Annotated in this window: 106 protein-coding genes, 1 tRNA gene and 2 pseudogenes (1 of these 109 only partly in view); 49 read left to right on the forward strand and 60 right to left on the reverse strand. The window is 58.7% G+C overall.

Annotated features, from left to right (window positions below):
* Positions 1-31 precede the first annotated feature (31 nt).
* Both BTE54_RS19835 and BTE54_RS19840 read left to right on the forward strand, forming a co-directional pair.
* Positions 32-469, forward strand: coding sequence for an Lrp/AsnC family transcriptional regulator (locus BTE54_RS19835; RefSeq protein ID WP_078053828.1), 438 nt, complete (start codon positions 32-34; stop codon positions 467-469).
* Between the two features lie 123 nt (positions 470-592).
* Positions 593-666 (forward strand) — tRNA-Gln (locus tag BTE54_RS19840).
* Positions 667-741: 75 nt separating this feature from the next.
* On the opposite strand, the gene BTE54_RS19845 is transcribed toward BTE54_RS19840, so the two are convergent.
* The 5 genes from BTE54_RS19845 to bioB are packed head-to-tail and all read right to left on the reverse strand — an operon-like array spanning position 742 to position 5,888.
* Complete coding sequence (locus BTE54_RS19845) at positions 742-1,728, reverse strand: beta-ketoacyl-ACP synthase III (protein ID WP_078053690.1); 987 nt, start codon at positions 1,726-1,728, stop codon at positions 742-744.
* A 56-nt stretch (positions 1,729-1,784) separates the two neighbouring features.
* Positions 1,785-3,080: an adenosylmethionine--8-amino-7-oxononanoate transaminase gene (locus tag BTE54_RS19850; protein ID WP_078053691.1), complete on the reverse strand. Its 1,296-nt coding sequence runs from the start codon at positions 3,078-3,080 to the stop codon at positions 1,785-1,787.
* On the reverse strand, positions 3,077-3,715 hold the full coding sequence (gene bioD, locus BTE54_RS19855) for a dethiobiotin synthase (RefSeq protein ID WP_078053692.1): 639 nt from the start codon (positions 3,713-3,715) through the stop codon (positions 3,077-3,079). The genes BTE54_RS19850 and bioD overlap by 4 nt, the downstream gene beginning before the upstream one ends.
* The gene (locus BTE54_RS19860) at positions 3,712-4,857 is read right to left on the reverse strand and encodes an 8-amino-7-oxononanoate synthase (protein WP_078053829.1); all 1,146 of its coding nucleotides are present in this window, start codon (positions 4,855-4,857) and stop codon (positions 3,712-3,714) included. Before BTE54_RS19860 ends, bioD begins: the two co-directional genes overlap by 4 nt.
* Positions 4,854-5,888 (reverse strand): biotin synthase BioB, encoded by a 1,035-nt coding sequence (gene bioB, locus BTE54_RS19865; RefSeq protein ID WP_078053693.1) that lies wholly within the window; start codon positions 5,886-5,888, stop codon positions 4,854-4,856. The genes BTE54_RS19860 and bioB overlap by 4 nt, the downstream gene beginning before the upstream one ends.
* Before the next feature lie 234 nt (positions 5,889-6,122).
* Between bioB and BTE54_RS19870 the strand changes: the two genes are divergently transcribed.
* The 9 genes from BTE54_RS19870 to BTE54_RS19910 all read left to right on the forward strand — a co-directional run bounded on the left by BTE54_RS19870 (position 6,123) and on the right by BTE54_RS19910 (position 13,126).
* A complete protein-coding gene (locus BTE54_RS19870) occupies positions 6,123-6,569 on the forward strand; it encodes an acetyltransferase (protein ID WP_078053694.1) in 447 nt (148 codons plus the stop codon).
* Between the two features lie 99 nt (positions 6,570-6,668).
* Entirely contained in the window at positions 6,669-7,568 is a 900-nt protein-coding gene (locus tag BTE54_RS19875) for an AraC family transcriptional regulator (protein WP_198939198.1), read from the forward strand.
* An 85-nt stretch (positions 7,569-7,653) separates the two neighbouring features.
* Positions 7,654-8,586 (forward strand): hypothetical protein, encoded by a 933-nt coding sequence (locus BTE54_RS19880; protein WP_078053695.1) that lies wholly within the window; start codon positions 7,654-7,656, stop codon positions 8,584-8,586.
* A 134-nt stretch (positions 8,587-8,720) separates the two neighbouring features.
* Positions 8,721-9,131 (forward strand): hypothetical protein, encoded by a 411-nt coding sequence (locus tag BTE54_RS19885; RefSeq protein ID WP_078053696.1) that lies wholly within the window; start codon positions 8,721-8,723, stop codon positions 9,129-9,131.
* A gap of 87 nt (positions 9,132-9,218) precedes the next feature.
* On the forward strand, positions 9,219-9,449 hold the full coding sequence (locus BTE54_RS19890) for a hypothetical protein (RefSeq protein WP_003522077.1): 231 nt from the start codon (positions 9,219-9,221) through the stop codon (positions 9,447-9,449).
* Positions 9,446-10,924: a TolC family protein gene (locus tag BTE54_RS19895; protein WP_078053697.1), complete on the forward strand. Its 1,479-nt coding sequence runs from the start codon at positions 9,446-9,448 to the stop codon at positions 10,922-10,924. The genes BTE54_RS19890 and BTE54_RS19895 overlap by 4 nt, the downstream gene beginning before the upstream one ends.
* A gap of 14 nt (positions 10,925-10,938) precedes the next feature.
* On the forward strand, positions 10,939-12,288 hold the full coding sequence (locus BTE54_RS19900; protein WP_078053698.1) for a copper oxidase: 1,350 nt from the start codon (positions 10,939-10,941) through the stop codon (positions 12,286-12,288).
* A gap of 53 nt (positions 12,289-12,341) precedes the next feature.
* On the forward strand, positions 12,342-12,818 hold the full coding sequence (locus BTE54_RS19905; RefSeq protein WP_078053699.1) for a plastocyanin/azurin family copper-binding protein: 477 nt from the start codon (positions 12,342-12,344) through the stop codon (positions 12,816-12,818).
* Between the two features lie 23 nt (positions 12,819-12,841).
* On the forward strand, positions 12,842-13,126 hold the full coding sequence (locus BTE54_RS19910) for a copper-binding protein (protein WP_003522073.1): 285 nt from the start codon (positions 12,842-12,844) through the stop codon (positions 13,124-13,126).
* Between the two features lie 87 nt (positions 13,127-13,213).
* Here BTE54_RS19910 and BTE54_RS19915 read toward each other — a convergent pair whose 3' ends face one another.
* Entirely contained in the window at positions 13,214-14,050 is an 837-nt protein-coding gene (locus tag BTE54_RS19915; protein ID WP_078053700.1) for a phosphatase PAP2 family protein, read from the reverse strand.
* Between the two features lie 172 nt (positions 14,051-14,222).
* On the opposite strand from BTE54_RS19915, the gene BTE54_RS19920 reads away from it, so the two are divergent.
* The 3 genes from BTE54_RS19920 to BTE54_RS19930 all read left to right on the forward strand — a co-directional run bounded on the left by BTE54_RS19920 (position 14,223) and on the right by BTE54_RS19930 (position 17,179).
* The gene (locus BTE54_RS19920) at positions 14,223-14,921 is read left to right on the forward strand and encodes a response regulator (RefSeq protein WP_078053701.1); all 699 of its coding nucleotides are present in this window, start codon (positions 14,223-14,225) and stop codon (positions 14,919-14,921) included.
* Positions 14,918-16,075 (forward strand): ATP-binding protein, encoded by a 1,158-nt coding sequence (locus tag BTE54_RS19925; protein WP_078053702.1) that lies wholly within the window; start codon positions 14,918-14,920, stop codon positions 16,073-16,075. The genes BTE54_RS19920 and BTE54_RS19925 overlap by 4 nt, the downstream gene beginning before the upstream one ends.
* A gap of 150 nt (positions 16,076-16,225) precedes the next feature.
* A complete protein-coding gene (locus BTE54_RS19930) occupies positions 16,226-17,179 on the forward strand; it encodes a DUF535 family protein (protein WP_078053703.1) in 954 nt (317 codons plus the stop codon).
* Between the two features lie 29 nt (positions 17,180-17,208).
* Here BTE54_RS19930 and BTE54_RS19935 read toward each other — a convergent pair whose 3' ends face one another.
* Complete coding sequence (locus BTE54_RS19935; RefSeq protein ID WP_078053704.1) at positions 17,209-18,729, reverse strand: MFS transporter; 1,521 nt, start codon at positions 18,727-18,729, stop codon at positions 17,209-17,211.
* A gap of 130 nt (positions 18,730-18,859) precedes the next feature.
* Here BTE54_RS19935 and BTE54_RS19940 point away from each other — a divergent pair, with 130 nt between their 5' ends.
* Positions 18,860-19,714: a LysR substrate-binding domain-containing protein gene (locus BTE54_RS19940; protein ID WP_003522061.1), complete on the forward strand. Its 855-nt coding sequence runs from the start codon at positions 18,860-18,862 to the stop codon at positions 19,712-19,714.
* Positions 19,715-19,734: 20 nt separating this feature from the next.
* Here BTE54_RS19940 and BTE54_RS19945 read toward each other — a convergent pair whose 3' ends face one another.
* The gene (locus BTE54_RS19945; RefSeq protein ID WP_078053705.1) at positions 19,735-20,346 is read right to left on the reverse strand and encodes a 3'-5' exonuclease; all 612 of its coding nucleotides are present in this window, start codon (positions 20,344-20,346) and stop codon (positions 19,735-19,737) included.
* Positions 20,347-20,428: 82 nt separating this feature from the next.
* Here BTE54_RS19945 and BTE54_RS19950 point away from each other — a divergent pair, with 82 nt between their 5' ends.
* The 3 genes from BTE54_RS19950 to BTE54_RS19960 are packed head-to-tail and all read left to right on the forward strand — an operon-like array spanning position 20,429 to position 23,880.
* Positions 20,429-21,523, forward strand: coding sequence for a PspA/IM30 family protein (locus BTE54_RS19950; protein WP_143240751.1), 1,095 nt, complete (start codon positions 20,429-20,431; stop codon positions 21,521-21,523).
* Entirely contained in the window at positions 21,523-22,182 is a 660-nt protein-coding gene (locus tag BTE54_RS19955; protein ID WP_078053707.1) for an OB-fold-containig protein, read from the forward strand. The genes BTE54_RS19950 and BTE54_RS19955 overlap by 1 nt, the downstream gene beginning before the upstream one ends.
* Positions 22,183-22,188: 6 nt before the next feature.
* On the forward strand, positions 22,189-23,880 hold the full coding sequence (locus BTE54_RS19960; RefSeq protein ID WP_078053708.1) for a flotillin domain-containing protein: 1,692 nt from the start codon (positions 22,189-22,191) through the stop codon (positions 23,878-23,880).
* 145 nt (positions 23,881-24,025) lie between these two features.
* Here BTE54_RS19960 and BTE54_RS19965 read toward each other — a convergent pair whose 3' ends face one another.
* The gene (locus BTE54_RS19965) at positions 24,026-24,559 is read right to left on the reverse strand and encodes a TetR/AcrR family transcriptional regulator (RefSeq protein WP_078053709.1); all 534 of its coding nucleotides are present in this window, start codon (positions 24,557-24,559) and stop codon (positions 24,026-24,028) included.
* Positions 24,560-24,677: 118 nt separating this feature from the next.
* Here BTE54_RS19965 and BTE54_RS19970 point away from each other — a divergent pair, with 118 nt between their 5' ends.
* Positions 24,678-25,460 (forward strand): pyrroline-5-carboxylate reductase, encoded by a 783-nt coding sequence (locus BTE54_RS19970; RefSeq protein WP_078053710.1) that lies wholly within the window; start codon positions 24,678-24,680, stop codon positions 25,458-25,460.
* Between the two features lie 32 nt (positions 25,461-25,492).
* Here the strand turns inward: BTE54_RS19970 and BTE54_RS19975 are convergent, their stop codons facing one another.
* The 6 genes from BTE54_RS19975 to BTE54_RS20000 all read right to left on the reverse strand — a co-directional run bounded on the left by BTE54_RS19975 (position 25,493) and on the right by BTE54_RS20000 (position 31,832).
* Complete coding sequence (locus BTE54_RS19975; protein WP_078053711.1) at positions 25,493-27,091, reverse strand: MFS transporter; 1,599 nt, start codon at positions 27,089-27,091, stop codon at positions 25,493-25,495.
* Complete coding sequence (locus BTE54_RS19980) at positions 27,088-27,528, reverse strand: DoxX family protein (RefSeq protein ID WP_078053712.1); 441 nt, start codon at positions 27,526-27,528, stop codon at positions 27,088-27,090. The genes BTE54_RS19975 and BTE54_RS19980 overlap by 4 nt, the downstream gene beginning before the upstream one ends.
* 193 nt (positions 27,529-27,721) lie before the next feature.
* Entirely contained in the window at positions 27,722-29,704 is a 1,983-nt protein-coding gene (locus BTE54_RS19985; protein ID WP_078053713.1) for an amidohydrolase, read from the reverse strand.
* The gene (locus tag BTE54_RS19990) at positions 29,704-29,994 is read right to left on the reverse strand and encodes a XapX domain-containing protein (protein WP_065657451.1); all 291 of its coding nucleotides are present in this window, start codon (positions 29,992-29,994) and stop codon (positions 29,704-29,706) included. The genes BTE54_RS19985 and BTE54_RS19990 overlap by 1 nt, the downstream gene beginning before the upstream one ends.
* 71 nt (positions 29,995-30,065) lie before the next feature.
* Complete coding sequence (locus BTE54_RS19995) at positions 30,066-30,758, reverse strand: hydrolase (protein ID WP_078053714.1); 693 nt, start codon at positions 30,756-30,758, stop codon at positions 30,066-30,068.
* A gap of 141 nt (positions 30,759-30,899) precedes the next feature.
* A complete protein-coding gene (locus BTE54_RS20000) occupies positions 30,900-31,832 on the reverse strand; it encodes a VOC family protein (protein WP_078053715.1) in 933 nt (310 codons plus the stop codon).
* A gap of 119 nt (positions 31,833-31,951) precedes the next feature.
* Here BTE54_RS20000 and BTE54_RS20005 point away from each other — a divergent pair, with 119 nt between their 5' ends.
* Positions 31,952-32,851, forward strand: coding sequence for a LysR family transcriptional regulator (locus tag BTE54_RS20005; RefSeq protein ID WP_078053716.1), 900 nt, complete (start codon positions 31,952-31,954; stop codon positions 32,849-32,851).
* Between the two features lie 103 nt (positions 32,852-32,954).
* Here BTE54_RS20005 and BTE54_RS20010 read toward each other — a convergent pair whose 3' ends face one another.
* From BTE54_RS20010 to BTE54_RS20020, 3 genes are read right to left on the reverse strand one after another with little or no spacing between them, the layout of a single operon-like run.
* Positions 32,955-34,034 (reverse strand): alpha/beta hydrolase, encoded by a 1,080-nt coding sequence (locus BTE54_RS20010; RefSeq protein ID WP_078053717.1) that lies wholly within the window; start codon positions 34,032-34,034, stop codon positions 32,955-32,957.
* Positions 34,035-34,057: 23 nt separating this feature from the next.
* On the reverse strand, positions 34,058-34,522 hold the full coding sequence (locus tag BTE54_RS20015; protein WP_078053718.1) for a cyclophilin-like fold protein: 465 nt from the start codon (positions 34,520-34,522) through the stop codon (positions 34,058-34,060).
* Complete coding sequence (locus tag BTE54_RS20020) at positions 34,519-35,706, reverse strand: MFS transporter (protein WP_078053719.1); 1,188 nt, start codon at positions 35,704-35,706, stop codon at positions 34,519-34,521. Before BTE54_RS20020 ends, BTE54_RS20015 begins: the two co-directional genes overlap by 4 nt.
* Positions 35,707-35,832: 126 nt before the next feature.
* On the opposite strand from BTE54_RS20020, the gene BTE54_RS20025 reads away from it, so the two are divergent.
* The 5 genes from BTE54_RS20025 to BTE54_RS20045 all read left to right on the forward strand — a co-directional run bounded on the left by BTE54_RS20025 (position 35,833) and on the right by BTE54_RS20045 (position 49,484).
* Positions 35,833-36,726: a LysR family transcriptional regulator gene (locus BTE54_RS20025; protein ID WP_143240758.1), complete on the forward strand. Its 894-nt coding sequence runs from the start codon at positions 35,833-35,835 to the stop codon at positions 36,724-36,726.
* A 758-nt stretch (positions 36,727-37,484) separates the two neighbouring features.
* A complete protein-coding gene (locus BTE54_RS20030; RefSeq protein WP_078053831.1) occupies positions 37,485-40,454 on the forward strand; it encodes an ice nucleation-like protein in 2,970 nt (989 codons plus the stop codon).
* A gap of 384 nt (positions 40,455-40,838) precedes the next feature.
* On the forward strand, positions 40,839-42,884 hold the full coding sequence (locus BTE54_RS20035) for a hypothetical protein (protein WP_078053721.1): 2,046 nt from the start codon (positions 40,839-40,841) through the stop codon (positions 42,882-42,884).
* Positions 42,885-42,984: 100 nt separating this feature from the next.
* Positions 42,985-44,142, forward strand: a complete 1,158-nt coding sequence (glf, locus tag BTE54_RS20040) for a UDP-galactopyranose mutase (protein ID WP_078053722.1) — start codon at positions 42,985-42,987, stop codon at positions 44,140-44,142.
* A gap of 155 nt (positions 44,143-44,297) precedes the next feature.
* Positions 44,298-49,484 carry an ice nucleation-like protein gene (locus BTE54_RS20045; RefSeq protein WP_078053723.1) on the forward strand — a complete coding sequence of 1,729 codons (5,187 nt, stop codon included), beginning with the start codon at positions 44,298-44,300 and terminating at the stop codon, positions 49,482-49,484.
* A 100-nt stretch (positions 49,485-49,584) separates the two neighbouring features.
* Here BTE54_RS20045 and BTE54_RS20050 read toward each other — a convergent pair whose 3' ends face one another.
* The 9 genes from BTE54_RS20050 to BTE54_RS20090 all read right to left on the reverse strand — a co-directional run bounded on the left by BTE54_RS20050 (position 49,585) and on the right by BTE54_RS20090 (position 59,598).
* Positions 49,585-51,012, reverse strand: coding sequence for an FAD/NAD(P)-binding protein (locus BTE54_RS20050; protein WP_078053724.1), 1,428 nt, complete (start codon positions 51,010-51,012; stop codon positions 49,585-49,587).
* Between the two features lie 183 nt (positions 51,013-51,195).
* Positions 51,196-52,299 (reverse strand): dimethylsulfone monooxygenase SfnG, encoded by a 1,104-nt coding sequence (sfnG, locus tag BTE54_RS20055; protein ID WP_078053725.1) that lies wholly within the window; start codon positions 52,297-52,299, stop codon positions 51,196-51,198.
* Positions 52,300-52,317: 18 nt separating this feature from the next.
* Positions 52,318-52,908 (reverse strand): FMN reductase, encoded by a 591-nt coding sequence (gene msuE / locus BTE54_RS20060; protein ID WP_078053726.1) that lies wholly within the window; start codon positions 52,906-52,908, stop codon positions 52,318-52,320.
* Positions 52,909-53,202: 294 nt separating this feature from the next.
* The gene (locus BTE54_RS20065) at positions 53,203-55,146 is read right to left on the reverse strand and encodes a methyl-accepting chemotaxis protein (protein ID WP_065657464.1); all 1,944 of its coding nucleotides are present in this window, start codon (positions 55,144-55,146) and stop codon (positions 53,203-53,205) included.
* A gap of 89 nt (positions 55,147-55,235) precedes the next feature.
* Positions 55,236-55,670: a hypothetical protein gene (locus BTE54_RS25345; RefSeq protein ID WP_223215608.1), complete on the reverse strand. Its 435-nt coding sequence runs from the start codon at positions 55,668-55,670 to the stop codon at positions 55,236-55,238.
* A gap of 201 nt (positions 55,671-55,871) precedes the next feature.
* Complete coding sequence (locus BTE54_RS20075) at positions 55,872-56,648, reverse strand: ABC transporter permease (RefSeq protein ID WP_003523941.1); 777 nt, start codon at positions 56,646-56,648, stop codon at positions 55,872-55,874.
* Positions 56,635-57,402, reverse strand: a complete 768-nt coding sequence (locus BTE54_RS20080) for an ABC transporter ATP-binding protein (protein WP_003510194.1) — start codon at positions 57,400-57,402, stop codon at positions 56,635-56,637. The genes BTE54_RS20075 and BTE54_RS20080 overlap by 14 nt, the downstream gene beginning before the upstream one ends.
* Positions 57,403-57,465: 63 nt before the next feature.
* The gene (locus BTE54_RS20085; RefSeq protein WP_003523942.1) at positions 57,466-58,467 is read right to left on the reverse strand and encodes an ABC transporter substrate-binding protein; all 1,002 of its coding nucleotides are present in this window, start codon (positions 58,465-58,467) and stop codon (positions 57,466-57,468) included.
* 48 nt (positions 58,468-58,515) lie between these two features.
* Positions 58,516-59,598, reverse strand: a complete 1,083-nt coding sequence (locus tag BTE54_RS20090) for a 4-oxalomesaconate tautomerase (RefSeq protein WP_078053728.1) — start codon at positions 59,596-59,598, stop codon at positions 58,516-58,518.
* A gap of 105 nt (positions 59,599-59,703) precedes the next feature.
* Here BTE54_RS20090 and BTE54_RS20095 point away from each other — a divergent pair, with 105 nt between their 5' ends.
* Entirely contained in the window at positions 59,704-60,600 is an 897-nt protein-coding gene (locus tag BTE54_RS20095; protein WP_003510199.1) for a LysR family transcriptional regulator, read from the forward strand.
* Between the two features lie 115 nt (positions 60,601-60,715).
* On the opposite strand, the gene BTE54_RS20100 is transcribed toward BTE54_RS20095, so the two are convergent.
* A complete protein-coding gene (locus tag BTE54_RS20100) occupies positions 60,716-61,261 on the reverse strand; it encodes a MarR family transcriptional regulator (RefSeq protein WP_078053729.1) in 546 nt (181 codons plus the stop codon).
* A gap of 148 nt (positions 61,262-61,409) precedes the next feature.
* Between BTE54_RS20100 and BTE54_RS20105 the strand changes: the two genes are divergently transcribed.
* Together BTE54_RS20105 and BTE54_RS20110 are read left to right on the forward strand one after the other, a co-directional pair.
* The gene (locus BTE54_RS20105; RefSeq protein WP_078053730.1) at positions 61,410-61,745 is read left to right on the forward strand and encodes a cupin domain-containing protein; all 336 of its coding nucleotides are present in this window, start codon (positions 61,410-61,412) and stop codon (positions 61,743-61,745) included.
* Between the two features lie 27 nt (positions 61,746-61,772).
* Entirely contained in the window at positions 61,773-62,177 is a 405-nt protein-coding gene (locus tag BTE54_RS20110) for a VOC family protein (protein WP_174037179.1), read from the forward strand.
* 85 nt (positions 62,178-62,262) lie between these two features.
* Here the strand turns inward: BTE54_RS20110 and BTE54_RS20115 are convergent, their stop codons facing one another.
* On the reverse strand, positions 62,263-63,105 hold the full coding sequence (locus BTE54_RS20115) for a LysR family transcriptional regulator (RefSeq protein ID WP_078053731.1): 843 nt from the start codon (positions 63,103-63,105) through the stop codon (positions 62,263-62,265).
* A gap of 89 nt (positions 63,106-63,194) precedes the next feature.
* Here BTE54_RS20115 and BTE54_RS20120 point away from each other — a divergent pair, with 89 nt between their 5' ends.
* Entirely contained in the window at positions 63,195-63,596 is a 402-nt protein-coding gene (locus BTE54_RS20120) for a 4-oxalocrotonate tautomerase family protein (RefSeq protein ID WP_065657473.1), read from the forward strand.
* A 68-nt stretch (positions 63,597-63,664) separates the two neighbouring features.
* Here the strand turns inward: BTE54_RS20120 and BTE54_RS20125 are convergent, their stop codons facing one another.
* Positions 63,665-64,438 (reverse strand): SDR family oxidoreductase, encoded by a 774-nt coding sequence (locus tag BTE54_RS20125; RefSeq protein ID WP_065657474.1) that lies wholly within the window; start codon positions 64,436-64,438, stop codon positions 63,665-63,667.
* An 87-nt stretch (positions 64,439-64,525) separates the two neighbouring features.
* Here BTE54_RS20125 and BTE54_RS20130 point away from each other — a divergent pair, with 87 nt between their 5' ends.
* Entirely contained in the window at positions 64,526-65,155 is a 630-nt protein-coding gene (locus BTE54_RS20130; RefSeq protein ID WP_078053732.1) for a TetR/AcrR family transcriptional regulator, read from the forward strand.
* A 139-nt stretch (positions 65,156-65,294) separates the two neighbouring features.
* On the opposite strand, the gene BTE54_RS20135 is transcribed toward BTE54_RS20130, so the two are convergent.
* From BTE54_RS20135 to BTE54_RS20150, 4 genes are read right to left on the reverse strand one after another with little or no spacing between them, the layout of a single operon-like run.
* The gene (locus BTE54_RS20135; RefSeq protein WP_078053733.1) at positions 65,295-65,972 is read right to left on the reverse strand and encodes a transporter substrate-binding domain-containing protein; all 678 of its coding nucleotides are present in this window, start codon (positions 65,970-65,972) and stop codon (positions 65,295-65,297) included.
* A gap of 2 nt (positions 65,973-65,974) precedes the next feature.
* Positions 65,975-66,745, reverse strand: a complete 771-nt coding sequence (gene hpaI, locus BTE54_RS20140; RefSeq protein ID WP_078053734.1) for a 4-hydroxy-2-oxoheptanedioate aldolase — start codon at positions 66,743-66,745, stop codon at positions 65,975-65,977.
* An 8-nt stretch (positions 66,746-66,753) separates the two neighbouring features.
* A complete protein-coding gene (gene hpaH / locus BTE54_RS20145; RefSeq protein WP_078053735.1) occupies positions 66,754-67,536 on the reverse strand; it encodes a 2-oxo-hept-4-ene-1,7-dioate hydratase in 783 nt (260 codons plus the stop codon).
* Positions 67,537-67,558: 22 nt separating this feature from the next.
* Positions 67,559-68,452, reverse strand: coding sequence for an intradiol ring-cleavage dioxygenase (locus tag BTE54_RS20150; protein WP_078053736.1), 894 nt, complete (start codon positions 68,450-68,452; stop codon positions 67,559-67,561).
* A gap of 249 nt (positions 68,453-68,701) precedes the next feature.
* On the opposite strand from BTE54_RS20150, the gene BTE54_RS20155 reads away from it, so the two are divergent.
* From BTE54_RS20155 to BTE54_RS25355, 4 genes and pseudogenes are all read left to right on the forward strand, one after another.
* Complete coding sequence (locus BTE54_RS20155; RefSeq protein WP_078053737.1) at positions 68,702-69,433, forward strand: GntR family transcriptional regulator; 732 nt, start codon at positions 68,702-68,704, stop codon at positions 69,431-69,433.
* Positions 69,430-70,245 (forward strand): sugar phosphate isomerase/epimerase, encoded by an 816-nt coding sequence (locus tag BTE54_RS20160; protein ID WP_078053738.1) that lies wholly within the window; start codon positions 69,430-69,432, stop codon positions 70,243-70,245. The genes BTE54_RS20155 and BTE54_RS20160 overlap by 4 nt, the downstream gene beginning before the upstream one ends.
* A gap of 52 nt (positions 70,246-70,297) precedes the next feature.
* Positions 70,298-70,587: pseudogene (locus tag BTE54_RS20165) on the forward strand (ABC transporter permease subunit); the annotation flags it as partial.
* Positions 70,588-70,992: 405 nt separating this feature from the next.
* Positions 70,993-71,367, forward strand: a complete 375-nt coding sequence (locus BTE54_RS25355; RefSeq protein ID WP_223215607.1) for a hypothetical protein — start codon at positions 70,993-70,995, stop codon at positions 71,365-71,367.
* Positions 71,368-71,623: 256 nt separating this feature from the next.
* On the opposite strand, the pseudogene BTE54_RS20175 reads toward BTE54_RS25355, so the two are convergent.
* The 5 genes and pseudogenes from BTE54_RS20175 to BTE54_RS20195 all read right to left on the reverse strand — a co-directional run bounded on the left by BTE54_RS20175 (position 71,624) and on the right by BTE54_RS20195 (position 79,146).
* Positions 71,624-72,710: pseudogene (locus tag BTE54_RS20175) on the reverse strand (IS3 family transposase).
* Positions 72,711-73,144: 434 nt separating this feature from the next.
* On the reverse strand, positions 73,145-73,960 hold the full coding sequence (locus BTE54_RS20180; RefSeq protein ID WP_078053739.1) for an SDR family oxidoreductase: 816 nt from the start codon (positions 73,958-73,960) through the stop codon (positions 73,145-73,147).
* A gap of 237 nt (positions 73,961-74,197) precedes the next feature.
* Complete coding sequence (locus tag BTE54_RS20185; protein ID WP_078053740.1) at positions 74,198-74,785, reverse strand: glutathione S-transferase family protein; 588 nt, start codon at positions 74,783-74,785, stop codon at positions 74,198-74,200.
* 138 nt (positions 74,786-74,923) lie between these two features.
* Positions 74,924-78,037, reverse strand: coding sequence for an efflux RND transporter permease subunit (locus BTE54_RS20190; protein WP_078053741.1), 3,114 nt, complete (start codon positions 78,035-78,037; stop codon positions 74,924-74,926).
* Complete coding sequence (locus tag BTE54_RS20195; protein WP_078053742.1) at positions 78,037-79,146, reverse strand: efflux RND transporter periplasmic adaptor subunit; 1,110 nt, start codon at positions 79,144-79,146, stop codon at positions 78,037-78,039. Before BTE54_RS20195 ends, BTE54_RS20190 begins: the two co-directional genes overlap by 1 nt.
* Before the next feature lie 98 nt (positions 79,147-79,244).
* Between BTE54_RS20195 and BTE54_RS20200 the strand changes: the two genes are divergently transcribed.
* The 4 genes from BTE54_RS20200 to BTE54_RS20215 all read left to right on the forward strand — a co-directional run bounded on the left by BTE54_RS20200 (position 79,245) and on the right by BTE54_RS20215 (position 82,600).
* A complete protein-coding gene (locus BTE54_RS20200; RefSeq protein WP_044460126.1) occupies positions 79,245-79,832 on the forward strand; it encodes a TetR/AcrR family transcriptional regulator in 588 nt (195 codons plus the stop codon).
* 166 nt (positions 79,833-79,998) lie between these two features.
* Positions 79,999-81,279, forward strand: coding sequence for a beta-ketoacyl-ACP synthase II (gene fabF, locus BTE54_RS20205; RefSeq protein ID WP_078053743.1), 1,281 nt, complete (start codon positions 79,999-80,001; stop codon positions 81,277-81,279).
* 59 nt (positions 81,280-81,338) lie between these two features.
* The gene (gene ftsZ, locus BTE54_RS20210) at positions 81,339-82,346 is read left to right on the forward strand and encodes a cell division protein FtsZ (RefSeq protein WP_078053744.1); all 1,008 of its coding nucleotides are present in this window, start codon (positions 81,339-81,341) and stop codon (positions 82,344-82,346) included.
* A 65-nt stretch (positions 82,347-82,411) separates the two neighbouring features.
* A complete protein-coding gene (locus BTE54_RS20215) occupies positions 82,412-82,600 on the forward strand; it encodes a hypothetical protein (protein ID WP_078053745.1) in 189 nt (62 codons plus the stop codon).
* A 46-nt stretch (positions 82,601-82,646) separates the two neighbouring features.
* Here the strand turns inward: BTE54_RS20215 and BTE54_RS20220 are convergent, their stop codons facing one another.
* Complete coding sequence (locus tag BTE54_RS20220) at positions 82,647-83,123, reverse strand: MarR family transcriptional regulator (protein WP_142844999.1); 477 nt, start codon at positions 83,121-83,123, stop codon at positions 82,647-82,649.
* 165 nt (positions 83,124-83,288) lie between these two features.
* Between BTE54_RS20220 and BTE54_RS20225 the strand changes: the two genes are divergently transcribed.
* On the forward strand, positions 83,289-84,704 hold the full coding sequence (locus BTE54_RS20225) for an MATE family efflux transporter (protein ID WP_078053747.1): 1,416 nt from the start codon (positions 83,289-83,291) through the stop codon (positions 84,702-84,704).
* A 595-nt stretch (positions 84,705-85,299) separates the two neighbouring features.
* On the opposite strand, the gene BTE54_RS20230 is transcribed toward BTE54_RS20225, so the two are convergent.
* The 6 genes from BTE54_RS20230 to BTE54_RS20255 all read right to left on the reverse strand — a co-directional run bounded on the left by BTE54_RS20230 (position 85,300) and on the right by BTE54_RS20255 (position 90,590).
* On the reverse strand, positions 85,300-85,581 hold the full coding sequence (locus BTE54_RS20230; RefSeq protein WP_078053748.1) for a MurR/RpiR family transcriptional regulator: 282 nt from the start codon (positions 85,579-85,581) through the stop codon (positions 85,300-85,302).
* A 97-nt stretch (positions 85,582-85,678) separates the two neighbouring features.
* Positions 85,679-86,698, reverse strand: a complete 1,020-nt coding sequence (locus BTE54_RS20235) for a Gfo/Idh/MocA family oxidoreductase (RefSeq protein ID WP_078053749.1) — start codon at positions 86,696-86,698, stop codon at positions 85,679-85,681.
* A 23-nt stretch (positions 86,699-86,721) separates the two neighbouring features.
* The gene (locus tag BTE54_RS20240) at positions 86,722-87,516 is read right to left on the reverse strand and encodes a TIM barrel protein (RefSeq protein ID WP_078053750.1); all 795 of its coding nucleotides are present in this window, start codon (positions 87,514-87,516) and stop codon (positions 86,722-86,724) included.
* 83 nt (positions 87,517-87,599) lie between these two features.
* Positions 87,600-88,388, reverse strand: coding sequence for an ATP-binding cassette domain-containing protein (locus tag BTE54_RS20245; protein WP_078053751.1), 789 nt, complete (start codon positions 88,386-88,388; stop codon positions 87,600-87,602).
* Positions 88,388-89,509: an ABC transporter permease gene (locus BTE54_RS20250; protein ID WP_078053752.1), complete on the reverse strand. Its 1,122-nt coding sequence runs from the start codon at positions 89,507-89,509 to the stop codon at positions 88,388-88,390. The genes BTE54_RS20245 and BTE54_RS20250 overlap by 1 nt, the downstream gene beginning before the upstream one ends.
* A 127-nt stretch (positions 89,510-89,636) precedes the next feature.
* A complete protein-coding gene (locus tag BTE54_RS20255; protein WP_078053753.1) occupies positions 89,637-90,590 on the reverse strand; it encodes a sugar ABC transporter substrate-binding protein in 954 nt (317 codons plus the stop codon).
* A 176-nt stretch (positions 90,591-90,766) separates the two neighbouring features.
* On the opposite strand from BTE54_RS20255, the gene BTE54_RS20260 reads away from it, so the two are divergent.
* A complete protein-coding gene (locus BTE54_RS20260; RefSeq protein ID WP_078053754.1) occupies positions 90,767-91,762 on the forward strand; it encodes a LacI family DNA-binding transcriptional regulator in 996 nt (331 codons plus the stop codon).
* A gap of 559 nt (positions 91,763-92,321) precedes the next feature.
* Here BTE54_RS20260 and BTE54_RS20265 read toward each other — a convergent pair.
* On the reverse strand, positions 92,322-92,564 hold the full coding sequence (locus BTE54_RS20265) for a hypothetical protein (RefSeq protein ID WP_078053834.1): 243 nt from the start codon (positions 92,562-92,564) through the stop codon (positions 92,322-92,324).
* Positions 92,565-93,376: 812 nt separating this feature from the next.
* On the opposite strand from BTE54_RS20265, the gene BTE54_RS20270 reads away from it, so the two are divergent.
* On the forward strand, positions 93,377-96,484 hold the full coding sequence (locus tag BTE54_RS20270) for an autotransporter outer membrane beta-barrel domain-containing protein (RefSeq protein ID WP_245316668.1): 3,108 nt from the start codon (positions 93,377-93,379) through the stop codon (positions 96,482-96,484).
* Positions 96,485-96,755: 271 nt separating this feature from the next.
* Here the strand turns inward: BTE54_RS20270 and BTE54_RS20275 are convergent, their stop codons facing one another.
* Together BTE54_RS20275 and BTE54_RS20280 are read right to left on the reverse strand one after the other, a co-directional pair.
* The gene (locus BTE54_RS20275) at positions 96,756-97,049 is read right to left on the reverse strand and encodes a type II toxin-antitoxin system mRNA interferase toxin, RelE/StbE family (protein WP_078053756.1); all 294 of its coding nucleotides are present in this window, start codon (positions 97,047-97,049) and stop codon (positions 96,756-96,758) included.
* The gene (locus BTE54_RS20280) at positions 97,046-97,354 is read right to left on the reverse strand and encodes a type II toxin-antitoxin system RelB/DinJ family antitoxin (protein ID WP_078053757.1); all 309 of its coding nucleotides are present in this window, start codon (positions 97,352-97,354) and stop codon (positions 97,046-97,048) included. The genes BTE54_RS20275 and BTE54_RS20280 overlap by 4 nt, the downstream gene beginning before the upstream one ends.
* A gap of 1,648 nt (positions 97,355-99,002) precedes the next feature.
* Between BTE54_RS20280 and BTE54_RS20295 the strand changes: the two genes are divergently transcribed.
* The gene (locus BTE54_RS20295) at positions 99,003-99,566 is read left to right on the forward strand and encodes an IS3 family transposase (RefSeq protein WP_158080273.1); all 564 of its coding nucleotides are present in this window, start codon (positions 99,003-99,005) and stop codon (positions 99,564-99,566) included.
* Between the two features lie 229 nt (positions 99,567-99,795).
* Here the strand turns inward: BTE54_RS20295 and BTE54_RS20300 are convergent, their stop codons facing one another.
* From BTE54_RS20300 to tssI, 9 genes are all read right to left on the reverse strand, one after another.
* Positions 99,796-100,095 carry a DUF982 domain-containing protein gene (locus tag BTE54_RS20300; protein WP_078053759.1) on the reverse strand — a complete coding sequence of 100 codons (300 nt, stop codon included), beginning with the start codon at positions 100,093-100,095 and terminating at the stop codon, positions 99,796-99,798.
* Between the two features lie 77 nt (positions 100,096-100,172).
* Positions 100,173-100,646, reverse strand: a complete 474-nt coding sequence (locus BTE54_RS20305; RefSeq protein ID WP_078053760.1) for an Hsp20 family protein — start codon at positions 100,644-100,646, stop codon at positions 100,173-100,175.
* Positions 100,647-101,153: 507 nt separating this feature from the next.
* Positions 101,154-101,789, reverse strand: a complete 636-nt coding sequence (locus tag BTE54_RS20315) for an IS630 family transposase (protein WP_223565061.1) — start codon at positions 101,787-101,789, stop codon at positions 101,154-101,156.
* Entirely contained in the window at positions 101,714-102,097 is a 384-nt protein-coding gene (locus tag BTE54_RS25360; RefSeq protein WP_223565060.1) for a transposase, read from the reverse strand. The genes BTE54_RS20315 and BTE54_RS25360 overlap by 76 nt, the downstream gene beginning before the upstream one ends.
* 189 nt (positions 102,098-102,286) lie before the next feature.
* The gene (locus BTE54_RS20320; RefSeq protein ID WP_078053762.1) at positions 102,287-102,865 is read right to left on the reverse strand and encodes a hypothetical protein; all 579 of its coding nucleotides are present in this window, start codon (positions 102,863-102,865) and stop codon (positions 102,287-102,289) included.
* A gap of 36 nt (positions 102,866-102,901) precedes the next feature.
* Positions 102,902-103,633 (reverse strand): GAD-like domain-containing protein, encoded by a 732-nt coding sequence (locus BTE54_RS20325; protein WP_078053763.1) that lies wholly within the window; start codon positions 103,631-103,633, stop codon positions 102,902-102,904.
* Between the two features lie 2 nt (positions 103,634-103,635).
* The gene (locus tag BTE54_RS20330) at positions 103,636-105,210 is read right to left on the reverse strand and encodes a polymorphic toxin type 15 domain-containing protein (protein ID WP_078053764.1); all 1,575 of its coding nucleotides are present in this window, start codon (positions 105,208-105,210) and stop codon (positions 103,636-103,638) included.
* Positions 105,207-106,322, reverse strand: a complete 1,116-nt coding sequence (locus BTE54_RS20335; RefSeq protein ID WP_078053765.1) for a DUF2169 domain-containing protein — start codon at positions 106,320-106,322, stop codon at positions 105,207-105,209. The genes BTE54_RS20330 and BTE54_RS20335 overlap by 4 nt, the downstream gene beginning before the upstream one ends.
* A 13-nt stretch (positions 106,323-106,335) precedes the next feature.
* Positions 106,336-108,600 carry a type VI secretion system tip protein TssI/VgrG gene (tssI, locus tag BTE54_RS20340; RefSeq protein WP_078053766.1) on the reverse strand — a complete coding sequence of 755 codons (2,265 nt, stop codon included), beginning with the start codon at positions 108,598-108,600 and terminating at the stop codon, positions 106,336-106,338.
* Between the two features lie 157 nt (positions 108,601-108,757).
* Between tssI and BTE54_RS20345 the strand changes: the two genes are divergently transcribed.
* Genes BTE54_RS20345 through BTE54_RS20355 form a run of 3 tightly spaced genes read left to right on the forward strand, consistent with a single transcriptional unit; the run spans position 108,758 to position 111,099 of the window.
* Positions 108,758-109,729 (forward strand): hypothetical protein, encoded by a 972-nt coding sequence (locus BTE54_RS20345; RefSeq protein WP_193559590.1) that lies wholly within the window; start codon positions 108,758-108,760, stop codon positions 109,727-109,729.
* Between the two features lie 37 nt (positions 109,730-109,766).
* Positions 109,767-110,216: a hypothetical protein gene (locus tag BTE54_RS20350; RefSeq protein WP_078053767.1), complete on the forward strand. Its 450-nt coding sequence runs from the start codon at positions 109,767-109,769 to the stop codon at positions 110,214-110,216.
* Positions 110,217-110,271: 55 nt separating this feature from the next.
* Positions 110,272-111,099 (forward strand): protein-L-isoaspartate O-methyltransferase, encoded by an 828-nt coding sequence (locus BTE54_RS20355; RefSeq protein WP_078053768.1) that lies wholly within the window; start codon positions 110,272-110,274, stop codon positions 111,097-111,099.
* A 104-nt stretch (positions 111,100-111,203) separates the two neighbouring features.
* Here BTE54_RS20355 and BTE54_RS20360 read toward each other — a convergent pair whose 3' ends face one another.
* Both BTE54_RS20360 and BTE54_RS20365 read right to left on the reverse strand, forming a co-directional pair.
* Entirely contained in the window at positions 111,204-111,767 is a 564-nt protein-coding gene (locus tag BTE54_RS20360; RefSeq protein WP_162936141.1) for a hypothetical protein, read from the reverse strand.
* 73 nt (positions 111,768-111,840) lie between these two features.
* Positions 111,841-112,509: a hypothetical protein gene (locus BTE54_RS20365; RefSeq protein WP_078053769.1), complete on the reverse strand. Its 669-nt coding sequence runs from the start codon at positions 112,507-112,509 to the stop codon at positions 111,841-111,843.
* A 116-nt stretch (positions 112,510-112,625) separates the two neighbouring features.
* Here BTE54_RS20365 and BTE54_RS20370 point away from each other — a divergent pair, with 116 nt between their 5' ends.
* The 4 genes from BTE54_RS20370 to BTE54_RS20385 form a co-directional block, all read left to right on the forward strand.
* Positions 112,626-113,105: a PPC domain-containing protein gene (locus BTE54_RS20370; protein WP_078053770.1), complete on the forward strand. Its 480-nt coding sequence runs from the start codon at positions 112,626-112,628 to the stop codon at positions 113,103-113,105.
* 110 nt (positions 113,106-113,215) lie between these two features.
* The gene (locus BTE54_RS25365) at positions 113,216-113,524 is read left to right on the forward strand and encodes an FCD domain-containing protein (RefSeq protein WP_245316670.1); all 309 of its coding nucleotides are present in this window, start codon (positions 113,216-113,218) and stop codon (positions 113,522-113,524) included.
* A 253-nt stretch (positions 113,525-113,777) separates the two neighbouring features.
* Positions 113,778-114,224 (forward strand): excisionase, encoded by a 447-nt coding sequence (locus BTE54_RS20380; RefSeq protein WP_078053771.1) that lies wholly within the window; start codon positions 113,778-113,780, stop codon positions 114,222-114,224.
* A protein-coding gene (locus BTE54_RS20385) for a PIN domain-containing protein (protein ID WP_078053772.1) crosses the window boundary here: on the forward strand, positions 114,214-114,497 show its 5' end (the start). The gene runs 295 nt beyond the window's last position; the window shows 284 of its 579 coding nt (coding positions 1-284); its start codon is at positions 114,214-114,216; its stop codon lies beyond the right edge, outside the window. The genes BTE54_RS20380 and BTE54_RS20385 overlap by 11 nt, the downstream gene beginning before the upstream one ends.

The raw sequence follows: 114,497 nt of genomic DNA on the forward strand, positions 1-114,497 counted from the left end.
CTGGTAAAATTGATTTACCGAATTGGTCATCATGGACAATCTCAACGAGCGGCTCATCACCCTTTTGCGACACAATGGCAGGCGCAGCATTTCCGATCTCGCAATCGAGACGGAAACCTCGCGTGCGACGGTGCGCTCACGCATCGAAAGAATGGAGAATGACGGCACCATCATCGGTTATACCGTCATTTTGCGCGCCGATGCGGTGGAGGCCGCGATCCGCGGCATCATGATGATCGAGATTGAAGGCCATGTGACGGACCGCGTCATCCGCACCCTTGGCGGTTTTCCGGAAATCTCCGAAATCCACAGCACCAACGGCCGCTGGGACCTGATCGTGGAACTCAACGCCGCCACGCTCAGCGATTTCGACGCGGTACTGCGCCGCATCCGCCTGGTGCCCGGCATCACCGGCAGCGAGACCAGCCTTTTGCTCTCCACCCCACGCTCCACCCGGGCACGGCTCTGAACCGGGGAGCAAAACGCAAAACAGGGATAAAACGCATTTTTCGATTTTTTCGACTTGCGCCCCGGAATAAATCATCTATATGACGACCCACCAAAGCGAACGCGCCACGCGCTTTAAAGCTTTTGGGGAATAGTTCAATGGTAGAACAGCGGACTCTGACTCCGTCGATCTTGGTTCGAATCCAGGTTCCCCAGCCAAATTTCTCCAAATGAAATCAGCTTCTTGAGTTTTGAATATCGCATGGCATCGCGACGTCCCGTGCCCGGCATCGTTCACCCGCGATAGACCACAGCTCCACCCGTCATACCGGCACCGGCGGCCGTCAAAAGCAGGGTTTCGCCTTCCGCGAGAGGCCTTTCGGCATTGGTGACGGAGAGCGAAAGCGGAATGGTGGCAGCGGAGGAATTGCCGAAGGTTTCTATGGTGCGAACCGTCTTTTCCCTGTCAATGCCGAGATTGCCGCAGACGGCGTCGAACATGCGGGCATTGGCCTGATGGGGTACGAAACGGTCGATATCGGTTGCCGTCGTTCCGGCTTGATGCAGCACCCGTTGCGAGGTCGCGGTCATCAGCGCCACGGCACGGGAAAAGACTTCGCGGCCGTCACGCATCGTCATAAGCACCTCCTTAGTGGATGTATCGGCAGAGAAGGGCTGGCTGCTGCCTCCCGCCGCTATCTGGATCAGATCGTAACCGTCGCCATCCGCAACGAGATCGGCCGACAAAAGCCCACGCTGCGCCTCGCGGCAGGGCTTGAGTACGACGGCGCCGGCGGCATCGGCGAACAGGACCGCGCTTGCCCTTTCCGCCGGATTGATACGGCGACTCAATATATTGGCGGCAACGATGAGGACGGCGCGGCCGTGGGTGCGGACAAAGCCATCCGCAAGGGTAAGCGCATAAAGAAAGCCAGAACAGGCCCCGGCGAGATCGATCGCGCCGGATCGGGCAAGGCCCAGCCTGTGGGCGAGCAGGGGCGCCGAGGGCGGCAAGAGGTGATCCGGCGTGGAAGTCGCAAGCAGCGTCAGAGCGATGTCGTCGGAGCCGATTTCGGCGTCTTCCAGCGCCATGCGGCCGGCTCTCGCCGCAAGGCCGCTCAGCGTGTCACCCTCTTGCGCCCAATAACGCGTGCGGATGCCGGTGCGCCGCTCGATCCAGCCGGCTTCCAGCCCAAGACTGGTCTCTATCTCGGCATTGTCGACGCATCGTGACGGCACGGCATGGCCAAAACCGGCCATGTGGGAAGAACGGGTCTGCATTGTCAGGACTTTCGGAAACGGTTCTGGAACAGGCTGAACATGGCCACACCCCGCTTTCACGCGATGCCGCGCGCGAGCGATTTTAGCGAAGCGGTTTCGATGATGATCCCGGCCACTTCATCAATGGCGTCAAAGGCACGGCTTAAATCTTCCGCCGTCGAACAATAGGGCGGCATCAGGTAAAGCACATTGCCGAGCGGGCGGATGACGAACCCGCGCTCGCGGAACAATTGCCGCATGCGCGGCCCCGCCTCGGCGAGATACCCGCCGGCGGGCACCACGAGATCGAGGGCCGCGATGGTCCCCATCTGCCGGATGCCGGTGAAACGCCGGTCATCCGCAAACCGCCGGAGATTGTCGCGCAGCACCTGTTCCAATTGCCCGATGCGCTGAAGCACGGGCTCATCCCGCCAGACCTGAAGATTGGCGACGGCCGCGGCGCAGGCAATCGGATTGGCCGTATAGGAACTGGAATGGAAAAAGGTCTTGCGACGATCCGTCGAAAAATGCGCGTCGAAAATCTCCGCACTGCACAGCGTTGCCGCCAGCGGCAGGGAGCCGCCGGTCAGGCCCTTGGAGGTGCAGAGAATATCCGGTGAAATGCCGGCCTGTTCGCAGGCGAACATGGTTCCGGTTCTGCCCCAGCCCGTCATCACCTCGTCTGCAATAAAGAGGCAGCCATGGCGTTCGGCGATCTGTTTCAGCCCGGCCAGAACATCCGCGCCGTAAATTCTCATGCCGCCCGCCCCAAGCACCAGCGGCTCAGCCAACAGGGCAGCGATACGGCCTGAACGACAGAAGTTTTCGAACATGTCCAGCGTGCGCTGTTCGCTGCCCGCTTCCGGAAAAGCCAGCCGGTCGACGCCGAAGAGCAGCGGTTCGTAAGCGGCATTGAAGACACCGCGCTCACCTGTCGACATCGTGCCGATAGTGTCGCCGTGATAGCCATGCTCCATCACCACGATACGGTCGCGCTTTTCTCCGCGATTGTGGAAATATCCCAGCGCCATTTTCAGCGCCACCTCAACCGCCGTCGAGCCGCTATCGGAATAAAACACATGGCTTAGCCCGGCTGGCGCAAGCTCGATCAGCCCGCGCGCCAGCGTTTCGGCGGGTTCATGGGAGAACTCGGCGAAAATGACCTGGTCGAAGGCCTCTGTCGCGGCGCGGATGGCCGCCATGATCGCCGGATGCCGGTGCCCGTGGGTGATGACCCACCAGGAGGAAATGGCGTCGAACAGGCGATTGCCGTCCTCATCGACGAGAAATGCGCCTTCCGCTGATACGACGCGTTTCATCGGCGGTTCCAGCCCATGCTGGGTGAAGGGATGCCAGACAGGGGAACGGCTCATGCCGGCGCCTCCAGAAAATCAGCGAGATTGAAGTGTCGGGCAAATGCCCGATGCAGCACCTCTGATGTCATCTCCGGCAGGCACGGCAGACGGCCGAGCAGGCGAATGGCGCCGATATTGGCGATGACGCGCTCATTTTCCCGGTTCTCATGGCCGATGAAGACCACGCCCTGCACGGGAATGGCGCGGTGCCGCAACGCCTCAAGCGAGAGCAGCGTGTGGTTGATGGTGCCGAGAGACGTTCTTGCGCAGAGCACAAGCGGAATTTGCCAGCGGGCGAAGATATCGGCGAAGAGCACCGTGTCGGTCAGCGGCACCAGAAGCCCGCCCGCCCCCTCGATCACCAGCGGTCCATCCGTTTGCGGCGGCAGCAGCAGCGTGGGGTCGATCGTTACATTCTCGAGGCGGGCCGATAGATGCGGCGAAGCCGGCATTTTCAGGCGATAGGCCTCTGGCAGGATGCGCGCACGCGGCACGCCACCCAGCCGTTCCACCGTCTCGCTGTCTGTTTCTTCCTCCAGCCCGGATTGCACGGGTTTCCAGTAACAAGCCTGCAGGGCATGGGTCAGCGCTGCGGAAAAAACCGTCTTGCCGATGCCCGTATCGGTGCCGGAGATAACGAAACGAGGGCTCATCTTCGCTCCTCCGCCAAGGAAAGGGCAAGCAGCTCAATCATATCGGCGATCTGGCTCTCATCCACATTGAGCGTAATGGCGATGCGCAGGCGCGCCGTGCCCTCTGGCACCGTCGGCGGGCGGATCGCGCGTACATCGAAACCGCCCTCCCGCAGATGCGCGGCGACACGAAGCGAACGGGCATTGTCACCGATCATCGCCGGCAGGATTTGCGAGCCGCTGGGCGCAACGCCGAGCCGGGAGCGAAGCTCCTCGCCGGCAAAGTTTACCAGCTCCGCCAGCCGCAGGCGTCGCCATGGTTCATCGGCGACGATGCGCAGGGCTTCCCGCACTGCGGCCGCCATCAGCGGCGAAGGCGCGGTCGAATAGATGAAACCGCGGGCGCGGTTGACGAGGTAATCGGCAAGCACTGCCGGCAGGCTCAAAAGCGCGCCGGAGAGACCGAGCGCCTTGCCGCAGGTGTGCAATGCCACCACATTGCCCCGGCCTTCCAGCTCCGCGGCAAACCCGCGCCCGCCGGGGCCGAAAACACCGGTGGCATGGGCCTCATCGACGACAAGGAAGCCTCCGTGTTTCCCGGCAAGATCAGCCAGGGCCGAAAGGGGCGCACGGTCGCCATCCATGGAATAGAGGCTTTCGATGGCGATCCACGGCCGGCCGCGGCCACCCTCCTGCCGCCAGCGGATAATTTCCCGTTCGAATGCCTCGATCTGATTATGCGGCACGGCGATCGCCTTCGCCTTGCCGGCTGCAATGCCGTCATGGACGCTGGCATGGATCAGGGCGTCGTGAAGAACGAGGTCTTCCCGCAGCGGCAATGTGGAGAACAGCGCGACATTGGCGGCAAAACCGCTGCCGAAATAGATCGCTTTTTCCGCTCGGAAAAATGCCGCTGCTTCCGCTTCCAGCGCCTCATGTTCGCGGTGGTTGCCACGCAGCAGCCGCGAGCCGCCGGCCCCCACCGGCACACCCCTTCCGATAGCGTCGGCAAATGCCGCCTTCAGCCGGGGTGAATCGGCAAGGCCAAGATAGTCATTGGAGGTGAAATCGATCCCCTGTTGAGGAGCGAGCGCGCGCAGCCGCGATTTGCGCTCCAGGCCTGCAAGCTTCGCCTCATAGGGAGAGAGGGCCGCGAGGGTCACCGGCACCCTCCCGCCTCCCCAGACTGCAATTCCGTGGACTGCAGTTCCATCGGCTTCAGGCCAAGACGGCGGAAAAGCGCCGTGTCGTGGTCCTCACCCGGATTATCCGCCGTCAGCAGGGTTTCGCCGATGAAGATGGAGTTGGCGCCGGCCAGGAAACAGAGCGCCTGCGTCTCATCGCTCATCTCCGTGCGCCCGGCCGAAAGCCGCACATGCGAACGCGGCATGAGGATGCGCGCCAGCGCGATGGTACGGACGAAATCGATCGGATCGACGGGATCGGCCTTGGCCAGCTTCGAGCCGGGGATCGGGATCAGCATGTTGATCGGCACGCTTTCCGGCGGCACCGGCAGGTTGGCAAGCGTCACCAGCATCGAGATCCGGTCTTCCACCGTTTCCCCCATGCCGAGAATGCCGCCGGCGCAGACTTTGATGCCGGCATCGCGGACATTGGCGAGCGTTTCCAGCCGGTCCTCGAAGGTGCGGGTGGTGATGATCTGCGAATAGAACCGCTCGGAAGTGTCGACGTTGTGGTTGTAGTAGTCGAGACCGGCATCGGCCAGCCGTTCGGATTGCTCCGGCGTCAACATGCCGAGCGTCATGCAGGTTTCCATGCCGAGCGCCTTCACGCCCTCGACCATGGCCACCACGGCCTCCATGTCGCGCTCCTTGGGATTGCGCCAGGCAGCACCCATGCAATAACGCGTCGCGCCGCCCTCCTTCGCCTTGCGCGCCTCAGCCAGCACCCGCTCCACTTCCATGAGTTTGGAGGCCTTAAGGCCGGTGGGGTTGCGGGCGGACTGGCTGCAATAGCTGCAATCCTCCGGGCAGCCGCCGGTCTTGATGGATAAGAGCCGGCTCATCTGGATGGCATTGGGATCGAAATGACAGCGATGCACCTGCTGGGCGCGAAACAGAAGATCATTAAACGGCAAATTATAGATAATTTTTGCTTCTTCGAGCGACAAGTCGTTGCCGAAATCCCCGACCGGAGCTGGATTTCTGTCGATTTGCGTGACGATCTGATCCATCTGTCGATCTTTCCCTCAAAATAAATAGATAGAAGTTCTTTTTATCTATTTTTTTCGAACCGCTTTTTGCAAGCACTTTTTTCGAGAAAAATTTTTCGGAGGGAGAGATGGCGGCATATGCGAGGATCGGGATCGCCGGGTTTAAACGTTGGAATTCATTGAATATGCGCGTGCTCACGGAAAAGATCGGGCCGGCCCATGGCGTGAAAAGTCCGCCCTTGCTAAGGGTGAGGCATGATCACACTTCGTCCCTCCGAGAGCCGCGACGCTTCCCGCATCCTCGACATATGGAGCAAAGCAGTCGACGCCACCCACGGGTTCCTTCTGCCGGCGGATCGCGTCGCGATCGGGGAGGAAGTCGAAGCCTTTCTGCCGCAGGCGCCGCTCACGCTGGCGGTCGATGTTTCTGATCGCCCCCTCGGCTTCATGTTTCTGCATGAAGGGCACATGGAGGCGCTTTTCATCGATCCGGACCATCACGGCCAGGGCATCGGCAAGGTTCTGGTTCAGCGGGCGCTTGCGCTCCACCCCGCACTAACCACGGACGTCAACGAACAGAACGCCGGGGCCATGGGGTTTTACCGCCGGCTGGGATTCGAACCGACGGGGCGCTCCGATATCGACGGACAGGGGCGACCCTATCCGCTCGTTCATCTTCGATTTCGCGCAACGGAAAAATAGGCCGCAGGGATCGTCGGGGAGGATCAAGCCACGAACACCATAGTCCGCTTCGCAACCGACGATTTTCTGCCCGAACACCGCTTCGACCAATGGCGCGAAGTGCGCGGCAAAAGCCTGTTTGGCGTGACAATCGAGCTTGCGCGGGACCTTCGCCACAGCTTCCAGGGTTCGTTTCAGGCGCGCGCCGTCGCCGGCGCCGTGGTGACCGAGATGCGCGCCTCCTCTTACCGGGTGAACCGCACCGAAGCCGATATTGCCCGCATTGCCGGCGACAGCCTCTGCATTGGCCTGCAGGTCAGGGGCTCCGGCTTTCTGCATGCCGGCAAGAATCAGGTTCACGCGGTTGGCGGTGGCGATATCACCATCAACTATTCCGACTTGCCCTACGATGCGATACCGGGAAACGAGGCGGATTTTCACTACAGGATGCTGAAGATCCCCGTGGATTACCAGGTCATGCTCGGTCAGGCCACCGATGACCTGTTTGCGACGCGTTATGCGGAAAACAACAGTTTCTCCCTGCCCTTCCGGGCCCTCTTCAATGCGCTGAACGCCGACCCCGGCAGGCTCATCGATCCCGCCCGCGATGTCACCCATATCGCCCGGCTTGCCATGACGGCGCGCGGGCGGCTTTCGCCCGCCATGCCGGAGGTTCGCGCCGCGCTCAGGACCGGGCTCTGTTATGCGGCACAGGACATCATGATACGGAAAAAATCCCGGCAGAACCTGACCCCTGCCGCCGTCGCAAGGGAACTGGGCATTTCGCTTCGGCAATTGCATGTGGTTTTCGAGGGTGCCGAACTGTCGTTTTCCCGCACGCTCTCCTCCATGCGGATAGAGGAAGCGAAACGGTTGCTGCTGGCATTCCCCGCCTTGCCGGTCACGCAGATCGCCTATGGCTGCGGCTTCGACAGCCTCGCTACTTTCTACAGGGTATTTGCCGGCACCTATGGCATGACGCCCGGCGACGCCCGCGCTGCGGATATGCCGCCGGCTTAAAATTTCACCTCTGCGCGCAATGAGAAGACGCGCCATTTCAGCTCCTGTAAGGGCGATTGGATTATCCCATCCCGGAGCGCGGCCAATGACCAATTTTTTCGATTTTGCGATCTCCCGGTTGCCGACCGCGACAGCCGATTGCCGCAGGCCAGCGCCCGGCGAAATAGAGGCGATGCTGCAAAAAGAACCCTTCGCGGCGGCGCTGCGTCTGCTGGCGGGAAGTTTCATCGCCCTTTACGAAGGCTCGCCCGAGATGACCGCGCTTTTTGCGACACGCCAGAGCCGGCTTCTTTCTCACGCGCTTCTGGCGCTCTATTTTCAGAAATGCGGCGCCCATGAAACAGGAGCGGGAGAAGCCGCCCTGACGCGGGAAGATTTCGGCCATCTGGCGCTTCGGCATGGGCTCGCCAGCCATAGTGTCGCTTATGCCTTCTTCAAAGAGGCGCTGAAACGCGGAATGACACGCCCGGCAGACCAATCCAGCAATGGGCCCGGCAATGGGGTCGTGCCTTCAGCCCCGGCGCTGGCGATGCTCGCCCAATGGTACGACGTGCATTTTCAGGCGCTGGATCTGCTGGATGAGGGCTTCAGGGCATCACGTTTCATCAAGCGGTCGGAGGCCATGCTTCCCCATATCCACCCCCGCGTATCGCAGGCGTTTCTGTCGCATCCGGAGGTGCGCTGCCCCGGCCCGCTCTCCATCATCTTCAACTGGTTCGATGCCGGCGGACTGCTGATGGACCGCCTTATCGCCGGCATCGACTGGGAAAGGCCGACCGAACAGGGCAGGCGCCTGACCGATGTGGAAACCGTGACGCAACTGGCGACATCCCTCTCCCTGTCGCGTATCCACATCGGCCGTAAGCTAGCGGCGGCCGAACTGATCGGCGGCATCGGCTGGAGCGGACGACGCGGCCGTTCCGCACTCTGGATTTCGCAGGGTTTTTACGAGGAATATGCCCGCATGCAGGCCCGCAAGCTCCTTATTCTCGATGAAGCCTTCATCGACTCCGTGTGAGGTGTGGGCAGGCTGCAGACCCTGCGATTCCGCTTGCCGGCCTCGCTCCGCGTGAATGCGGCATAACGGCTTTCGTCGATGGTTATGAGGGATATCCATTGACAAATCACAGGACTACAGCTTTTCTACGCAACATGCGTGAGATGTTGCGAGCATCGAAATTGCTGGCCCTGTTGTTTAGACTGGTGATGATACTGTCACTGGCTGGCTATAGTGTTTCCACCGTCAATGCCGCAATGCATCCTGCCGAAGCCGGTGGAATGCAGCACGATCAGTCCGCCATGATGGATCACGGCGCGACGATGGACCATGGCGCCTCAGCCATGATGTCCGACAGTCACGATCACAACGATATGGCCGAACAGGACGGCGGCGTCAAAAAGCCCGTCAAGCCGCAATGCTGCGGCGATTTCTGTCTCGGCATGGCGGTTCTGATCAGCCACGACACCATTGGCAGACCCGTCGTCAACAGCATCCGTTCCTTCCTCGACGACAGCAAGGCGCTGGGCCAGACCCCGCTCCTTCACCGCCCCCCGAATATCTGAACAGGCAAAGCCCGCCTTTGGGCAATGACCGTGCGTGAGCGGCTTTAGCGCCGCCGCGCCGTTGCATCTCCTATTCGGAAAATACCCATGAACCCAATTTACATTGTGGTTGCGGCGCCCCTGCTTCTGGGCGGCTGCACAGCCACATCCATGATGAACGACGCCGCCTCCTATGACGACGCGGCAAACCCTTCGCTCGGCGCCGCCCCCATCCGCTATCAGACCCCGGTTGCGGGTTACACGCACCGCGCGCCGGTGGACCCGAAGCCCTGGCGTAACCAGAACGATGCGCAGGCTCCGAAAGGAGACGCATCATGACGATACTTACCTTCAAACTCGGAGCGAAACTCGCGACCACCCTTTGCCTGCCGTTTCTTCTCGGCGGCTGTGTCACGGCCGCCCAATATGCGTCGCGTGAAGCCGGTTTCACCAATGTTTCGGCCAGGACATCCGAGGCGACAGGCAAGCAGGCGGTCTGGGTGCAGAACCGGGCCGAGGCGCAGGCGACGCAGGCCCGCGTCAAATCGCTGATGGCCGCCGGCAAAAGTCTCGATGTCGAGACGGCGGTGCAGATTGCGCTCCTGAACAACAAGGGCCTTCAGGCAGCCTATGCCGATCTCGGCGAATCCGCCGCCACCGCATGGCAATCGACCATGCTGGTCAATCCGCGGGTCGGCATCGGGCTGACGGGGATCGGCACCCCGGGGCTCAGGGCCTATCAGGCGATCGAGGGTGTCGTCGTCACCAATATTCTGGCGCTGGCTACCCTCAAGAAAAATGTCGAGATCGCCGATACCGGCTTCCGCAAGGCGCAGCTTGGCGCCGCGCTGAAGACGCTGCAACTGGCGGCCGATACCCGCCGCGCCTGGATTACCGCGGTGGCGGCATGGGAAAATGTCGGCCAGCTGGCGCAGGCACAGACCGCGGCGGATGCCGCCTCCGAACTTGCCGTGAAACTCGGCGAGGCGGGTTCGCTCAACAAGGAGGGCCAGGCCCGCGAACAGGTCTTTTACGCCGAGTTGACCGGCCAGATTGCCCGAGCGCGGCTTGAGGCCCGTCTTGCCAAGGAGGAACTGACCCGGCTGATGGGACTGTGGGGAGCGGATATCGAATACACCATTCCCAACCGCCTGCCCCCGCTTCCGAAAGCGCTTACCAAACGGGACATGATCGAGGCCGAGGCGCTGCAGCGCCGCGTGGATCTGCAGATGGCAAAGCTCGATCTGGAAGCGACCGCCCGGTCGTTCAAGCTCACGGAAGCCACCCGATACGTGACCGATCTCGAAATCCGTTCCGGCTTCGAGACCGAGCGCGAGCTGGAAGACGGCGAAATCCACAAGCAGACCACCGGCAATGCCGAGCTGGAATTCGTCATTCCGATCTTCGATTCCGGTCAGGCGCGCATGCGGGAATCCGAACTTGCCTATATGCGCGCGGCGAACCTGCTGGCGGAAAAAGCGGTCAATGTCCGCTCGGAAGCCCGCTCCGCCTATCAGGCCTATCGCTCGAACTATGACATCGCCAGGCATTACCGCAACAGCGTGGTGCCGCTGCGCACCAAAATCGAGGAGCAGTCGCTGCTGACCTATAACGGCATGATCACCAACACCTTCGAGCTTCTGGCCGACAGCCGGGAAAAGGTCAATTCAAGCCTGCTCGCCATCAATGCGAAACGTGACTTCTGGCTCGCCGAGGCCAGCCTCGCTCCCGCCATTTACGGCGGCGGCACGGGTGCTGCGGCGGGCGCGGAGACCGAGGTTGCCGCCGCTGGCGGCGGCGGTGGCGGACACTGAGAAAGGAAACGACCATGTTTAACAGAAGAAACTTTCTGGGTGTCGGCGCCGCAATGGTCTCCTCGGCGGCCTGGGCGAAAACATCCAACACCGGCCTGCCGGAAGCGGCAGTGATGGAAACGGCTGCGACCCAGGCCCCGGTCAAGCCCACCACCGGCCCGGATTACAACCCGGTCGTCACCTTGAACGGCTGGACCCTGCCCTTCCGGATGAACAACGGCGTCAAGGAATTCCACCTTGTCGCCGAACCGGTGGAGCGCGAAATGGCGGAGGGCATGACCGCCCGCCTCTGGGGTTATAACGGTCAGTCGCCCGGCCCGACCATCGAGGCCGTCGAAGGCGACCGGGTGCGTATTTTCGTCACCAACAAGCTGCCGGAACATACGACCATCCACTGGCACGGCATGATCCTGCCGTCCGGCATGGACGGCGTCGGCGGGTTGTCGCAGCCGCATATCCCGGTTGGCAAAACCTTCGTCTACGAGTTCGATCTCGTGAAATCCGGCACCTTCATGTACCACCCGCATTCGGACGAGATGGTGCAGATGGCGATGGGCATGATGGGCTTCTTCGTGATCCATCCGAAGGACCCGGCCTTCATGCCGGTGGACCGCGATTTCGTGTTCCTCATCAATGCCTTCGACATCGATCCCGGTTCCTATGTGCCGAAGATCATGACCATGACCGACTTCAATCTGTGGTCATGGAACAGCCGGGTGTTTCCGGGCATCGATCCGCTGGTGGTTTCCAAGGACGACCGGGTGCGCGTGCGCGTCGGCAACCTGACCATGACCAACCATCCGATCCACATGCACGGTTACGATTTCGAGGTGACCTGCACGGACGGCGGCTGGGTGCGTCCCGAGGCGCGCTGGCCGGAGGTGAGCATCGATATCCCCGTGGGTGCGATGCGGGCCTATGAATTCGACGCCAAATATGTCGGCGACTGGGCGATCCATTGCCACAAGTCGCACCATACGATGAATGCGATGGGACATGACGTCCCGACCTTCATCGGCGTCGACAAGAAGACCGTCGCAGAGAAAATCCGCAAGGTGCGGCCGGAATATATGCCGATGGGCACCGCCGGCATGGCCGATATGGGCGCGATGGAAATGGAAATCCCTGAGAACACCGTACCCATGATGACGGGTTGGGGTCCGCACGGCCCCATCGAGATGGGCGGCATGTTCTCCGTGGTGAAGGTCCGCGAAGGCATCTCCGCGGGCGATTACTCAGATCCCGGCTGGTACGAAAACCCGCCCGGAACCCAGGCTTGGGAATGGACCGGCGAGTTGCCGGATACGACCAAGACCAATGACCCCAAAACGCAGATCACGCCGAAACCGATGAAACACGGCTGATCGCGCAGACCCCAACCCCACAAGAACCCCCACCAAAATCAAGGAAATATGGAATGTTCAAACTGAAAATTGCGCTGCTTCTCACCGCTCTCGCCACGCCCGCCCTTGCGTCGGGCACCCACGGCGGCGGCCATGAGGCGATGGCGATCGGCGAACCGGGCGACAAGGCCAAGGTGACCCAGACCATTCAGGTGACGATGAAGGAAACGCCGGACGGCAAGATGCTGTTCACGCCCACCAAGTTCGACTTCAAGAAAGGCAAGACAGTCCGCTTCGCCATCAAGAATGTCGGCGAACTGGACCATGAATTCATTCTCGACGAACAGAAGGCCAATCTGGAGCACAAGGCCGCCATGGAGAAGGCTCCGGAGATGGAGCACGACAATCCGAACGCGATCAGCCTCGCGCCCGGCGAAAGCGGCGAAATCATCTGGAAATTCACCAATGACGGCATGTTCGAATTCGCCTGCCTGAAACCCGGACATTACGAGGCCGGCATGCGCGGCGATCTCAAAGTTTCTGCAAAGTAACCCGGCAACAAAGGAATCTAACCATGAAGACCATCGTTAAAATCACCGTTGCAGCAGCACTCCTGCTCACCGCTCCCCTCAGTGCATTCGCAGAGGAATTCACCAAGGGAACGGTAAAGAAGGTCGATGCCGCAGCCAAGAAGGTCACCATCATCCATGAAGAACTGAAGAACCTCGACATGCCAGCCATGACGATGGTGTTCCGCGTCAAGGACGATGCGATCCTCGCCAAGCTCAAGGAAGGCGCCAATATCGAGTTCGTCGCCGAACGCGCCGACGGCAAGCTGGTCGTTGCCCAGGTGAAATAAGGCCATCTTGCCACTCCGCAAGAAGCAGCAGGGCAGCGGTTTTCCGCTGCCCTTTTTGATATTGGGCGGATGTGATTCCCCTCAGCCTTATTGTCCCGCAAATGGCCTTGTTTCCGCGGCGGGCCGCGTCCCGTCGACCCTGCGGGAAAAGGCGGCGTCTATCGCCTGCCGGTTGTTCATGAACGGCCGCCGGAGCAGAAGGAACACCGCAAGCATCAAGGGCCAAGCAATCAGGACATCTGAGAGGAAGTGAGCGCCCATTGCCACCCTGTTCAGGGAGACAATCACGATGAATGGCGCCAGTATCGCGATGCCGATCAGGCGAAATTTCTCTGGCAGGAGAATGGTGAAGGCAAGAAGAGCGGCTGCGGAAGCGCTTTCACCGGAAGGAAAAGAGCAATTTCGGACACAGCCACCGTCAAGGGAAAGAACCGGTGTAAACAACAGGTCTCCCCCGAACTCGCCGAGATGGCGAGGTCTTGCCCTGCCAAACGCGTTTTTCAGTATATGAACCGTGGCACCCGGTCCCAGAGCAAAAAAGACGCCAATAAGCAGCAGCTTGTGCGGTGGTAAAACCCGAGGCAGGCCGCCCGAAAATGGCATGAGGACAAGCATGCACACCAGCCCCGACAACAAAACCGGCGGAAGCATGCGGTTCAGATCTCGGACGGAAACCAGGAACTCGTCCTCGCCAAGGTGGAAACGGTCCGTCCAGAATTGCCGGCTCACCTCAAGATCGATATCCGACCTGATCGTGAAGACGATCATCATCGCTAGAGCGACCAGAAGAGCCAGCAGGGAGGAACTGCCGGCGGCCCGCAAAAAAGCGTGACGGGCGACATGGATGGCGCCTGCGCGAAATTTCGACCTCCGGGTCCAATTCCGCTTTTTCCGGTCGGTTTTACTGGCGAGAGGCTGGTGCATGGCCAGTTCTCTTCCGCAGAAATGTCAAGGCTTTGCGGAGAAAGAGACAAGACTGCAAGGAAAGCGGCACTGACAGTGTTTATTCGGGGATGGAGGCTCTTGCCCGATGTTTCGCATCCGCTTAGCGTCCCGGCGTTACCACGGTTTACAAAAGCAGATTTGCGGATCGAGTATGGACAAAGGGCTTATTCTGATCGTCGAAGACGACCCCGATATTATTCAGATTCTGGACGCCTATCTTATTCGCGAAGGATACAGAACCGTCAGGGCGAGCGACGGAGAAATAGCGCTGACGCATTTCTCCATGTTGAGACCGGATCTGGTTCTCCTCGACATTCGCCTGCCGAAGTTCGATGGCATCGAGGTGCTGAATCGCATCCGGCGGGAACGGGATACGCCTGTCATCATGGTCACCTCCCTTGCGGAGGATATGGACAAGCTGACCGGCCTTCGCCTCGGCGCTGACGATTACATCGTCAAACCTTTCAATCCCCACGAATTGATCGCGCGGGTGAATGCCGTGCTAAAACGCACGCGACAGCCCGCCGCCGGTGGGGTCTTGCGCTTCGGGGCCATTGAAGTAGACACCGAAGCCTATGTCGCGGCCGTTTGCGGCGATGGGGGACGGACCGTTCTACCCCTGACGCTGAGCGAGTTCAGGATACTCGCCCATATGACGCGCCGCCCCACCCACGCCTTTCAGCGCGCCGATATTCTGGATGCCTGCCTGCCGGAAAGCGATGCGCTAGCGCGCACCATCGACACGCACATCGCCAATCTGCGCAAGAAACTGGCCGAGCATGGCGCCTGCGGTTATCTGGTCTCGGTGCGCAGCGTCGGTTATCGGCTGGCCGGGGAGCAGAAACCATGAAACTCTGGCGACTGCGCCTGCGCACGATGACGGCGATCACGATCACCACGATGCTCATATTTGCCGTCGCGTTGGTCTATTTCGGCGTTTCCTGGTATGCGGACAATATTGAAGAACGCATCATCGCCCAGCTGTCGCCCGATGCCTCCAAGGCCTTTTCGGATATCGACCGGGGCGTGATGCCGGATCAGCGCCAGCTTCAGGCCCTTATCGAGGTTTTGCCGGGCCTGGAGGACGAGGCGGATAACGAGCTTCTCAAATCCGTGTTCGTCTTCGGATTGCTCGCTGTCTTGCTGTGCAGCCTGCTCGGTTATTTCATCTCGCGGCGCATTGCGGCACCTCTCGGCGAACTTGCCGATGCTGCTCGGCGCATGGCGACCGGCGACTTCAGCGGAGGCGCAAAGATCAAGGCGAACCCCATCGCCGAAGTCGCATTTCTGGTCGACAGTTTCGAGAGCCTGACGCGGGAACTTCAGATGATGGAGCGCCGGCTGAAGTTCAACACGATGGCGGTGGCTCATGAATTGCGCACACCGCTGACGATCCTGCAGGGCCGTTTGCACGGCATCGCGGATGATGTCTTTCCCCTCGACAAGCAAGCCATTCGCCACCTCATCGTCCATGTGGAAGGGCTGGCGCGTCTTGTCGATGATTTGCGCACACTTTCCCTGGCAGAAACCAACAGCCTCGTCAAAGACACGCAGCCGCTTGATCTTGCCGCCGAATGCGCGGCCGTGGTAGAAGCGGCGCGGCCGCTGATGGATGAGGCCGGCATCGATATCGATATGTCGCTGGAGCCCGCACCCATTTGCGGCGACCGCCAACGCCTTCGGCAGCTATTGCTGATCCTGATGGACAATGTGCGCCGCTATGCGGCGAGCGGCAAATTTCTGCGCTGTTCGACCGGGCTTCAGGATGGGCGGCCCTTCGTCGCGATCGAGGATAAAGGGCCGGGCTTTCCCCCCGGCGTCGAGGCACACGGCATCGAACTTTTCTGGCGGATGGAACCGTCGCGCGCGCGCAAAACCGGTGGCACGGGCCTCGGCCTTTCGATTGCCCGTGCAATCGCTCGGGCGCATGACAGCGATCTGCAGATAAAGACACGACCGGACGGCGGAGCCATCGTGACGGTTGTCTTTGGGAAAACCTCCTGAAATCTCCCGGCCAACCGTCTCTTTGCGGTTGCTTGTTTTGCGCTGAGGCAACAAACCGGTCTTCACGTAGGGCAGGCCGTTTCTCGACAGAATCTTGACAATTCCGGCGCATGCCCCGGCTGAACGCCATGTTCTGCCGGAAGCCCATTGATGTCGCGCATTCAAGATGCTGCCGTTCTGGCAGAGAAACTCCCGGTCACGGATGATGTGGCCCAGACGGTTTCGGAAACACCCCGTTTTTTGTTGCTCTGGAGAATTATGACATTTGCCCGGCGCGCCTACTGGAAGCGGGCGGTCCTTTTCTGGCTGCGTTTTGCGGCCAATCCATTGGTCACCTTTCGGTGGTGGCGGTTTCTGGCGGATTTTTCAGCAGAGCGAAAATTGCCGCTCCCGCATGACGACCTTCTTCAGAAACCCCTGTCGAAACTCCTCATCAATAAAGTTTCCCGGAAGAGACGGCTGGTTTTTCTCATGGATAATTTCGCAATTGCGGACCGGCATTTTTCCAGGAGCGTCATGGCCGGGCTGTGGGCGGGAAAGACCATTGATATGGGCACGGTTCGCGGCCGGAATGATGAATATCGATGCATACTGGCGCTCGCGGATTGCTGCGGCGGCCGGCACGAGGGTGCTTTTTCCGTCAGACTCATTCGCAGCCATGACAACACCATTCTCTGGACAGCAACATTCACTTTCGTTGAAGGGCGCGAGACACAGAACCACACGATTGTCGTTGGCGGCATGCAGGGTCCGCGCGCCGCGAAAGAGCAAATGGTGTCGATGACGCGCGACCTCTCGGGGCTTCGTCCGAAGGAGGCTGCACTCATGGTTCTGCAAGGCCTCGCCGCCGAGGGTGCACATGACTATTTCGCTGTCGCCTATTCCAGGCACCCCATCCGTTACCGGCGCGCCCGGCGGCAAAAAATGATGGTTTCGGACATCGATGCTTTCTGGCGGGAACGCTCTGGCGAGCCGGATGAAATATTCGGTTTCAAAGTACCCTTCTCCAGCCTCGAGGGTGGAGATAAACGCAGCCATATGAAGCTCACTTTTTTCAACCTCGGCAAACGTCTCGCCGAGGCCAGAATAAACGAAAGCGCCTGAGGCTCGTCCCAGGTTGCCTGGACGTCGCACTAGTCATGAGCAAGTTTTCGCGCCGGACCGAAGATCATGAAACTGATGGCGGCAAGGAACCAGACGCTGATGCCGGCATAAAGCATGACCAGACCAAAACCGTCCGCAAGCGCCTGATGGACGAGCTCTTGCGAAAAACCCTGCGCAGAAGTGCCGGCGGTGCCCGCCGCGATCTTTTCCGCAAGCGACTGCAACGCCTCGATATCCGCAGCGGATGGCAGGTTTGCCCGAAGCGAAGCCCGGACGCCCTCGACCAGAATGAAACCCATGATCGGGATATTGATGGCGAGCGAGATCATGCGCGCACTCATGTCGATACCTGAAGCCATGCCGGAACGGGCGGGAGAAACCGCCCCCGTGGTGGTGTTGGTAACAGGCGTATTGGTCAGTCCTAGCCCGATACCGGCGAGGATGCAGCCGGGCAGCATGGTGAGCCAGCTCGCATTTTCGATGCCGCTCCCCAATTTCATCAGCATGAAACCGAGGCCGATGGTGAACAGCCCGGCCGGAATGACGAGGCGCGGCTGGTAGCGCAGCGACAGCCGCTCCGCCAGCGGCGGCACCACCAGCGCCGGCAGCGTATAGGCAAGCAGGCCGAGGCCGGCGGTGACGCTGTCATAACCGAGGCCCGCCTGAAACCAGATCGGCAGATAGATCATGAACGGCCAGAAGCTGATATTCATCGCCGCAGAACCGATGATCGCCCCGGAAAAAGGCCGAATGCGGAACACGGAGAAGTCGAACATCGGTCTTGAACTAAGCTTTTCAGCAATCACGAAGGCAATGAAGCTTGCAGCCGCGACGCCGAGGATCAGAAGCGCCGCCGGGCTCACAAAACCGAGCGCGGGCCCCTGGGTGATGAAAAAGGCAAGGCAAAAAACGGCGACCGAAAGGGTGACCATGCCGGCAAGATCGAGACGCGCCGCCTCCGGATCACGCGATTCTCCGACGCCGCCCGTGGCAAGCAGCCATGTTCCCGCGCCAAGCACGACGTGAACGAGGAACACCCATTCCCAGCTCCACAGCGCAACGATGGCGCCGCCGATGATCGGGCCGAAGCCCAGCCCCACGCCCGAGACGATGCCCCACCAGCCGAACGCCATACCGCGTTCGCGGGCCGTGCGGAACTGATGCGACAGGATGGCGATCTGGCACACCAGCATCGCCCCGCCGCTCAGCCCCTGAAGGAAACGGGCGCCGATCAGCACCGAGACGTTTTCCGTCATTCCGCAGGCCAGAGAGGAAAGCGCGAAAGCGACGATGCTGGCGATAAAAACACGTTTGCGGCCGAAGCGATCTGCCAGCGCCCCCGTCGCCATCAGCACCATCGTCACGCCGATGGTATAGGCGTTCATGATCCACTGAAGCTGACGGAAATCCGCATGCAGCACCTGTTCGAGTGTTGGCAGGATCGCCGGAACGCTGGAAATTTCCAGTCCGAACATCAGGGCGGAGAGACAAACGGCGGCAAGCGCCATGGCGCTTCTGCTGCTTGCGGGTGCGGCAACGGCAAGGGTCATTCTTCAGCCTTTCTTGGGTCGGCCCGCACTTGCGAAAACCGATCTGTGGAAGAGGCACGCTAGACAAAGCTTGACCATAACTGAATTGGATGATTGGCTATTTCAGAGACAACAAATTGGAATAATCAATATGAGCACGCTGGATGTGGAGGCCGTCGAAGCCTTCGTTACCATCGCCGATATGCAGAGCTTCACCCGCGCTGCCGAAGCGCTCGGCACCACCCAGGGCGCCATCAGCGTCAAGCTCAAGCGGCTGGAAGACAGGCTCGGCCAGCGGCTGCTCGAACGCACGCCGCGCTCAGTGCGGCTTTCAGCACAGGGTGCGGTGTTTCTGGCGCCCGCCCGCGAGTTTCTCGCCGCGCATGACCGGGCGCTGGCGGGTCTTTCCTCCCCGCGCCGCCGCTTCGGCCTTGGCATCGCCGCCCATGTGGCGGGACCGGAGGTTCCGACCCTGCTTGCACGTCTCAACGACCACGACCCCGGACTTACGATCGAAGTGCGCATGGATCATTCCCGATCCCTGCTTGATGCCTTCGACCGTGGGGAGATCGATGCGGCAATCATCCGGCGCGAGGACGACCGGCGCGACGGCGAGGTGCTCGGGCCGGAACATTTCGGCTGGTATGCAACCCCGCAATTTGAACACCGTCAGGGTGAACCGCTGCGTCTGGCGGCGCTCTCGCCCGCCTGTGGCGTGCGTGACATCGCCACCCGCGCCCTGGATGCGGCTGCGATTGCGTGGACGGAGGTATTTCTCGGCGGCACATCGTCGATGGTGACCGCCGCCGTTTCGGCCGGGCTTGCGGTTTCCGCCTTTTCCTCCCGCCTCGCACCGCCCGGCACCGTGGAGGTCAGCCAGCGTTTTGGCCTGCCGCCCCTGCCCTCTACGGAAATCATCATGTTCTCGACCCTGACGGACAGCAGATCCCGGGAAGCCTTACGCACGCTCGCCGCCGCCTTTCGCGAACATCGGCCGGGATCGTGACGCAATCCGTCTGACACCGGCTAAACGCCGAACGCTTCCGGCCTCAGTTTTCCGCCCCTCAGCAGATGTTGCAGCGTATAGGAAACTGAAAGCGCATCATCGAGCGCATCGTGCCCCTGCAATGGCGGATGCTCGACGCCGAAATAGTCGGCCAGCCTGTTGCTCGGCGTTTTTGCCAGATCCTCCACCGGCATTCCCGCTGCAAGCAGAAGTTTGACGGCATTGTCGAAACGCCCGGCAGGGATGGGCGACTGTATGCCGGCGACATAGCAGCTGATCGCCACCATATTCAGCTCGTCCTTGCCCCATGACCAGCATTGGGCACCTTCCGAGAAACTGTCGAAGCTTGAAAGGGCCTCCTGCAAGGGAACGCCTTCCGCATCGATGATCTCCCCGGTGATCCCCGTCAGCCGGGTAAAGAACGGATCGATCGCATATCTTCCGCCATGACGGTCGACCGGACATATATAGGCCTTATAGGTCCCCAGAAACGGAAAATCGCCCTCCAGCCCAAGCCTGACGGCACCAATCTGCGCAATAACCGGATCGGGATCATGAGCCGCACACCAGAACCTGCGCTGGGAACCTTCCAGGCAGAGGAACTCGCAGTCGAATATGATTGCTTTTTTCATGAACCAACCTCTCCTTTCGCAAGGGTCATATCTTGAAAGCACAAATGAAGTGCTTTATATATTTCGCATGAGCGCGAAACTTTTGTCCAACGTTGTCCTGGCACTGAATCTCTCGGAGGGGAACCGCTCTTCTCTCGAAGAAACGCTCCTTGCCTATCGGCGGGCGATGGCGATCCTTGACCGGACTGAAGGCGCCAATCTCGTCGCCTTGCATGCGGCAGCTTATGAAGAGATCAGGGTCAAGACCAGCCTTCCTTCCCGCATGGTGACGCTGGCTCTGCGCGACCATAGCCAGCGCGATCCGCAAGAGCCGGTGCGGGACATTCCGCTCGACAGCAAGCTCTTTTCGGTCAAGGGGCCGGATACGGTGAGCATCGCCACCCTCTCGGGCCGCGTCGTGGTGCCCTATACCGTTCGTGGCTATCACGACGGCTGGAATGACTTTTCAGAAGCGCGCCTCGTGTTCGAGGGCGAAACCATCAGCATCCATGCCGGAATCAAAACCGGCCTTCAACCAAGCAGGGAGGCTTCGATGAACAATGAAGGTATTCTTGGGCGACTCGGGCGTGTCATCGCCGGTGTCATGAACAACGCTGTCGATGCGGCGGAGGCGTCCAATCCGGTCGCCGTAGCGCAGCAGGCGGTGCGGGAAATCGCTCAGATCGCCGATGAGGCCCGATCCGCGCTTGGCGTGGCGGTCGCAGCCGGCCATCGCCTGAAAGCCAAGGCCGCCGATCTCGACGAAGAAATTCGCGACCTCGACGACAAGATCAGGATCGGACTTGAAAACGGCCGCGAGGATTTGGCCCGCGCGGCAACCGGGCTGCAGATCGATCTGGAAGCGCAGCGGGAAGCGCTGAACAAGGCGATTCTCGAGAACGCTGCCGAAATTGCCGAGGCGGAAACCACATTGCGCAGCATCGCCTCCGCAAAGGCGGATGCGCAAAAGCGGCTTGAGGACGCCAAGCGCGCCGAACGCATCGCACCGGCAACCGATACGACCCCATCCCAGCGCAACGACCGCCGTCTGGCTGACGCGCTCGACGCCATCGAAAGAGTAACCGGCACCCCCGCCAAGCCCAATAACGGAACGGCGGAGGTTGAAGAACTCGGCCGGATGCAGCGCCAGAGCGCCATCGAAGCACGACTCAAGGCATTTCGTGAGGGGCAGCGCTGATGGAGAGCATTGTCCAGCCAGGCACTGCTCCCTTCTGGATCGCCTTGCTGACGGTCTTCGGCCTCGGCATCGTCGAACTCCTCTCGGTCCTTCTTGGTGTATCGGCTTCGGGACTGCTTGACGACAACTTCAGTTACCACGCGCCCGGCGATGCCGAGGCGGGGTTACTCGGCAGCTGGATGTCCTGGCTTAATGCGGGCGGCGTGCCGCTTCTTGTTCTGGCAGTCATCCTGCTCTCGGCTTTTTCCGTCGCCGGGTTCTTCATTCAGGGGGTCGCTTCCGCAACGCCGCTCGGGCCATTGCCGCCCTATCTGGCCATGACGGGCGCCATTGCCGCCGCCCTTCCGGCCACGCGGTCACTCAGCCGCGCCATTGCGAAGGTCATTCCACGCGATGAGACAAACGCGCTCGAGCAGACCGATTTTCTGGGACTTGTGGGCACTGTCACCATCGGGCCTCTCGATCAGGGCAAGCCCGGCACCGTGCGGGTCAAGGACCGGCACGAGAATATTCACTTCCTGCGCACCCAGGCTGCATCCGGTCACACGATCGATACGGGTGCGCAGGTATTGATCGTCGACGGTGCGGATGGGCTTTTTCAGGCCATTCCCGTACCGACGGACCTGGAAATTCACCATAGCGGGCATCATAGGGGCTAACTCACCATGGATTTCTTTTCTCTGGGCCTGATTGCGGGGGCCATCGTCACGGCCATCGTCGTCATTGGCATCATCATGACATCGCTCTACACGCGGTCGACACGCGACAAAGCCTATGTAAGGACCGGCCTCGGCGGTAAGAAAGTCGTTCTCGATGGCGGCGCCATCATCCTGCCGATCTTCCATTCCTATTCCTGGGTCTCGCTCAGCACATTGCGACTGGAAGTGAAAAGATCAGAACATGAATCCCTGATCACCAAGGATCGCATGCGGGCCGACATCACCGCCGAATTTTACGTGCGGGTTAAACCCGATGCAGAAAACATCGCACTTGCCGCCCAGACACTCGGCGACCGGACAAATGATGCCGATGCACTGAAGTCACTGGTCGAAGCGAAATTTGTCGATGGTTTGCGCTCGGTTGCAGCCACCATGTCGCTGCGCGATCTTCAGGAGCAGCGTGCCGAATTCGTCAAATCCGTACAGGCGGCCGTGGCGCACGATCTGCAGTCCAACGGTCTGGAACTGGAATCGGTCTCGCTGACACGCCTCGATCAAACCGACATCAAGCACTTCAACCCCAACAACTCGTTCGACGCGGAAGGCCTGACGGCGCTCACCCGGATCACCGAAGAGCGTAAACGCGAACGCAACCAGATCGTCCGCGACAACGAAGTCGAAATTGCCACGAAGGACCGCGAAGCGGTGCTGCGGCGCTTGACCATCGAACGCGAACAGCGCGATGCGGAACTGACGCAGGAGCGCGATATCGCCAACAAGACGGCGGAAACCCGGGCGGAAGCGGCAAGGGCCGAGCAGGCGGCCCGCCTCAACGAGGAAACGGCAAAGCTCGATACGGAACGCGGCATCGCCGAACGGGATGCTCAAGCCCGCCAGGCGCGTGAAACCGCCCGCATCGAAGCCGAGCGCGGTATTGCCGAACGCGAGGCGGAAGCGCGCAAGATCACCGAAACGGCGCGAATCGAAGCCGCTATCGCCGTGGCGCAGAAGGTGGAGCAGGAACAGGCTGCCCGCGCCAAGGCGGACGAAGCCAAGGCTTCCGCCATCACTGCGGAAGAACAGGTGGCAACAGCCCGCGAAGTGGAAATAGCCGAACGCGCCAAGCGCATCGCCGTGATCGACGCCCGCAAGGCGGCAGAGCAGGAAGCGACGGCCATCACGGTAAAGGCGGAAGCCGAACGGCAAGCCGCCGAAAACCTGGCTGCCGCCACCAAGATCGGCGCCGAAGCCGAGGCACAGGCCGCGAAAATCCGTGCCGAAGGCGTCATCGCGCTTGGCGATGCAGAGGCGCAGGCGGAACGCGCAAAGAACGATGCACGCAATGCGCTATCGGGCGACATCATCGCATTCGAGCTCGCCCGTGCAAGGATCGCCATCATTCCCGAAGCACTTTCCGAGGCGATGAAGCCCATCGAAAAGATCTCCGATATCCGCATCTTCAGCGCCGGTAATCTGGCCGGCGCCCTCGGTGGCGGCGGCGACGTCAAAAACGGCAATGGCCTCGGCGATCTTTCGAGCCAGCTTCTCAGCTTCACTGCGCAAAAGCCGGTTCTTGACGAAATCCTTGCGCAGGCCGGCTTCAAGGGTACGGACCCGACACAGGCTTTGTTGGCTGCATCAATCGCGAACGCCACGGATCAGCCGGCATCGGGAAAACAGCAACCTAAAGAGACGTAAAGCAGCCCTGTCTCTCCTACGGCAACGACAACAAGCGCGGCCAGCCTGAAGGCGGCCGCGCTTTTCATTTACTCCGCAGCATGCAGTAATCAGAAGCACCGATGGCTCCGATCAGGCCTCCGCGTGAAAACGCACCGGCATACGCTTAGGCAGACTGACGCAGGCTGCTCTCCAGTGTCTTAAACGACGTGACATCCTGACGGGCCAGTGAAACAACCCACGCGCCCTGCAGCCCGATCACCAGTCTTTCGGCATCGGTCTGCGGATCGTGACTGCTCAGGCGTCTTGCCTGAGCTGCGATCCTTGCGGTCCAGTCGCTGAGCACATCCGCACCGATCTGGCGCAAATCGGGCTTTTCATCGCCGGCCTGAATGATGCTGAGCACCGGGCAACCCATGATACGGCCATTTTCCTGCGAGAGGCGGACTATCGCACGGCACAGCGCCACCGAGCCCGAAGCGAAGCTCTCCGCGTCCTCGAAACTCGCGTCGATCAACTCTGCCACCTTCTGGCCCGCCCATCGCGTCGCCTCGGCGGCAAGCTGCTCCTTGCCACCGGGAAAATGATAATAGAGGGAGCCTTTCGGCAGGCCCGTCTCCGCAAGAATTTCAGCCAGTCCCACGCCGGCATAACCACGCCGCCGAAACAGCGCGGAGGTGGTTCCGGTCTGTGAACGTATCGATCAGCCGGCATTCGACGGGTCCCGCCTCAGCCTCGACCGCAAATTTCCCCCTCTGCTTGTCGACAATTCCGGACGGAAAAATTAGCATCGCGCGAAACGCCGCAGCGGAGCAATCATGTCACTTCCTCAGAAAATCGGTTTTATCGGAACGGGAGCCATCACCGATGCAATGGTCAGGGGCCTGCTCGCCAGACCTGCCGCCGTGCCGCATGTCATGGTGTCCCAGCGCAGTGCCGATATCTCGGCGAGACTTGCCGCCGATTTCCCGCAGGTGATCGTCTCCGGCGACAATCAGGCAATCGTCGATGGCTGCGATACCGTCATGCTGGCTATCCGGCCGCAGATCGCTGAAGAAGTCATCCGGCCCCTGCGGTTCCGGGACGGGCAGAAGATCGTCAGCGTCGTTGCCGCAACCGGCCGTGAGGCGCTTCTGGAGTGGATCGGCGCGGATGTGCGTCTCAGCCAGGCGATCCCGCTGCCCTTCGTTGCCCGGCGCAAGGGCGTCACCGCCATTTATCCTGCCGATATGGATACAGCTGCTATCTTCAACGTGCTCGGCAATGCGGTGGAATGCGAGACCAAGGCGGAATACGATCTTTTGGCCGCCGCCAGCGCTCTGATGGCCACCTATTTCGGCATCATGCAAACCACGACGGAATGGCTTGCCGAGAACGGTCTGCCGGAAGAAAAGGCGCGCGCCTATCTCGCGCCCCTCTTTGCCGGCCTGTCCGAGGTGGCCATGCTTGCCGGCAGCAGAACGGATTTCATCGATCTCAGCCGTGAATTCGCCACCAAGGGCGGCCTCAACGAGCAGGTGCTGCTGGATTTCGACGGCAAGGGCGGTTCAGGGGCCCTGAAAGATGCACTGAGCCGTGTGCTGGAGCGGATCACGCAATAACGAAAAAGGGGCCTTTTCGGCCCCTTTCCGTTTTACGCCTTCCCCGGACGGTTGATTGTGAGGAAGTGCCGCACCACCGGCTTTTCCAGCCCGGAATGATAAGCCAGCACCTTGCCCTGCAAATCCGCATCTGCATGGGAAACCCGCTTGTGTTGACGCAGATGCTCGGCCCAGGATTCCACCATGAACCATTCGACGATCTTCTGCGGATCGGCGGAGTCCTCCGTCACACCCCAGCCATAGGCGCCATCGCGGCGACGTTCCTGGGAAAGCTCGTCCAGTGCATGCAGGAAAGCGGAGCGGTGATGCTTTTCGACATTATATTCGATGAGGATGAGAACCGGGCCGCGATCATGGGCCACCGGCTCGGCCACGAGCGGTTCGGGCCAATGGTTGGACGGCACCATATCCGCATCGCCCGCAGGCAGTTTCAGGCGGTGCATGACGAGGCCCGCAACCAGCAATCCCGCAGCGCCGATCAGCAACGCACCCGGCACGCCTGTGGCTTCACCAACAGCACCCCAGCCAAGGCTGCCTGCCGTCATCGCGCCATTGAAGACGGTGAGGTAGACGGCAAGGCCACGGCCACGCACCCAGTTCGGCAGAACTGCCTGGGCTGCGCCATTCAGCGTCGTCAGCGCCGTGATCCAGGCACCGCCGAGAAACAGCAGGATGACGATGGCAAGCCATTTTGGCGGCGCGAAGGACAGCCCGGCCATGACGAGCGCGGTGGTGAGAGCCGCACCCAGCAGCAGGGCATCGGCATCGAACCGTTCGCGCAGCTTCGGCATGACCAACGCACCGCCGATGGCGCCTGCCCCGACAGCGCCGAGCAGGATACCGTAGAAGCTGGCATCTCCGCCGAGCAATTGCCGGGCGACCAGAGGCAACAGCGCCCAGACGGCACTGGCGAATGCAAAGAAGATCGCAGCCCGCAGCAGGACGACATGCAGCGGCCGGCTGGCGCGGGTATAACGAAGGCCCGCCCGGAATGCGCCGAAGAAACCTTCGGCCAGTGCATCATTGGCGTTCTTTGCCCGCGGCCACCATAGAAGCGCGGCGATGACCACGAAATAGCTTGCGACATCGGCGCCATAGGTGAAGGCCGCCCCGAAGGCCGCAAGAAGGATGCCGCCGGCGGCGGGACCGATGGAACGGGCGATGTTGATGCCCAGCGAATTCAGCGCCACGGCGCTTTTGATATCCTCACGTTTCACCAGTTCCGGCACGATGGCCTGCCAGGTCGGCCCCATCAGCGCAGCGCCGATGCCGCCGAGGAAGGTGAGCCCGATCAGCGCGCTGACGGACAAAAGGCCCGTATGGGAAAGAACCATGAGGGTGACGCTGACCGAGGCCAGCAGAAGCTGCACCGCGATCAGGAACTTGCGGCGGTCGAGAATGTCGGTCAGCACGCCGGCCGGGATCGCCAGAAGAAAGATCGGCAGGGTTCCGGCCGCCTGAACCATGGCGACGGCCGCCGGCGAGGCCGAAAGATCGGTCATCAGCCATGAACTGGCGACATCGCGCATGAAGCTGCCGGTATTGCCGAGCACCGTCGCCGCCCAGAGAACAGCGAAAACCGGTTGCGCAAGGGGAGCAAAGCTGCTCGCGGAGGTTTTTGCGGCACTCATTTGCCTGTTCCTTTCGTGAGATCGATTGCGGCGACGATGATGAAGGCACCGGCAAGGCCAAGATGTTCGAAGAAGGCGTTGGTGGCCATCATGCGGTCCATGCCGGGCGCCATTTCCCAGAAGCGGAGAGCGATGAAGGTGGCGAGAAGCGTGAAGCCTGCAAGCGCCAGCGCACCGGCCCAGCGCAGGAAGCCCGACACCACCAGTGCGGAGGCGGCGAGCTCGAAAAGGATGACGACGACAGCGAATGCGACCGCCGGCTGAAGGCCGAAATGGTTCATCTCCGCAATCGCGCCGGGAAAGTCGAAGATCTTGGTCAGCGGCCCCTGAATATAGGCCGAGCAGAGCGCCAGAAGCGCTAGGGTTTTTGTGGCGGGTGCGGCAACGATATCCGCGAGAAGCCCGCGAAAGCGAAGGGTTGAAGACGGCTCGGTCATTTTTTGCTCCTGCGATCTGGCCGGTCGGTTCGAGCGGCGCTGCGTTCATCTGATGGAGCGATATTGGCGCAAAGGATTACCGCCAACAATTGCATCAATAATTTCGATATAATTGCGTAATTTGCAACATTATCCCATTCACGCCAGTCCGGGCAGCTGTCCGCTGCCCGGTGGATTTTTGTGGCGGCCGGGCTCAGACTGCCCAGCAGGAGCAACCCAGCGCTCCGAAAAAGCCCTTCAGATCGGCAATCGGCAATTTCGACGTCCATGCGCCGGCGTGGTCGTGGCCGTGAACGCCGCAATCATTGGCGCAGCCGCAGGAGGAGATCGCAGCCCGTCTGAGTGAATTCTTTCCAGCGCCCTGCGGCTCACCCCAGGCGGCATAACCGCCGAAGGTTCGCACAGGCGACCAGTCGGGCATCGCCGGCGGAATATTGCTTTCATCCAGTGCCTTGAAGTCACCGGCGCCATAAACGATCTTGCCGCCCACCATGGTCAGTTCCGAGGTGAGGAAGGAAATCTCATCTTCCGCGCAGGAGAAATAATCCTTGTCCGGCACCACGAGATCGGCGAACTGGCCTTTTTCGATGCGGCCCTTTTTGCCCTCCTCGTTCGAGAACCAGGTGACTTTTTCGGTCCACATGCGCAGAGCCGTCTCGCGATCGAGGCAATTGGCGCGCGGATAAAGCTGCATGCCACCGACCGTCTTGCCCGTCACCATCCAGAACAGCGACACCCAGGGATTATAGGAGGCGACACGCGTTGCATCCGTACCGGCCGAAACATTCACGCCCTTTTCCAGCATTCTCGCAATCGGCGGTGTGGCTTCCGCCACGCCCTGACCATAACGCTCGACGAAATATTCGCCCTGATAGGCCATGCGGTGCTGGGTGGCGATACCGCCGCCAAGGGCTGCGATACGGTCGATGGAGCGGTCGGAGATGGTTTCGGCATGGTCGAAGAACCAGTTCAACCCTTCGAGCGGGATATCCCGGTTGACCTTTTCGAAGACATCCAGCGCCCGCGAAATCGTCTCGTCATAGGTGGCATGCAGACGCCAGGGCCAGCGGTTTTCCGCCAGAATCCGGACAACGTCTTCAAGCTCGCCTTCCATCTCCGGTGGCATATCGGGCCGCGGCTGACGGAAATCCTCGAAATCGGCAGCGGAAAAGACCAGCATTTCGCCCGCACCATTGTGCCGGAAATAGTCGTTGCCCTGCTTGTATTTGACCGATTGCGTCCAGTTGAGGAAATCCTCCTTCTCCTGTTTCGGCTTCTGCGTGAAGAGGTTGTAGGCCAGCCGAACCGTCATCTGGTTCTCATCCGACAGCTTCTGGATCACCTCGTAATCGTCAGGATAATTCTGGAAGCCGCCGCCGGCATCGATCACGCCCGTCACGCCCAGCCGGTTCAGCTCACGCATGAAGTGGCGGGTGGAATTGACCTGATAGTCGAGCGGCAGCTTCGGCCCCTTGGCAAGCGTCGAATAGAGGATGCCGGCATTCGGCTTGGCGAGCAGCAGGCCGGTCGGATTGCCGTTGGCGTCGCGGGTGATCTCGCCGCCGGGCGGGTTCGGCGTATCCCTGGTGTAACCGACGGCGCGAAGTGCCGCACCGTTCAGCAGCGCCCGGTCGTAAAGATGCAGCAGGAAGACCGGCGTATCCGGCGCCACCGCATTGATCTCCTCGATGGTCGGCAGGCGCTTTTCAACGAATTGATGCTCGGTGAAACCGCCCACGACCCGCACCCATTGCGGGGCCGGCGTGATCGCCACCTGCCGCTTCAGCATGTCCATGGCATCGGCAAGCGAGCGCACGCCGTCCCAGCGCAGTTCCATGTTGAAGTTCAGGCCACCGCGCACGACGTGGGTGTGGTTGTCGATCAGGCCGGGCAGAACCCGCTTGCCCTTCAGGTCGACGATCTTCGTATCCGACCCGGCAAGGGCCATGACCTCGGCATCGTTTCCGACTTCCAGGAACAGGCCATCCTTGATGGCGACTGCCGTTGCATTGGGATTGCCGCGATCAAGCGTCGTGACGCGGCCGTTGTGAAGGATCGTATCTGGATGCATGGAAGAACCTCCGGTCTTGATGGGATCAGCGGCCTTAGCCGGTGAAAACAGATTCGGAAAGGCAAGGCTCGAGGCCGCACCAAGAAAGGTGCGTCGTGTCGGCATCAGCTTCTCTCCCGGTTGATCGGCTGTTTAACTTCGGCGAGACCCGTGGTTTCAGCGCCACCCTTCGGCATATGGCCGAACATGTGCGGCTTGATCTGGTTGATCCACGAAACGACGGCCGGTTCCTTGCCGGCAATCGTCTTTGCGAAAGGAATGATCTGCTCTCCAACCAGGATGCCGAGCAGACCGACGAGAGCGATGACGGGCGGTGCGGGAGAACGCACATTGAGCAGGCTGTAAACGATACCGACCAGCAGGCCAGCGCCAAGGGACAGAAGATAGACTTTCATGGGAACCTCCGGATGGGTGAAAGCCGCACCGGGCTGGATGACGATCCTGCCGGCGCGGCGTGGTTGAAAGCTTATTTCTTGGCCGGGTTGGGGCCGATGCGCTTGCCGTGCTTGACGCGTTCTTCACCGCCATGGACATGGGTGACGGCATAGTCGATGCCCATGCCGTAGGCGCCGGAATGTTCCTTCACCAGCGAGGTGACGGCGTCATAGGTTTCCTTGCGCGCCCAGTCGCGCTGCCATTCGAGCAGCACCTGCTGCCAGGTGACGGGAATGATGCCGGCCTGCACCATGCGGTCCATGGCATATTTATGCGCATCGAGAGAGGTGCCGCCGGAGGCGTCCGCCACCATGTAGATCTCGTAATCTGCGACATCGTGGAGTGCGGAGAGCGCAAAGGTGGTGTTGCACACTTCCGTCCACAGGCCGGAGACGACGATCTTCTTGCGGCCACCGGCGGCGTTCTTCGCCAGCGCATCGCGGACATTCTGGTCATCCCAGGAATTCATCGAAGTGCGTTCGAGAATGTCGTTTTCAGGGAAGACCGCAAGCAGTTCCGGAAAGGTGTTGCCGGAGAAGCTTTCCGTTTCGACCGTGGTGATGGTCGTCGGAATGTTGAAAATCTTTGCCGCCTTGGCGAGGCCGACGACATTGTTCTTCAGGGTCTGCCGGTCGATAGACTGCACACCGAAAGCCATCTGCGGCTGCTGGTCGATGAAGATGAGCTGGCTGTTGGCGGGGGTAAGGACTTCGAGCTTGGACATTTTCAGTTCTCCGTTCAGGTGGTGGTTGCCGATCTACGGCGGTGGAAATTGAGAAGGCTTCGCCGGCCGGCTGCCCGGCAGGGGCAGCCGTCTTGAAAAGCGAGGGTATCTTGGTCAGTGGATGCGGATCAGAGACCCGCTTTACGCTGCAAGCGGAGCGAGGTTCGCCTCGATCTGGTTGCGGAAAGGCTCATAGCGGCTCGGCAGCTTGAGCGCTTCGCCCAGATGCGCGGTATCCTCGTCGCGATCGAAACCGGGCTCATTGGTGGCGACCTCGAACAGGATGCCGCCCGGCGTGCGGAAATAGATCGCCCAGAAATAATCGCGGTCGATGACGGGCGTGACCTGATAACCAGTATCCATCAGCGCCTTGCGCACTTCCAGCTGCTTCTCGCGGTTTTCGACTGCGAAGGCGATATGGTGGACCGAGCCCGCTCCCGAACGGGCAAAGGGTGTCTTGGGCAGGGCCACAAGATCGATCGTATCTGCCCCGTTACCGCCGGGAATGACGAAACGCGTCACATTGCCTTCAACGTCAGTCCGCTCATAACCCATGAAACGCAGCAGTTCTTCGGTTGCGGCAGTGTCGTGCAAATTGAACCGTGCGCCGGTGAAACCGCGTATGGCGTTGTCTTCGGAAATTCCCTCGGCCAGCCAGGCGGCACGGGCGTCGTCGCCTGTTTCGATCAGAGCAAGACCATCGCCATCGGGGCCGGTGAAGCGCAGGCGATTGGCGCCGAAGACCGTGTCGGCCTGAATGCCGGCAGCGCCCTTGGCAAGGAGACGCTCTTTCCAGAAACCCAGCGAACCCTTCGGAATGGAAAACTGCGTCTCGCCCACCTCGCCGACGCCGGGACGGCCGGCCATCATGTTGGCGAAGGGAAAATAGGTCATGACCGTGCCGGGCGTTCCCTTTTCGTCGCCGTAATAAAGGTGATAGACGCTGGGTTCGTCGAAGTTGACGGTTTTCTTCACCCGGCGCAGGCCGAGCGTATCAGTGAAGAAACTGTTGTTCTGCCGCGCGTCCGACGCCATGGAGGTGACGTGGTGCAGGCCCTTGATATCCTTGATCATCGTCGGCGCCTTTCATCTTTGGTGTGTCCGTTTCGATGGACAAAGATGTAACCCGCTTGATTGCATCGCGGAATTGCAATATTTTTCTCGAATGAATTGCGATTTTTGAAATAATGGCGATGAACGATCATAAAGCTCTCAAGACCTTTCTGATGGCGGCCGAAAAGCGCAACTTCGCGCAGGTCGCCCGCGAACTGGGCATGACGGCAGCCGCCGTCACCCGTGCTATTGCCGCGCTTGAAGACGATCTCGGTGTGCAATTATTCGTCCGCACCACCCGGCAGGTTTCCTTGACGACGGACGGGGCGATCTTCGCCGCACAGATCCAGCCCGCGGTCGAGGCGCTGGAGAATGCCCGGCGCGATGTCCGCAACGCCCACAAGGCCGATGAGGGGCGTCTGAGGATCAGCGCGCCGACATGGCTCGGCAAAACCGTGCTGCCGCCGATCCTGTCCGGCTTCCGGGAACTCTATCCGAAAATGTGCTTCGAGATTTCGCTCTCGGACGGCCTGATCAATATCGTGGATGACGACTACGATCTGGCGATCCGCATTTCGTCGGCCCCATCGGACAAATTCACCATCTGGCGCAAGATCAGGGCCGTGCCGAGAATATTGGTGGCGGCCCCAGGCAGCCGGTTTATGCAGATGGAACATCCGGGCGAGCTGACCCCTGACGATTGCCTTGCCTATAGCGGTGAAAGCCGGCGGGAAAACTGGGTCCTGTCGGACGGCGGATCGAGCATCACCATATCGGCCGGCCGGGCATTCAGCGCCAATAGCGGCGAGGTTCTGGCCGATATGGCAGCGGAAGGCGCCGGTGTGGCCCTGCTGCCGGGATTTAATATCGCCGAACATATCCATAGCGGCCGGCTCGTTCATGTGCTGCCCGGCTGGGTGCCACCCGAACTCTGGCTGACGCTTTATTATCCGCCCTATCAGGCGCTGCCACCCCGTATTGCGACTTTCTCGAAATTTTTCGAAGAGCAGTTGCCGGCACATATGGTGATGCTGGACTAGAGCCGGCAGCACTGACAGTGCCGACGCGCACGAGCGCGCCGGCCTGAGGCGTAAAATAATGTGACGGCAGCTACGGCTGCCGTCACATGTTTATGGTCGTCTTCTACGCGAGATGCTGATTGAAGAAGGCGGCGATCCGGTCGAACGGGATCTTGTCGGCGCGGTCATAAAGGTCCGTGTGGTTGGCGTCCGGAATGATCACCAGCTCCTTCGGTTCGGCAGCCGCGGCGAAAGCGGTCTCGCTGAAATAGAGGGAATGCGCCTTTTCCCCATGGATGAACATCACCGGCCGCGGCGATATTTCGGCGATATAGGTCAGGATTGGCATGTTCATGAATGACAGCGGTGTCGTCTGCGTCCAGGCATTGCCGGAGTTGACGGCGCGCGCATGGTAACCGCGCGGTGTCCGGTAATAGTCGTGATAATCGATCAGGAACTGCGCTTCGCCACCCTTGAGATCGTTATAAGGGGGTTGATAGGCGGGGCTTCCCTTTTCCGCATCCTGCCAGCGCTGCCGGCTCATCTGCTCCAGCGCCTGCGTGCGTTGTTCGAGGGTAACGCTGTCGTTGTAGCCTTTGGACATCACCCGCGTCATGTCATACATGGTGCTGGCCACGACTGCCTTCACGCGCTTGTCCACCGCCACGGCATTCAGCGCCATGCCGCCCCAGCCGCAGATGCCGATGACACCGATGCGCTCGCGATCCACGTAGGATTGCAGCCCGATATAGTCGACCGCGGCACTGAAATCCTCTGTATTGATATCCGGCGACGCGACGTTCCGGGGCTCACCACCGCTTTCTCCGGTATAGGACGGATCGAACGCCAGCGCGGCAAATCCGCGCTCCGCCATGGTCTGTGCATAAAGGCCGGACGACTGTTCCTTCACGGCACCAAAGGGGCCGCTGACGACAAGAGCAGCCAAAGGCGCAGCTCCGCGGTTCTTTGGCAGGTAAAGATCGCCTACGAGAGTAATGCCGTATCGGTTCCTGAACGAGACCTTCTGGTGGTCGACATTGTCGCTCTTCGCGAAGACCTTGTCCCACGAAGAGGTTTGGGCGAAGGCCTGCGTCGCACCCGCCACCTGCACCATGCCCATTGCGGCGGCGACGATGCCCGTTGCCTTCATCAGGTTGCGCCTGCCGGTATTGCAGGTTTCACTCGTTTCGATTGGCTTGCTCATGCTGGGAACTCCTGGGGTTCGGTTCATTGGACGCGTTCAATACGCAGCGGAAATTCCCCAGGGATATGAAGCGCTTCGTAGCCTTGATCGAAGCGTCCCAGCCGAATGAGGCCGGGATGCCTGTAGTCGGCATAGAACATCGCGAGATTGCCCCAGGGCATGTAATAACAAAGGTCGTAACGCCGCTCGTTGTCGAACGGACCATGGCCTTCGACTGTCAACTTTCGAGGGAGGTAGGCGATCTTCTCATTGGAGCCGAAGTCGGCGATCCTGAGATCGAGCGGAAGCATGGATGCAAAATCGCGCGCCGAGGGATTGCCGTAGAGCGTCGCCATCATCGTGTTTTCTCCGAAAGTCAGCTTGATCTTCAAATCGGTCTTCTCTTGATTGTCGGCGCCGCTTTTGCTGAGGGCTCGCCCGGGCAGGATGAACGCGGCGGCCATCGCCAGCAGGATGCGTCGGGCAGGAACCATCGGGCGCACCTTCATGACGGCTTCCGCGCCAGCCGCCAGGCGACAAAAGACGCGAGCGAGGAGCAGCAGAGCAGCAATGCGCTCAATGTGAAGGCGGACCACCAACCGAAACTGTCGAATAAAATTCCACCGACCGAGGCCCCCGCCGTGATCGCCAGTTGAATGACGGCAACCTGAAGCCCGCCGCCGGCCTCGGCATCGTCGGGCAGAATGCGGCTCAGCCAGGTGCCCCAGCCAACCGGTGCGGCGGTTCCAAGAAAACCCCAGCCGACAAGGGCGGCGACGACTGGACGTTCCGCTTCGCCAAAGACGACCATGGAGAGCGCGATACCGGCCATCATCATCGGAATGACCACAAGAATGCTGAAGAGACGGCGTTGCAGCAGTCGACCGATGACCCATGTTCCGACCGCCCCGGCCAGTCCCATGATCAGCAGCAGCAGTGACAGCACCGTGATTTCGACCCGCGTGACCTGTTCGAGAAAGGGCCGCAGATAGGTGAAAAGTGCGAACTGGCCCATGAATAACAGCAGGATCGCGATCATGCCCGCTGCGACGGCTGGACGTCCAAGCAGCCTGAAGACATTCGTGGATGCGCGGTCGCGCCGCGGCGGGAGTTCCGGCAGGACGATCCATTGCCACAGGAGTGCAAGCAGGCCGATCGGCACGACAAGAAAGAAGGCGCCGCGCCAGCCGATATAGGCGCCCAGCAGGCTGCCGAGCGGGGCGGAAACCGTTGCCGCAACCGCATTGCCGGCATTCAGCAGGGCAAGCGCCTTCGGCACCTGGGCATGGGAGACAAGAAGCATCACGATGGCGGTGGACATCGACCAGAAGCCGCCGATCGAAATGCCGAGCAAGGCGCGGCCAAGCATCAAAACCGGGAAAGACGGTGCAAGGGTGACCACGATTCCGGACAACATCAGCAGCGCCGTTAGGCCGAGCACGACAAGGCGCCGGTCGAGCCGCCGGGTCAGGCCGGCAATGAACAGGCTGGTGATGACCGCAAAGATGCCGGAGACGGAGATCGCCTGCCCCGTATTGCCTTCCGAAACACCGAGATCGGCGGCGATCGGCGTCAGCAGGCTGACGGGCATGAATTCCGAAGCGATCAATACGAAGGCGCAGAGCGTCATGCAAAGCACGGCGCTCCATGCCGCGCGCCTGCTGCCCATCTCTTCGTCATAAGTGAGTGTCATTCGCCCAGATCCCACTAAAATCCCGGTTTCTTTCAATGGCGGCAAGATATTGCCGGGCGACTTTGCGGACAATCCGTGCTAATTCGCATGGACTTATCGAAATTCAATATTAATTGGCGAGGTTTGATGCAGCGAGAGGACATGAAGGATCTTCTCTGGTTCATGGAGGTTGCTAAGGATCGGAGCTTCACAAAGGCTGCGGCGACGCTTGGAACATCGCAGTCGACATTGAGCTACACAATCAAGCAGCTGGAAGCCCGGCTGGGCGTGCGGCTCCTGACACGGACGACACGCAGCGTTGCCACCACGGAAGCCGGCGAGCGCCTGTTTTTGTCCATCGCTCCGCGATTTCAGGGGATCGAGACGGATTTGGCGGACCTCGTCGCCTTTCGTGAAAAACCCTCAGGCACCGTGCGCCTCACCTTGTCCGATCACGCCCTGCAAACGACCGTCTGGCCGAAGCTGAGCCGCGTACTCACCAACTATCCTGATATCCATGTCGAACTCCATAGCGACAATGGCATGCGCAATATTGTCGAGGAACGCTTCGATGCCGGCGTGCGACTGGGCGAGAGCGTCGACAGGGACATGATTGCCGTCAGGATCGGCCCGGACTGGCGGCTCCGGGCCGTGGCTTCGCCGGACTACTTCGCCAGACACGGCATCCCTGCCACACCCCAGGATCTGGTCTGCCATGTCTGCATCAATACACGTCAGGCCACCTGGGGTGGATTTTACACCTGGGAGTTTGAAAAGGACGGGCGAGAACTGCGGGTCAGAGTTGACGGGCAACTCAGCTTCAACTCATCGATTTCCCAGATCGACGCGGCGATGAAAGGCTACGGGATCGCATATATTCCCGAAGACCTTGTCGAGGAGCACATCGCCGAAGGGAGATTGCAGGCGGTTCTGGACAATTGGAGCGCACCCTTCACCGGCTATCACCTCTATTACGCCAGCAGGCGCCAGATGTCTCCGGCAATGAAGGTAATCATCGATGCCCTGCGCCATCATGCCTGATACCGGGGATTGAAGTCTTGCCAAGGGCAGCTGGTCGCCAAATCAGCCCGTCATTGGTGGCGGGTCATTGCGCCTTGGACACCAGTTTTCCCCATCGGGATATCGCCGAATCATCGCACGATCCCGTGCCCGCCCGTCTAAAGCATTGCCGTGGCCCGGAAACCGGAAAGAACAGCTTCCGCTTTAAAAAAACCAACTACACGGCACCCGAAATAACGGTGACAAAGCAAAGCATTGTCCGATTCTGGCAGCCGTTACATAGGTGGGTCAGCGCCCGGCAAGAATCGCGGGACAGTTTTAGATGAAAATAACGGTCAAACCCTTGCGCGTTCGCCCCTCCAAACGGATACTACTTATCCGTGAGCCATCACGTCTGATTGCCCGCAGTGGAAGCTGATCGAAACGATAGTTGGCTTCGTGATTTTATACTCTACAAGACTCTAAGATACGAAAACATCAAGAATAAAATGCGACGCCTCCAAATATTAACTAGGCTTTAAATGTTGGCCTGATATGACACGCTCGTCGCGAAAATCTTAAGCGGCAGAAATTATTGAGCGGCATTCGCACAAGCTAGCGTGGAAAATCCGGGCCCCCTATCTCCGGCTCGAATTGCATGAAGCGTTTCCAGCGCAGGTTCACATGAGCCATGTTCTCCACAATTTCGCTTTATTTGCGGATGTCGGACCGCTGTCATCATAGGCAGTGTCTGGCAGCAGATAGGCGTGACCATCCGCCATTCGGTAAAGGACACGTTCATGACTTCGATCCTCTCCTCATTGTCTGCTGTGCAGATTTCCAAGCTTTCGACGTCCACCATTGCCAGCCTGACGTCGGAAGACGTGAATGCTCTTGATAGCACCAAAATCAAGGCTCTTTCGTCATCTCAGATCGCGTCTTTGAGCACGGATAACCTTGCTCTTTTCAGCTCTGAGGACCTGCGCGCCATTTCCGTGACCGCAGTCAAGGGTCTGACCCTCACCCAGATGGCGAAACTGAGCTCCGCTCAGGTCAGCAGCCTGTCGTCCTCTCAGGTTACCGCCCTTTATGCCAGCCAGATTGACGCCCTTTCGACCGACCAGATCAAGGCACTCAACTCGTCTCAGGTCGCAGGCCTCAGCTCCGCTCAGGTTGCAACACTGAGCAGCGACGAACTGGCCCTCTTCTCTACCGACGAGATCAAGGCGATCAGCGCCACTGCCATCGCTGGTCTTTCCACAGCAGCCATCGCCGCCCTCAGCACCGACAATGCAGCCGCGCTGACAAAGACGCAGATCGCCGCCTTGTCTTCCACGCAGTTCAATGCGCTCAGCTCCGGCAGCCTTGCAACCTTCTCGGCAGACGAAGTCAAGGCGATCAGCACCAAGATCCTTGCTGGTCTCGATGTGACCAAACTCAGCACCGGCAATATCGCCGCACTCAGCAAGGCGCAGGTTTCGGCCCTCTCCACGGCGCAGTTTGCGGCCATGTCGACTGATCAGATCAAGGCGCTGACATCCGAGCAGGTCTCTGGCCTCAGCTCCGCTCAGGTCGCGACGCTCAGCAGCGACGAACTGGCTCTCTTCTCGACAGACGAGATCAAGGCGATCGCCGCCAACGCCGTTGCCGGCCTTTCGTCCGCAGCCCTCGCTGCCCTTACGACCGACAATGCATCTGCCCTGACGAAGACCCAGATTGCCGGCCTTTCGTCCACGCAGCTCAACGCATTGACCTCCGCAAACCTTGCCACCTTTACGGCAGACGAGATCAAGGCGATCACCACCAAGGCGCTCTCCGGTCTCGATGTGACCAAGCTCAGCACCGACAACATCGCCGCGCTGACCAAGGCTCAGGTAACGTCGCTTTCCTCGACGCAGTTCGCCGCCATGTCGACTGATCAGATCAAGGCGCTGACCTCCGAGCAGGTCTCTGGTCTGAGCTCCGCCCAGGTCGGCACACTGAGCAGCGACGAACTGGCCCTCTTCTCCACGGCAGAGATCGGCGCCTTGAGCGCCAATGCGGTCGCTGGCCTTTCCACGGCGGCTCTGGCTGCCCTTACGACCGACAATGCCACGGCCCTGACGAAGACGCAGATCGCCGGCCTCTCGTCCACGCAGCTCAACGCCCTGACCTCGGCTAGCCTCGCCACCTTCACGGCGGACGAAGTCAAGGCAATCACAACCAAGGCGCTCGCTGGCCTTGATGTCTCCAAGCTCAGCACCGGCAATATCGCCGCACTCAGCAAGGCACAGGTTTCGGCCCTCTCAACGGCACAGTTTACCGCCATGTCGACCGACCAGATCAAGGCGCTGACCTCCGATCAGGTGTCCGGTCTCAGCTCCGCTCAGGTCGCGACGCTCAGCAGCGACGAACTGGCTCTCTTCTCCACCGATGAGATCAAGGCCATCGGCGCCAACGCCGTTGCCGGCCTTTCGTCCGCAGCCCTCGCTGCCCTTACGACCGACAATGCATCTGCCCTGACGAAGACCCAGATTGCCGGCCTTTCGTCCACGCAGCTCAACGCACTGACCTCCGCAAACCTCGCCACCTTTACGGCAGACGAGATCAAGGCGATCACCACCAAGGCGCTCTCCGGTCTCGATGTGACCAAGCTCAGCACCGGCAACATCGCCGCACTGACCAAGGCTCAGGTAACGTCGCTTTCCTCGACGCAGTTCGCGGCGCTCTCGACCGACCAGATCAAGGCTCTCACCTCCGATCAGGTCGCTGGCCTCAGCTCCGCTCAGGTCGGCACGCTCAGCAGCGACGAGCTGGCTCTCTTCTCCACGGATGAGATCAAGGCTATCGCCGCCAACGCCGTTGCCGGTCTTTCTACCGCGGCCCTGGCCGCCCTCAGCACCGATAATGCAGCAGCCCTGACGAAGACCCAGATTGCGGGCCTCTCGTCCACGCAGCTCAACGCGCTGACCTCGGCTAGCCTCGCCACCTTCGCGGCAGACGAAGTCAAGGCAATCACAACCAAGGCGCTCGCTGGCCTTGATGTCTCCAAGCTCAGCACCGGCAATATCGCCGCACTCAGCAAGGCACAGGTTTCGGCCCTCTCAACGGCACAGTTTACCGCCATGTCGACCGACCAGATCAAGGCCCTCACCTCCGATCAGGTGTCCGGTCTCAGCTCCGCTCAGGTCGCGACGCTCAGCAGCGACGAACTGGCCCTCTTCTCCACCGATGAGATCAAGGCCATCGCCGCCACTGCCGTCTCCGGTCTGACGACTGCGGCTATTACGTCGCTTACCACCGACAACGCCGCAGCACTGACCAAGACCCAGATTGCGGGCCTGTCTTCGACGCAGCTCAACGCCTTCAACTCCGCGAACCTTGCCACCTTCACGGCGGACGAAGTCAAGTCGATCACCGCCAAGGCTCTCGGCGGTCTCGACGCCACCAAGCTCAGCACCGGCAATATCGCCGCACTTAGCAAGGCTCAGGCCGCAGCACTGTCCTCGACGCAGTTCGCAGCCCTCTCGACCGATCAGATCGCGGCACTGACCTCCGAACAGGTGTCTGGTCTGAATTCTGCTCAGGTCGCTACGCTCAACAGCACCGAGCTGGCGCTGTTCTCGACAGACGAGATCAAGGCTATCAGCGCCAATGCCGTCGCCGGTCTTTCCACCGCGGCTATCGGCGGCCTCAGCACCGCCCAGGCTGGAGCTCTTTCGGCCCAGCAGCTGAAAGTCATGAACGACGCACAGGTTGAAGCGGTCATCAAGGCTTACAAGGGTGTATAAAATTTAAGAAACAAGACAATCCACGACGCGGCCCGAAGCCGCGTCGTGGCCTTTTCGTCGCAGAATACTTCGAAAGATTTCTGAAAAATTCGTCTGCATCGTTTATCGAAACAATGCTTTCATAGCGCGACAGAACAATGAGCTGAGGCATTCTCGCCCGGAGAAAATATCAGCAATTGGTCCCTTGGCCTGACTGATCCGTTGCCTCCCAGGCGACCGTTCGACTGGAAGGACATTTCGCTCCTCAAAGCCCGCGGCTGATCAGCGCAAGCAACCCGGATCTCAATACATCCAGCCACAGGCAAGTTACCTGCGATAGCTAAGGATGGCCCATCAACAGGCTGTTCTTATCTTCGACCCTTTGTCGCCTTGCCGCAGGATGTCATGACCGCCAACCAAGTCTCCCCATCAAATGACGACACCGCTCCGAGTGCACTCGATCTTGCGCGGAACCAGCGGCTGAGCCTCATGGATCTGCTGAGCATATCAGAGGCGCTCAATGCCGCCGGGCAACAGGCGGCGGCGGCGGAACTTTACAAGACCTGGGTCGCATTCAACGACAACAACCCGACGATCCATCTCGCCTATTTCAACTATGCCGTCATGCTCAACCAGCTGGGCGATCGGGCCGGCGCTGTACAGGCGTTTCGCGCCTGCCTGAAGGCCAACCCGGAATTCGCGCCCGGCCACATCAATCTCGGCCGCGCGCTTGAAGATGCCGGGCTGATCGGCCACGCGGTGGAGCAATGGTCGCATTATGCCGAAGCGACGAAAAGCGTCGACGCCGAGACAATCGGCCATCGGCATATGACCCTGCAGAATATGGGCAGGGTTCTAGAAGGCGCCGGAAAGCTCGAAGAGGCCGAGACCGCCTTGCTACAGGCATTCGAACTGCGGCCGGAACTGCCGGAGGCCGGCCAGCACTGGGCATCGTTGCGGCAGCGCCAGTGCAAATGGCCCATACTTGCCCCTTCGAGCCATATTCCCGTGCGCAAGATGCTCGATGCGATGTCGTCGCTGACGCTGAGCTGTTACGCCGACGACCCGATGTTCCAGCTCGCCAAGGCATATCGCCTCAGCAAGATGCTGGTCGGTGCGCGTCCGGACCTCAGCCGGTTCCCGCGCAGGTCACCGAAGCAGAAATCCGGCACCGGCCAGCGTCTGCGCGTCGGCTACCTCTCGTCGGATCTTCGCGATCATGCCGTCGGCTTCGCCCTCTGCGAAGTTCTGGAACTGCATGACAAGGACAGCATCGAGGTCTTCGCCTATTATTGCGGCAATGTCCGCGGCACTGACAGCACGCAGGCGCGCATCAAGGCCGCGGTTGATTGCTGGCGTGATATTCACGGCATGGATGACGCCACGGCGGCATCTCAGATCATTGCCGACGAGATCGATATATTGATCGACGTGAATGGCTACACCAAGGATGCCCGCACGAAAATCTTCGCCTATCGCCCCGCACCGGTCATCGCCAGCTTCTGCGGCTATCCCGGATCGATGGGAAGCCCGTTCCATCAATATCTGATCTCCGACGGCTACATGATCCCGCCGGAGAACGAGATCTACTATTCCGAGAAGGTGCTCCGCATCGCCTGCGACCAGCCCCTCGACCGGAAGCGGTCCATCGCCCCCCGGCCGACCCGGGCAGAGGTCGGATTGCCGGAGGATGCATTCGTTTATGCCAGCTTCAACGGCATGCAGAAGATCACGGAAAACTGCTTCGCCCGCTGGATGACGATCCTGTCGGAGACGCCCGGCAGCCTGTTGTGGCTGCTGGCGGGTGATGACGACGTCAATCAACGGCTGCGAGACCTTGCGGAAAAGAGCGGCGTCGCGTCCGACAGGCTCATCTTCGCACCGAAGGCCCAAAACCCGCAGCATATTGCGCGCATCGGTCTTGCCGATCTGTTCCTCGACACGTTCCCCTATGGCGCGCATTCCACGGCGTCGGATGCGATAACCTCAGGCCTGCCGGTTCTCACCATGTCGGGCAAGACCTTTGCCGCACGCTTCTGCGGCAGCATCGTCACCGCGGCGGGCGTGCCGGAGATGATCTGCTCCTCACCGGAAGATTATGTCGCCCGCGCCATCGGTTTCGAACGCGACCGTAAGAGCCTTCTGGAGGTCAGGGAATCGATCGCCCGGCAGCGCGACACCAGCGTCCTGCGCGATATTCCCGCCCTGGCGCGGCGTCTCGAAGAACTCTTCTGGCAAATGCAGGGTGAATGCGAGCGTGGCGAGACCCCGGTGCCCGACCTCAGCAATCTCGATATTTATTACGAAGCAGGTGCAGAAGCGCTGCAGGAAAACATCGAGTTCGAGGACGAACAGAGTTACCGCGAGCGCTACCTGAAGAAGCTGAGGCAATGGCACGATTATGCGCCGATCCCCTATGACCGCCGCCTCTGGCAGAAACCGGACAATTGAGCGGGGATCGAACGACACCGGCGAGGACAAGCGCCGTGCGGCGCCTCCCGACAAATCTTGACCGCCCGCAAGGCGATGGATGAACAGGACTGACTTAGCAATGTTCGCGGACGAAAGAATTGTCATTGTGGGCGCCGGGCTTTCCGGCGCGGTCATCGGCCGGGAGCTGGCGCTGGCAGGCCACAGGGTCGATATCGTCGATGCCCGCGATCACATTGCCGGCAATTGCCACACCGAACGCGACGGTGAGACCGGCGTTATGGTGCATGTTTACGGTCCGCATATTTTCCATACCGACGACAAGGAAGTCTGGGAATATGTGAACGGCTTTCAGACATTCATGCCTTACAAGAACCGCGTCAAAACGACGAGCGGCGAGCGCGTCTATTCGCTGCCGGTCAATCTGCACACGATCAACCAGTTCTTCGGCAAGAATTTCCGGCCCGATGAAGCCAGAGCCTTCATCGAGGAAAAGGCCGACAAGTCGATTACCGATCCACAGACCTTCGAGGAGCAGGCGCTGCGCTTCGTCGGCCGCGATCTCTATGAAGCCTTCTTCAAGGGATACACCGAGAAACAATGGGGTTGCTCGCCGACGGAACTGCCGGCCTCGATCCTGAAACGCCTGCCCGTGCGCTTCAACTATGACGACAACTACTTCTTCCACAAATATCAGGGCATGCCGGAAACCGGCTATACGGACATGATCGAACGCATCCTCGATCATCCGAATATCAGCGTCAAACTTGGCACCCATTTCCAGCGCGCCGAAGCGCCGGCCTCCGCACACGTCTTCTATTCCGGTCCGCTCGACGGCTATTTCGACTTCGAATTCGGCCGTCTGGCGTACCGGACGCTCAACTTCGAGCGCTTCACCTATGACGGCGACTATCAGGGCTGTGCGGTGATGAATTATGGCGACGTCTCGGTGCCCTTTACTCGCATCACCGAACACAAGCACTTTTCTCCGTGGGAAGACCATGCCGGCTCAGTCTGCTACAGGGAATTCTCCCATGAATGCGGCCCGCAGGACATTCCCTATTATCCCATCCGGCTGGTCGAGGACAAAGAACAACTCGCCGAATATGTGGCGCGCGCCGAACGGGAAGCGTCGGTCACCTTCGTTGGGCGGCTCGGGACCTACCGTTATCTCGACATGGATGCGACCATTCGCGAGGCGCTCGACACCGCCCGGCTCTATCTCGCCCGGCGAGCGGAGGGCGCTCCCATGCCGGCATTTCTGCATTCACCCCTTTGAGGTGACGGCGGCTGAAGCGTAGCAACTTAAGGTTCAGGCAAGCCCGATTGCGTACTCAACATCTGAAAAATGGTGGACCTGCGTAACCGATGCCCCTCTGGTGGGCTCGGGCGGAAAATCCACCTGTTGGGCCTGGACTTTAGGATTTTTCAGACATGACGTCGATCATTTCTTCCCTGAACGTCAATCAGATCAGATATCTCTCGACAGAGGCGGTCGCGGCCTGGACAACCGAGGACGTCGCGTCGCTCTCTACAACGCAGATCAAGGCGCTCTCCTCGGATCAGATCGCGGCACTGGATGTGGAGGATGTGAAAGTCCTCAACTCACAACAGTTGAGCGCCATTTCGCAGGGCGCCATCGTTGGCCTGACACTGGATCAGCTCAACATTCTCGATCAATACGCCATCAAAAGCCTGAATTCGAGCCAGATTTCTGCGCTCACCACCACCCAGCTCCATGCCCTGACGACGGAACAGGCGGAGGCTTTGACCTCATCTCAGGTGCGCGCCCTCAATGCGACGCAAATTGCCGCCCTGAGCGCTGAAGATATAGCGACGTTCTCAACCGCCGATATCGCAGCGCTCACGAGCAAAGCCATGCCGGGCCTGAGCACGGAGGTGATCGCAGGGCTTACCCCCGAGCAGATCGCGGCCCTGAGCACGAGCGCCGTTGCGAGCCTGACGACCGACCAGATCGCGGTCCTGAGCCCGGAACAGGCCGAAGCCCTGTCGCCGGCGCAGGTCAAAGTGCTGAGCTCGATGCAACTCGCTGCCCTCGGCACAGACGACATAGCGACATTCTCGACCGCCGACATCGCCGCGATCACCGTCAAGGCCATGCCGGGCCTCAGCACCGAGGCAATCGCAGCGTTTAGCCCGGATCGGATCGCCGCCCTCAGCGCAAGCACGATTGCCGGCCTGACGATCGACCAGATCGAAACCCTGAGCACCGCCCAGATCGCCGCATTGACGACGGCCCAGATTGCCGCACTCAAGACGACGCACATCGCCGCCTTAAGCACCAGCCAGGTCGAAGCCCTGTCGCCGGAACAGGTGAGGTCGCTGAGCGCGGCGCAATTCGTGGCGCTGAGCGCGGAAGACATCGCGACATTCTCTACCGCCGATATAGCGGAGATCACCGGCAAAGCCATGCCCCGTCTGGGCACGGAGACGATCAGCACGCTGACCAAAGAGCAGATCGCCGCATTGACGACGGCCCAGATGAACGCCCTCGGTATAGCGCAGTTCCAGGCCTTGAGCGCGGCTCAGATCGAGGCCCTGTCAACCGCTCAGATTGCCGCCCTCAGCACCGGCGTGGTCGCAAACCTGATAGCCGACCAGATCGAAGCCTTCAGCACCCAGCAGGTCGAGGCCCTGTCCTCGGCACAGGTGAAGTTGCTGAGCTCGATCCAGCTTGCGGCCCTGAGCGCCGAGGACATAGCAACATTCTCGACCGCCGATATCGCGGCAATCACCGGCAAAGCCATGTCCGGCCTGAGCGCGGACGCAGTCGCGGCGCTGTCCACCGCCCAGATCGCCGCCCTGACCACCAGCGCCATTGCCGGCCTGACGGCCGATCAGATCGAAGTTCTGAGCACCGAGCAGGTCGAGGCGCTGTCTCCGACGCAGGTGAAGTCCCTGAGTTCAGCGCAGCTTGCAGCCCTGAGCATCGAGGATCTGGCGACATTCTCGACCGCCGATATCGCAGCGATCACGAATAAAGCCATGTCGGGCTTGAACACCGATGTTATCGCGGCCTTCACCACGGCTCAGATCGGCGCCCTCACCACCAGTGCCATCACCGGCCTCACCTCCGATCAGATCGAAGCCCTGAGCGGCAATCAGGTCAGCCTTCTATCCACCGCGCAGATCAAGGCGTTGAGCTCGGTTCAGGTCGCCGCCCTGGGCAACGATGTGGCCGCCCTGTCCACCAGCCAAACCGCCGTGTTGAGCACATCGGGCATCAAAGGTCTGACCAGCGATCAGGTTGCGGCCCTCAGCATCGATCAGTTCGCGGCCCTGACCACAGCCCAGATCGCGGCTTTCGGCTCGGGGCAGATTGCGGCATTGAGCACGGACAATATAGCATCGCTTTCCGTGGCCCAGCTTGCGGCAATGAGCACCTCCGGCATCCTCGGACTTTCGACCGGCCAGATCGCCGCCCTCAGCACCGATCAGGTTTCCACGCTGTCGACCAAGCAGATGGCGCGGTTGAGCGCGGCACAAATTGCCACCCTCGGCACAGACGACATCGCCGCTCTTTCAACGGCCCAGATCGCCTCCCTGAGCGCTGCGGGCGTTACGGGACTAAGCGCGCAACAGCTGGCGACCCTCACCACCAGCCAGGCCGAAGCCTTGACGAGCGCGCAGATCGTCAATCTCGGCTCCACACAGATTTCGCAGCTGGGGACGGGCGATCTGGCGAAATTCACGACCAAGGATATCGCCGCGATCACGTCCAGCGCAATCGCAGGACTGTCGGCAGAGACCCTCGCCTCCCTGACGACAGCCCAGATTGCCGCCCTGAATGTACAAAGCATCGGTGCGTTGAGCACCGCGCAGATCGCCGCCCTCAGCACCGCGCAGGTCGAGGCCTTGACCACCGCCCAGGTCGGCGCTCTCAGCTCGAAACAGATCGCCGCCTTGAGCGCGGATAACATTGCGACATTCTCGACCAAGGATATCGCCGCGATCAGTTCCAGTGCGATCTCCGGATTGTCGGCAGAGACCATCGCCTCCCTGACGACAGCCCAGATTGCCGCCCTGAACGTGCAAAGCATCGGTGCGTTGAACACCGCGCAGATCGCCGCCCTCAGCACCGCGCAGGTCGAGGCCTTGACCAGCGCTCAGGTAAGCGCTCTCAGCTCGACGCAGATAGCTGCCCTGAGCGCGGAGGATATGGCGACGTTCTCGACCAAGGACATTGCCGCCCTCAGTTCGAATGCAATCCCGGGCCTGTCCACCCAAACCATAGCGTCGCTGACGACAGCACAGATCGCAGCGCTGAGTACGGCTGGCATTGGCGGGTTGAGCACCGGACAGGTCGCAGCGCTTACTGGCGATCAGGTGGACGTCCTGACCAGTACCCAAATCGCGGCACTCACCTCCAAACAGGTTGCGGCCTTGAGCGTGGCTGACATCGCCTCGCTGTCAGCAGCCCAGATAGCCTCCCTCAGCACTGCGGGCATAACGGGCCTGACCACTGACCAGATCGCGGCCCTCGACACCGCGCAGGTCGAGGCTTTGACCGATACACAGGTCGGTGCTCTCAGCTCGAAACAGATTGCGGTCTTGGGCACGGACGACATGGCAACGTTCTCGACCAAGGACATTGCCGCGATCAGTTCAAGTGCCATCCCGGGCTTGTCGACGGAGACCATAGCGTGGCTGACCACGGCCCAGGTCGCAGCCTTGAGTGCGGCTGGCGTTGGAGGGTTGAACACCGGGCAGGTCGCAGTCCTGACGAGCGATCAAGTCGACGCCCTGATCAGTATCCAGGTCGGCGCCCTCACCTCCAGACAGGTTGCCGCCCTCAGCGTGGCCAGCATCGCTTCGCTTTCAGCAACCCAGATAGCCGCTCTCAGCACGGCGGGCATAGCGGGCTTGACCACCGATCAGATCGCCGCTCTCAACACCGCTCAGGTCGAGGCCCTCACCAGTGCTCAGATCGGCGTCCTCAGCGCAAAACAAATAGCGGCCCTCAGCGCCGGTGGCCTTGATACATTCACCGCCGCCGAGCTGGCTATCATCAGCTCGAGTGCGATCTCGGGCCTGTCGACAGCGGCAATCGCTTCGCTGACGACGGCGCAGATCGCAGCCCTCGGCGCGGCGGCAGTACCCGGCCTGACGACCGCCCAGATCGCGGCCCTCGGCACCGGTCAGGTGGATGCCCTCACCAGCGCCCAGATCGCCGCCCTCACCTCCAGGCAGGTTGCGGCTCTAAGCGTCGCCAGTGTCGCCTCGCTCTCGGCAGCCCAGATAGCCGCCCTCAGCACGGCGGGCACGGCGGGCCTGACCACCGATCAGATCACGGCCCTCGACACCCTTCAGGTCGAGGCCCTGACCAGTGGTCAGATCGGCACTCTGAGTTCGAAACAGATCGCGGCCCTCAGCGCCGGCGATCTCGACACATTCACTGCCGCCGAGCTGGCCGCCATCAGTTCGAATGCGGTCTCGGGCCTGTCGACAGCCACGATCGCCTCGTTGACGACCGCTCAGATCGCCGCACTCGGCGCGGCGGCAATACCGGGCCTGACCACGGATCAGATCGCGGCTCTCGGCACCGGTCAGGTGAGCGCGCTGACCAATGCCCAGATCGGCGCCCTCACCTCCAAACAGGTTGCGGCCCTGAATACGGCCGACATCGCCTCCCTTTCCGTCAGCCAGATAGCGGCTCTGGACGCCAAGGCGATTGCAGGCCTTGGCAGCGTGCAGACCGGCGCGTTGAGCATTGAACAGGTCCAGACATTATCCACCCGGCAGATAGCATCGCTGAATTCGGACGCGCTCAAGGGCCTGTCCGCGGAGATGCTGGAAACCTTCTCGACGGAGGAACTCGCGGCTATCGGCTCAAGCGCGATAAAGGGACTGTCCACGGACTTTATCGCCGCTCTTTCCACTGCCGAGGTTGCGGCCCTGAGCACGGCTGGTGTCGCCGGATTGACCAGCGATCAGATCAATGCCCTCGGCAAGGACCAGATCGAAGCTCTCTCCACCAGCCAGATCGCCGCATTGAGTTCGGCCGGACTTGCGGGATTGACGGCGGATGATCTGGATACATTCTCGACCGGCGAACTTGCCGCCATCAGTTCGACGGCGATAAAGGGACTGTCCGCCACCGTCGTGGCCTCCCTGTCTTCTCAGGAGATCGCCGCTTTGACGACGGGCCAGGTGGCTGCGCTGAGCTACGGTCAGGTCGCGGCGATGGGGTCTGCGCAAATCGGAGCGCTGTCACTGTCACAGGTCAGCGTCCTCAACGCGCTGCAGGCAGCCGCGCTTGGCGGCGACGACCTGACGGCATTTTCCGCCGAACAGATCATCAGCCTGAGTTCGAGCGCGATCTCGGGATTGGGCACGGGTACGCTCGCTGCCCTGACGGCATCCCAGGCGGCAGCCTTCACGCCAGGCCAGGTCGCCGCCATGACATCGGCGCAGGTTACGGCCTTGAACAGCGCCAAGACCACCAACAGCTCTGTCCAGGATATCGCCTCCCTGATCTCAACCACCAACGAGACGACTTCGACCCAGGGCAGCGCGACCAGCACATCAGTGGCGGCTTCGAGTGAAACGCAGGAGACGTCTGACGTCGCTGCAACCATTTTGTCTTATCTGGACGTCTGATTTTAGCCTGCGAACAGGGAAATAACCGGGCCGGGATAACTGCCATCGCCTGATGGCAGCCGCCATCTCGCCGGCTCACCAACCCCGCGTCAGGTTGCGATCAGACCGGGGCCGGGCTGCTCGCCGCTGGCGCAAGGTTCCGTGCGATCTCTCCGGCAACGAAGATCGCGTGCTCGGTAACCTGGGGCAGGCCCATCAGTTCACCGAAGGTTCCGCGCGCCAGCGGACCGCCGATCAGCAGCGTTTCAATGGCCTGGCCGCGGCTGTCGATGGCGCGGGATCGCTCGTCGCAGCGGATGCCCAGCCCCGTCGGGCAAAAGGTCAGAAGACCCGCCTGCTCCAGACCGGAAAGAAAAGCCTGCGATTTCAGAATTCCACCATGGGCGGGACCGGTTGTCACGACAATCGCATCGACGTCGAGCCGCGCGATTTCCCTTTTACCGCGAAACCGCAGATCGACATGCAACGAACCGTCTTCGCCAGCCTTTGCGGACACAAGCGACCCGGCGACGATCTGTAGCTGGCCCGAAATTATGGCCGCATCCAGAAGTTTCTCCACCTGCGGCGCGATCCTGAACCGGTGCGCGTCCCAGAAGGGCCGCAGCCACCGCACCACCCTGCGCTTTTCGATCAGCGGAAGGTTCCGCCATATGTCGCGTCCCTGCAGGCGAACGGCGTCCAGAACGCCATGCCAGCTCGCACCGCCCGCTTGCGACACTCGCACAGCCTCTCGAATCCGCCGCAATAGTTCCGACGCGCTTTTGGACGGCGGATCGACGAAATCGCCGTAGGGTTCCTGCGGCAAGGCCGGATGGCCACGCGACCGCAAACCGCGGCGCGACAGCGAAACGACCCGCGCGTGATGGCCGCGCCGGTGGAGCGCGGCAAAGGCATCAGCCGCGGTCAAGCCATTGCCGACGATCAGAATGCGGTCACCCGCGGCGATATTTTCCAGCGCGGCGTCCGCATTCAAGTCCGCCACCAGTTTCGGATGGCCGGCAAGCGGTTTCAACACCTGCGGAAGCGCCGGCGGCGGATGGCTCGTCGCAACCACCACGATGTCCGCGAAGTGGTTGTCGCCCTCTGCGGTTTGCAGCTCCCAGCCATCCGCATGGCGAGCCACATGCTTCACCGTGCTGCGCCTGTGCTCAACAATGCCCGCATCCAGCAAAGGCGCGATCTCGGCCGCGACATAGGCGCCGAAGACCCTGCGTTGCGGATAGGCCTGCCCATCGGGCAAAACCGCTGCTGCATCGCCCGCAAGCGCGTTCGACCTGTCGAGATAGTGGAGGAAATTATCCGGATCATCAGGATAAAGCGTCATGCGCCCGGCCGGCACGTTGATCCGGTTGGCCGGCTCCGGCGTGGAATAGGCAAGCCCCGCACCCAATGCCGCTCTCGGCTCGAACACGACGATCCGCACATTTTCGAACGCCCCAGCGGCTCGGTGGAGATGAAGGGCAATCGCTGCCCCGCTAAATCCACCGCCTATGATGGCGACAATGGCATTCTTCCGGCTCACTGACATTTCAACTCACGCGATCTCGGCGGCACGCCCCGAATAACGTCCAATTTTAGCAGCCGGGATGAAAAATTCACAGCGATGCGCGTCAGGCCGCGCAGGTTCGAACGCATGCGTCCCGTCCGGTTCGGCTGCGGCACTTTCGGCGGATGAGCGGCAAAGGCCGCCGCTCCACCTTTTCTGCCTGCGTTATTCGGCTGCAATCGCCGCGCTTTCTTCGGCCTCTTCGAGTGCGCGCACCAGCGGAATGACGTGCTTGCCGAAATACTCGACCTCCTCCTGGAAATGCAGGAAACCGAGCAGGATGAGATCGGCGCCGGCGCGCTTCAGGCGCACGATGCGTTCCGCCACCTGTTGGGGAGTGCCGATGAGGTTTGAGCGGAAACCGTCATTGTACTGAACGAGATCCTCGAAGCTGGATTTCGCCCAGTTGCCCTCTCCCTCCGGGGAGGCCTTACCGGCATTCTTCACCTCATGGCCAAAAGCGTTGACCGCTTCCGGATTGGCCTTCTCGATGATTTCGGCAAGCACGGCCTTTGCCTCTTCTTCCGTCTCACGCACAATGGCGAAGGCATTTACGCCGACCTTGACCGAATGATTGTTGTCAGCCGCCTTGGCACGGATGTCATCGACCTGCCTTGCGATCTCTTCCGGGGTGTTACCGTTGGTGAAGTACCAGTCGGAAACGCGGGCCGCCATATCGCGGGCTGCGCGCGAAGAACCGCCCTGAAAGATTTCAGGCTGCGGATCGATCGGCTTCGGCTTCAGGGAATAATTGTTGAAGCGATAGAAATCGCCGCGGAAGGTGAAGCTGTCTTCCGTCCAGATGCCGCGCAATGCACGGATGAACTCCTCCGAGCGGCGATAGCGCTCGTCGTGGTCGAGCCACGGTTCGCCAATGGCATGGAACTCGCCGCGAAACCAGCCGCTGACAATGTTGACCGCAACGCGGCCATTGGTGAGGTGGTTAATCGTGGCGATCTGTTTTGCAGCGAGCGCCGGGTTCCACGGCCCCGGCAGAATGGCGGCAATGACCTTCAGCGTCTTTGTCGACTCCAGCAGGGAATGGCTAAAAGACACGGATTCATGCTGGAAATCAGCGCCGTAACCGGCCGTGAATCGAATCTGGCTCAGCGCATAATCAAAACCGCTCGCTTCCGCGATCTGCGCGAGCTTGCGGTTATAGTCGATGGTCCAGCTGGTGCGTTGCTCGATATTCGAGATGACAAGGCCACCGGAAACATTCGGAACCCAATAGGCGAATTTAACGGGCTCGGCTGTGCGTGCGGTCATGATAAATTCCTCTCAATCTCAGTTGGCAGCCGCTTCGCGTGAAACGACGGAAAGGGTCGGATGGTGATCGCCGCCGCCAAGCGCTTTGGCGGGTAAAAGCTCGAACAGATCGGCGACGGCGCGCTCAATGCGCGCTTCGACAGCCGGGTTTGAAAGCGTGTGTCCGGTAAAATCCACCTCGACGGCATAAACCGTCGTCGGCACGGTAACAGCGCCGAAGAAGCCGAACAGCGGACGGAACTGGTGTTCCAGCATCAGGCCATGCAGCGGCGAGCCGCCGGTCGCGGCAAGGACCACGCGTCGACCCTGCAGGGCACGGAAATCGACGAGATCGAATAAGTGCTTGAGCGCGCCCGTATAGGACGCGCGATAGACCGGCGAACCGACGACGAGCACATCGGCAGCCTCCACGGCATTGACAATCGCACGCCCGGCCTCGTCGAGCTCATCTGCGCGCAATGCCCGAAATAGAACCGGGGCGGCATCGGCAAGATCGATGAGGTCGGTTTCAACCTTCGCCGTCCGCCCGATCGCGGCAACAATTCGTTCAACGACATGCGCCGTGCGGGACGGCCGCTTCACACTACCGGAAATGCCAAGGATCTTCATATCCGTTCGCCCTTCTTTTGTGTGTATTTTCTATGTTTTTAATAGGCTATCAAAGGCGCTCATTCCAAAAGCCGCATATTTTGAGAAATGCTTTCGCGTATTTGGGCCGAAGCACGACTGGTTCACACAGGGCAAGGCGGTCGCTGCAAGCGCCGGAGCGGAAAGCCGCTCATGCCATCAACGGGCGGATATTTCCCAAAAGCAGGACACCGGGGATCTCCGATCCCCGGTGCCGATATTTAGAGCGATGCTCTCAGCGCCTCAATTGAAGGCGACATTAAGGCAGGGCAAGGATCAAAACTCTTCCCAGTTGTCGGGGGCAGTATTCAACGCGGCATTGCCTGAAAACGCGGCCCTTATCCTGCCGCCAAGCGCACGCGCGGGAGAGGCTGCGGGCCTGTCAGCGACCGATGCCGTGCGCACGGGCGCGGAGGCCTCGCCATAACCGCCTTCGGACAGTTTGAACTGCGCGATCAGCCCGTTCAGCGAAGAGGCCTCGCGTGCAAGCCCGTGGCTGGCGGCGGTGCTTTCTTCCACCATGGCGGCGTTCTTCTGGGTGTCCTGATCCATCTGGTTCACGGCCGTATTGATCTGCTGAAGGCCGGAGGATTGCTCCTGTGCTGATTCCGCGATGGCGGCAACGTGCCGGTTGATTTCCTGCACCTCCGTCACGATCAGTTCCAGCGCCTTGCCGGTTTCACCAACCAGCTGCACGCCCTGCTGAACCTGACCGTTGGAAGTCGTGATCAGGTTCTTGATCTCCTTGGCCGCACCGGCAGAGCGTTGCGCCAGTTCGCGAACTTCCTGCGCGACAACGGCAAAGCCCTTGCCCGCCTCACCCGCACGGGCAGCTTCCACGCCGGCATTCAGCGCCAGAAGGTTTGTCTGGAACGCGATCTCGTCGATCACGCCGATGATGTTGGAAATCTCATTGGCGGATGTCGCGATCTGCTCCATTGCAGCGACGGCCTGCTGCACCACCTCTCCGGATTTTTCAGCGCCGACTTTTGCACGGCCGACGAGGTGACCCGCTTCCTGCGCCCGTTTCGTGGCGTCCTTCACCGTCGTGGTGATCTCTTCCAGCGCAGCCGCGGTCTCTTCAACGGCGGCAGCCTGCTGCTCCGTGCGCCTCGCCAGGTCGTCCGCCGCAGACCTTATCTCGTTGGCGCCGGCGTCGATGCCGCGCGCGTTCTGCGCCACCTGGCTCAAGGTCGACTGCAACTGTTCCGCAGCCCGGTTGAAATCGCCGCGGATACCGTCAAGACCGGAGACGAACGGCTGAACGATCCGGTAAGTAACGTCGCCCTGGGCGATCTTCGAAAGGGCCGTGGCAAGATTGTCGACGGCAAACTGCACGTCGGCAGCTTCCCTGGCCTTCTGTTTCTCGCGCTCGATCCGGTCCTTTTCAGAAGTCGACCGGTTGGCCTCCGTTTCATTCTCAAGCCGGAGGCGTTCGATTGCGCTTTCGCGAAACGCCTGAACCGCAGCGGCCATCTGGCCGACTTCATCCCTGCGATCCATTCCGGAAATTTCGCTTGCCGTATCACCGGCCGCGAGCGATTCCATACGCGCACGAAGCCGCGCAATCGGGGTGGTGATGCCCCGGGAGGAAATGAGCAAGCCAAGTGCGATCACGGCCAGCGAAACGAGCGCGAGCGTAATCAGGCCCGTCCAGATCGTCGTATTGGTGCTGGCTGTAAGGCGTTCTCTCCCCTCATTCATCACCTGGATGAGCTGCTCATTGCCGGCGCTGATCTTTGGCGAGACTTCGGCAATTTTCCGAAGCACGTTGAGCGCCATCTGCTGCGCTTCGGCGCGTTGCCCTGCCTGCATGAGGGCGATGACCTGATTGCCGGTCTCCTCGACTTCGACGACACCCTTGAGAATATCGCGGGCGGCATCCGTGCGCGCCGGCACCAGTTCCATGATCTTGTTCTGGCGTTCCTCGAGCTGCTTACGGTCGGCTCTGAAGGTTTTGACGGCAGCTTCGAAATCAGCGCTGGCCGGGTCGTTAAGGCTGGCGCGAAGCATCTGCATGCCAAGTGCATTGAGGTTCCCGCTGGTTCTGGCGTTCAGAACCGCAGCAAGGGCCTCATGGCCGATGAAATCGCTATAGACGCTGTCGGTGCCTTTATATTGCAGGCTGACGTAGCTTATTCCGGAAAGCGACATCAGGCTCATCAACGAGATGACAAAAACGACCTTCGTTTTTATCTTGGTATTGTTCAGGAAAGACATGAATGGCCTCAAGGCAAGCACTCCTCCAGCCGCCCTCTCAGGAGGCCGGGGAATAATAATGAAACATCGCGGGTAGCTGTTGCCCCTCCTTATAGGGCGACAAGCGGATGCCTTTTTCGAGCCGCCGCCGGGCGGGTCGTCATGGGTCCGCTTGTTCTACCGGCTCCGCCGATGAAACCTTGGAACCTGCGTATTTTAGATTTCACAAAATCACTAAATGAAGTGTTACCCGGGATAGGCAAGTGCTGACAATTCGCCACGCCGCAGACCGGTTCGAGCTCGTCGGCAAGGGCGGGAACCTTCTCGGCCTCCAGCAATATTCCATCCGAAACCGGTGGAGGCGCTACTGCCGCATAGGCTCGCAAGTCCATCAGCCCGTAAAAGACCCATGACAGCGCCGGCAAGGCAAGAAGCACCAGCAACACAAGCAAAAGAGGCGACAGGATATCCACGCCGCCTTCCATCGACGCCTGCCCGCCGGGCCTTGTCGAACAGGGCTGGAAGCGAACGGTGCGCATCGACATCGATGGAGCCGGCGAATTCCAGGCAGCCCGGGTCCGAGGGTATGACGGTGGTGTCGAAATCAGCGTAGTAGATGTCCAGCATGTGCAATTTGTCCAGCGGATGGAAGTATTTGGACGTCCCCATTTCGCTTGCAAGGCTCAGCTATTTAAAAAGGGGCGATCACGGACCGCCCCAACGGAAATGATCTTATTTCAGTCCGCTTATGCGGGACGCTCCTCGCCTGCATTGGGTCGCCAGGTAATCAACCTCTTCTCCGCAAAATCCAGAATGAGGTCAATAACAAGAACGAACACCGCCAGGATGATGATGCCTGCGAAGACGCCGACCGCATCGAAGTTGCCTTCCGAGCGGGCGATCAGGTAGCCGAGACCGGCGGAAGCTCCCAGATATTCACCGATGATTGCGCCGACCACTGCAAATCCGACGGAGGTGCGCAGCGACGACAGAATCCAGCTCGCCGCCGCCGGGAAATAGACATGACGCAGCAGATCCGAACGCTTGGCGCCCAGAATGCGGGTATTGGAAAGCACGACCGGGTTCACTTCGCGCACGCCCTGCATGGCGTTGAAGAAGGTGACGAAGAAGACGAGCGTAACCGCAAGCGCAACCTTGGACCACAGGCCAAGACCGAGCCAGAGCACGAAGATCGGAGCCAGAACGACACGCGGAATGGCGTTCACGGCCTTGATGAAAGGATCGAGCACCCGCGCGACGAAGGGGCTGAGGCCCAGCCAGACGCCGGCGCCGACACCGAGACCTGTACCGATGAGATAGCCCAGCACGGTTTCGCTCAGCGTGATGCCGACATGTTTGTAAAAACCGGCATCGGCAACCCAGTCAATCACCTGTTTGACGATGTCATAGGGTGCCGGAAAGAAGAAGCGGTCGATGGCGCCCGAGGTCACACCGAGCTGCCACCCGCCCAAAAGCACGACCAGAAGAGCGATCTGGATGATACGAACATTAACGGCTTGCATAGCTTTTCTCCACTTCGCCACGCAGGGACGCCCATATATCGCGATAGAGCGTCATGAATTTTGGATCGAGTTTGATTTCCGCGACGTTGCGGGGCCGCTCAAGATCGACAGGGAAGCTCTCGATGACGCGGCTCTTCGGGCCGGCAGCGAGAACGACAACCCGGTCTCCGAGCGCAATCGCTTCTTCCAGATCATGGGTGATCATGACCACCGCACGGCGGTCCTCCTGCCACAGGCGCAGTAACTCGTTCTGCATGAGGTGGCGGGTGTGGATATCCAATGCGGAGAAGGGTTCATCCATCAGGATGACCTTCGGCTCGGTGATGAGCGCCTGCGCCATCTGCACGCGTTTGCGCTGTCCGCCGGAGAGCTGATGCGGAAAGCGGTCTCCGAAGCCCTTGAGGCCGACCTTTTCAAGCCAGGCCTGAACCTTGGCGCGCCGCTCATTTTCGGGAACGCCCCGGAACATCAAGCCAAGCTCGACATTCTGAAACGCGGTCTTCCAGGGAAGAAGCGCGTCCTGCTGGAACAGATATCCGATGTTGTTCTGTACGCCCTTAACGAGCGAACCGTCGATGGAAACCTTGCCCTGCGCTGGCTTCAATAGGCCTGCGATGGCGTTGAGAATGGTGGACTTTCCGCATCCCGTCGGCCCAACGATGGAGAGAAACTCGCCATCGCCGACCTTGAGATTGACGTTTTGAACCGCAACAAACGAACCGAACGCCATGGTCACGTCGTCGATTGCCACCATCGGCTGGGGTTCGAGTTGCGTCACGGGTTCTAGCTTTCTGGCTGGCAAAGACATGGCGGCCTCTCAGTTTGCGGCCTTCGAGGCCGCAGCCTCGACGAACTTGTTGGTGTAGGTGGTGTTGAGATCGATCGTCGCCTTGGCGACCGCATCATTGAAGCTTTTCAGAACGGCCAGCGGTGTTTCGAGATCCGCAGGCTCAAACTTGCCATCTTCGGAGAAGATCGCCTTGGCCGCTTCAACGGCCTTGATGTAGGTCTGCTTGTCGCCGGACACGAAATCATCGGGCAGCTTTGCGACGATTTCCTCCGCAGAATGCTGCTTCATCCAGTGCAGCGCCCGCACCGTCGCATTGGTGACCTTCTGGATCACTTCCGGATTGGCGTTGATATAGTCCTGCGTGGCGTAAAGGACCGAGGTGGGATAGATGCCACCATAGACATCCCTTGCGCCCTGATCGCTACGGGCATCGATGAGGATCTTGCCCAGCCCGCGCTCCACGACGATGGTTGCGGCAGGGTCGTAATTGACGAGCAGATCGATCTTGCCCTGCTGCAGGGCTGCAACGGCCGCAGCGCCCGAACCGACGCCGATGATGGAGATGTCGTTGTCGCTGAGATTATGCTGCTTCATGTAATAGCGAATGAAGAAGTCCGAAGAGGAGCCGGGCGACGTGATGCCGACCTTCTTGCCCTTGATCGTCTCGGGCTTGGCCGGATCGAAATCCGTGTCGTTCTTGCCGGCGAGAACCAAGCCCGAGTTGCGGGCAAGCTGCACAAAGCCTACCACGTGCTTGTTCTGCGACTGCATCTGGATCGTATGATCGTAGAAGCCCACGGCAACGTCCGTGGAACCCGCGACAAGCGCCTGCAGAACCTTCGATCCGCCCTGGGCAAAGTTCTCGGTCGTTACATCAAGGCCCTCCTCCTTGTAGAAACCAAGGCTCGCCGCCACGGGGAAAGGCAGGTTGTTGAGGTTGTACGAGCCAACGCTCATCCTGACGGATTCGGCATTGGCAGATGCCGCCAGCGCACAGAGCGCCGCGGTTGCAAGCAGATATTTACGCATAAGGGTCTCCTCCCGGTTTGACGATATTTTGCGCCACTATGGCCGCGTCTAGGCTGCGTCTTCAATCGCAGCGGTTGGTTTCGCGAAGGCAAAGCCTTCAAAAAGCCTGCGCGCCGTTCTTACGAGTCCGGCCGTTATTGCACCGTTTTGCATCTCCAGCTGCACGTCGAGGCGGCCGTCGGGATGTTCGATACGGATCTGGATCGGCACCGAAAGGCCTCCGGCCGCATCATAAGCGATGGAGCCTTTGGTGACAGCCGCGGTTGCGATGCCAACGGCACCGGTCGTCGCCAATGCAGGATGACACTCGTTGGGCATGAAATACCGTACCGAAAGAGTGCCGCCTCTGCGGGCAGGTGCAATGAGCACCGGTTTCGGAATGACCATGTCTTTCACATCACCCATTCCCATCAACTTTCCGGCCTCGATGCGGATGCGGGTCATCCGTGCGATGAGATCCTTGTTAGCGCTCAGGGTTTGCGGATCCTCGTACCCCGTCACGCCGAGATCGGCTGCGCGGATGAGAACCATCGGAATGGCGCAGTCTATGGCAGTCACGTTGACGCCATCGATCAGATCGACCGGCTTTCCGGTCGGCAGAAGCTTGCCGGTTTTCGCACCTGCCGCATCCATGAATGTCAATGCGATGGGCGCCGCCAGACCCGGAACTCCGTCGATCGAGGCGTCGCCGAGATAAATAACCTCGCGGCCGCGTGTCGGAACCTTCGCCTCGATCAGCTTGCCGGTATTCACGTTATGGATTCGCACAAGAGTATCCTTGCCCTGCGCTTCGACAAGCCCCGCTTCGATGGCAAAGGGCCCGACGGCGGCCAGCATGTTTCCGCAGTTTGGCGAATAGTCGACATACTGCCTGTCGGTCCGAACCTGCGCAAACAGATAGTCGATGTCAGCGCCCCTGACCGTGGAAGGGCCGATAATCGCAACTTTGGACGTGACCGGATTGCCCCCGCCAATGCCGTCGATCTGCAACGGATGGCCAGACCCCATGATGGAAAGAAGGGCCGCGTCCCGGTCTGCCCGATCACGGGGAAGATCGGATGCGAGAAAGAACGGTCCACGCGACGTTCCACCGCGCATCAGCACACAGGGTATCTTCAGCAGATCGTTCATGGGTTGCCTCAATATTGCATTTGTCGGATCAATGCGCCGTGTTGTTGCAATATGAGCAAAAGAGTCTAATCTGTTAAATGCAATGTTTTGGAGATTTATTGCGTTATGAGCATCAATTGTGAAATTCTGGATTTGCGGGCGTTTCAAGCGGTGGTTGAACTGGCCAGTTTCCACAGGGCCGCCGAGGCGCTGCATATCTCGCAACCGGCGCTTACCCGCCGTATCCAGAAGCTGGAGCAGGCCATCGGCGCACCACTTCTGGAAAGAACGACGCGCCACGTTGCCCCCACCGCCATGGGACAGGAAGTCATGCCGCTCGTTCGGCGCATGCTCGAGGAATTTGACGGATCGCTTTTTGCCATGAAGGACGGCGCGCAACGGCGCGGGCTTATCACCATGGCCTGCGTTCCCACCGCCGCCTTTTACTTTCTTCCGACCGTCATCAAGACCTTCAGCCAGCAGTATCCCCATATAAGGCTGCGGATCAGGGATCTGACAGCCAACGAGGGTCTGCAGGCGGTCGCCAGAGGCGAGGTGGAATTCGGCATCAACCTGATGGGCAATTCCGATCCCGAGCTTTCATTCGAGCCCCTCATCGATGACCCCTTCGTGCTGGCGATGAGGAAAGACCACCCTCTGGCAGCCTTCGAAACGATTGAGTGGGACCAGCTGGAGGCCTATCCGCTGGTCGTCGTGGACCGTTCGAGCGGCAACAGGACGCTTCTCGACAGTGCGCTTGCGCGACACAATCTAAAATTGAACTGGTTTTATGAGGTGACGCATCTCAACACGTCGCTCGGTCTCGTCGAAGCCGGACTTGGCATTTCCGTCCTGCCGCGGCTGGCAACGCCGCAGGACGATCACCCATTCCTTATCACCCGGCCAATCGTCAACCCCGTGGTCTCCCGCACGATAGGCATCGTGCAAAGGCGCAGCAGCGCTCTTTCCCCAGCCGCCGAAAAATTTGTGCGGATGCTGCTCGAGACCTGGAAAACACAGTGATCGCTTGAGAAAGATGCTTCTAGGGCATGGCGCGGCCAGTGGTGGCGCGAACCGCAGGTGCCGGCAAACAGCCTTTGATTTGCAGACCGCTCGAATAAAAGAACTGCGTCAGAAGCTAAAGACGGGCCTCGATATCCAGCACCAGCTTTTTCAGCAGCGCCGCGAGGTTGTCGCGCTCGTCCGGAGTGAGCCCTTGCAGGAAACTCAGTTCGCTTTTCATGTCCTTACGAAACGCCTTTTCCGCCAGCTCTATGCCCGCCGGCATGAGGCAGACAACGACACTGCGCCCATCGAGCTTCGATTTTCTGCGCTCGATAAGCCCGGCCTTTTCCAGTCGATCAAGCCGGTGCGTCAGGCCGCCTGAGGACAGCATCAGCGTCGTATACATTTCCGTCGGCGTCAGCTGGTAGGGCGGTCCTGACCGGCGCAATGTTGCGATGACATCGAACTCGCCGCGGTCGAGACCGAAACCGGCAAATGTCTCCTCGATTGATGGCGCCAGAAGGTTGCTGAGCCGCTTGGCGCGCCCGAAGATGGCCATCGGTTCCGTGTCGATATCAGGCAGTTCCCGCGCCCACTGGCCACGGAGACGGTCGACATGATCTTCCCTGTCAGCTTCCATCGTCCGATCCATCGTTGTCTCCGGCATCGCCTGCTTCATCTCATCACCCCATCGCCACGTCGAAAACCATATACGGCTTTGCCTGCTTCGTGAATATATCTTTGCGAGAAGATAGATATCTTGACAGGAAGATAAATTGCACATATATCTTCTCGCGAAGGTAGTTTTGTCTCAGGGAGGAGACCAGATGTTTTCCATCCGCCGTCATCAGGAACCGAACCCCGGCCAGAGCCGGACGGTGCGTTATGAAGGATGCGAATACGGAAGCGCCGTATCCATCTTTCTCGTCAATGCCGATCCGGGTCGCGGCCCTGATCTGCATGTTCATCCCTATGCCGAAACCTGGGTGGTGCGCAAAGGCGAGGCCGAGTTCACAATCGGCGATCAGCGGGCGCGCGGCTCGTCGGGAGACATCGTCGTTGGGCCTGCCAATATCCCCCATCGCTTCGAAAATATCGGCACTGACCGGCTGGAGATCATCTGCATCCATCCGAGCGAGACCTTTCAGCAGGCTTTTCTGTAACCCCGTTCCAACATGAGGAGAAAGACAATGGCCAAAATGATTTTCCTGAACCTGCCGGTGAAAGACCTGACCGTTTCGACCGCCTTCTATGAGGCAATCGGCTGCGTGAAGAACGAAGAGTTTTCCAACGAAGACGCAAGCTCGATGGTGTGGTCGGAGACCATCACCTTCCAGCTTCTGCGGCACGATTATTACAAGACCTTCACCGCCAAACCGCTCGCCGATGCCCATACAACAAGCGGCATGCTGATCGCTCTTTCGCGCGACAGCCGCGAAGAGGTCGACGCCATGGTTGACGCCGCGGCAAAAGCGGGCGGGCAAGCGGATGTCCGCGAACCCCAGGATCTGGGTTTCATGTATCTCCGCACCTTCGCCGATCCCGATGGCCACGAATTTGAACCCGCTTACATGGATTTAAGCAATGCGGGCTGACGTCATCATTCACGCACGTGGCGAGGCGAACTTGTTGACGAGCTGGAGCGGAAATGCCCAAAAGCGGCGGGAACCGCTCCTCAGCCTAGTCGCCGGTGCCCGATACCGCTGCGGCCAGGGCTCTGATCGCCGATGCATGTGCGGGCGTTCTTGCGCGGGAAAGAAGAACGATATCGGAAGGCGGCAACGAAGGCAGCCCAAGTTCCACACCCCTGTCGGGCAGGCCACGGGCACTAATATCGCCCATCGGCGCGACACCCGCACCTGCAAGAATTCCTTCATGGAGCACCGAACAGCTTCCGGCGGTGAAAGCATCGCGCCACTCGACGCCGGCTCTTCTAAGCTCCGACACCGCAATTTCCCGCACACCGCACCCGGACCCCAGCGACACCAGCGGAATGGCACCGTTGGAGCGTGGCCGCCAGCCCGGGGCGGCCCGCCATCCCAGCCTGTCGGTACGCAGGATTTCGCCGTCCGAGCCACCGCCGTTACGCCGGATAATGGCCGCGTCAGCCTGTCCGGACGCGAAACTTTCCTTCACTTGAAGGGAAAAGCCAATATTCACGTCAATCACCGCATTGGCGGGGAGTGCCGCCCGCATCGCCCGTATGGCCGTCGAAAGGCGGCCCCCGATCGCGTGGTCACTGGCGGCCAGGCTAAAGTGCAGCGGCGATTCATGACCGAAGGTCAGTGCTTCCTCGTGTTTGGCGAGCAGCTCGCGAGCCTTCGGCAGGAACACCTGGCCATCCTCCGTGAGCCGCAGATGCCGTGGCGAACGATCGATCAGCCGCCGGCCGACACGCTGCTCCAGCATCTTCAATTTTTGGCTGACGACCGGTTGCACGGTTCCTGCCGCCTCCGCCGCCTTTGTCAGGCTGCCGAGCTCTACGGAGAAAATGAACAGGCGAACGCTTTCGAGATCAATCATATAAAATCGCTATGTATGGAATATTCAATACCATATTCTCATTATGAATAAATTTGCGCAAGGTGTCTCGGCAACAAGGAGACAAGACCATGCCCATGATCAAAGCGCGCTACACCAAACCCCGGAACGGACGCGACCCAAAGCTGGAAGTCGCGGCTCTTCTTTCTCGCCTCACGGCGGAAATCCTGCACAAGGACCCGGCTGTCACCGCGGTTCTCGTCGAGAGCGCCGATCCCGATGACTGGATCATCGCCGGATCGAGCGTCGCCGACCAGAAGGTCGGAAGCTTCTATGTCGAGGTTTCGATTACGGAACACACCAACATAAAGGACGAGACGACCGAATGGGTCCGGCGGGTCTATAGCGAGATGAACGCCCTGCTGGGCCCCGTGCACGAGGCGAGTTATGTGCTGGTTCACGCCGTCGATGGCGATGCCTATGGTTATGGCGGGCAAACCCAGAATCTGCGGTGGGCAGGCAAGCGCGGCTAGTATCTATCGGCAGGCGTCAGGCGAAACCGCCCGACGCCGCTCGCCCAGGGATATTTGCTATGCCTGGATCAAATCCGCGCACCGCCTGTCGCATCAATCATCTGTCCAGTCGTCCAGCGGGCATCGTTCGAGGCAAGGAATGTGATGACGTCCGCAATATCGTCGGCGCGTCCGACGCGCGAGAAGACAGAGAGGGCTTCAGCACCGGCACGGGCCTCCGGCGCTGCCAGCCATTCGGCGTTCATGTCGGTTTCAGTGACACCCGGCAGCACCGAATTGACCGTAATTCCGCGTCGGCCGAATTCCGGGGCGAGCGCCAGCGTCAATGTCTCAAGCGCACCCTTGGACGCCGCATAGGCGGGGTGCGTCGGCGCCGCGATGCGCGTGAAACCGGTCGAGACATTGATGATGCGGCCATTGTCGCGGAGATGATCGGCAACGGCTTGAATGAGAAAGAATGGCGCCTTGAAGTTGATCGTCATCAACGCGTCGAACGCGGCTTCCGTTGTTTCTTTCAACGATGTCGCCGGGGCAATGCCCGCATTATTGACGAGAATATCAAGCGATGGCGAGCCGGTGAAAGCGACCGCGGCTTCCCTGAACTGCTCCCACAAGCTGTCCGTCGCCGCTTTCCCGGCCCGCAGATCGGCATTGAGAGCGACCGCCTTCGAACCGAGAGCCTCGATCTCGCGGATCGTTGCCTGCGCCGCATCGGGGTTCGCACCATAATGGACGCCGATAAGACCGGCGCCCTCTTTCGCAAACGCCAGGGCCGCCGCACGGCCGATACCGCGGGAACTGCCCGTTATGAGGGCGACTTTGTTCGATAGTTTCTGAGACATGGATCACTCCGTTGCGATTTAACTAGCGATCGTTATAATAAAATCCGACCATGATCTGTCAATATTTTTATAGTGATCGATACAAAAATGTCTGAAACGACGCGAAAACAACGCGGTAGACCGCGCCTGCTTGATCGGAATGCCGGGCTCGATGTCGCAGCCCGGCTGTTCTGGGAACACGGCTATGAGGGAACCTCGATAGCGGACCTCACCCAGGCGATGGGCATCACCCCGCCGTCCCTCTACGCGACCTTCGGTTCAAAAGAAGAATTATTCCGGCTGGCGCTCGATCATAGCATTGCGCAGCAAAGCGAACGCCGCGCCGAGGTGCTGCAGGCGCAAATACCCGCCTACGAGGCGCTCGCCTCTTACCTTTACGATATTGCTGAAGGACATACCCAGCCCGACAAACCGCGCGGATGCATCGTTTCCACCGCCGTTCTCCAGCATTCAGAAGCAAACGCCTCTGTCGCCCGCACAACGGCAGGACTGCGCGAGGCGGCAATACAGATTCTCAAGACGCGGTTCGACCGCGCCGTCAGCGAGGGCGAACTACCCACGCAAACCGACACGGATACGCTCGCCCGCTTTTACGGCGCCATCATTCAGGGCATGTCTGCGCAGGCTTGCGACGGCGCATGTACGGCCAGGTTAAAGGCTTTGGTCGACGTCGCGCTGACAGCCTGGCCCGGAAAGCGTGGGGCCGCCGGCCCTTAAGGTTAAATCGGAAGCTCTTGAACAGGGCCGTCCGAGGACCGCCTGCCCCGCAAGCTTCAAGGAACGAAGGGCCGGGCGAGTAAAACTCCTGACCTGAGCTGGCGACCGCCAACTGCCGTCACAATCTGTCTCATGGTGGTTATGGGACGAAAGAATTCTTGATGTACGTGCCCACAAAATCCGACACGAACGGTGCTGCTTTCGTCCCTTTCCGGATAGCAACAGTTTGCGGAATCTCAAGAAACGTGTCCTCTAATGTGCGCAATCGCTCACCTTGCACTGCAGCGTCCTGGAGGAAATCTCTTAATCCCGCAGCCGCATCGCATCCTCCAGCCTTCAGCATTTCAATCGCAGCGGTTGGGCTTTCAGTATAAACGATTGCGGCATGCCTAAGCAGCCTTTCAAGCTGCTTGGTATACGCCGCCTCCCCTGCCGCCGAGATTCGGCAGCCGGGAACGTCGACTTCAGCGACCGAGTAAATATGAGAATCTCGTAGGACAAGATAGGTTGCGGCGACGAACGCGTACGGCGGCGAGAAATCAAAGCGGTCTGCGCGCGATGGATCAGCCGCAATGAATGCTATATCCCAGTCATTCCGTTCGTATGCCGCCATGATCGCCGCGGCAGACGGGTATGCTTTGACCAAAAGCTGGCAGCCGATTTCGGCCGCCAACGATTTCGCAAGATCGACGCTTGGTCCTGTCAGTTCGCCGGTTCGCTCCTCGAAACGAACCAGAGCGGCATTTGCGATGTTCACAGCCGCGCGTATCGACCCCGTCGGGGCGATCTCGCCGATATCGAAGGCGAGAGCGGGCATATTTACGTTGTCCCCACAAACCGGCCCGCCAGCTTCTCCGCACCGCGAGCAAGGAGGGCGACGTCGACCCCGACTGCGGTGAACAGCGTTCCCAACTCAATGCAGCGGGCTGCAAAGGTCTCATCAGGCGTGAGAATACCGGCCGGGACCCCGAGGCGCTTCAGCTTGGCGATCGTCGCTTCGATCGCAGCGACCACTTCCGGGTGACCGGGTTGGCCCGGGTACCCAAAGCTCGCCGCGAGATCGGCCGGGCCGATGAACACGCCATCGACGCCGTCAACCGAGGCTATGGCCTCGACGTGCGCCAAGGCTTCCCGTGTTTCAACCTGCACAAGAACACACAGCTCCTGGACGGCATTCTGCGCGTAGTTCTTGACCCGCCCAAAACGCGTTGCTCGCGTTAGAGCCGAGACGCCGCGAATACCCGCAGGCGGATAGCGCGTGCTATCCACGGCGGCTCTAGCTTCCTCCGCGTTCTGAATATAAGGGATCAGGAGCGTCTGGACGCCGATATCGAGGAAGCGCTTGATCAGCACCGGATAGTTGACCGCGGGCCGCACCACCGGCGACACCTGATAGGGTGCCACCGCCTGCAACTGGGGAAGCACCGTCAGTACGTCGCTGGGGGAGTGCTCGGTATCGAAGAGGAGCCAGTCGAAGCCGGCCGGTGCGACGATCTCTGCCGCGTAGCTTCCTGGGAGCCCGCACCACAGTCCGATTTGACTTTTGCCTGCGCGCAGCTTCGCCTTGAACTGATTGACAGGAAGTTCCATTTTCAACCTCACACGAAAGAAACACCGATTGAGCCAACAGGACCATAGTCGGCCTGGATGACATCGCCCTTGAGGATATCGACCGGCCGGGTAAACGAACCCGCAAGGACGATTTGCCCCTTTTTCAAGCCGCCGCCAACGGCGTGCAATTTGTTGACCAGCCAAGCGACACCCGCGGCAGGATGACCCATGATCGCCGCCGACACTCCGGACTCTTCAATGATCCCGTTTTTTGAAAGCGTTGCCCCGACCCAACGGATATCGATATCCATGGGGCGTATCACGCGCCCGCCGACGACAATTGCTCCAAAGGCGGCATTGTCGGCGATCGTATCGGTGATGGCGCGCGGCACCTCAGTCCGGTAGTCGATAATCTCAAGCGCTGGCACGATGAACTCCGTTGCCCGCATGACGTCGTAGATACGGGTGCCCGTGCCTTCAAGGTCTTCACCCATGATGAACGCCAGCTCGACCTCCAGACGCGGCTTGATGAACAGGTCGGACCTGATTTGAGATCCGTCGTTGTAAAGCGCGTCGTCTAGAATGACACCATAATCGGGTTCGGTCATCTTCGACGCCATCTGCATGGCGCGCGAAGTCAGACCTATCTTATGACCAATAATGCGTGCGCCGCGAGAGACACGCGACTGTGCCCAGAGCGCCTGGATGCGGTAAGCATCTTCCAGATCGAGGTCAGGATAGGTCTTGCTCGGCTGGACGATCGGCTTGCGATCGGTCTCTGCCTTCAATATGGCATCTGCCGCCGCCTGGCGCAGGTCTTCGCTGATCATGATGAGACTCCAGAAACAATATCTATTTGATCGGTGGGCGCGGCAAGACACCTTCACCGGGCTCCATCACATAGGTGTAGTCGAGCGAGAACCACGGCCTCTCAATGTCTTCATCCGTGGGATGCGGTTCGTCATGGCGGACGAAATCACCTGTCAGCGCCGAGGTGACCCCGAACTGAACGTCGGACTCGATGTTGGGGTCGCTCGGATCGAAGACCTGCGAGATCAGCGTTTTGTAACCGTGCTTGAAAATCAGTGCATGCAGATGCGCCGGTCGATAAGGATGGCGACCCTGAGCCTTGAGAAGACGCCCGACGACGCCGTCCACCGGGATCGGATAACCGACCATCTTCACGGTTCTGAACCAGAACCGTCCTCGTTCGTCGGTCATAAACTTTCCGCGAAGATTCATCTCCGCCTGGTCGGGATCCTGGTTTTCATAGAGGCCGACTGGAGACGCATGCCACACATCGACCTCCGCTCCCGGAATCGGCCTGCCTTCGCGATCAATCACGTTCGCTCTGACAAACAGCGGTGCGCCGGGCGTGTCGGAGCGAATAATGGTCCCGCCATTTTCGACCCGAGGAGAATTAAGGCGCCAGAACGGGCCGAGAAGCGATTGCGAGGTTTCGGTCTGCCCCCTGTCGCCGTTGTTAAGAAGGCAAACAAGAGAAGACACGCCAAGAGAGCCGGACATCAAAACGAATTCGTTATGGCTGTCGGTCTGCAGCTGGCCGATCTCGTTCAGGATGGCGGTTGCCTCCCGGAATTCAACTTCGGTCAGCCGCACTTCCCGCACAAACGCATGGAGATGTTTCACCAGCGCCGTCAGGATTTCCCGGGCCCGCGGATCGGATGTCTGTTCCATTACTGCCAGCACGGCAGGAGTCACGTCGCTCTCAGTCTTGATTACCATTGGCGCACCTCCACGACGGCATCGATACTTTGATAATCGATTATCCGTCAAGACACTTTTGTCTTTGGTGAGAGATCTCCACCAATCTGAATGAGATGAGTATATGTAACTATATGGTATAGCAGATAAAAAATTTCGACACCGCCTCACTTCCGAGGCGTAGGCAGAAATACAGCTCGCTATCGTTGACATAAATAATCGTTTATCGTAACGATCGTCGATGACGCGCGAATGTGTCTGGGAGGTTTTATGACGCAGGCTGAGGCCCCAAATTCGCTAAACGAGCAGTCCGGAAACGGTGGCTTCTCCGATGACGGGAAGAACACGATCGGCAGCCAGCTGGCATTTCGATTGCGGGAAGCGATCATCTCGGGTGAACTTGAAGCCGGCAGCAAGATCCATCTCGACAAGGCTCGACAGTCGTTCAATGTCAGTCTCAGCCCTCTGCGCGAAGGTCTTGCCCGGTTGATTTCCGACGGCCTTGTCGAGTTCGAGGACAATCGCGGTTATCGCGTGTCGCCGATTTCGCTGGCCAATCTCGAGGAGATCACCAGCCTGCGCGAAGAGCTGGAGGTGTTCGCCCTGAGGGAATCTATCCGGGTCGGCGACGTGGAGTGGGAAAGCAATGTCATGCGTGTGCTCCACAAGCTCAACCGCACGGAACGAGATGCCAGCAGACCGGAGACGCTGGAGCATTGGGAGGCGGCCCATCGCGATTTCCACCTCGCCCTTATTTCAGGGTGCGGGAAGCCTCTTCTGCTGCACTTCTGCAAAACGCTCCTCAACCTTAACGACCGCTATCGCCGAATATTCCTGACGCAGACGTCGGGCGACCGAAACGTCGGCCAGGAACACAGCGAAATCGCCCAGGGCGCGGTCGCGAGGGACCTCGATTATGCCACGGACAAGCTCCGCCAGCACATCCATCGCACCGGTAAAAACCTGCTTGAGCATCTCGCGCGGACAGGGGTCGTGCGATGAACAATCTTTCCGACATGGAAAGAGCTCCAATCGGGGTCGCGCACTTTTCCGCGATTCAACTGCCTCCGGTGCAATTCGTGGAGCAGGCTGCAGCAGCAGGTTTCAACGCGGTCGGGCTTCGGCTTCACCCCGCCTTTCCCGGGGCACCTTTTTATGAATTGCCGCAAGGCAGTAGGGCCGCATCAGAATTTCGGGCCGTACTCGACGGCGAAGGCATGAAAGTCTTCGATATCGAATTCTTTATTCTCGGGGCGGATTTTAACGCGGCCTCGGTCGAACACATCGTTGCGGCTGCGGCCGATATCGGAGCCAAGCGCTTGAGTGCTTGTGGCGACGATGGTGACCACGAACGTTTGATCGGCAACCTCGTCGCGTTGTGCCAACTGGCCGCCCGTTACGGCATGGGGGTCGATATCGAAAACATGGGCTGGCGCACGATCAATACATATGCTCGCAGCGCTGCACTGGTCGACGGTTGCAAGCAAGCAAACGCAGGAGCTTTGGTTGATGCCATCCACTTTTTCCGGAACAGTGGGAACGTCAGCGAAATCAATGCTGACATCGTGAACCACCTGCAGCTCTGCGACGTGACGGGTCCAGTCCCCTCGCGGCCCGAAGACATGGTGAATGAAGCACGGGCAGGTCGGTTGGCCCCAGGCGACGGCATTCTTGCGCTCAAAGACCTGCTTGCCAAACTTGCCGGCAAAGCTGCGATATCAGTGGAGGTTCCGCTCGTCGGCGACGTCACTCCGCTGGCACATCTGAGAGATCTGAACTTGAAGACGCGGAGAGTTCTGCAGTCGGCAGACTAGAACATTCGTGATCTGGCGTGGTGGAGGCTGCGCCAGGAGGAGGAAGTTTCGCATGAATTACAAGTTAGACTTCAGCGCGGTCTTTGATCGCGCCCCTGAGTTGCTATGGGCAAGTTAGGAACGTTCGGCCTCGCGTTTGCCGGCATGGCGCTCGCCCTGGCGATCGGCATCCTGGGTGCCATCGCCCGGACCTCGAACAGGCGGATCGTGCGCGCGCCGGTCATCGCCTTCGTAGAAGTCGTCCGCAACACGCCTTTTCTGGTACGGATCTTTTATATCTACTTCGCCTTACCCCTGATGGGCATTCGCTTCAGCCCAACAACAACGGCGATCATCGCGCTTTTGATGCGAGCCGGGCTATACAATCCGATTCCGTGCTCTCCGACATCAAGGTCAGGCCCAGGAGCCTAGTCAAACCAGTCATCGCAACTTTAATGGTCCTAGCGCTCGCAACGGGCAGCTTCTTTGCGCTAGACGGCCCGATGCGTCCGCAGGCTGATGTCATAGCCGGAACTGGCGAGATGCGAACGATTTCGCTTGAGGACGGATCCGGGTGCAACTGAATTCGTCTTCAGCAATCGCTGTGGACTTTACCGACAGCCACCGCACTATCCGCCTTCTTCAAGGTCAAGTTTTTTTTCAGGTCGCTCACGACGTCGGACGACCCTTTACGGTTGTGCGGGGGCGGCCAAGGTTACTGCACTCGGCACGGCATTCGCTATTCGCTACGGCAATGACAACACTGAAGTGGCCGTCAACAAAAATGCGGTCCAGATCGACATCGACGGAAGCCGCACAGCCCCTGTCCGCGTCAGTGAAGGAGAGCAAGCAATCTATGACTACGCGAAAGGGCAAATGGCCATCGCGCCGGTCGATAGTCTCGTCGCATTTGCTTGGAGGCGCGGCCAGATCGTCCTCGACAATACACCGCTTTCCTACGTTATCGAGGAGATGAACAGGCATTTTTACGGCCGCATCGTGGTTGCGGATTCTCGTATCGCCAATCGACGGGTCAGCGGCACGATGAAGATCACCGATACCGACGTTGCGCTTGCTTTCGTAACGCAGGCCCTACATGTGAAAGCAATGCACTTCGGCCCACTGATCGTCATTCGCGAGTGACGATACCAGCCTCTCGCTTGCTTGCTTGCTTTCGAAGAAATCTCTCGCTCTGACCTCAAAAGTGCAGAGCGCCAAGGTCTTAAGCTCTGCGTTTTGTTTGTTCTGCTCTGGTTGCTCTGAGTCCCAAAATGAAGAGAAATTGGGTCTCGGGCCAATGCCCAACCAATAATGCTCTTGAACGGATGCGAACCAAAGGCTACAAATTCTTTCCATCTAATGATCTTAAATACCATAATCTTTTTGGTTCCGTGGAGGCTTAGAGGTTCGATCCAAGTTTGTCGAACACGTCCGCTCTGGCGTCATTCCTCGTGCGATATACCTTGCGTGCCATTCTCTCCGTTTTTAATGATGAGAAGAAGCTCTCCATTGCTGCGTTGTCCCAGACATTCCCAGAGCGGCTCATCGAGCAGGTGATGCCATGGTCGCCCATGAGGCGCTGGAACCACTCGCTCCTATATTGGCTTCCCTGATCGGGATGATGCAGGAGCGCGTCCGGTTTTCCTCGACGCCATGTCGCAATGATCAGCGCATCTTTGACGAGGAGGCCGTCATGTTGGCATTCATCGACCACCCGACGACACGGCGTGAGAACAGGTCAATGACGACTGCGACATACAGCCAGCCTTCTGCGGTCCAGATGTAAGTGAAGTCGGCCACCCATTTCTGGTTCGGACGGTTTGCCATGAACTGGCGGTCGAGGACGTTCGGCATGATGACTGCACGATCACCGGCATCCTTTGGCAAACCACGCCGTCGTGGCCTAGCCCTGAGCGCATCAGTCGCTCGATACGATGGAGACCATACCACAATCCTGCTTCCAACACGTCGTGCCACACGCGGCGAGCACCGTATGTGCGATCGCTGGATTTGAAGCTCTGCGTGATCTTGTCCAGCAGGACCTCATCATAACGGGTGTGTTCGCTCGAAGAACAATTGAGCCAGGCATGGAAACCTGAACGAGAAACTCCCAGCGCTTCGCAGAGCCATGCCACCCCCGCAGTCGTTGCAAAGCAGCGACGATAGGGGCCAGATCGAACGGTGCTTTGCAATGAATGCGAACTTCATATCGCGTCCCTGGCAAAGTAAGCTGCGGCCTTTTTTAGGATATCGCGTTCCGCTTTCAGCTTGGCGACTTCACGACGTAACCGTTCGATCTCAAGCTGCTCAGGCTTCATCTAGCCTTTTCCCGGAAACGAGTGGCTGGGATCGTCGCCGCCTTCCCGAACCCATTTGCGCACATCCTCGGGGACATCAAGATCACGAGCAGCCTGCGCAACAGTGACCCCATGTTCCCGGACCACCTTAACTCGATGTCCATGAAACCGGCAGCACGCCACTTCGATATGGGAACAGGGAATCACGCCGACAAGGACGCGTCAAATCAGGGGCCGGTTTTGTGGTAGAGTTGTGCTAGAGGATTTTGGGCAAAAAAATAGCTCCGGGGGGCCCCGGAGCTATTTGATATCATTTGTAAATATCGGTTGCGGGGGCCTGACTGCATGGAGACTTGTAATTTACCGGCCTTGAAAGGATATGAATCAGCGACGCGTTGATTGTTGACTTACGCTTGAGGGGGTGGTGTGACTGTCGGCAAACTCATTGATCCGCATAATCGAGCCCCCCAAAACCTGAGCCGTCTTTCTGCAATATTGGCCTTAGTCATCGCAATCTCTCGTCATGCAAGTGCGTCGATAGCCCTTTTAAGGCAAGGATTCCTAGGCTCCGAGCCATCCTCGCGCAGAGCACGAGAGCAAGCCTTACTGACGCTGAACAGGCATCACGGCGCCATGACCTTCTTCATAGAAGCACGCTGCATTGATCGTGAAGTAAAGCGATTTGAAAACGCTACCATGTTGTTCATGAATCCCGCAATGACACTCGCTTTTCCTTTCGAAAGTGCTTTAAGCCCAGCTTCGGCCACAGGGCGTGGTTTCATCGTCATCCGGCGCAACATGGGAGAAATGTAAGCGCCGGCGGCCGCATCGAAGCCTGTTTCCGTATGGCCCGGGCAGAGGCTTGTGACGACGACACCCCGTGGACGCAGTTCATCGTGGAGAGCTTCTCCGAAGGACAAAACATATGCCTTGGTTGCAGCATAAGCCGCATAGGTCGGAACAGCCTGGAAAGATAAGAGACTGGCGATGAGCAGGATTTCTCCTGTACCTCTGACCGCCATGTCTCGTCCGAACACATAGCTCAATTCAGTAAGCGCCGTGATGTTGAGCTGAATCATGTCAGTCGTGCGCTCAATTGGCGTTTCGAGGAACTCGCCCTGCAAACCGTATCCGGCGTTGTTCACAAGAACATCGATGGTCAACACTTTCTGATCCAGCTTCCCTTTCAAATCGGCAGCCGCGCCGGGCACAGCAAGGTCAATCGGTTCAACGTGTATATCGACACCGTATTTCTGGCGGAGGTTAGCGGCGAGTTTCTCCATCGGCTCCTGTCGACGGGCTGCGAGGACTAGGTGCACTCCCTGCGCCGCCAGCAATTCGGCAAATTCGAGCCCCAAGCCACTTGATGCGCCGGTAATCAATGCCGTTTTCCCTGAGGAAGGCCCGTTAGTTCCAAATGTGTGTCCAGTATTCTGCATGTGCTTTCCTTCTGTTTCATGGATATTGCACGGACATCGCACCAACTTTTTGCGCGATCCGTCCGGATCTGCTGTGGAACAAGGTCAAGATTGGAACGCTGCCGTTGTTTCGATAACAACTTCACCTGCGTTCCCAAGCGACCACGCGTGCTCGGCAAAGGTCTTCCAAACACGGGAACGACCGAGCTGAAGCGGCAATACTCGCCTAAGGGTATGGCGGATCGAAACGCCTTGAGGTTACGCCGTCCGCTTAGCCGCCGGAGGATTACCTAGCGCGCGCTGAAAAGCGTAACGTTCCTCACCTCTTTGGACGTAATCCTGCAAGCCTGGGCTTTCCAGCAGGATATCAGAGTGTTTGAGCGGCCGCAGCACGCTCACCATCATAAGATCCCCGACGCCAAACTGCGCGCCCTCAAGCCACTCATTCTTTCCGAGAGCATCGCTCAGTTGCTGGAGCCGTTGACTGAGATATCCGACGCTGCCAGACGCGATACAGGGCTCGATCGTGTTGACCGCTGCAAACATCCACATGATGGAGCGCGAGCGCGCATTCGCTTCATCCGGAAGGAGCCCAGCGAAACGCTGTGCAATGTGGAGCACGATCGCGCCGGATTCAAAAAGAACGAGATCGCCCTCCTGGTAGATCGGCATCTGGCCGAACGGCTGCATTTCCAGATATTCGGGTCGGCGCATCTCGGAAAAAGTCAGGTACCGTAGAGTGTAAGGCTGTCCGACTTCCTCGAGAGCCCATCTTACACGCATATCGCGGTGGTATCCTCGGCCCCCATCCGGAGGATTTTTAAAAATTGAGACGATAGGGTTCATGTCAAGTCTCCTTATGGGCAGGGTTCAAGCGGAATGAAGTCATGGCTTCTTAAGGGGTGCTCTAACCAAGCAAATCACAGCCCCGTCCTGCCGAGCGAAATGGACTCTCCGCAGCATCATCTGCTGCGGAGCGGGTGACTATTCCGCGGCAAGCGCATCGTGAGCCTTTTGCGTGTTCGCGTTTACCGTCGGATGCACTTCTGCCTTGGGCGGCTTGATGCGGAACCATGCAGCATAGAGTGCCGGCAGGAAGAGCAGGATGATGAGCGTGCCCACCGCCGTTCCGCCGATAAGCGTGTAGGCCATCGAACCCCAGAAAACCGAATGCGTCAGGGGAATGAAGGCGAGGACCGCGGCAAGCGCTGTCAGGATGACGGGCCTCGTTCGCTGCACCGTAGCCTCAATCACGGCATGATAGTCGTCCAGACCCGCGGCCTTATTCTCCTTGATCTGCTCGGTGAGGATCAACGTGTTGCGCATGAGGATGCCCGCCAGGCCGATAAGACCCAGGATCGCGTTAAACCCGAAAGGCTGGTTGAACAGGATCAGGGTCGGCACGACGCCTGCAAGACCGAGCGGTGCTGTCAGCATCACCATCGTCATCGTCGACAGACTGCGTACCTGAAAGATGATGACGATCAGGGTCGCTGCGATCATCAGTGGGAACACCTTCACCAGAGCCGTATTCGCCTTGAGTGATTCCTCGATATTGCCACCCATCTCGATAGTGTAGCCAGCAGGCATAGATGCAATGAGCGGCTGAAGAGCGGTCATCACCTGTTGCGAAACCTCCGGCGGTTGGGTCGCCTCGTTAATGTCGGATCGGACCGTCACCACAGGCGTTCTGTCACGACGCTTGAGGATCGGCTCTTCGAAGCGCACCTCCGTGTGGCCGATCTGATCGAGCGGGATCGCACGACCGTCTCTTGTCACGAGCGAGAAGTCGGCTAGCCTTGCAGGATCGAGGCGGATTTCACCGGCACTTCTCGCCACGACAGGAACGTTTCGGATGTTCTCACGAACTTGCGTCACGGGAACACCACTCAGCAGGAGCTGTATCTGCTGGGCAGCCTCGGCGGACGACATGCCGATGAGGTTCAGGCGATCCTGATCAGGAACGAAACGGACGACGGGTGTGCGGTTACCCCAATCGCGGTTGGCATTTCTGACGTCAGGTACAGAGCTCATGAGAGCAAGTGCCTGCTCGGAGATTTTGTACAGCTCTTCCGCGTCCGGTCCTTTGATCCGAAACTCGACGGGGAATGGCGTGTAGGGGCCAAAGACGAGTTGCGTCACGCGGACGAATGCCTCGGGCGCCAGCCCTTGCGCAACGGCTTCCCGCAGACGAAGTTTCAGCACCTCACGCTCATGGGCGTCGGATGTCAGCACAACGATCTTCGCAAAGGCAGGATCGGGCAGTTCGGGCGCCATGGCGAAGAAGAAGCGGGGCGCACCCTGGCCGATGTAACTGGTCGCGATCTTCGCTTCGGGCTGCTGCTTCAACCAGGCCTCGAGCTTCTTGACCGTGGCGGTCGTCGTTTCGATGCTCGTGCCTTCTGGCATGCGGACTTCGACAAGAACCTCAGGGCGGTCCGATGTGGGGAAGAACTGCTGCTTCACTGCACCCATCCCCACGACCGAGAGCGCCATGACGACGCCGACAATGGCGCAGGTCAGGAACTTGTGCTTGACGGTGAATTCGATCGCGCCGCGCAGGCGTCTGTAATTCGGCGTATCGTAAATCGCATGATGGCCACCTGCTACCGGCTTGATATCGGGCAACAGCTTTACGCCGAGATAGGGCGTAAAAATCACCGCCACGAACCAGGAAACGATCAGCGCGAAACCGACGATCCAGAAGATATTGCCCGCATATTCACCGGCTGCAGAGGCGGCAAAACCGACCGGCATCAGGCCGATAATGGTCACAAGCGTGCCCGACAGCATCGGTGCGGCAGTGTGGCTCCAGGCATAGGCAGCTGCCTTGATGCGGTCCATGCCCTCTTCCATTTTCACGACCATCACCTCGATGGCGATGATGGCGTCATCGACAAGCAGGCCAAGCGCCAGGATCAATGCACCGAGCGTGATGCGGTCGAAGAAGCGCCCCGTCTCGAGCATGATGATGAAGACGACAGCCAGCGTCAGCGGAACGGCCAGAGCCACAACGATGCCCACCCGCCAGCCGAGCGCAATGAGGCTGACGAAGAGCACCACGCCGAGGGCCATGGCGAACTTCACCATGAATTCACCCACCGCCGCATCAATGTTGACAGCCTGATCGCTGACCTTCGTCAGCGTTATGCCAAGGGGTAACGACTCTGCGATCCGGCTGGAGCGCTCCTCGAGAGCCTTGCCAAGCTCCAGACCATTCCAGCCCTGTTGCATGACAACACCGAGCATGATGGCCGGCTCGCCGTCATGACGGATGACATAGCTTGCCGGCTCCTGATAACCCCGGCGTACCTCAGCAATGTCGGAAAGCTTCAACGCGCGGCCGGAAGCGACGATGGGCGTATCAGCGATAGACTGAACACTGTCATAGGCACCATCGAGACGAATGAAGACCTGCGGACCCTGCGTATCTATTGAGCCAGCGGGCGTAACGGTATTGCGCCGTTGAAGGGCTGCGGCAATGTCCTGAGAAGATATGCCGAGCGTGGCGAGCTTCTCATAGGAGAACTCTACGAATATCTGCTCGGGCTGTTCGCCGAGAATATTGATTTTCTTGACGCCGGGAACATGCAGCATGTCCTGCCTGATCTTTTCGGCCTCCCGGACGAGATCGCGCATCGGCATGCCCTGCGCCTTGAGAGCGTAAAGGCCGAAGCTGACGTCGGAATATTCGTCGTTCACGAACGGTCCCAGAACACCCTGCGGCAGGTTTCTGGCTTCATCGCCAAGCTTCTTGCGCGCCTGATAAAATTCTTCAGCGACGGCGCTTGGCGGCGTATTGTCCTTGAGCGTGACGGTAAGATAGGCAAAGCCGGGGCGCGTCGTTGTCTCGACCCGGTCGTACCAGGCCAATTCCTGAATGCGCTTCTCCAGCGGCTCGGCAACGAGATCCTGCATCTCGCGCGCGGTTGCGCCCGGCCAGACTGTCGTGACCGTCAACGTCTTGATGGTAAAGGAGGGGTCTTCGGCGCGTCCCAGCTTGACGAAGGCATAGACGCCGGCAAGCGACAGAAGGACGATGAAGAACAGCGTCACGGCGCGTTCGCGAACCGCAAGGGCGGACAGATTGAGATTCATCAGTTTGCCGCCTCTTTTGTACCAACGCTGGTGCGAACTTGCGCTCCATCCTTCAGAAGATGTGCGCCAAGCGCAACGACCTCCTCTCCCGGCTTGACATTAGTGACGACCACATTCTCTTCGCTCACCCGCTCCACGTTCACATCACGAAACTTCACGACGGACGATTGCTGATCAATCACCCAGACGCCCGTTCGCGTCCCGTCATCCAACAGAGCGCCTATCGGCAGTTCAGCATGATTCTGCACATCCCTGTTCTCGATTTCGATGGTGACGGTCGCTCCCAGAGGCGCATTTGCAGCCCCCCCTTCAAGCACCCAGCGCGTTTCATAAGTGCGGGTCTGCTGATCGGCAGAATCGGAGATCTGGCGCAGCTTGGCCTTCTCCACATTGTTTCTGCCGTACACCGATGCGGAAGCCTGAACCCCGATTTCAGGGCGCATGGTTTCGGGAAGCCAGACAATGGCTTCGCGCGGACCTGACTTCGCGAGCCGGACAACCGGCTGCCCGGCGGTTACCACCTGGCCCGGTTCACCGAGCGTCTCGACAATGGTTCCATCTGCATCGGCAACAAGAACCGTATATTGGGCCTCGTTTTCGGCAACATTCGCCTCAGCCTGAGCGGCGGCCAACTGTGCCGTCGCCGTATCCAGCAGGGCCTTTGATCGTTCATATTGCTGCGTCGAGGCAGCAGAAGTCTTCACCAGCACGGCAAAGCGTTTCTCATCGGCTTTCGCTTGAACAAACGTCGCCTGTGCTGCGATGACAGCGTTTCGCTTGGCCGTCAAAGCAAGGCGAAGATCGGTCTCGTCAAGCCTCATCAATGGCTGGCCAGCGCTCACCTGCTCCCCGACGTCGACGAAACGTTCAACGATCTTTCCGGGAACGCGAAAGCCGAGATTGCTCTGGACCCGGGCACCAACGGTTCCGGTAAAGCTGCTGCTCGAATTGCCAGGGAGCCTGGCCGTCGCGAGGTTGACCAGTGGCGCCAAGGTCCGGGGATCGGCAGCCTTTGCCTCTGGTGCCTGCGCCGGAAGCAGCAGTGCTGCGGCTCCGCCTGCGGCCAGCGCCAGCACTGCTGCTGCAGTGACAACAAGTTTCCGTTTCATTTCATCGTCCCTTCTTGACGGCCCGTTCAAAAATATTAGATTGCACTCTAACTCTAAAAGACATATAGATGTCAAATGAAATCTAATTGGAGGTCCACATGAGAGTGAGCCGCGTACAGGCAGAGGAAAACCGCGAGAGGGTGATAAACGTCGCCAGCCGGTTGTTTCGAGAGCATGGTTTCGACGGGATCGGCCTGAAAGACCTGATGAAGGGTGCAGGTCTCACCCAGGGTGGATTCTACAAACAGTTCGCATCGAAAGACGATCTTGCGGCGCTCGCATCACGGCGTGCTCTCGAGAGCGCCACGAGAAGGTGGTCTGATGCCGCAGCAGACACGTCAGATCCCCTGGAATCGATCATCAGCTTCTACCTCTCCAAAGACCATAGCGGCGAGAAGGCAGAAGGATGCCCGCTTGTTGCTCTCGGCTCCGACGCGGCGCGTCAAACCGCCGAAGTTCGGCGCCCGTTTGAAGATGGTATCCGGGCGCATTTCGAGGTGCTCGAAGAACTCATCGGAGAGGGCGACGATAGAGCTCGAAGCGGAAAAGCCATGGCAATATTGTCCATGATGGTCGGTGCGGTGACGCTGTCGCGGATCATCGAGGATGAACTGCTGTCGACGAGCGTACTCGACGCGGCAGCGAGCGAGGTCCGGCGCATTGCTGGCCGCGATCGCAGCGACTAACAGACCGTTTTTGGATATTCGTCGCCGATAGCTGTCACGGCTCAGCCGAATCCGCACGCGTATCAGGCGAGTATAGCGCAAACCGCATGTCCCAAGTTCACGACCGGTCATTCGGTCGGACGCCGAAGGCATGCCAAATTTTTGATCATAGACAGGTGGAATGCAAATGCGTCGTGTCGTTGTCACGGGAATGGGAGCCGTCAGCCCCCTTGGTGCGAATGTCGATATCTCCTGGTCCCGGCTCCTTGCCGGCAAAAGCGGGATCCGTCGGCTGGGTGATGACATCGTCGGGGATTTGCCGTCAAAAATCGGAGGCGTGGTCCCTTCTCTGGCAGACGATCCTGAAGGAGGATTTGATCCTGACAGGACCCTGTCCTCGAAGGATCAACGCAAGGTCGACCGTTTCATCATCTTTGCGCTGGCAGCGGCGGAAGAGGCTCTCGCGCAGGCGAACTGGAAGCCAGCTTCCGAAGAAGAAAAACTGAGAACGGCGACAATCATCGCATCGGGCATCGGCGGCTTTCCCGCGATAACGGAGGCGGTGCGTACCGTCGACCAACGCGGCGTGCGCCGCCTCTCGCCCTTCACCATTCCATCCTTTCTCGTGAATCTCGCTGCCGGACAAGTCTCTATCCGGCATGGCTTTAGAGGCCCGCTGGGAGCCCCGGTGACGGCATGTGCCGCCGGCGTTCAGGCGATTGGCGATGCAGCACGGCTGATCAGATCCAATGAAGCCGACATTGCGGTTTGCGGTGGCACCGAGGCCTGTATGAACATTGTCAGCCTTGGTGGTTTCGCAGCAGCAAGATCACTATCGACAGGCTTTAACGAGACCCCGGCCAAGGCGTCACGTCCTTTCGACACCGCGCGCGACGGCTTCGTGATGGGTGAAGGCGCAGGCATCCTCGTCATTGAAGCCCTAAGCCACGCCCTTGCTCGTGGTGCGACGCCGATAGCAGAACTCGTTGGATATGGAACGACCGCCGACGCCCATCATATTACCTCCGGGCCGGAAGATGGAAGCGGCGCCCGCAGGGCAATGCAAATCGCCATCGCTCAGGCTGGTATCGCGCCGCACGAAATCGGCCATCTGAACGCGCATGCGACTTCGACCCCGGTTGGAGATCTCGGAGAGCTCAGAGCAATCAAGAGCCTGTTCGGCCAAAGGAAGTCGATCGCTGTCAGCGGCACGAAGTCGGCGACGGGGCACCTGCTGGGGGCAGCCGGCGGCCTTGAGGCTATTTTTACGATCCTGGCGCTCCAGCACCAGATCGCGCCCCCTACCTTGAATCTCAGTTCACCGGACCTTGAAGCCAATGGCATCGACTTTGTCGCAAACGATGCCCGACCCCTCGATGTTGAATATGCGATATCCAATGGCTTCGGCTTCGGTGGCGTCAATGCCAGCGCAGTGTTTCGACGCTGGCCGAGGAGAGGCAATCGTTAGCTGATTAACCCCCGCGCGTGATCCCCTTTGAACAAAGTCTCCACCAGGACGCTCCCACCATGCAACCAACGACTATCGTTTCACCGCCCGGCATAACGCTCCTCAAGCCAAGGATTGCCGTCATCGGCGTCGGCGGTGGCGGCGGCAATGCTGTCAACAACATGATCATTCACGATCTCAAGGGCGCGGAGTTTATCGTTGCGAACACCGATGCACAGGCTTTGTCCATGTCAAAAGCGCCACGGCTTATCCAGCTTGGCCCGACCGTCACGGAGGGACTTGGCGCCGGATCATTGGCCGATATTGGACAGGCGGCCGCCGAAGAGTCAATTGACGAGATTATGGATCACCTCCACGGAACCCATATGTGTTTCGTGACGGCGGGCATGGGGGGCGGAACGGGAACAGGTGCCGCACCCGTTATCGCCCATGCTGCGCGCAAGGCAGGCATACTGACCGTCGGCGTCGTCACCATGCCCTTCACATTCGAAGGTACGCAGCGAATGCGAACAGCGCGGCAGGGAATCGAGCGTCTCAGTGAATGTGCAGACACGGTGATCATCATCCCCAATCAGAACCTGTTCCGGATTGCCGATGCGAAGACGACCTTCGCAGATGCATTCGAAATGGCAGATCATGTGCTGCATGCCGGGGTCAGTTCTGTCATCGATCTGATCGTCAAGGAAGGATTGATTAATCTCGATTTCGCCGATGTAAGGTCCGTCATGCGTGACATGGGCCGAGCGGTCATGGGCACGGGCGAGGCAACGGGAGACGCCCGCGCCCGACATGCCGCCGAGGCAGCGATTGCCAATCCGCTGTTCGATGAAGCGTCTGTCAGGGGAGCGAAAGGCCTTCTCGTCTCGATCTCCGGCGGACCGGACATGACCCTTTTTGATGTCGACGAAGCGGCAACACGTGTTCGCGAGGAAGTCGATAACGACGCCAATATCGTGGTCGGCGCGACATTCAATGACGCGCTTGAAGGGCGGCTGAGAGTTTCAGTCGTCGCCACAGGTTTGAGGCAACCGGCGGAGGTGATCCGCCTTTCGGAGCGAATGGCGTGATGCTCGCTCATACTTTGGGGCCTGCAAGCGCCGATTTGTAAAATTGATGGCCATGGAGATTTGAAATGTTGAAGCGTTTTCGAGAAAAATGGCGATCGTGGGAAGATGCCGTCCTGGGTATCGACGATCCGCAGGGAGACTACCTCATCGCGCTGGAAAAACGGCTGGCCCGCCTGGAGACCGAAGTGGCTGGATTAAAGGCACAGCCCCACGAGGAGGTAGTGCAGGAAGACGGCGCGGAAAATAAGGGGTGATGGCCGTATCCTTGCACTCATCTGCCGGTCGCCCGCGCGGCCTATGTCAAGCGCACGCTGTTGATAGCTCGCTAAGCATCCGGCACAGGCCAAGAGTATTCTGCGTGCCGCCAACCTTTTTCATCAGCGCGTCTCCAAGTTCCTGAAGACGCTCAAATGCCATTGCAAGCCGAGCGCTCCCGTTGTCGGTGAGCAGAAGCCTTCGTGCCCTGCGATCATCGACATCCACGGACATCGTCACCCAATTCTTCCTCACCAAGGGTTTTAGATTTGAAACGACGGTTGAGTGGTCAAGGCCAAGAAGTAGCGAAACCTCCGATATTCGAGGGGAACCTGCTTCACCAATCGCTGCAAGAAGAAATATCTGCTCTGCCGTTAGTCCTGTCGAGCGCAATGCATCGTTGATCTGGCGGGAAATGATGCGGTTTGTCCGCTGCACGGCAAAGCATAGATTCCCGACAAGCGGGTTTTCCACCATTTCAGCTTTTATCGATCCTTGATCTGAAACATGGGTTTTGAACACCTGCACGGGCTCCGGTTTCACGCTCGGAAGCGCTATTTTAGATTGCGAATGCACTCTATATAATTTAGATTTCAAAAACAATCTATTTTCAAATTCTGAGAACCGGTTGCGAGCCCATGGCCTTGGGAGCGGAGCAGAGCCTTGGAGAACGTTTTAGGATCAGCCATGGCCGATATGCCTGACAGCAAAAATTCTCATGTCTCAACAATTTCACAGAAGACACCACGTGGAATTCTTCATGGACCAATCACGCCCACACTGTTCCGGCTGGCATTGCCCACGGTCGTCGTTCTCGTGGTCCAGACCTTTGTTGGGGTCGCGGAAACATACTTCGTCAGTTTCCTTGGGACCGAGGCTTTAGCGGGCGTGACCCTCGTCTTTCCGGTCCTCATGCTGATGCAAATGATGTCGAATGGCGGGATTGGAGGGGGAGTTTCCTCGGCTGTGGCCCGAGCGCTGGGAGCCAACCGACACGCTGATGCCGATGGGCTTGTCTGGCATTCGATTGTTCTGGCCACAGTATTCGGAGCTATTTTCTCAGTCGCTGCAATCTTTCTTGGACCTGTGCTCTACCGCTCAATGGGAGGGACTGGAGAAACTCTTAGTGCCGCCCTCCTCTATTCAGGAATTGTGTTCGCAGGCTCTATTCCCATCTGGATCACGGCTTTGCTTTCGGCAGCCCTGCGGGGCGCTGGCAACGTGAACGTGCCTGCCTTCGTCATCATCGCCGGCGCGTTCCTTCTTCTCGTCTTGTCGCCGCCGTTGATTTTCGGCTGGGGCCCCATCCCGCAGCTCGGCGTGGCGGGCGGAGGCGCTGCGGTCTTCATTTATTATCTCATCGCGGCACTGGTGCTTGTCCTATACGTGTGCTCATCAAGCAGCCCGCTAAAGTTCAAAATCGTTCCGCTGCAAGGTCGACTGTTCAAGGACATTCTGGGTGTCGGCCTGCCTTCCGCAGTCGGCACGATCCAGGTCAATCTGACGGTTACGTTCGTAACGTCAGCCGTCGGCCACTTCGGCGCAGACGCAATTGCGGGGTTCGGCATCGCATCGCGGCTAGATTATCTGCAAATCCCCATCATCTTCGGTCTTGGAACCGCTATCGTCACCATGGTTGGGATTAATATCGGAGCGGGTCAGATCGAACGCGCCCGCCGGGTCGCCTGGGTTGGCGCAGGTATCGCATTCGGCCTCACGCAGACAATCGGCATTCTCGCCACTCTGTTCCCCATGACCTGGATGAGATTATTCACGGCGGATCCGGATGTGCAGCAGCTAGGCTCCCAGTATCTGCAAATTGTCGCACCGGCTTATGGTGCAGTTGGATTGGGGCTGGCGCTTTATTTTGCAAGCCAGGGACTGAAGCGTGTTTTACTCCCGGTTCTTGCCGGAACAGTCAGGATGATCCTGGCAGCTTTCGTCGGGTGGGCTTCGGTGATCTGGTTTCAGGCAAGTGTCAATTCCCTTTTCCAGATCGTGGCGGCGGCAGCCATCGCATACGGGGGACTAACGACCCTCGCCGTGCTGCCGCGCCGGATGTTCCATCTTGGCAGGCAAGAGAACGCTCAAACTGCAGGGTAGAGACGTCAAGTGCCCCGAATATTGCCATTGCACCGGCATCAACCCGGATGTCGAAAATCGTATCGATACAAACGGAGTTTCACCGCTGATGAACTGCCGACAACACTTGCCACCCCAGTCAACGAGCTTGCCTGTCCTGCTCCGTCTGCGACAGGCAAACCGCTATGTAGTTGTGGTTCAGAAAGACGAACGCACGATAGGTTCGACACTGTTCTGGAACGAGTTGCAGGCGCTTTTGGCCATGGGGATACCCAAGGAATTCTGGCCATACGTCCGAACGGAGGTGCTCTCAATGATCCACCAAAACGACCTACCGCCTGGAACGGTTCTCTTCGCAAGAAAAACAGGCGTGGGGATGTTCTCAACGTCGTCTCGTGGCTCGCAAAAGGCATCGACACTAAGATTCACACGTCGATCGAACAGGCTTTGGCTGCCGTGAATGCCAAAGATGCCCCGAAGGCCCTACGCTTAGACTTTGGCCGAGAATAGTGTCCGTTCAGATTGATGTGCTCTTATCCGAGCGGCGCGACACGATCCAAAATCGCGCAAAAGCAGCTTTCTCTGACGGTGACCGTGCAGCGAGAAAATCAATAACCTATCTGTAGATTGCGTTGACTTTCACGTGCTGCCGAAAAACGTGCCTGAATTCGCGATAATTTTCAAACCCAAGAGAGATTGCCAGCCGAACCACCGTCGACTGGGTCACGGAACAATGAGCAGCAAGGGAGTTTGCTGTACCGAAGGCGACGATTTCCGGATAGGCAACCGCAAATCGCGCTACTCGCTCTTGACGGAAAGATAGCGGCACACCTTGGACCGCAAGCACGCTTTCCAGATCAAGAACTGTTGGCTTCTGAAAGTCAGCTTTCGCTTCCATGATGATCCTCTTAGCCTCACCAACAGGCTTCTGGTCACGAACTTTTCCAACATATATGTGCTGACAGAGGCCGACAGCGCCCCTGTCAACCAGGCCTTCAACTCACAGGAACCGGCTGTTTTCTCGACACGGATTCAATGGCAGCAAGTGCGATCGCCAGAGCGTTGCGAGCATCAGCTCCCGTGGGTGCGTTCTGGACGGTACCGCTACGCGCCGCCTCGACAAAAGAAGCAAGCTGCGCCGTGTAGGCTTGAATGAAATGGTCTGTGTCGCGCCGCCATGTGTCGTTGGAGACGCCAGTTGCGTCGAACAGCGTCATGCTCGAACGTCGTACGTCCCCCATCGTGACCATTCCGCCGGAGCCGAATACTTCGCCGCGAATATCGTAGCCGTACATTGCAGAGAAGTTTGCTTCCGCAACCGCAATAGATCCATTGTCAAAGCGGATATTGACGACCGCCGTGTCCAGGAAGCCTTTGTCGCGTGCATCCGAGCGAACTAATGCATCTGCCATGGCAAACACTTCGACAGGCTTTGCGCCGGGGTTTAACCAAAGCAAGGTGTCGAAGTCGTGTATCAACGTTTCGTAGAAGATGGTCCACAAAGGAATCCTCTCTGGATCAGAGCCGAACGGACCGGGATCGCGTGTCAATGACCGGATGAGTTGAACCGCACCGACCTTTCCAGCATCGATCGCTGCGCGGCTTTCAAAAAATGCCTGGTCCCAGCGGCGATTAAAACCGACCTGCAGGGGGACGCCTGCGGCCTTGGCGGCTGCAATGCCGCGGTCCGCATCTTCAAGCGTGAGCGCCATCGGTTTTTCGCAGAAGATCGCTTTACCGGCCTCTGCGGCCTGCACCAGGATATTGGTGTGAAAACGTGCGGGTGTGGCAATGATGACCGCATCCAGACCGGGGTGAGAAAGCATTTCTGCGACGTCGGTATAAGAAGCGGCGGCGCCCAGCGCCTCTGCAAGTTTTGCGGCGGCCCCGGGAGCAGGATCAGCGACGGCCACAAGCTCTGCGTCTACGAGCCTTCTTGCTACACTCTCCCCATGGAACGAACCGATGCGCCCTGCCCCGATAAGTCCGACGTTGACTTTTTTTACTTTGGTCATGATTTTTAGTCCTGTTTCTGAAATCAGAGAGTGAAGGCTTCACGGAAGGCAGCGAGCGCCGCGTCGGCATCTCCGGATGCCCATGCTTCCATCCCGATCGGGCCGCAGTAGCCCATATCGCTAAGGGCTTTTGCGATCTGCTTCCAATTCACCTCGCCGGTGCCCGGCTCAAATCGGCCAGGTACGTCAGCCACCTGAATCTCACCGATCCACGGCAGGCTCCTGCGGCAAAGTTCGATCAGGTTCCCCTCACCGATCTGCGCGTGGTAGAGGTCCAGGTTCAAACGCAGACGCGGGTGGTCGATGCTCGACACGAGCGCCAACGTGTCTTCGGCGCGCCCGAACGGCACGCCGGGGTGATCGACGGGAAGGTTCAGGTTCTCCAGTGTGAAAACCACGTTTTCTTCTTCCGCGAGGTCAACGATACGGCGTAGCGTCTCCTGAGCCTTCAGCCACATCACTCCCGTGACGACCTCGACAGGTTGAACCGGCAGTCCACGATCCCCGAGGCCTGTGCCGTGAAGATTGAGGCGCTGAACGCCAAGACGTTTGCCGATCTGAGCCGTTTCGCGCGCGGTTCTCAAAAGTTCGGCTGCGCCCTCATCATCGGTGAGGCGGCCGGTCAGGTAACCGTTCATAATTGTGAAGGTTGCACCGGTGGCTTCGAGCTTGTTTATGTCGTGCTCTGGCCAATTCCAGAGGCCGACGCCAAATCCCTGCTCCTTCAATCGGGAGGCGCGCCATTCGATTGGTTTGTCCCGCCATAGCATCTCAGCGCAGGCGGCTAAGGGAAACTGGGTATTATTCTCATTGCTCATTTCGAGTGGTTTCCTGGATTTTGGATATGGCTGCCCAAGGACCGGCGAATGCGCCGGGCCAAAATTCATATTTCCAAGTGTCTTCAGATGGTGCCGCCCAGCTCCGCTGAGATCGACTGGAGCTCCTTGCCCCCCGCCATCAGATTCTGCAGGCCATCGAGGTCGATTTCATGTTTGGCAAATGTGCCAAGCGTCTTTCCCCTGTTCAGAGCTGTGAAACGGTTGCCGACGGCAAAAGCGTGTCTGACGTTGTGGGTAATGAAAATGACGCCCAGACCTTTGCTGCGAACCTGATCGATGTACTTCAGGACCATCGAGGTTTGCGCGACACCGAGTGCAGATGTCGGTTCATCAAGAATGAGGACTTTTGCCCCGAAATATACGGCGCGTGCGATCGCCACGCATTGACGTTCGCCACCGGAGAGCGTGCCGACGGCCTGTCCGGGTTCACGCACATCGATGCCGATTCTCTTCATTTCTTCGCTGGTAACGCGATCCGCGAATTCCATGTCCATGTATTTGAACGGAACGAAGCCCTTCAACGGCTCGCGACCCATGAAGAAGTTTCTTGTGACAGACATCAGCGGGATCATTGCCAGATCCTGGTAGACGGTCGCGATCCCCGCATCGAGCGCATCTCTTGGCCCGGTAAAGAGATGTTGTTTTCCCTCGACGAGGAAGTCGCCGGATGTCGGCCTGTGAACGCCGGACAGAGTATTGATCAGAGTCGATTTGCCGGCTCCGTTATCTCCAAGAAGGCACAGAACCTCTCCTGCGTGGACACTCAGCGAAACGCCGTTGAGTGCGATAATCGAGCCGAAGTGCTTGACGAGGTTCTTGACCTCGACCAGTGGTGTCTGGGTCGTGCTCATCAGCGTTCTCCCGTCACACGTTTACGAATGATGTTGTTGAAAATAACTGCAGTCAGCAGCATCCCGCCGAGGAAGACGAGGTACCAATCTTGGTCGATCGACGTGTAGGTGAGGCCGATCAAAACCATGCCAAAGACGATAGAACCGAAGAACGCACCGATCGCCGAACCATATCCGCCAGTCAGAAGACATCCGCCGATAACGGCCGCAATGATGGCTTCGAATTCTTTCTGAAAACCGCGTCGGGCATCAGTCGAACCGGCGTCGAGGACCGTTAGAATGGCGACAAGAGTGGCGCACATCGCGGTGACGATAAATAGAGTGGTCTTTACACGGGCGACAGGAACACCCGACTTGCGGGCAGCCTTCGGGTCACCGCCCGATGCAAAGATCCAGTTTCCAAACCTCGTGCGAAGCAGAACCCATGTCGCGACGAGTGCAATGAGCACAAACCAGAGGACTTCCACCGGAATACCCGGGACTTTCGGCGTTCCGTTCGGGAAGGTCTCGATAATTCCTGCATTGCCAAGCCATGTGAAGAGACCCGGGAAGGCGTCGCCTGAAAAGAGCGGCGCAAGGGGACTGTCCGCAACAGCCTCTCTCATCCCGCGAAGCTGGGTTGAACCGCCGCTCGCCCACTTCAGGCCGACGAGCGTTAAGCCGCGAAGAATGAAGAGAAACGCAAGCGTCACTATGAACGATGGAAGCCCGGTGCGCATGGTGAGCTGGGCATTGGTGACACCTATGACCACGGCAAAAGCAAGCGCGATCAGGATCGCGACACTGAGCGGGAGATTAAGGACGACAAGGGCCGTGCCGAAAACCAGCCCCGCGAACGCGACCATCGAGCCGATCGACAGATCGAACTCGCCGCCGATCATCAAGAGCGCCGCGCCAACCGCAAGAATCCCCAGCTGAGCAGCTGGCGCCATGAAGTTTACAACGCCTGCAAGTGTGAACATGGCGGGGTTGGCGGTCAGCATGAAAAATATTGTGACGAGCACCAGTCCTGCGACTGCGCCGAGTTCCGGACGTCGCGCGAGCGCGGTCAAAGTCGAAACCTTTTTCAGGCGCTCGTCGGATCGAGTCGGGGACCCGTTCTGTTCGTTTGCCAGCGTCATGGTCGTACCTCAGATGTAAGTTGTTTTACGTGCGCCATCGGCTGCCGTTCACGCGCCCTGCGGATCGGATGTCTGGCGATGAGGGCAGCCCCCGCTGGAGGTGCGGAAGCTGCTGGATGGGTACCGCTCAGCGGATTCCCTGGGAGGATTTCTCAATCACCGAGGCTGCCGCATCCTTCTCGACGAAGCTCGGACCCGAGGCGACGTTTCCAGCAGGAATAGTGCCATACTTGGCATTCAGCGCGAGGAATGTGACCGGAAGATACCCCTGAAGGTAGGGTTGCTGGTCCACGGCAAACAATGCCTTGCCTTCCGAAACAGCCTTCAGGAAATTCGCCGAAAGATCGAAAGAAGCGACCTTGACCTTGTCGCCATTGCCCATCTTCTCGACAACAGCAACCGCCCGCTCACCAACGAGGGGTGCCGACAGGCCAAGTACGACATCGACGGAAGGATCTGAGGTTAAAGCAGCCTGAATCTTCGATTCAATTTCCGCAGGGTCGGCGGTCGTCGGCAGGATCGTCACCTTTCCACCTTCGAAACCCTTCTCGGTACCCGCGCAGCGCTGGTCAAGGGCGGCATTTCCGACCTCCTGGTTTACGCAAAGCACGTGCGTCTTGCCGAGCGACTTGAGTTTTTCGCCGACCTTCACGCCTGCGGTAAGTTCGTCTTGGCCAACATGGAGCCTGATGCCCAGCTTTTCCGTTGCGGCAATGCCGGAGTTCATGGAGATAACGGGGATACCGGCCGCGACGGCCTTGGCAATCGCCGGGCCCAGCGCATCCGGATCGGGATTGGAAATTACAATACCCGCCGGGTTCTGATTGACTGCGGCTTCAATGAGCTGCGCCATTGCGACCATGTCAAAGGTTTCCGGTGCACGATAGTCAACCTTGGCATTGATGTCCTTGCCGGCCTGCATCATACCGTTTTTCACGATCGACCAGAAGGGGTCAGACGCTTGTCCATGAGTGACAGCGATGATGTTGGGCTGTTCATCGGCTTTGACGCCAACCGACCAAGCGCCAATCAGTGACACAGCAAAAACCGCAGAAGCGAACTTCTTCCAAATGGATTTCATTTTTTCCTCCTCAATGTCGCCCACTCCTCTGGATGACAAATTCGAATGCTACCGGGTGCAAATGTGATTGCTACCGGGTGCAAGCAGGTGCATGTTATGTCAGAATGCGATAAAAGCAAGGATTCATTTCACTGTAATCGCAGATTGGAACGAATATTCCATTTGTGGGAGAAGTCATGCGCAAGAGATCAACGGCAAAACAGGTAGCGGAGGCTGCTGGCGTCTCCAAGTGGACCGTCATCAGAGCTTTTACGCCCGGGGCTTCAATCACCGAGGAAAGCAAGCGGAAGGTTCTTGAGACTGCTGCAGCTTTGAACTACACGCCGAACCTGCTTGCACGAAGCCTTGCAACCAACTCGACGGGACAGATCGCCGTCTTCGTGGATGACTTTTCCAACCCGCAAAAACTCCCCTTCCTTGAGGCGCTCACCGAGAAGCTCCAGGCGTCCGGCTTGGTGGTGATGCTGATCAATATCAACAGTCACTTTGACCATGTAAACGCCCTTCTCCACGCGGACCAGCGTCAGGTCGATGCCATCATTCTGTTTGGCACAGCGTTTCGTGACGAAACTCTGACAGACCTGCAGCAGGGGCAAGGCATGCCGCCTATGTTCGTGCTTGCACGCGACAGTCAGATCGACGGCGTTCCCGCTGTTGTCTGCGACGCGGAAGTGGCCCTCAAGGAAATCGTAGACCACCTTCATGCGAAGGGATATAAGCGCCCAGGCTTCATGAGTGGTGCTGCCGCTTTGTCTACAGCTTTAAAAAGAAGCCACTATTTCACGGAATTTTGGGCAGAAAAAGGTGTCCAGACCATCGTCCACATGAGCGCGGAAAAATACAGTCGGGACGCTGGCGCAGCCTCGGTCAGAAAGTACCTAAGCGAGACGTTACCGCAAGATCGCGTCGATGTCCTGATGTGCGAAAACGACATTCTAGCGATGGGCGCAATGGATGAGATGCGGGCAAATTTTCGCCTCCAAGTGCCTGAAGACATTGCGGTAGTGGGCTTCGACAATTACGAGCTGTCCGGCTTGTTCGGATATGGCATCACCACCTATGAGCAACCGCGCGACGAAATGATTGATGCCATTCTCAGCATGATCAGAGGGAGCTCGGATTTGAAGACCGTAACTCTCCGGGGAAGGCTGGTCGTTAGAAGTTCAACATAAACGCTGCGCCTCGCCAGCCTCCTTTAAAAAACTCGCGTCGCGACCGTGGTGGCTCTGAGTGGATCAGTCTTGGCCATCTTGAGGGCACCTCGTCCGAGGGCTATGTGAGCATGGAGGACTTTGCCCTGAAATTTGGTGCGGAATGCACTCGCCAGCGCAATTCTCGTCGACAATCTGCCAAGCCTGATACGCCTCGACTCGCCCAATGTTAATGCTCTTGAGCGGAATCGAACCAGTGGCCACCGCGTGATGCACTAAATCAGGCACATAGGTTTCACGCACTGATTTGCTCAAGTATTGAGGGCAAACCTGTGGTGATCCCAGACTTGGGACGTTACGTCATCGATAGGAGAGCCGTCTCTGGTTCCGCAATAAGCGTATCTACCCAGCCCCATCGCGCCTACGGACTAAGCACAGCGAAAAGGTCGGCTTGTCAGAACGCTTCGGCGGCGCATTTCCGGTGACCGAGGCCGTATTTGCGACTTGTGGGGAGGAATACTGCTGCAAATCGCGTTTTAGGTAAAGTTCACTGGGTTTGCCTGCGATCTCGACCCAGAAACTACTCGGCGGCGATATCGTTATCGCCTAGCAACGCAATGAACGCTTCTCTCAGGTTTTGGCAACGATAAAGCAGTTCGACCTTTTCATTTTTGAGTCGCCGCAGAAAGGTCAGCTCTCTGTCGTCAGCGTCGTTCGACATTGCCCTGAGGCGGAGATCGGTTTCGATCTCTCGAACTGCCATTTCGCAGGCCGCGATTTCCTTAAGCAGCCGCTCCCAGTGTTTCTCCAACACAAAGCTCACGTCGTTGGTCCGTCTATCGCCCCTGTTTACCAAGGGTTAACATAACCGAAGCGGATTTGGGATGGCGGTTCCCTATATGGTTAACGCTGCAGAGAGTAGTGTGGACCCACGACACCCTAAATTAATACGCTAGGTAGCCGCTGGATGCGGAACACCAACCATTTCGGCTGCGTCGGTCCAGTTTTCTAACGGCTGCGCAACTTCGAATTCACCGTTGATTATATTTTAGTAATATATAGATCTCAATCATCTGGAACAACCATTGGGCGAATTCGATTCGGGGAGATGGTTCCGCGAGAAGCACTCTTCAGCTTTATCGGGACGGAAGATGGGGACCGTGAATGACCGCACCTGGAGCATTTTTCAAGAAGCGTCCATCTAACGGGGGTGGGTCTTTCTTAGATAATTCTGATACAAATCGAGCAAATAACATGCTCATCCGTGGCGGCCGAGTGCGGAAGTGTAAGAGGATCGTCGGTGGCATAGCGCCTTGTGAAGCGCGTTTGGTACTGTCATTTGAAAGTTTGTCCGTCATTTCGGCGGCGGCAGTTACATCGGTGCTCCTCTGGTCTTCGCCATCGCTGGCAGGTAGCTGCGATCCCGCTGGCCCTGGAACCTGGAGCTGTTCCGGCGCTGCCACAGGGAGCGATCCGTCGGCGGTGATCTTTTCCTCCGCGCCCGTAACGGTTGTCACACAACCAGGATTTGGTTTGTCAGCCTCTGGGGAAGCCATCAGAGTCGAGACCATCGGAGGGATCGCCATAACGGACGGAAATGCGTCCTCCATAACGTCCTCTGGTGGGCAGGGTATTTTGGCGATCAATGATGTTTTCGGCGCGGTTGAAATAACATCGAACGGTAGCATCACCGGCGTTGACGGTATCTATGTCATCAATACCGGTACAGGTCCCACAACGATCACATCCTCAGGCACGGCGATTGGGACAATCGGTAATGGTGTCTATGTTTCCCACGACGGTTTCGCAACAGACCTGACCGTCAGCCAGACGGGCGGGACGATTTTTGGCGCGGATAACGGAATTTTCACGACCAATCGGGGATTTGGAGCGACCGCAATTAGTGTCGCCGGCAATGTGGACGGTGTAGCCGAAAACGGTATATGGGCGCAAAATTTCTCTAACGCGACAGGCATCACGATTACCCAGGCAGCCGGTAGCACGATCACCGGTTATACGCATGGCATCCGCGCCGATAATTGGGCGGCCGGCGCTATCTCGATCACGACAGCCGGGATCATCAACCAGACCCAGACTGGCGCGGCAAATAACGACACCTTTGGTGTCTATGCCTACAATTCCATAGCCGGGACAGATACGATTCTTACCCAGACCGCGGGATCGATCTCCGGCAATTGGTTCGGCATGTATGCCAATAACCAGGGTAGCGGCTCAACGACGATCATTAGTTCCGGCGATGCCACGGCAATCGTACGCGCTGGACTTTACGCTTATAACGCGGCCACAGCGGACAGTATCGTTGTAAGCCAGACCTCCGGAACCGTCAAAGGCGGCACCTATGGCGTTTTCGCAGACAATGCGGGAACCGGCTCCACAACGGTTACACTGTCCGGCGATGTGATCGCCTCCGGTGACTACGGCGTCTATTCGCGTAATGCCAGCAGCGCCTCGGATCTGACTGTAAGACAGACGGCGGGTTCTATTGCTGGCAGAACCGGCATTCTGGCGTCGAATAGGGGTACGGGCGCCTCGCTGGTCAGTGTCGGTGGTACGGTGAGTGGCGGCGCGGGCGCGGGTATTCAAACGATTGCAGCGAACGGCTCGATGATCGATATCGCAGCTTCTGCAACGGTCACGGCAACGTCCGGAACAGCCATTCGTGACGGCGGTGTTGCGGGTAACCCGATTGCATCGGACACGATTGGCGGGAATGTCGCCGTTAACAGCGCTGGCATCGTAACCGGTGATGCGATCCTCGGCCTCGGCGATGACACCTTCAATCTGGCTGGCGGAACCTATACCGGTAATATTTTCGGTGACGACAGAGACGACATTCGAAGCAACGACGGTGTCACAAACCATGAAGGCAATGATACGTTCACCTGGACGGGCGGCACTCTGGCTGGCGGCTTCTACGGTCAAGACGGATCCGATACAGCTGTGGTAAGCGCATCGGCCTTTGATGGTTCGCAGGTTCTTGATGGCGGCGATGATACCTCGGTTGCCGACGGCATGATCGATACGCTTACGCTTCGCGGTGTGAAAGCGACCACGAATGGCGGCAGGATCATCAATTGGGAAGTTGTCAATCTGGATGGTGCCAATCTGTCGATCGACGACGGCACATGGCATGTCGGCGAACCGGACGAAGCAACGACCGGTGTGTTCCTGAACAACAATTCCACACTTGACGGCATGACATCACTCGCCTTCGACGGCAATATGACGATTGATTCAACGTCCACTTTAGTCGGAACGGGCAATGGAACCGGGGTCTATTCGTTCAGCGGCGATGTGGCCAACGCCGGAACCATCACCACGGTAGATGATGCTGTCGGCGATGTTGTCGTCATCGGTGGAAATTATAACGGCAATGGCGGACAGATGTTGTTCGATGTTGCTCTTGGTGACGACAACTCCAGGACGGATATGGTCATCGTCAATGGCGACACATCGGGCACGACTAATGTCGTCGTCAATAACGTCGGAGGCACGGGTGCGCAGACCAGTGAAGGTATCCGTATCATCGAAGTGAACGGTGCTTCCAGCGGTTCGTTCTCGCTCATTGGCGATTACACGATCGGCGACAGGCAGGCGGTCGTTGCAGGCGCCTACGCCTATCAGCTTTATCAGGGGGGCACTTCAACACCGAATGATGGCAACTGGTATTTGCGTTCGCAATTGACCGTGTCGAATCCGGCGCCGACTGCTCCGCTTTACCAGGCCGGTGTTCCGACCTACGAGGCATACCCCCGGGCATTGCTGGGTCTGAACGGTCTGCCAACCTTGCAGCAACGTGTCGGTAATCGTTTCTGGGCCGGTAATGGCGCGTCTGTCGGCACACCTTATGTCACTCCCGAAGAAGCAGGCGTTGCGGTCGAAGGAAATGGTGTATGGGGTCGCATTGAAGGCGTACATAACCACATTGAGCCGCGTTTCTCCGCCTCCGGCACCGAGTACGACCAGAATGTCTTCAAGCTTCAGGCCGGTATTGATGGGCTGTTGACAGAAACGGAAAGCGGCATGCTGATTGGCGGGTTCACAGTCCATTACGCCCATGGCAAAACCGACAGCGGTTCTGTTTACGGCGATGGTGAGATCAGCACGGAAGGTTACGGTCTTGGCGGGACGTTGACCTGGTATGGCGAGAGTGGCTTGTATCTGGACGGGCAGGCCCAAATGACCTGGTACACGAGCGATCTCGACTCTCTCCTTGCCCGTACGAACCTCACCGACAACAATGACGGTTTTGGCTACACACTGTCGTTGGAAAGCGGCAAGCGCATTGCCATCGATCCAGCCTGGTCCATCACGCCGCAGGCCCAGCTGGTCTATTCCAATGTCGACTTCAACGCGTTTACCGATGCATTCGGCGCCCGTGTCAGCCTCGACCGTGGCGAAAGTCTGCAAGGCCGTCTCGGTGTGACCCTCGACCATGAAAGTTCGCGGCGGAATGACGAGGGGCTGCTCAATCGCACTCACGTCTACGGCATTGGCAATCTCTACTATGAGTTTCTTGAAGGGACGAGTGTCAATGTCCAGGGCGTGAGCTTCACCAACCGAGATGATCGTATATGGGGCGGCCTGGGGCTCGGAGGAACCTATAGCTGGGACGACGACAAGTACTCGATCTATGGCGAAGCTCTGGTTCAGACCAGCCTGAATGACTTCGGCGACAGTTACTCCGTCAAGGGACAGGTGGGCCTACGCGTGAAGTGGTAAAAGGCTTACGGTATCGGACCATTCCAGGACGTGTCGATGTATTGAACGTCGACGATATCGGCACCCGTGATCGAAAATTCATAGATCGGACCGATACTCCGAATCTGCCCCGGAAGCCGATAATTCTGGCCATCGCGAGCAGTTCATCAGGGTGGGTTTAGATAGCGCTATGCTGACGGACCGATTGCGCGCTTGCACAACGGACCATACGAAACGCCGCGGGATCGATCGGCAGTGTTGATACTGGTCGGTCCGGTTCGACTGTGGTTGATCAGTTTTGCAGCAGATACTCTGGCCATTCCTGCGCGCCATGGAGTACGCGAAGAATTCGAACTGTCGTCTCGGTAGTGGCGTAGGCGGCGACGTAAGGTGTACCATTGATGACGAGTTCGCGTGTACCGGCGATTCTACCCAAGCGCCCACTGGCAGGAAAGTCGAGCAAGCGACGGGCGGCGGATACTATCCGCTCATCGATGAGAATAGCGGCCGCAGGATTATCTGCCTCAATATACGTGAAGATGGCGTCGCGATCCGATAGCGCAAACGCCGACCAAGTAAGCTTCACGATTCTGTCGAACCCACTTTAAGGCGGGCCGCCGCTCGGCGTTTGGCAAAGTGCGCCTCGGCCTCGTCGTCTGTTAAATCCGACCGAGTATCATTTAACGCTTCGAGCACCTTGGTCCGAAACCAGGCATCGTGTGTTTCACTCCCAGAAAGAAGTTCAAGAGGTAGCGCCCCTTCGTTAGCAGTCCGGGTGAGCATAATACGAACCGCATCAGATACCGTGAGCCCCATGCTTTCAAGCACGGCCGAAGCCCGATCCCGAACTTCGGCATCAATGCGTGTTTGGACAAGAGCGTTTGCAGCCATGACTATCTCCTACATTTTCAGAGATAGTAATGCAATTGAATGACGATTTCCAGATGCAGTTTTGTGCCGGAATAATCCGCTCTCGGCGCTCAAATGCTCTTGAAGGGAATCGAACTAGCGGCCACCGCATGAAATGCACTAAATTAGGCACATAGGTTTCACGCGCTGATTTGCTCAAGTATTGAGGGCAAACCTGTGGGTGATCCCAAACTTGGGACGTTATTCAGGGCATGGCGTCGAGCAGGAGGGGAGCCGACGCTCTTACCGATCGCGCGCCTCAAGTCAGTCTTCGGTCTCCGACTTATTCAGGCGCCCTGTTCGGAAGCCCTTTGTCGTTTGGGTTCGGAGCCGGCGTCTCTCTTGTATCTCGCGGCGGATGTTGGCGATCGTCCGGCTCGGCGGGCTCCACCTGGTCCTCGGAAGGGCGGACAGGCTGCTCTTTAGGGTCGGTCGTCTTGGAGGGGGCCGAAATTTTCTTGGGCATTGTCAGTTCCTCTAGCTTCACCGACAAAAACTGACTGGCCACACGGAAGGTTCCGCGCCCCGGAAGCGCTGCTTGGTTCGGAATCGATCTCACCAAGCTGAACAGGCGGGCCTCGTAGCAGGCGGGATCAGTGGCAAGCGCCTTCGAATAAGCTATCCGCTCCTCTTCGAGCCGCCCGAGACGCTGGAAAGCAAGACCCTCGCGTGACGTGAGCCTCGGCGGTGGAAAAGTCGGCCACGGTCGCAGCGGAATAATCCGTCCGCAAGCGGAGTAAAAACCGGCCACTTATTTTCTTTCTGCAATGAGCGCAGGAGGGACAGGGGATCTATACCGTCGAACTTTATCTGTGGGTTCGCCTGGCTGTTTCCGAAGGGATGACGCAGCGGCGAGCAGCAGCATTTCAACATGTCGCGCGACAGCGTAGCCAAGATGGTGGCTTCTTCGCGGACACAGCGATCAAGGTCAACTTCATGGTGAATGTCGGCTACGGCAACCCGGCCGGCAATTTCGCGCGGTTGCCACGCCTGGAGTTTGGCGCGGTGTCCGTTCTGGCATAGCCGCGTCTACCGGTTACGGAAGGGCGCAACCATCATAACTTGCGGCCGGTCGGGGGCCGTCCCGTTGGGGCGGCTCGCGGGGGGGGTGGGATTCCATCTTTGCTGAGGTCCATGCTCGGCAGCAGGCCATTCTGAAATGCCGCTCCAAAGTGTACATCGGAAGGTTTCTAGACTACTCAGATAGGGTAAAATTTGCTGCACCGAAGGCATTCGTTGCGAAATTTCAAATAAAATCTATACACGTATTTATTTTCAGTATTTCATAATGGAGCGATGATTGCGGTACATCGTAATATTAAAATGCGCTGGCGAGGAAAGTCCAGTTTTCGAAGCCGATGACATTACTCGGTGTTTCGGTTGGATTAAGACACAGACCAGGAAATTCCCTGAAATACATAAAGGGAATTACAAGATTGTGGACCGTGATCTCGATAACGACGCATCACCAAATACCAATTTTTGGTAGGCTCAGGCCGGATATCACATAGCCGGCAAATCCCGGTTGCGGGGTCCAACTGGATTTTGAATTTGCGGAGATGGCGACCGGTCTGACGGGAATCGTATCAGCCGAGGGTATGTCCCCAACTCCGCATGCGAGTCGTTAAACTTGTTAAATGTCATTTTCAATACAAAGAAAGCGCTACCATTACCGACCAACACTTGCATGCATATTCGACTGGTCTGGGTGGCCGACTTCACATACATCCGCACCGCCATCGGCTGTTGCTATCTCGCCGTCATTCTCGGCGCCTGCAACCGGAAAGTCGTCGGCTATGGCCTGTCGACACGGCCGGATACGCCGCTGGCGCTGGCCGCACTACATTCGGCCATCGAGAACAGAATGCCTCCGCCTCCGCCTGGCTGCATTCACCACACGGACCGCGGATGCCAGTACGCAAGTGAGACCTATCGACGAGCACTCGATGCGGCAGCCCTACAGGGATCCACGAGTGCCGTTGGCAACCCTTATCACAATGCGCAGGCAGAGAGCTTTATGAAGACTCCGAAAGTAGAGGGCATTTATCCTGCCGGGTACGAAACTTTCGTAGACGTCGCCGAGCGATTGCCCAGCTTCATCGAAGAAGTCTACAATGCCAAGCGGCTGCACTCGGCCCTTGGCTATAGGTCGCCAGCAGAATTTGAAACTCAACTCGCCCAGCAAGCGGCTTAGTTTGAAGTGCCTCGCTGGTCCAGGCCGAGGGGTTCACTCCAACGCCCGGTCAGTTCTCAGTGGCAATCAACACCCTTCGTTCTCAAGGCAACTGCGTTGTCATCAGGAATGTCGTTGCCACACGCCAGTCCGCAAGATCATCCATGTCGGCATGGATGCGATTTATGCATCGCTCGAGCAGTGTGAGAACCCGTAGTTTCGTGGCAGGCCGCTTGCAGTGGGCAGGTCCTCACTTTATATGGGGACCGCTGTCGCCATGCATGAGAGAAGCGCTAATTACCGGCAACTCCGGGGCCAGAAGATCATGCTTCGCGGCGAATGCGGCAAACAGGCCGCGCGCGGTCTCCGCTTCGATCTCTCCGCGAAGCGCCGCTTGAGAAGCCTTTAGGGCAATCGAGTGTGCCGTGTCTCTGAACGAGGTCGGCCATTCGACAAGATGCCGGTAGGCATCCATTATGCCGCGTACTTCCACAGGAAAGCCTAAGCCGACAAGGATAGTGACAGGTTTTCTGAACATATCGGGTTTCATTGGTCTCTCCTTCCCAACCCGGAATGGTGATGGGCGCCATCGCAATGGCACCCTTGCTTACTGGACGAGCCTGGATATCAAGCGGCCTTCTGTGCTTCGATCTGCGCCGGAACGGCGGACGTCAACGCAGGCGTGCTCTGGATCAATATCTTTCGCGGCTTCAACGCCTCCGGGATCTCTCGAACAAGCTCGATCGACAGGAGGCCGTTTCTAAGGTCCGCTCCGTTCACCCTGACGTGATCTGCAAGTTCGAACCTGTGTTCGAATGGACGCCCAGCGATCCCGCGATGGAGGTAACCAACGGCAGATACCTCCTGTTTCTTGCCGGTTACAGTCAGCAGGTTGGACTGGAAGGTGATATCGAGATCGTCCTGGGTGAAGCCGGCAACCGCTATTGATATCCGGTAGGTATCGTCGTCAGTCTTGACGATGTCGTAAGGCGGCCAGTCGCTGATTGAGCGGGCGCGCTGAGCATTTTCCAACAGATGGAACACCCGGTCGAAGCCGACGCTCGAGCGGAACAGCGGTGCGAAGTCGTAAGATGTTGCCATAGCCATATCCTCCTTGAAGCAACATGGTACGGGAATGCCAAAAGCGGCGCTCCCGGCGATACCAGCCCTTATTTCAGCGGCTGGCGGCGATCGATTTGGTTTTGACGATTTTCGGATTCAAGATTTGCAACAAAAAAAATTGTACTGCTTTCCAGGCTATCTCAATGAAACTTATCCCCGCCGGCATTCTTTTTTCGCAAGATTGGATGCTCTGCTAGGCAAGGACTCATGGCCCTTGCTCATGAACCCGCACTCCTGCGCGGAATGACACCGGTGGCGTTTCTCTCCCACCCAATCTTTGAATCCCAGCCAACGCTACAGGAACTGGACGCACCCGCTTTTTCAACCTTGGGCGGGCAACCAGCCCCTTTCGCGCAACGACTCGAGCGTATCGAGGTCCATCCTGGCTGCTGGTCCGATCTCGACGTCGACTATCGACATCCTATGGCGCCGAACCACCGCGCGCGCGCCGACATCTCCAGCCAGCTTCACTAGAGCACGTCCACTTTACTCGGGGTCATATCCGCACGACGTAAAATAGTTGGCGCACTCTTTGGGTTTGAAGAGCGGGACGATTTCGCCGACCGTGTCCCACAGAGCTTCGACGTTGCGCTTGGCTCGCGCACGCAGGAGCGCCTTGAGCTTGGAGAAGGCCTTTTCAATGGGGTTGAAGTCCGGGCTGTAGGGTGGAAGGTAGAGAAGCTGGCAACCAACGCTCTCAATAGCCTGCCGCACACCATCCGCTTTATGCGCAGGCAAATTATCCATCACAACGACATCGCCAACTGTCAGCGTTGGAAGCAGAACCTGTTCGACATATGCGCGGAAGGCCGTGCCGTTCATGGCACCATCGAGCACCATGGGCGCGGTCATGCCCGAGAGCTTGAGCGCACCGGTGAAAGTCGTCGTCTTCCAGTGCCCATGTGGAATCGCGGCTCGACAACGCTCGCCGCAAGGGGACCTGCCGCGCAGCCTGGACATCTTGGTAGACAGGCCAGTTTCATCGATGAACACGAGCCTTGCCGGATCGAGATCAAGCTGACCATCGAACCAGTCGCGACGACGTTTCAGCAGGTCGGGTCGTTCTTGCTCCAATGCATGTGCGGTCTTTTTTTGAAAGTCCAGCCGCGCTTGCGCAGCCATACATCGAGGGCACTGCGGCCGATGGAAACGGCCTTCTCTTCGGCGAGCCGCAGAACCATTTCGTTCAGCGTGATGTCCTTTTCTTCATCGATCAACCCAACGATAAAATCGCCATGGGCATCCAGACGAGAACCGCCGCGCCGTCCCTGCTTAGCAGGCTTCATCTGACCATGCCGTGCGCTGGCTATCCAGGCGATGGCCGTCGAGACTCCGATTCCGAACCGGGCGGCCGCCGAGCGTGCTGACATACCATCATAAGCCGCTGCCAGAACACGGCTGCGAAGATCATCGCTGAAAGCGCGGGTCATATTGCCTCCGACCAAATCACCAGTCGGATCATGGAATCAGAAATCGGACCGTAACGGAATCCTCAATCCGATTCCGAGTTCAGTGGACGTGCTCTAGACCCATCGCTTACTGCCTCAAGCCCTCGAAGTTTCGTTCCAACAGCCCGCCCTTTAGATGTCCAAAGACCAAGAGACTGGAGAGTTCGTGCCTCAGATCGGCAATTGCTTATATCCGTCAGCGATCAACTCATCCGTCCTATTTTTCTCTAAAACGAGCAGTTCGATAGGTCTTCCGTCCTCGAAATCGGACTTCTTGGGAACTGTGAAGCGCATGGAGATGTCGGGCGCGACTATTTCATTACGTTTCCTGAAGACGGATTGCGATCTGGCAATCACCAGTTCATAAAATTCTTTGGCAGGTATCTCAAAAATATTTCGCCCTTCAAGTTTTGGACGGCACTCGGCCGACAAAACGATACGAATAAGGATATCTCCGTGAAAAAAAACAACTGGCAGGCTTTTGGTTTTGGGAACCCACCGAACCTCTGCCGCAGCTTCAGCCTGCATCGCCGCAATCATCTCTTTAAATTCCTCAGGATCGAGACCCATCTCAGGCCCCATCGAGTTTAGCAGTTTCTCGAAGTCCGAAACTGCCGCTGACTCATCCTGCACGAGTTCGGGTTCAGCAAAGCCCTCAATTTTCGAAATCACTTCTTTAGATGTACCAAGCCTCAGCGGACCGATGCCTTCTCCCAGTAAAACTTCCCACGCTCCCGACTTGTCTGTCACTTTATGATTCCTTCGCGTTTAAGGTACACCACGCTCTCAGCGTTTCGCGCCTATCTTTCGAAGTGGGGTGACCTCACCCATGCTGCTTCCGCCTTCAGACGGTGGAGCGTAGTCATATAGAGTCGGAGTATCGAAGGAAGCCAGTAAGAGTAAGTGTTCCTTAAGTTTTACTTTTTGCAGATTTTTCACAGTATTTCGTCCGCCTACGCTAAGAGCTGGCACAAAGCCATAAACTTCCCCTGGTTCGAGCTCTCCAAGTGCTTTTAGAGCTTGTGGCATCATGTTCTGGTATTTTTCGTCTTCCCATGGCGCAACATATGGAGAGACGTTGAATGACAGTTTAAGACCGATCATTACTTCATCGGTCCATTGGCGATTTTGGTCTTCGTCATATCCGCGGGGCTCCACGCGGACCATGCCATTCGGCAGGTTCAACCGTATCGTCGCATCGCCATACCAAATATCGACATTACCGAACGCATTATATCCAAAGGCAATCATGCGCGTTGGATCAAGCTCAGGATCACCGAGAAACACATAGTCGATGACGGGCTGAAATATAGAGGGATCGCATATCCAATATTGGCCCCTTGACCAACTACACCAACCTTTTTCGATCCAGAATTTCACCAAGATTTCAGGCAAACGATCCTTATAGCGCTCTATTAATTGCGCGTCAGGCTTAACTATATGGTCGATCTCGTATGCATTCAGGAGCTCGTCAATCCATTTAGTTTCAAACACGTTATAGTTCGGCTTTTCTACCATTTTTATGTTCCTGTTAATGGCTCACCGGGACGACTGGGGTTACTTGGGCAAAGTCGAAGATCAACTTGCACACTTGGACAGTTGTTCGCCGCTTGTCTCTTCGCATGTTCCGTCAATCGGCTAGCGCGAGTATTTCCGTTTCGATTCGGATTGATCCATTGGCTTCCCATAGAGCTATTCTCGGAAAGGCCACCTATCCGGTTTTCAATTGGCAACGCCTGATCGACTACAGAATTATATCTTCCACCCGCGATCATGTCTGGATTATGCAATGCGGCCGCGGAATCCAGATATTGCCCCAATTTTATCGGACCCTGAACTGGACCGTATTTATCAACGTACATTTTCTGGATGCGCGGGTCATTCCTATATTCTTGGCGCGCTTTCGCCTGGAGCGGCTCTGACAAAGCCCGCATGCCCGCCGGATTCGCTAAATACTTTGCTTGATTGGCCAACATCTGCTGCGGACTCATATTGTTGAGCCCTTGTTCCTGCAATTCCATTTGTCGCTTGAACTCATCGAGATCGATCGTACTTTTTGTGGGCATAAAGCAGATTATCAATAAACGACATCTACGATTTTCATCCTCATCAATACGAACATTTGATCCAGGTGGCGGCACAGGAACAGGTTTGGGCTCCGGGTCCTGCGTCGGTTTATTTCTGTGTTCCTGAATTTTTGCAAACGTCTCATTCCGGATATCAGTACCGCTGTCCCAGAATGGAAGTTCGTTGATTCTGCGTTGCGCATCTAAAAGCAATTTCTGTTCAAAATCGTCTTGTGGAACGGTATCGGAAAAGTTCATCTTGTTGGTCGGAATAAGCACACCGGCGGCGAATATTCCGATCCCCGCCAATATCGTTCCCAAACTGACGCCTCCTGCCGCGGCAGCCCCCCCAGCGCCAGAAGTTGCCGCACCGGCGGCAGCGGTACTTGCTCCTCCAGCCGCAGCTCCACCCGCACCTTGAACGAGTGGAGCAAATCCTGGCGTGACGAGAAAGCCCAGAGCAGCGCCGCCAGAAGGCACGGCATCAGATGAACGATTTTGCTTTTCTGAAGCATCGGCGACTTCAATTGCACGAAGCGACCCCCGCACCGGATCATCGTCCTTGGGAGGGTCATAGGTCTGCGTGCTGCGGACGAAGATCGCCTCACCCTGGGTATTCCTGCTGTTCATATAAAAACGATCGAGGTGGCGAATGACATGCGAGCCTTCGGCACGCACCTGATCAGCGTGCCCGATGGGTTCGCAGATGCTTTCCACCGTGCCGGATTTCACCCCCTTACGGTTACCGGGCGCGTCGCCGTGCACATGTGTCGTACACGAACGCATCACCATTGCCTTTTTGCCGGTGAACCGAACAGACGGCGTGTAGTTTTTATCATGGCCGCAAAAATCCACGACCGGATAGGGAATAGGCACCACCGACGAGCCAACCGGTGTCAGGCATACATCAGGCGCCAAAGAGACGATACGCGCCTCATCGATGTCACGCAGTCCCTCACGCGGTGTCCCCGTGGTCCATGTGCCGGGATATTGGGGCTCTCCGATATAATTGTCGCGGGGGATGCTCATGCTGTCTCCCTCTCGGTTAAAGCCGCTTCGGTTTCAGGAGACTTCAGACGAACGCGCGTCAGGGTAAGTTTTGTTTCACCGGCATCGGGAAGAGGAAACCTGATGCGCCAGGTCAGAAGCACCCGCCCGTCATTGCGCCAGTCGAATTGCACGCCATCGAGCTTCAGCACATGCCATTCATCACGATCTTCGCGAGAGCAATGGACACCGAGGGTAAGGCCAGGCAACGAGCCTTTCGCGACCGGATGCTGAGAACTCAGATTAACGAGCTCGTAGTTCTCGTCACCCTTGAGGTGAGGCGTCGCGATGAGATCAGGATGGGCCGCCTGCCAGAAGCGTGGATCAAAATCACGCGGCAAGAGGGGGTGCCTCTCCTCCCGCCAACCGTCGTCATAAGTTCCGGAATATTGCTGACGGAACTGCCACCAAGGCGAAACGAGTCCAAATCCCTGCGGTTCCGGCGTGCTCCGCCAATCGGAATGCTCACCAACGGCAGCGATCTGCGGAGCTGGAACAGGCCCGGCGTCGGCAGGCATCTCAAGATTGACGATGCCGCACCCAAGCGGATTTCGGCGCTCCACGTCAATCGGTGTTTCCGTCCCCGCGTCACCTGTGCCAGGGATCGCGCCGCCATAAGCGTTGCGCCAGCATATGGCCACGCTTCTAGCCGGTTCAGGATCGCTCAGTTTCCAATCCGCTACCACACGTTCGGCTTCCCTGGCGGTAAAACCTGCCCATTTCTCCTTAACGACAGGTTGCCAGAAGCGTTTGCCGAAAACCTCGATTTCCTTGAAAATTCCACCAACGCGGATGGAGGCACGCCAGGATTTCTCCGGCTCGCCACTCGCAGACCACGCATTCCCGAGAAAGGTTATATCCGTGCCGGGCTTGTCCGGGGTAAGGTCGCTTTGGCGCAGGAGGACGGTCTGGTGCGGATCGCCCTCATAGGCATCCTCCCACTGGAAACTTTCCTGCTCGGCTGCGACATCCAGCGAACCGCCCTGAGCATGCGTGAATGTTGCACGCACGGAGACGATACAATCGAGCCCTCCTTCGGCATCGAACTGACGGAAAGCCATGGCGGGAAACGGCAGGCGGTTCTGAAGTTCCAAGACCCGGCCTCCGTCAGTTCAGATCGATCGGCTTGCCGCGAAGCTGAAAATGATCCGTCGCCACGAAATTGAAGGTCTTGCCAAGAATGATGACCTCGCCATTCGCCTTCATGATGAATTTGGAATCGCCGCATTCGATGACGAACTCTTCACCGACTGCAATCTTCTTGAACTTTCCGACGCTCTCCAGCGACGTCTGGCCTACATTCGTAACCTTGCTGACCCCGATCTGTTCAGCCCGCGCCACACCGACGCTGTCGGATTTGAACGTGCTGACGATCGTGTTCATGATGCCCGGCAGCGGAAACAATCCCGAAGCATCGGAACCGACGCCCGAGCCGGAGCCGGCTAGCGCCGTACCCGCATCCGCGCGCGGGCTCGGGCCGGAAACGACCCCCTCACGCGATGAAAGACCGCCGGCTCCGAGGAAGCCGAGTGCGGATGAGGCAAGCGTGGTGGCGAAGGCCGCGACACCGGGGCCACCGCCGCCGGCGATCTGGGCGGCCTGCGAAAGGAGGCCCGCCGTCTGCCCGGAGAGCGCCTGCACGCCCGCCATGGCCATCATCGCCATCGGTCCCGTGCCGCCGACGACGGTGTTCACCGAGCCGCCGATCTCGTGTTTCTGGTTGCCGGAAACTTCCACCGCGCGGTTGCCGCCGACCGAGGCGACCTCATGCCGGTCGATGCGCTTGGTCCGGTCATTCAATACCCGCGTCGTCTGGTCCTTCTGGGCGTGGAAGAACTGGTTCTCCTTGCCGGCCTCATCCTCGAAGGTGATTTCGTTGAAACCGTCGCCCTTGTGGCTGTTGGAGCGCAGCACCATGCGCGTCTTGTTGGCCGGCAGGTCGTAAGGCACGGAATTGGCCGGATTGTTGACCACGCCGATGACCAGCGGCTTATCCGGGTCGCCATCGACGAAGGCGACCATCACCTCCATGCCGATGCGCGGAATGACCTGTGCACCCCATGTGCCGCCGCCCCATGCCTGACTGACCCGCACCCAGCACGTGTCCGTGCCGTCCTTCTTCGCCTTGCGGTCCCACGGGAACCACAGCTTGATGCGGCCATATTGGTCAGGATGGATTTCCTCGCCTTCAGGTCCGGCGACGATCGCCACCTGCGTGCCTTCGATGCGCGGGCGTTTTGTTGACCGGTGCGGCGTCAGCGGCACACGGGCGGGGATCGCCTCGAAGTGATTGCGATATTCCGGCTCGTTGCCATTGGTCTCATAAGAGAGATCGACAATATTGTGGCTTGCCCTGATGATCACATGTTCTTCATAGGCGTGTTCGGGATGGGCGACCTCGTAAGGCGTGAAGCGGCGGCCGGCCTCCAGAATGCGCGAGGTCGACGAACCGAAAACCCGGTCGTGATCGGCTTCGATGGACTGGGTGCGCAGTTTCTGCGCGCGCTCGGCCTCTTCCACCGTCTTGATGCGGGCTGGATATTCGTAAAGCTCGCGCTTCGTCGCATCCGGCATCTGCACCAGCGACGGTGTCATCGTGCCCGGCACCATGCCCGGCGTCTCGAAATTCCAGTCGGCACCCGCACGCTGGCCCGAGACATAGGAAAAACGCCGCGCCCAGTCATTGATATGGTTGCGATCCGACGATCCCTGCGCCAGCCGTACCGTCCCCTCCCCTTGCGCGGCCGGCGACGGCCCAAGCCAGCCACTGGCGCTATCGGCCACATGCAGCTTGTGGGAACCGTCCTCATGGGCAAACCAGTAGAACAGGCCATCTTCCTCGAAACGACGCAGAAGATAGGAGAGGTCATCTTCATTCCATTGAACGCTGTAATGCTGTGCAGGCGGAGGCGAAATGATGCCTGACGTGTCGGGAGCGGGAATGCCATGTTCGGAAAACAGCGTCTCGACGACCTCCACCGCCGTCTTGTCCATCCAGATACGGCAATCCGACCGGCGCGACAGAAGCCACATTTGCGGGCGTATGGTCAGCGCATAGGAGCGCATGCCGCGGGTGATCGGCGGGCCTTCATGCAGCTCCGTCACCAGGCCGTTGAAGGGGCGGCGAACACCGCCGCCATCGCCGTCGCCCTGGCTGATCTCGATGGAGATATCGACCAGCCGTCCGATCAGCTCTTCGGGCTTGACCGCTTCCTTCTTGGCACGCACCGTCAGACGAATGTCGAAGAGCTGCGATACGCCCTCGTCAACCGCAAGTCGTTCCGGCAGAAGCTGATCTTCCCCTAACGGAGACTTGACCTTGAGCACACGGCTCGCCTGAATGAAATCGGAAAAAGAAGTCTGATCATTCATGGCAAACCTCGATGGAAGATCGGAAAAATATCAATCAACTGCCAAAATCTCGACAGAATGCAATCAAACATTGTGGCGAAACCATGGATTCACCATGAATTCCGCAACCTGGATATGCCAAAATTCCATCGATGAAATCTGACAGGAGGGGGTGGACGTGCCGGTTGGAGCAAGGCCGAAACAGACAAAACACGACGCCGACCACTATGGCTTGCGTCGAGAAGAAGCCGCCGGGGCACACCGCGGTGCTGGCTGGTGGGTCAGCCTAAGGCGGCGCGGCCACAGGATCGTCAGGCTGTTCAAGGACAGTGTCTACGGTTCGGGCGATGCCGCCTATCGTCAGGCACGCGCCTACCGCGATGCCATTATCCTTGCAATTCCGCCTGCCACCAATCACGAGCAGGCCGTACTTCTGCGTAAGAACAATCGGAGCGGAATTTCCGGCGTGAGGCGCGTTGATGCGGCTGACGGGGATGTCTGGCAGGCAACGCTGATGACCAGTGAGGGGCAAAAAAGAGAAAACTTCTCCATCGCCAAATTCGGTGAGGAAGCGGCAAAGTCGATGGCGATCACGCAACGCCGCAAATGGCTGAAGGCACTACCCGTTACTCATCTCGCATACGCGCATCACGCTGCCGAGGTGGCACGCGCGCAGTTTGGCGACGAGCTTGCGCCGGCGGACGATGTTTTGCCCAAGGAGCGCCTGGACGATGCCGACATCGAGGCGCGCGTCAAAGCCATTAACGACCAATTTGATGCGTCTCGCCCGAAGCGACTGCGGGTCCGGGTCAAAAGTTACATGAAGGACAGGGTGTCCATCGCTGTTTCCGATGCGGGAAGCCCAGCACGGAAAAAGCTCATGCACCTCAATACGAGAGGCGGGGCCGGGGTCGAAATCATCGAAGCCATCAAAGATGTCATGAAAGAAGCGGTCGCGACCGTCTACGATCAAAATATCTGGCTTTGGTTCAGCTCGGAGCATGTAAACGAACTGCTCGACCCGCAGACCTTTGATATCGACCAAGGTTTCAACGTCCTGGTTATTGTGCCCGAGGAGCGGTTACGATCACATGCGGAACAACGAACGGAAGCGATCGATTATGCGCGGCACGAAGAGCAAACCATATAGATGCAAAATCCAAAAGCAGCACTGGCGGCCCACTGTCATGGCATCGTTTGCTCTTCCGCTCCTGATATCAGTCTCGATGGCAGCGGAACCCTCCGATCACGACAAGGCCAGATTACAGAAAGCCGTCCTCGGCTGCTTTATGGTTCCTGCCGGCGCGACAACCTCCGCCATCATCGAAGCACATTTCGAAGATGGGAAACTGAAAGGCGTGCCGAAAGTCGTGTCGAAAGGAGATGGGCCACTCAATAAGGCATTCGCACAAGCGGGTGTTCGTGCGATCCTGAAATGCGAAGCAAAGATCGCCGTCCTTCCAATCGATGGCGACGTACGCTTCAACTTCACGGCTGAGACAGCAGGGACAGGCGTAGCCCCTGATACCCCGAAAGAGGTCGCGCCAAAGAAACTTTCCCCCGGGCAACAGCCGGCCCACGAGAAGGAAGCGAAAAAGATCGAAAACTTCCTGAACGAACGCCGAATATCGGATTGAAGGCAAATTCCGATTGGTTTGTCAGATGTTTTCTACATCGACAGGAGACCAGCTCATGGCAAATGAACGAGCCAGCATCGAAGAAATACGCGGGTTTTACGCGCGGTTGATGGTAGAAGCGAGCAGGTCGTCCGACCCGCGGCTCGAAAGGGCTTTCGAGGTCGTGCCCCGCGAAGCTTTCTTCCCGCCTGGTCCCTGGAAAGTCATGATCAACCTCCGGTATTTCGATACGCCGAGTGCTGATCCCGTTTACCTCTACCATAACGTCCTGGTGGCGCTTGATGCAGACAAAGGAATCAACAACGGGGAGCCTTCGCTTCATGCGGCCTGGCTCGGAGCAGTTGCACCGCAACGCGGAGAAGCGGTCACGCATATCGGTGCGGGAACGGGATACTACTCAGCGATCCTGTCGATGCTCGTGTTGCCAACAGGTACAGTAACAGCCTTCGAAATCGACAAGAGCTTGGCTGAAAAAGCTCGAGTTAATCTTGAACCCTTCGAGGGAGTAAGCGTGATCAACGCTGACGCGACTCAAAAGCGGCTCCCTAAATCCGATGTGATCTATGTGAATGCTGGAGCGGCAGCACCTCCAATTGACTGGCTACGAGCACTCAAGCCCGGCGGTCGGATGATCTTTCCGTGGCGACCGAGCGAGGAAGTTGCCCTGACGCTGCTGGTTCGGGCCGACAGCGGCGGCTTCAGTGCCAAACCGTTGATGCCGGCATGGTTTATTCCATGCGTGGGCGCTTCAAGAGAGGTTGCTCCTTCCAGAGTGCCGGCCAATTTCGACGAGGCGCGGACTATACGGTCTATCTGGAGAAAGGCTGACCGCTTCCCCGACCAAAGTGCAATTGCCATCTATCCGGACGTCTGGTTTTCCTGAGAACCCACAGCAATTGAGTCAGGCAAGTGACACGCGCGACACCTTTTCCGTCTATTTTTCTGCTCGGTAACGACGTAAAATACGCTTCGGCTGTTCCCATTATCTCATCGACTTGAGTTGATATTGATGACGGCGGATGAACCTACCTGAACAAAAGAATACTCGACCGCACCTCGTTTCCACCAGGCTGTCGTACTTTCGATCGCGTCATTCTTGTCCAGATTATCCGGTGTACCAAGCCTCTCCGATAACGCATCCAGGAAACCGGCAGGCCTTGGCGTGGAATATGCGCATGCTTTGTGTCCGTTCGGACCAGCAGCAAGCCAAAAAGACAATGACTCGGCTCCGCCTGCCTTCTCTTGCCGCCAGCCCACAACGTCCACCGAGCCGCCATTATGGGCGACGAAGCTACGACGCCACTCCTCTGTTTCCGCATCGGTCAGCCGCGGCCAGCCAAGTTCGTCACCCTTGGTCATCGCGGTCTGCACGGTGGGCGCTTCACAGATAGTGAGAAGACGCTCCGCCGTCATGTCCGCCGGCATCGCCGTGGCCACCCCGAAACTCAAAAATGCAGCGCAGAAGCTGCCAATGGTCGATATCTCAAGATACCGAAGCGGACTTGCTCGCTCTGCGCTCCTCATTTTCTTCTCCGGTTCATCATCGTCCATGGGATCAGACCGCCGCGTCCGAAAGTAAACGTTGCGGGATGGATGCAGCCAGTTGAGGATCATGCCCCGGCGTTCACACCGGGCGCAACAGGCTTCCTGTCGTTCGCAAACGCTCTTCCAGCAATTCCATAAGCTGCTCCTCGCGAATACGACCCTGCCCCAAGCCGAGCTTCATTGCCAACTCGCGCCAACCATATGTCGGCCGGACCTGGGGTGCACCATAGGCATCAGCGAACCATGCAAGAGCGACTGCATACCCGTATCCGTATTCCATCTCGACCGAGCCGCCGACAGATACCCAGATATCGGCACCGATAAAAATCGGCGTCCTGAAATCGCCACCGACAACCATCGACGAGTCTTCCCTGGACGCAAAAACCCAGTCCCTGACGACGGCATCTCCAGTGACGAAGATAATGCTGGCCCAGTCATTGTCGATACTGCCGCAGTTCAGATCGCCAAAGACAACGAGGGTAACATGCCCATCGCCCCCTTCGATGCATGTTGAGACTTTGCCGCTGACATGCAGGTTTCCGTCGATGACAGTGATCCATGAAGACGGGACGAAATCCCCGTCAATCGCGAGATCGCCGCGATGAATGCACGCGTCCGCGGTTTCGTTTTGGGGTCCTCCGGACACCAGCTGAAACCTCGACAGGGCCTCGGCCACGGCGGGGTCAGGAAGCTTCCTCGACCTCTGGATCACAAATTCCTGCCACTCTGCTGACGTTACGCTGTTCAAGGGCAGCCACTCTCCTCTTTTCGCCGGATATGCCTGAACGGCAACATGCCACTGGCTTTGACCGAAGCGGACCCTAAAAGGCTGATGTAAACATGTCCAGCAGGGGTGGTTTGCGCATGAACGGCTTCCTGGAGTACCTCTGGGGAAGCGGGCTGTTCGGACGGGAAACAATGATTGAAAGACTTCTACCAGTTTTGCGCCTGTTGTCGGTCGTCATCGCGCTGCTTTGCCCGGCGGATATGCCCGCTTTTGCGGAATCTCGTTACGTCACCGCCGGTACAACGGAACAGCCTGCCGATTTGGGTAAGGTCGAAGGCGTCCTGACCTTCAGGGGACGAACCGGCGAAGGGCCAATGAAGGACGCCTGGTTCGCCTTCACGTTGCCGAACGCTACCCGAGTCAGGATCGCGGCAGACCAACCAGACGTCACATTCGACCTGCGCGTGGTTGGCAGTCTCGGCGTCGATGGCCTTTTGATCAGTACTGCCTTCTCGCATGAACCCAGCATCGAATACGAAGTGAATGCGGGGACGTATCTGTTGCGTACCTATACGGACAACCCCTCAAGCTACACCATCACCATAGAGGCAAACTGACATAGGCACAGATAAGAGCGTTGACCTGACGATTTTATCTCTGTCAAAACGTCGATCATCGCGGTCTGTACGATGGTGCTTCGCAGATATTGAGAAGGCACTCCGGCGTCATGTCCGCTGACATCGCCGTGGCCACTCCGAAAACCAAAAATGCAGAGCAAAAGCTGCCGATGGTCGATACCCCACGGTACCGAAGCGGGCTTGTACGCTTTGCGTTCCTCATTTTCTTCTCCGGTTCGTCATACCGCTACGTGCGGGTGTTGCTATCCAGCTTAGACTATGACCAGCAATCGCAGGACGAGCACCGTGCTCTGCTAAAGCCTTGCAGAGATCGGGATATCGACGCTGCGAGTGCAATTTTGCAGCGTCATTTGCTTGAGGGAAGTCGCAAGCTCAGCGCGGCCGCTCAGTCGAGCTAAGGCGGTTCGCCGGTTCAGCGTTCGGCCATGCCTTGAACTGCCACGGACGGGGCCGACGACAGCTTCTTATCGAGACGAGCGAAATTACTTTGTTTTCGGATCCGCTGTCGTTGAGACGGGTGGCAGGGACGTTCGCCTTGATCGGAATTGAACTGGCGCTCCGAAGAACCGCCGCCATTGCAACTAACCCACACTTTCAGTTATTGCAGATAGAGGTCTTGTTCGCTATATTTGACGGCCAAGGAGATATCGCATGGCCAGCCAAATTGTTCATTTCGCCAGACTGTCAGATCGCGATCGAAAAATAGCTACGCCCTTGCCAAAGCTGGTTGCCGGCGACAGGCTGGAACTCCATGTTCGTGATGCTGGTGGCAAGGCGCGCACGCTCCAGATCCCGCCTTCGGCCGCCGCAGCTGTCGAAGCCCTTCTGGCGCATATGCTGCGCGGGGAGCGCGTCGCCGTACTGGCCGAGGACCAGGAAGTAAGCCCGAGTGACGCTTCAGCCATTCTCGGCATCTCTCGTCCGCTCGTCGTCTTCCGCATGGACCGGGGCGATCTGCCATTCCGCTACGTCGGCAAACATCGCCGCGCCCTCCTGAAGGATGTGCTCGCGTTAAAGTCGAAGCTCGACAAACGACAGACGGCAATGGAAGCACTTGCCGAGGACACAGAGGACCTGATCGAGACCTATGGCCTCTAATCCGCCCGTCGCGGTCTACGATGCCTGCGTCCTCTACCCCTTCCACCTACGTAACATTCTGATCCAGTGTGCCTTCGACGGTCTCGTCGAGGCGCGCTGGACCGACGATATACATGATGAATGGATGCGCAATCTCGCCGTCAACACGCCAGGTTTGTCCATCGAGCGCCTGGAAGCTACGCGCGACCGGATGAACGCGGTCCTCCCAGAGGCAGCGGTGGGGGACCATCGCCCGCTTATTGCGGATCTCACGCTACCGGATCCCGACGATCG

It is taken from the genome of Agrobacterium sp. YIC 4121 (genome assembly GCF_002008205.1).
Taxonomy (GTDB): domain Bacteria; phylum Pseudomonadota; class Alphaproteobacteria; order Rhizobiales; family Rhizobiaceae; genus Agrobacterium; species Agrobacterium leguminum.

What these genes read in the sequence shown, in the direction of transcription:
- BTE54_RS19835 (WP_078053828.1), top strand. Translation starts at nt 32, where the DNA reads ATGGACAATCTCAACGAGCGGCTCATCACCCTTTTGCGACACAATGGC.
- BTE54_RS19845 (WP_078053690.1), bottom strand. Translation starts at nt 1,728, where the DNA reads ATGCAGACCCGTTCTTCCCACATGGCCGGTTTTGGCCATGCCGTGCCG.
- BTE54_RS19850 (WP_078053691.1), bottom strand. Translation starts at nt 3,080, where the DNA reads ATGAGCCGTTCCCCTGTCTGGCATCCCTTCACCCAGCATGGGCTGGAA.
- bioD (WP_078053692.1), bottom strand. Translation starts at nt 3,715, where the DNA reads ATGAGCCCTCGTTTCGTTATCTCCGGCACCGATACGGGCATCGGCAAG.
- bioB (WP_078053693.1), bottom strand. Translation starts at nt 5,888, where the DNA reads ATGGATCAGATCGTCACGCAAATCGACAGAAATCCAGCTCCGGTCGGG.
- BTE54_RS19870 (WP_078053694.1), top strand. Translation starts at nt 6,123, where the DNA reads ATGATCACACTTCGTCCCTCCGAGAGCCGCGACGCTTCCCGCATCCTC.
- BTE54_RS19880 (WP_078053695.1), top strand. Translation starts at nt 7,654, where the DNA reads ATGACCAATTTTTTCGATTTTGCGATCTCCCGGTTGCCGACCGCGACA.
- BTE54_RS19885 (WP_078053696.1), top strand. Translation starts at nt 8,721, where the DNA reads ATGCGTGAGATGTTGCGAGCATCGAAATTGCTGGCCCTGTTGTTTAGA.
- BTE54_RS19890 (WP_003522077.1), top strand. Translation starts at nt 9,219, where the DNA reads ATGAACCCAATTTACATTGTGGTTGCGGCGCCCCTGCTTCTGGGCGGC.
- BTE54_RS19895 (WP_078053697.1), top strand. Translation starts at nt 9,446, where the DNA reads ATGACGATACTTACCTTCAAACTCGGAGCGAAACTCGCGACCACCCTT.
- BTE54_RS19900 (WP_078053698.1), top strand. Translation starts at nt 10,939, where the DNA reads ATGTTTAACAGAAGAAACTTTCTGGGTGTCGGCGCCGCAATGGTCTCC.
- BTE54_RS19905 (WP_078053699.1), top strand. Translation starts at nt 12,342, where the DNA reads ATGTTCAAACTGAAAATTGCGCTGCTTCTCACCGCTCTCGCCACGCCC.
- BTE54_RS19910 (WP_003522073.1), top strand. Translation starts at nt 12,842, where the DNA reads ATGAAGACCATCGTTAAAATCACCGTTGCAGCAGCACTCCTGCTCACC.
- BTE54_RS19915 (WP_078053700.1), bottom strand. Translation starts at nt 14,050, where the DNA reads ATGCACCAGCCTCTCGCCAGTAAAACCGACCGGAAAAAGCGGAATTGG.
- BTE54_RS19920 (WP_078053701.1), top strand. Translation starts at nt 14,223, where the DNA reads ATGGACAAAGGGCTTATTCTGATCGTCGAAGACGACCCCGATATTATT.
- BTE54_RS19925 (WP_078053702.1), top strand. Translation starts at nt 14,918, where the DNA reads ATGAAACTCTGGCGACTGCGCCTGCGCACGATGACGGCGATCACGATC.
- BTE54_RS19930 (WP_078053703.1), top strand. Translation starts at nt 16,226, where the DNA reads ATGTCGCGCATTCAAGATGCTGCCGTTCTGGCAGAGAAACTCCCGGTC.
- BTE54_RS19935 (WP_078053704.1), bottom strand. Translation starts at nt 18,729, where the DNA reads ATGACCCTTGCCGTTGCCGCACCCGCAAGCAGCAGAAGCGCCATGGCG.
- BTE54_RS19940 (WP_003522061.1), top strand. Translation starts at nt 18,860, where the DNA reads ATGAGCACGCTGGATGTGGAGGCCGTCGAAGCCTTCGTTACCATCGCC.
- BTE54_RS19945 (WP_078053705.1), bottom strand. Translation starts at nt 20,346, where the DNA reads ATGAAAAAAGCAATCATATTCGACTGCGAGTTCCTCTGCCTGGAAGGT.
- BTE54_RS19955 (WP_078053707.1), top strand. Translation starts at nt 21,523, where the DNA reads ATGGAGAGCATTGTCCAGCCAGGCACTGCTCCCTTCTGGATCGCCTTG.
- BTE54_RS19960 (WP_078053708.1), top strand. Translation starts at nt 22,189, where the DNA reads ATGGATTTCTTTTCTCTGGGCCTGATTGCGGGGGCCATCGTCACGGCC.
- BTE54_RS19970 (WP_078053710.1), top strand. Translation starts at nt 24,678, where the DNA reads ATGTCACTTCCTCAGAAAATCGGTTTTATCGGAACGGGAGCCATCACC.
- BTE54_RS19975 (WP_078053711.1), bottom strand. Translation starts at nt 27,091, where the DNA reads ATGAGTGCCGCAAAAACCTCCGCGAGCAGCTTTGCTCCCCTTGCGCAA.
- BTE54_RS19980 (WP_078053712.1), bottom strand. Translation starts at nt 27,528, where the DNA reads ATGACCGAGCCGTCTTCAACCCTTCGCTTTCGCGGGCTTCTCGCGGAT.
- BTE54_RS19985 (WP_078053713.1), bottom strand. Translation starts at nt 29,704, where the DNA reads ATGCCGACACGACGCACCTTTCTTGGTGCGGCCTCGAGCCTTGCCTTT.
- BTE54_RS19990 (WP_065657451.1), bottom strand. Translation starts at nt 29,994, where the DNA reads ATGAAAGTCTATCTTCTGTCCCTTGGCGCTGGCCTGCTGGTCGGTATC.
- BTE54_RS19995 (WP_078053714.1), bottom strand. Translation starts at nt 30,758, where the DNA reads ATGTCCAAGCTCGAAGTCCTTACCCCCGCCAACAGCCAGCTCATCTTC.
- BTE54_RS20000 (WP_078053715.1), bottom strand. Translation starts at nt 31,832, where the DNA reads ATGATCAAGGATATCAAGGGCCTGCACCACGTCACCTCCATGGCGTCG.
- BTE54_RS20005 (WP_078053716.1), top strand. Translation starts at nt 31,952, where the DNA reads ATGAACGATCATAAAGCTCTCAAGACCTTTCTGATGGCGGCCGAAAAG.
- BTE54_RS20010 (WP_078053717.1), bottom strand. Translation starts at nt 34,034, where the DNA reads ATGAGCAAGCCAATCGAAACGAGTGAAACCTGCAATACCGGCAGGCGC.
- BTE54_RS20015 (WP_078053718.1), bottom strand. Translation starts at nt 34,522, where the DNA reads ATGAAGGTGCGCCCGATGGTTCCTGCCCGACGCATCCTGCTGGCGATG.
- BTE54_RS20020 (WP_078053719.1), bottom strand. Translation starts at nt 35,706, where the DNA reads ATGACACTCACTTATGACGAAGAGATGGGCAGCAGGCGCGCGGCATGG.
- BTE54_RS20025 (WP_143240758.1), top strand. Translation starts at nt 35,833, where the DNA reads ATGCAGCGAGAGGACATGAAGGATCTTCTCTGGTTCATGGAGGTTGCT.
- BTE54_RS20030 (WP_078053831.1), top strand. Translation starts at nt 37,485, where the DNA reads ATGACTTCGATCCTCTCCTCATTGTCTGCTGTGCAGATTTCCAAGCTT.
- BTE54_RS20035 (WP_078053721.1), top strand. Translation starts at nt 40,839, where the DNA reads ATGACCGCCAACCAAGTCTCCCCATCAAATGACGACACCGCTCCGAGT.
- glf (WP_078053722.1), top strand. Translation starts at nt 42,985, where the DNA reads ATGTTCGCGGACGAAAGAATTGTCATTGTGGGCGCCGGGCTTTCCGGC.
- BTE54_RS20045 (WP_078053723.1), top strand. Translation starts at nt 44,298, where the DNA reads ATGACGTCGATCATTTCTTCCCTGAACGTCAATCAGATCAGATATCTC.
- BTE54_RS20050 (WP_078053724.1), bottom strand. Translation starts at nt 51,012, where the DNA reads ATGTCAGTGAGCCGGAAGAATGCCATTGTCGCCATCATAGGCGGTGGA.
- sfnG (WP_078053725.1), bottom strand. Translation starts at nt 52,299, where the DNA reads ATGACCGCACGCACAGCCGAGCCCGTTAAATTCGCCTATTGGGTTCCG.
- msuE (WP_078053726.1), bottom strand. Translation starts at nt 52,908, where the DNA reads ATGAAGATCCTTGGCATTTCCGGTAGTGTGAAGCGGCCGTCCCGCACG.
- BTE54_RS20065 (WP_065657464.1), bottom strand. Translation starts at nt 55,146, where the DNA reads ATGTCTTTCCTGAACAATACCAAGATAAAAACGAAGGTCGTTTTTGTC.
- BTE54_RS25345 (WP_223215608.1), bottom strand. Translation starts at nt 55,670, where the DNA reads ATGTCGATGCGCACCGTTCGCTTCCAGCCCTGTTCGACAAGGCCCGGC.
- BTE54_RS20075 (WP_003523941.1), bottom strand. Translation starts at nt 56,648, where the DNA reads ATGCAAGCCGTTAATGTTCGTATCATCCAGATCGCTCTTCTGGTCGTG.
- BTE54_RS20080 (WP_003510194.1), bottom strand. Translation starts at nt 57,402, where the DNA reads ATGGTGGCAATCGACGACGTGACCATGGCGTTCGGTTCGTTTGTTGCG.
- BTE54_RS20085 (WP_003523942.1), bottom strand. Translation starts at nt 58,467, where the DNA reads ATGCGTAAATATCTGCTTGCAACCGCGGCGCTCTGTGCGCTGGCGGCA.
- BTE54_RS20090 (WP_078053728.1), bottom strand. Translation starts at nt 59,598, where the DNA reads ATGAACGATCTGCTGAAGATACCCTGTGTGCTGATGCGCGGTGGAACG.
- BTE54_RS20095 (WP_003510199.1), top strand. Translation starts at nt 59,704, where the DNA reads ATGAGCATCAATTGTGAAATTCTGGATTTGCGGGCGTTTCAAGCGGTG.
- BTE54_RS20100 (WP_078053729.1), bottom strand. Translation starts at nt 61,261, where the DNA reads ATGAAGCAGGCGATGCCGGAGACAACGATGGATCGGACGATGGAAGCT.
- BTE54_RS20105 (WP_078053730.1), top strand. Translation starts at nt 61,410, where the DNA reads ATGTTTTCCATCCGCCGTCATCAGGAACCGAACCCCGGCCAGAGCCGG.
- BTE54_RS20110 (WP_174037179.1), top strand. Translation starts at nt 61,773, where the DNA reads ATGGCCAAAATGATTTTCCTGAACCTGCCGGTGAAAGACCTGACCGTT.
- BTE54_RS20115 (WP_078053731.1), bottom strand. Translation starts at nt 63,105, where the DNA reads ATGATTGATCTCGAAAGCGTTCGCCTGTTCATTTTCTCCGTAGAGCTC.
- BTE54_RS20120 (WP_065657473.1), top strand. Translation starts at nt 63,195, where the DNA reads ATGCCCATGATCAAAGCGCGCTACACCAAACCCCGGAACGGACGCGAC.
- BTE54_RS20125 (WP_065657474.1), bottom strand. Translation starts at nt 64,438, where the DNA reads ATGTCTCAGAAACTATCGAACAAAGTCGCCCTCATAACGGGCAGTTCC.
- BTE54_RS20130 (WP_078053732.1), top strand. Translation starts at nt 64,526, where the DNA reads ATGTCTGAAACGACGCGAAAACAACGCGGTAGACCGCGCCTGCTTGAT.
- BTE54_RS20135 (WP_078053733.1), bottom strand. Translation starts at nt 65,972, where the DNA reads ATGCCCGCTCTCGCCTTCGATATCGGCGAGATCGCCCCGACGGGGTCG.
- hpaI (WP_078053734.1), bottom strand. Translation starts at nt 66,745, where the DNA reads ATGGAACTTCCTGTCAATCAGTTCAAGGCGAAGCTGCGCGCAGGCAAA.
- hpaH (WP_078053735.1), bottom strand. Translation starts at nt 67,536, where the DNA reads ATGATCAGCGAAGACCTGCGCCAGGCGGCGGCAGATGCCATATTGAAG.
- BTE54_RS20150 (WP_078053736.1), bottom strand. Translation starts at nt 68,452, where the DNA reads ATGGTAATCAAGACTGAGAGCGACGTGACTCCTGCCGTGCTGGCAGTA.
- BTE54_RS20155 (WP_078053737.1), top strand. Translation starts at nt 68,702, where the DNA reads ATGACGCAGGCTGAGGCCCCAAATTCGCTAAACGAGCAGTCCGGAAAC.
- BTE54_RS20160 (WP_078053738.1), top strand. Translation starts at nt 69,430, where the DNA reads ATGAACAATCTTTCCGACATGGAAAGAGCTCCAATCGGGGTCGCGCAC.
- BTE54_RS20180 (WP_078053739.1), bottom strand. Translation starts at nt 73,960, where the DNA reads ATGCAGAATACTGGACACACATTTGGAACTAACGGGCCTTCCTCAGGG.
- BTE54_RS20185 (WP_078053740.1), bottom strand. Translation starts at nt 74,785, where the DNA reads ATGAACCCTATCGTCTCAATTTTTAAAAATCCTCCGGATGGGGGCCGA.
- BTE54_RS20190 (WP_078053741.1), bottom strand. Translation starts at nt 78,037, where the DNA reads ATGAATCTCAATCTGTCCGCCCTTGCGGTTCGCGAACGCGCCGTGACG.
- BTE54_RS20195 (WP_078053742.1), bottom strand. Translation starts at nt 79,146, where the DNA reads ATGAAACGGAAACTTGTTGTCACTGCAGCAGCAGTGCTGGCGCTGGCC.
- BTE54_RS20200 (WP_044460126.1), top strand. Translation starts at nt 79,245, where the DNA reads ATGAGAGTGAGCCGCGTACAGGCAGAGGAAAACCGCGAGAGGGTGATA.
- fabF (WP_078053743.1), top strand. Translation starts at nt 79,999, where the DNA reads ATGCGTCGTGTCGTTGTCACGGGAATGGGAGCCGTCAGCCCCCTTGGT.
- ftsZ (WP_078053744.1), top strand. Translation starts at nt 81,339, where the DNA reads ATGCAACCAACGACTATCGTTTCACCGCCCGGCATAACGCTCCTCAAG.
- BTE54_RS20215 (WP_078053745.1), top strand. Translation starts at nt 82,412, where the DNA reads ATGTTGAAGCGTTTTCGAGAAAAATGGCGATCGTGGGAAGATGCCGTC.
- BTE54_RS20225 (WP_078053747.1), top strand. Translation starts at nt 83,289, where the DNA reads ATGGCCGATATGCCTGACAGCAAAAATTCTCATGTCTCAACAATTTCA.
- BTE54_RS20230 (WP_078053748.1), bottom strand. Translation starts at nt 85,581, where the DNA reads ATGGAAGCGAAAGCTGACTTTCAGAAGCCAACAGTTCTTGATCTGGAA.
- BTE54_RS20235 (WP_078053749.1), bottom strand. Translation starts at nt 86,698, where the DNA reads ATGACCAAAGTAAAAAAAGTCAACGTCGGACTTATCGGGGCAGGGCGC.
- BTE54_RS20240 (WP_078053750.1), bottom strand. Translation starts at nt 87,516, where the DNA reads ATGAGCAATGAGAATAATACCCAGTTTCCCTTAGCCGCCTGCGCTGAG.
- BTE54_RS20245 (WP_078053751.1), bottom strand. Translation starts at nt 88,388, where the DNA reads ATGAGCACGACCCAGACACCACTGGTCGAGGTCAAGAACCTCGTCAAG.
- BTE54_RS20250 (WP_078053752.1), bottom strand. Translation starts at nt 89,509, where the DNA reads ATGACGCTGGCAAACGAACAGAACGGGTCCCCGACTCGATCCGACGAG.
- BTE54_RS20255 (WP_078053753.1), bottom strand. Translation starts at nt 90,590, where the DNA reads ATGAAATCCATTTGGAAGAAGTTCGCTTCTGCGGTTTTTGCTGTGTCA.
- BTE54_RS20260 (WP_078053754.1), top strand. Translation starts at nt 90,767, where the DNA reads ATGCGCAAGAGATCAACGGCAAAACAGGTAGCGGAGGCTGCTGGCGTC.
- BTE54_RS20280 (WP_078053757.1), bottom strand. Translation starts at nt 97,354, where the DNA reads ATGGCTGCAAACGCTCTTGTCCAAACACGCATTGATGCCGAAGTTCGG.
- BTE54_RS20300 (WP_078053759.1), bottom strand. Translation starts at nt 100,095, where the DNA reads ATGAAACCCGATATGTTCAGAAAACCTGTCACTATCCTTGTCGGCTTA.
- BTE54_RS20305 (WP_078053760.1), bottom strand. Translation starts at nt 100,646, where the DNA reads ATGGCAACATCTTACGACTTCGCACCGCTGTTCCGCTCGAGCGTCGGC.
- BTE54_RS20315 (WP_223565061.1), bottom strand. Translation starts at nt 101,789, where the DNA reads ATGGCTGCGCAAGCGCGGCTGGACTTTCAAAAAAAGACCGCACATGCA.
- BTE54_RS25360 (WP_223565060.1), bottom strand. Translation starts at nt 102,097, where the DNA reads ATGACCCGCGCTTTCAGCGATGATCTTCGCAGCCGTGTTCTGGCAGCG.
- BTE54_RS20325 (WP_078053763.1), bottom strand. Translation starts at nt 103,633, where the DNA reads ATGGTAGAAAAGCCGAACTATAACGTGTTTGAAACTAAATGGATTGAC.
- BTE54_RS20330 (WP_078053764.1), bottom strand. Translation starts at nt 105,210, where the DNA reads ATGAGCATCCCCCGCGACAATTATATCGGAGAGCCCCAATATCCCGGC.
- tssI (WP_078053766.1), bottom strand. Translation starts at nt 108,600, where the DNA reads ATGAATGATCAGACTTCTTTTTCCGATTTCATTCAGGCGAGCCGTGTG.
- BTE54_RS20350 (WP_078053767.1), top strand. Translation starts at nt 109,767, where the DNA reads ATGGCATCGTTTGCTCTTCCGCTCCTGATATCAGTCTCGATGGCAGCG.
- BTE54_RS20355 (WP_078053768.1), top strand. Translation starts at nt 110,272, where the DNA reads ATGGCAAATGAACGAGCCAGCATCGAAGAAATACGCGGGTTTTACGCG.
- BTE54_RS20360 (WP_162936141.1), bottom strand. Translation starts at nt 111,767, where the DNA reads ATGGACGATGATGAACCGGAGAAGAAAATGAGGAGCGCAGAGCGAGCA.
- BTE54_RS20370 (WP_078053770.1), top strand. Translation starts at nt 112,626, where the DNA reads ATGAACGGCTTCCTGGAGTACCTCTGGGGAAGCGGGCTGTTCGGACGG.
- BTE54_RS25365 (WP_245316670.1), top strand. Translation starts at nt 113,216, where the DNA reads ATGTCCGCTGACATCGCCGTGGCCACTCCGAAAACCAAAAATGCAGAG.
- BTE54_RS20380 (WP_078053771.1), top strand. Translation starts at nt 113,778, where the DNA reads ATGGCCAGCCAAATTGTTCATTTCGCCAGACTGTCAGATCGCGATCGA.